This window comes from Streptomyces drozdowiczii (assembly GCF_026167665.1).
GTDB classification, from domain to species: Bacteria; Actinomycetota; Actinomycetes; order Streptomycetales; family Streptomycetaceae; genus Streptomyces; species Streptomyces drozdowiczii_A.
This window is the reverse complement of sequence record NZ_CP098740.1, coordinates 2,585,732-2,698,487: the sequence shown is the minus strand read 5'-3', so window position 1 is coordinate 2,698,487 and position 112,756 is coordinate 2,585,732. Positions and strand designations below refer to the sequence as shown.

The following is a 112,756-nucleotide window of genomic DNA, read 5'->3' as shown; positions in this document are numbered from 1 at the left end:
GCGCAGGCCGCACCGGCCAGCAGCCCGGCCGCGGCGAGCGGGGCCTCCGTGTTCCAGGCGGAGGCGGCGAGCGGGGCGAGGGTGTAGCCCAGCGGCATCGCGGCCAGCGAGAGCAGCCAGTCGTACGAGGTCACCCGGGCCAGCGCCTGCGGCGGCACCGCCGACTGGACGGCGGTCTCCCAGACCGGGTTGAGGAAGCCGAGACCGGCCATGGCGATCCCGTACGCGGTGAGCGAGACGGCCACCGGGGCGTGCGCGGCCAGCAGGCAGAGCGGCAGCACGTACAGCGCGCCGGCGAGATTGGCGGCCAGGACCGCCCGGCGTGGCCGGACGCGGCCGGCCACCAGCGAGCCGACCAGCAGGCCCACCGCGCCGGTCTGGAGGAGCACGACCCAGCTCCCCTTGCCGCCGGGGCCGTGCAGGAAGAGGGCCGGGCCGAGCGTGGTCAGCACGGCCGCCGCCCCGTTCCAGACGGCGTGCGCGATCAGGCTCGTCCAGTACCAGTCACGACTGCGGACCTCGGTCCAGCCGCCCTTGAGGTCGCCGAGCAGGGAGCGCCGGGGGATGGGCACATGGCGGACCCGGATCACGTACAGCAGGGCGGCGCTCACCGCGAAGCTGGCACCGTCCAGCACGAAGGCCCAGCCCGGTCCGGCGGTGAGGATCAGGGCCCCGGCGAGGGCGGGCCCGCCGATCCGCGCGGTCCCGGAGGCCACCGCCATCAGCGCGTTGGCGCGCAGCAGCCCCGACTCGTCCACGGTGCCCCGGACCAGCGGGGCGGAGGTCGGCATCGCGAAGGCGCCTGCGGCGCCGCCGACCGCCTCGGCGAGCGCGATCTGCCAGAGGGCCGGGGTGCCGGAGAGCAGTTCGGCGCCGACGAAGAGCTGGGTCGCGCACCGCACGAGGTCGGTGGTCAGGGCCACGGTGCGGGCGTTGAAGCGGTCGCCGACGACCCCGCCCAGCGGGAGCAGCAGCAGCTTGGGCACCATCGCGCACCCCAGCACCAGGGCGAGGGCGCCGGTCGATCCGGTGGCCAGATAGACGGCGAGGGTGAGCGCGGCGGGGATCGCGGAGTCGCCCAGCATCGACAGCGAGCGGCCGATGAAGAGCAGCCGGAACGAGCGGGTCCTTAAAGGGTGCGCCGTGGGCGGCGCGGGGGTGACCATGCGCGGCAATCTATTTCGGTACCGAAGTATCCGTCAACGAGAATTACGCTTTCGAAAGGACCCTGCCCCCGCCGGAGGCGGCCGCGTAGGCTGAGCGCCATGGAGCGACGCGACTGGACCGACGGGCACGTCGAGCGGTGGAGACCCGTGCTTCCCGAGCTGGACGCCGACGTCGAGGGCGCGGTGACCCGGATGAAGAAGCTCTCCGTCCATCTGCGCCGGGTGCGCGAGCAGTCCCTCGTCGACTTCGACCTGGACCGGCAGGAGTTCGACACCCTGCACAAGCTGGCCGGGCGCGGCGGCACGGCGGCCCCGTCCGAACTGGCCGCCGATCTCGACCTCGCCCCCGCGTCCGTCACCGGCCGGCTGGACGCGGTCGAGCGCCGCGGCTTCGTCCGCCGCACCCCGTCCACCACGGACCGGCGCCGCGTCGACGTGGTGCTGACGGACGAGGGCCGGTCGACCTGGCGCGGCGCGATGGCCTTCCTCGGCCACGAGGAGGAACGGCTCCTCGGCGTCCTGGACGCGGACGAGCGGGCGCTGCTCAACGACATGCTGCGGCGCATCATGGTGGTCGCGGAGGACCGGGGCGGGGCGGCCTGGGACTGACCCAGCCCTCCGCCTTGCGCCCCAGCTCCTCCCGGACCCCGTCCGCGCCCCGCTCCAGCAGCCCGGCCACCGCCTCGACCGGCCGGCGCCCGTCCTCCGCTCAGCCGCTGCTCCCCCTCGATCGCGGGTGCGCCCTCAGACGCTCATCGAGCGGGCGGTGTTGACCTGGGACATCACCATCGCGAAGGTGTCCGGGTGGCCGGCCGGGATCATCGTGGAGTGGTGGCGGCCCCCGCTGGTCACCGTCACCTGGACGAAGCCGGTCGTCTGCTTCTGCTTCATCAGCAGGAAGAGCAGGCCGATCAGGCAGGCCAGGGCGAAGACGATCGCCAGCACGATCGCCACCGGCGGGATCTTCTCCTCCGTGCGCGACATGTCCGTCGCCGTCCACACCGCGCCCCTGAGGGGCAGCGTCCCGGACGGCGTCACGATCGAATCGCTCATCACCGTGATGTCCCCGATGGACAGCACCGGCGTCCCGCCGCCCGTCGGGGCCGCGCCCGGATAGCCGTAACCCTGGGTCGGCTGCGACGGATACCCGTAGCCGGGCGGCTGCGCGGGCGGGCCGGAGAGCGGCTGCGGGTAGCCGTAGACCGGATTGCCGCCCGCCGGATAGCCGTAGCCCTGGCCGTTCGGGGCGCCGGGAGGGGTTCCCGGCTGCTGGGAAGGACCCCACTTGTATGAGTCGTCCGCGTACGGATTCGGATCGCTCAACGTGCCCCCGCTCTCGCTCCCCCGCGCACCCCCGTGCGGCGGTGGGTGAACCGACCACCGGTCCCGCACGACCGTACCGTCCGGGCACACCCCGGCGCAGCAAGAGGCCCGGACCCCCGAGGGGGACCGGGCCTCCGCACCTGCGCGTGGGGATCAGAAGCGACGCGTGATCAGCGCGCGCTTGACCTCCTGGATCGCCTTGGTGACCTCGATGCCGCGCGGGCAGGCGTCCGTGCAGTTGAAGGTGGTGCGGCAACGCCACACACCGTCACGGTCGTTGAGGATTTCCAGGCGCTGCTCGCCGCCCTCGTCGCGCGAGTCGAAGATGAAGCGGTGCGCGTTGACGATCGCCGCCGGGCCGAAGTACTGGCCGTCGTTCCAGAACACCGGGCACGAGGACGTGCACGCGGCGCACAGGATGCACTTGGTGGTGTCGTCGAAGCGCTCGCGGTCCTCGGGCGACTGAAGGCGCTCGCGGGTCGGCTCGTTCCCCTTGGTGATGAGGAAGGGCATGACGTCGCGGTACGCCTGGAAGAACGGGTCCATGTCGACCACGAGGTCCTTGAGGACCGTGAGGCCCTTGATGGCCTCGATCGTGATCGGCTTCTCCGGGCTCAGGTCCTTGATCAGCGTCTTGCAGGCGAGCCTGTTCTTGCCGTTGATCCGCATGGCGTCCGAACCACAGATGCCGTGCGCGCAGGACCGGCGGAACGTGAGCGTCCCGTCCTCGTTCCACTTGATCTTGTGAAGGGCGTCGAGCACACGCTCCTTCGGGTCGATCTCGATCTGGAAGTCCTGCCACTGGGCCTCGTCGGAGACCTCCGGGTTGAACCGCCGGATGCGGAACGTGGCCGTGATGTACGGCGAGTCGGCGAAGCCGGCCTCGGGCTCGGGAGCCTTGTCGGCCTTGTCCAGGGTGGGTGTAGCCATCAGTACTTACGCTCCATCGGCTGGTAGCGGGTCTGGACGACCGGCTTGTAGTCCAGCCGGATCGACTCGGTGCCGTCCTCGGCGACCTCGCGGTACGCCATGGTGTGGCGCATGAAGTTGACGTCGTCGCGGTTGGGGTAGTCCTCGCGGTAGTGACCGCCGCGGGACTCCTTGCGCGCCAGCGCCGACGTCGCCATGACCTCGGCGAGGTCGAGCAGGTTGCCCAGCTCGATGGCCTCCAGCAGGTCCGTGTTGAACCGCTTGCCCTTGTCCTGGATGGACACGTCCAGGTAGCGCTTGCGCAGCTCCGCGATCTTGTCGACCGCGGTCTTGATCGTCTGCTCGGTGCGGAACACCATCACGTTGGCGTCCATGCACTCCTGGAGCTCCTGGCGGATCGCCGCGACCCGCTCGGTGCCCGTGGAGTTGCGCAGCCGCTCGACCTGGTCGACCACCTGCTGCGCCGGGTTCTCGGGAAGCTCGACGAAGTCGCTCTTCGCGGAGTACTCGGCGGCGGCGATGCCCGCGCGGCGTCCGAAGACGTTGATGTCGAGCAGCGAGTTGGTGCCGAGGCGGTTGGCGCCGTGCACCGAGACGCAGGCGACCTCGCCGGCGGCGTACAGGCCCGGGACGACGGTGGTGTTGTCGGCCAGCACCTCGCCCTCGACGTTGGTCGGGATGCCGCCCATGGCGTAGTGCGCGGTCGGCTGGATCGGGATCGGGTCCGTGTAGGGCTCGATGCCGAGGTACGTACGCGCGAACTCGGTGATGTCCGGGAGCTTGGCGTCCAGCTGCTCCGGCGGGAGGTGCGTCAGGTCGAGGTAGACGTGGTCGCCCTCGGGACCGCAGCCGCGGCCCTCGCGGATCTCCGTGTAGATGGAGCGGGACACGACGTCGCGGGACGCGAGGTCCTTCATGACGGGCGCGTACTTCTCCATGAAGCGCTCGCCGTCCTTGTTGCGGAGGATGCCGCCCTCACCGCGGGCGCCCTCCGTCAGCAGGATGCCCATGCGCCAGATGCCCGTCGGGTGGAACTGGAAGAACTCCATGTCCTCCAGCGGCAGGCCCCGGCGGTAGCAGGCGGCCTGGCCGTCACCGGTCAGGGTGTGGGCGTTCGACGTCACCTTGAAGAACTTGCCGGTGCCGCCGGAGGCGTAGATGACCGCCTTCGCCTGGAAGACGTGGATCTCGCCGGTGGCCAGCTCGTACGCGACGACGCCGGCGGACTTCTTGACGCCGTCCTCCTCGACCACCAGCTGGTCCAGGACGTAGAACTCGTTGAAGAACTCCACGCCCTCCTTGACGCAGTTCTGGTACAGCGTCTGGAGGATCATGTGGCCGGTGCGGTCGCCCGAGTAGCAGGCGCGGCGGACCGGGGCCTCGCCGTGGTTGCGGGAGTGACCGCCGAAGCGGCGCTGGTCGATCCGGCCCTCGGGCGTGCGGCCGAACGGCAGGCCCATCTTCTCCAGGTCGAGAACGGCGTCGATGGCCTCCTTCGCCAGGATCTCGGCGGCGTCCTGGTCGACCAGGTAGTCACCGCCCTTGATCGTGTCGAAGGTGTGCCACTCCCAGTTGTCCTCCTCCACGTTGGCCAGCGCGGCGGCCATGCCGCCCTGCGCGGCGCCCGTGTGGGAGCGGGTGGGGTAGAGCTTGGTCAGCACGGCGGTGCGGCTGCGCTTGGTCGACTCGATGGCCGCGCGCATGCCGGCGCCGCCGGCGCCGACGATGACGGTGTCGTACGTGTGGATCTGCATGGTTTACCTCTGGTCCTTCGGGCCCGGCGCCTAGCGGATGTTCGGGTCGAAGGTGAAGATCACCAGCGTGCCCAGCAGGACGGTGAACACCGTGGCGGTGTACAGCAGCATCTTCAGCCAGAAGCGGGTGTTGTCCCGTTCGGCGTAGTCGTTGATGACCGTACGCAGACCGTTGGCGCCGTGCAGCATGGCGAGCCACAGCATCGCCAGGTCCCAGACCTGCCAGAACGGCGAGGCCCAGCGGCCCGCCACGAAGGCGAAGCCGATCTTGGAGACGCCGCCGTCCAGCACCAGCTGGATCAGCAGGTGGCCGATGACCAGGACGACCAGCACGATGCCCGACAGGCGCATGAAGAGCCAGGCGTACATCTCGAAGTTGGTGCGCGAGCCCTTGGGGGTCTTGCCGGTCCGCTTGCGCGGCGGCTCGATGACGGGGGCCGGGTTGTCGGCGTCGTACAGGGAAACGCCCTCGACGGCGCCGATCGCGGAAGTCTCGGTGGACATGGGCCTCAGCTCCCGAAGAGTTCGCGTACGGCGTGGCCGAGCACGGGGTACAGGGCACCCAGCATCAGCACGATCCAGATGCCCAGCACGGCCCAGAGCATCTGCTTCTGAACGCGCGGGCCCTTGGCCCAGAAGTCCACGGCGACGATGCGCAGACCGTTCAGCGCGTGGAAGAGAATCGCGGCCACCAGGCCGTATTCGAGCAGCGCGACGATCGGCGTCTTGTACGTGGACACGACGTCGTCGTACGCCTCGGGGGAGACGCGGACGAGGGCGGTGTCCAGGACATGCACGAACAGGAAGAAGAAAATGAGGACACCGGTGACTCGATGAGCCACCCAGGACCACATGCCTTCCCGGCCGCGGTACAGCGTTCCAGCCGGCACGGAAGAACCCTCCGGGAGCGGGGATTGGGGTCGGCCGGCTTGACTGTCGGTCTGACCCGGCCGGGTACGGTCCACCGGCCCCGGCCATCGTAGCGACGGTTTGTCGGTTCGATCGCGCGGGGCCCTCCGGTGTGATCAAAGTGGCAACGAAACAGGCACGGACGGGCTATGGACGGCCCTCCGCGGCCCTGCTCGGCCCCTCCGCGCCGGGGAAACCGGGCCGTGCGGCCCGCGCCCAACCCGTTATCGACTCGATACCAACGCGGCCAGGCGGCCCCGGGCGAGTCGCCTCATCTCGTCGGCCGTGACCGCCCGCTCCCGGTCCTCCTCGTGCGCGAGGCGGGCCCGGATGCCGGCCAGCACCTGGTCGGGGTGCTCGGCGGGCGGATAGCCGTCCAGGCAGATCACGAAGACATGGCCGAACTTGCGTTCGTACTCGGCGTGGGCGGCGGCCAGCGCGAGATGGGCGGAGCGCGGCGCGTCCGGCCGCAGCCCCGGGGACACCTCGGCCGCCAGCGCCTCGGCGTGATCGGCGGGGGCGAGGTCGTAGGCCGCCTCGTCGGCCGCGGCGAGCAGCGCCTCCGCGTCCGGGTAGGGGCGGTGGGCGGCGAGCCGCCGCGCCCAGGCCGCGCTGCCGAAGCACCCGAGCAGGGCCGCCTCGGCCTCGGGGGCGGGCGCGCCGTTGAACCGGGGCAGGTCCCAGATGGGGGAGGTACCTCGGCTCTGCACGGGTACGGCGGTGCGCCGGGCGGGCCGGGGCGGTCGCTCGGGGAGGCCGGCGTGGTACTCGCTGGACCTGGACAGCGTGGGCTCCCGAAATGGAGAGACTGAAGGGACTGAGGGGGCTCAACGCTAGCGAGCGGGGGATAAGGGCGGGCGAAGGATGCGCGAATTTCACCCGGACGGGAGAGTTTCGCGATGCCTGCCGAGCGGATGTGTGAGGAGATTGCCCGGTTACCTCCCTACATCTGCACCGTTTTCTCGCAGTTCTGCTCTCTTTTCTTCTCCCCCCGAACCGGAGGTTTCTGACTGATGGCACCCTCACGCGGCGCCCTCCTGGCCGCGACGGCGGCGGCCGCGGCGAGCGTCGTCCTCGTCGGCTGCGGCGGCTCCGGAACCGAGCACGGCAACGGCCCCGAGACGTCCCGTGCGGCCTCGTCCCCTTCCCCCACCCCGTCACCGACCCGCAGCTACCCGCTCTCCAAGGCGCCCCGCACCATCCCCGCCGTACGCGAGCACACCCCCGCCCACGGGCCCGGCTGGAAGCCCGGCAAGGACAGCGGGGTCGTCCTCGCGAAGGGCAGCGGCAAGCTGGCCGACGAGGGGAAGCTGCTGGCCGGCGAGCTGAAGATCCACTACCGGGGCGAGGCGGCCGCCCGCGCCGGTGACGTGGAGCTGGCGCTCACCCCGAAGGCGTCCGGCGGGCCGGAGTCGTACACCCTGCGCACCGCCGACGGGCGGGTGCGGATCAGCGGACCCGGCGAGGCGGGCGTCTTCTACGGCACCCGCACCCTCAAGCAGTCCGTGCGCGCCGACGGCTCGATGCCCGAGGGCGAGGTGCGCGACCGGCCGGACAAGCCGCAGCGCGGCCTCAACCTCGACATCGCCCGCAAGCACTACACCGCGTCCTGGATCGAGGACCGGATGCACGAGATGGCCGACCTCAAGCTCAACCAGCTCGGCCTGCACTTCTCGGACGACCAGGCGTTCCGCATCGAGTCCGACACCCACCCCGAGGTGGTCTCGCCGGACCACCTGACCAAGAAGCAGGTCCGGCACATCGTGGCCCTGGCCGGCCGGCTGCACATCCAGGTCGTCCCGGAGATCGACTCGCCGGGCCACCTCGGCGCGGTGCTGCGCGCCCACCCCGACCTCCAGCTGCGCAACGTCTCCGGCGTCGCCTCGACCGGGTCGCTGGACATCTCGAAGCCGGGCGCGGCCAAGCTGATCGACGAGCTGCTCGGCGAGTACGCGGAGCTGTTCGGCGGGGAGTACTGGCACCTGGGCGGCGACGAGTACCGGGCGCTGATGGCGAGCAACCCGGCCGCGTCCTACCCGCAGCTCCAGCGCGCGGCCGTCGCGAAGTACGGCTCCGGGGCCGGCATCTCCGACCTCGCCACCGGCTGGCTCAACGACCGGGCGGAGGTGATCCGCAAGCACGGCATGAAGCCGAAGGCGTGGAACGACGGCCAGTTCCGCGACAGCAAGGTGCGCGCCGACAAGGACATCGAGGTCGAGTACTGGACGGGCAAGGAGTACGGGGCCCGGTCGCCGGAGGAGTACCTGCGCGAGGGCCGCAAGGTCCTCAACCTCAACGACGAGTTCATGTACTACGTGCTCGGCCAGCCCAACGCCTTCGTCTACCCGACCGGCAAGCGGATCTACGAGCAGTGGACCCCGCTCGTGCTGCGCGGCACCACCCCGGTCCCGGCCCGCTACTCGGACCAGATCCTCGGCGGCCGGTTCGCCGTCTGGGGCGACTTCCCGAACGCCCAGACCGCCGAGCAGGTCGCGGCCGGCATCCGGATGCCGCTGCGGGCGACGGCCCAGAAGCTGTGGGTCCCGGGCAAGCCGAAGCCGAGCTATGCGGAATTCCAGTCGCTGGCGAAGGAGATCGACGCGGGCTGAGTCGCCGGGCACGCCTCTGACCATGGACAATGCGGCCGCCGGGCATTACGTTCCGGTGGCCGCGTCGTCCGGGGAGGGACGCGCGCGCTTCTCGCGTCGACGTCCGAATCCTGGGGGGTTCCGTTTCCATGCTCTGTTCACTCTGCGGTACGAGACCGGCCGACTCCGCCGACCCGGCCGATACGCGGTGCGCCGTGTGCGCCGGTGCGGCGGACGCCGACCGGGGCCGGGCCTGGGCCGGCAGCCACGGTGTGACGCCGAACGGCCCCCGGCTCGACCAGCTGCGCTCGCCGGTGGGCCTGGCCAAGGCGGTGTGCGTACTGCTCGGTGCCGTGGCCGTCGCGGACGTGCTGTCGATCGCCGCCGGTATCCACTCCCGCATGCTGCTCGCGGGCGGGCTGGACGGCGGCTTCCTCTCGGTGGACGAGGACGAGTTGACCCTCGCCGACAATCTGACCGGGGCCGCGGCCTCCTTCCAGGCGTTCGCCCTCCTGGCGACGGGCATCGTCTTCCTGGTGTGGTTTCGCCGGGTCCGGCGGAACGCGGAGGTGTTCGACCCGTCCGCCCACTCCATGCGGCCCGGCTGGGCGATCGGCTCGTGGTTCGTGCCCATCGGCAACCTGTGGCTGCCGTTCCGGGTGGCGCGTGGTGCGTGGGCCGCGAGCGCCCCGGCCGACGGCGACGGGCGCCGGTCCGCCGCCCCGCGCGGCCTGCTGAACGCCTGGTGGGCGGCGCTGATCGTGGACCAGCTCGTGAGCCGGGGTGCCGGCCGCTACTACGCCGACGCGAAGACCGGGAACGGGATGGTGCGCGGGCTCGACATGCTCGCGGTCGGCGACGCGCTGGACATCGTGGCGGCGGTCCTGGCGATCCTGTTCGTCCGCAGGCTGACGGCGATGCAGTCCCACCGCGCGAACCTCGGCCCGATCCCTGCGGTACCGCGTCCGCTCCAGGCGCACTGAGGCGGGAGGCGGGCTGCCGCCCCGTGATCGCGGGGGCGGTAATCAGCCAACGGCAGTGACGCTTTTCGGCCATTCGGCGCTGAATGCGATAACAGGAAGCGCTGCGCCCCCCTGTGCCCCGTCATGGGGCCATACGGAGGGGCTGACAGGAGACGCCGATGAGCCTGCTCGACCTGATCGCCGCCGCCGACGAACGCGGGCTCGCCGCCGCGGCGGTCGCCTGCCTCGAACGCTGTCTGCCCCAGCCCGCCCGGGGCCCCGCCCCCGACCCGCTGCGCCCGCTCTGGGCCGCCTGCGCTGAGCCCCGCCTCTGGCCGGCCCGCCTCGCGGAGGCCCGCGCCGCCCTGGAACCGCTCGCGGACCCCGGCGCCCCGGCCACCGCCCTCGCGGACCCCGGCGCGCCCGCCGCCCGCGTCCGGGACCTGCTCGCCGCGGCCCCGGCCGAGCGGGCGGGCGAGGCGCTGCGCGCCTGGGCTAACGCCTGCTCGGTGCTGGCCCTGGAGGTCCACCTCGGCCACGACACGACCGCGCCCGCCGCCCCGGACCCGGTGGCCCGCTGCCGGGCGGGCGACCCCGCGGGCGCGGGCCCGCTGCTGGCCGGCGAGGCGGCCCGCCAGACCGCGATCCTGGAGATGCTGGCGGCCATGGACGAGGACGCCCCGGCCACGGCCGGGCTGCGCCAGATCCGCGACGTCTCCACGGAGGGCCGCCGGATACTCCGCGCGGCGTCGGCCCGACGGGGGCGGGTGCGGTCCTGAGCGGCTGAACCACCGCCGCGTGGCGGGAGGAAACGAGGACGACCGGGGCCGCCACCCCCCACAGGAGAGGCCCCGGTCGTCTTCCGCGGGGTCGCAGGACGACCCCGTACTCATCTCTGCGCCGTGGGTGCGTTTTCTGTCACACCGGGGCGGGGCGATGGAATGTTGCAGGTTGTACAAGTCATGGACGGGGTGCACGCCAAGGACGTAGCGTGCTGAGTCGCGCAGGGTGGCGCGGCAGTGGTGACCAGCTGCGATTCGGACAGCAGGGCAGGGTTGAGGTAGTGCTGGGGGACGACGCGGGGCTTACTGCCGCGGTGCTCGCGGCACAGCGCGGGGACGAGGACGCCTTCCGTACTGTGTACCGCGCTGTGCAGCCGCGGCTGCTTGGCTACATAAGGACGCTGGTGGGGGAGCCGGACGCCGAGGACGTGGCGTCCGAGTCGTGGCTCCAGATAGCCCGCGACCTCGACCGTTTCAGCGGGGACGCCGACCGCTTCCGGGGCTGGGCCGCGCGCATAGCCCGCAACCGGGCACTGGACCACCTCCGGATGCGCGGCAGGCGCCCCGCCATCGGCGGCGACGAGACGGAACTCTCCGACAAGCCGGCGGTCTCCGACACGGCCGACGAGGCGATCGAGTCCCTGGCGACCGGGCGCACCATGTCGCTCATCGCCCAGCTGCCGCAGGACCAGGCCGAGGCGGTGGTGCTCCGCGTGGTGGTCGGCCTCGACGCGAAGAGCGCCGCGCAGACCCTCGGCAAGCGGCCCGGCGCGGTGCGCACCGCCGCCCACCGCGGGCTGAAGCGGCTCGCCGAACTGCTCGGGGCGGACGCGGCGGGCACCGCGGCCCAGCGCCCGGGCGGCGGCGACGGAAGGCCCGGCCCCGACCCGGCCAGGATCCCCGGCCCGGCGGACGGCGGTCGCCGTTACGAGGGCGAGCCGGAGGGCCCCGAGGCGCCCTCGGCGGCCTTCCGGGAGAATGCGGGGGACGCGCCGGGACGGACCGGGGAACTCGGTGTCGTACCCGTACAACGCCCCCCGCGCACCGGCCTGGTGGCTCCCGCCGGTGTGACGCATTCGCGTCTGTGGACGCAGAAGGACATGTGATGGCCGACGAGCAGTACGCATGGCTTGACAAGGAAGCGGCGGAGAAATTGCTCCGCGGCGAACCGGTCGACCCTGCCGAAGGCCGTCCCTGTCAGGACGCCGAACGCCTGGCCGCCGCCCTCGACGCCGTCGCCCGCACCGCCCGCCCCGCCACCGGTGAACTCCCCGGCGAGGCCGCCGCGCTCGCCGCCTTCCGGGCCGCCCCCCGCCGCCCCCGTACCGCCGGGGCCACCGCCGCGCACGGCGACGACGCCGATACGGCGGTGCTCCCGCCGGTCCACATAGGCAGGGCGGCCGGCCCCGAGCGAGGTGAGCGCCCGTTCCGCTGGAGCAGGCCCCTGCGCTTCGGGCTCGTCGCATCCCTGGCCTGCTGTGCCATAGGAGGGGTGGCCGTCGCCGCCGGTTCCGGGATGCTGCCCGGGCCCTTCAGCCGCCACACCCCCTCCCCGGCGACCTCGGTCTCGGCCGCCGAGTCCCCCGAGGAGCTGGGCACCGACGTCCTCCCCGACGAGGAGACCTCCGCGCCCCCGCCGCCCGGCACCCCGACCCCGGAGGCCCCCGCCCCCGGCGGCAGCACGGGCACCGGCCCGGGTCCCGGTTCCGGCGGCCAGGACACCGCGCGCCCCGGCGGCGGCCCGTCCCACGACGGCCGGAGCGGCAAGGACGACGGCACCGGCACCGACCGCACGGGCGGCAGCCGCACCGGCGGCGGGACGCACCCCGGGGACGGCGACTCCGACGACGACGGCGAGGACCCCTCGAAGGGGAACGGCCACTCCGGCGGCGACCCCTCCGGCTCCTGGTACGCCAAGACCCTCCAGGCGTGCCGCGACTACCGCGACGGCACGCTCGACGCCGACCGCCGCACCCGCCTCGAAGCCCTGGCCAAGGGCGCCCGCAACCTGGACCGGTTCTGCGACCGCCTGCTCGCCGCCGAGGACGGCAAGCACGGCGGCGGCGCGGGCGACGCCGAGCAGGGCGGCGGTGCCTCCGCGCCGCTCCCCGCCATCCGGTTCACCGAGTCGCCCGGCCCCTCGACGGCGGCCGTCGCGCCGGAGCCGGGAGCGACGGATCCCGCCTCGGAGGGCCCCCGGCCGACCGCCTCCGCGGCGGCCCGCTGAGCGTCCGTACCGGTCGGTGTGACGTTTTCCGGGCCGCCGACGCTGTACGGAATGAGCCGACTGGTCATCGGCAGCGCCCGGAGCCGGGGTTCCCCCGTACCTGCGGCTCGGCGCACATGGCGCGGGCGGGACACGTTCCCCCGGTCCCGCCCGCGCCCCTCATCTCCCTTGTCTCACTTGTAGATGACGACCTTGTCGCCGGTGCGGACGGCGGCGAAGAGGGCGGCGATCTTCCCCTCGTCCCGGACGTTCACACACCCGTGCGAGGCGCCGTTGTAGCCGCGGGCCGCGAAGTCCGAGGAGTAGTGCACCGCCTGGCCGCCGCTGAAGAACATCGCGTACGGCATGGCCGTGTGGTAGATCGTGGAGACGTGGTGGCGCGACTTCCAGTAGACGGAGAACGTGCCCTCGCGGGTCGGCGTGTACTGCGAGCCGAACCGCACGTCCATGGACGAGACGACCTTGCCGTCGATCATCCAGGACAGCGTGCGGCTGTTCTTGCTGATGCAGATGACCCGCCCCGTCAGACACCGCTTGTCCGGCTCGGCGACCGGACGGGTGGTCGGCGGATTCAGCTCGGCCGCCGTCGGCTCGTGCGTCATCCCGAGCAGCTTCTGCCAGGTGAGGGTGTCCGTCTTCCCGGTCCGCTCCAGGCCGCGCTTGCCCTGGAAGGACCGCACGGCGGCCACGGTGACGGTCCCGTAGTAGCCCGTGGGGCTGCGGTCGAAATGCCCGATCTGCCGTAGTCGCGCCTGGAGTTCGCGCACCTGCTTGCCCTCGGACCCGCTCGCCATGAGCACCTTGCCCTGCGGGTCGGCGGTCGGCGTGGTGCTGCTCGCAGTGGGCTTCGGCGATGCCGTGGCCGGCTCCGTCGGCTTCGCGCTCTCCGACGGGCTCGCGGAGCCGCCCGGCTTCGCGTCGTCGGTGGGGGAGCTGCTGCCCGCCGGTGCCGAGGGCGCGGCCGATGCGCCCGTCGCGGGCTGCTCCTTGCAGCCGGCGGTCACCCCGGCCATCGCCAGCACGGCCACGACGGCGGCCCCTCGGAGCGCGTAACCGCGCCCGGTCCTGCGCGTGCGTATCATCCCAGCCCCCTGCGTCCTCGGCCCCGGCGCCGTCGGCCCCTGAACCCGCGTGTCTCATGGGACGGGTTCCCGCTCCACCCGGTTGCCGAATCCTCTCCCTCTCTTCTCGTCGCGCATCTGTGACGGAGAACGCATCCCTGCGCGCCTCTCGCCCCGGAATACCCGCTTCCGTGCGGTCGTGGCCGCGTGCGAGACTCCGTTCCATGCTGGGTGTCACCGACCTTCCGACCTATCTCGCCGGCCTCGTGCTGATCGTTCTGCTGCCGGGCCCGAATTCGCTGTACGTGCTGTCCGTCGCCGCGCGGCGCGGGGTGCGGACCGGGTATGTGGCGGCGGCCGGGGTGTGGACCGGGGACACCGTACTGATGACGCTGTCCGCGCTGGGCGCCTCCTCGCTGCTCCAGACGACGCCCGTGCTGTTCGCGATCGTCAAGTACGCGGGCGCCGGCTATCTGACCTGGATGGCGATCGGGATGCTGCGCGCGGCCGTGTCGATGTGGCGCGAGCGGCACCGGCGGGTCGCGGAGATCACCGACGAGGAGCGGGCCGAGGCGCAGGCGCCGGGGGCCATGGAGCGGCCGTACCGGCGGGCGCTGGTGGTCAGCCTGTTCAACCCGAAGGCGATCCTCTTCCTGATCTCGTTCTTCGTGCAGTTCGTGGACCCCGGATACGCCTATCCGGCCCTGTCCTTCCTGGTCCTGGGGACCCTGCTCCAGCTCGCCAGCTTCCTGTACCTCTCGGCGCTGATCTTCGGCGGCACCCGGCTGTCCGCCGCCTTCCGCAAGCGCCGGCGGCTCTCGGCCGGGGCCACCTCGGCGGCCGGGGTGCTGTTCCTCGGGTTCGCCGCGAAGCTGTCGCTCAGCAGCGTCTGACAGCCCTTCGAGGCGTACGCCTCACTCCGCCCGCAGATACGCCGACGTCGCCACCCGCCCCAGCAGCCGCAGCCGCGAGGCCCCGTCCGCCAGATGCTTGTCCAGGGCCTCCTGGACGCCCGGCCACGCCGCGTCCCCGTAGTCGTCGAGCACCACGATCCCGCCCGGGGCCACGATCCCCTCGACCCATTCCAGGTCGGCGGCCACCCCCGCCATGGAGTGGTCGCCGTCCACCACGATCACCCCGTACTCCCGGTCGCCCGCCTCCGCCCGCACCTCCGGGGCGCTGGAGAAGCCCCGCACGATCCGGGGTGGTGCGTCGTGCCGCCCCCGGTCAGCGCCAGGTTGGCCCGCACCACGTCCTCGCGGACCGGGGTGCCCGTCGGGTCGGCGGGCTGCGAGGTGCCCGGCTGGAGCTGGGAACCGGCCAGCGGGTCGACGATCGTCAGCTCCGGCTCCACCCCCGCCCGATGCGTCATCCGGGTCAGCGCGGCGGCGAACAGCCCGTACAGCGTGCCGATCTCCAGGATGCGCCCGTTCGGCGGGGCCAGCAGCGGTACGGTCGCCAGCTTGCCGCACACATTGGACGTCGAGCCCGCGAGGCGCCCGACGCCCAGCGCCTCCAGGGCGACCACCGTGCGGTAGGCGGACACCACACTGCGCCGCGCCGCCGCGCTGTCCCCGGCCAGCGCCCCCACCTCGCGGACCAGCCGGTCCACCTCGTGGGCCGGGGGCATGCGGTGGGCGCCGCGCCCGGTCCCGTCGAGCAGCAGCTCCACGGCGTACCGGCCGCGCCGCTCCTCCTCGTACTCCCTCCGCAGGGTGGCGAGTTCGCCGCGCAGCGGTCCGGCGGCGCGCTCCACGCGCTGCTGGATGCGGCGGTCGACCAGGGCGGCGGCGGGGCGCAGGGCGCGCCGGGTCAGGCGGTTGTTCAGAAGGGAGGCCATGGCTGGGAACGTACGCGCGAGCGCCGGGCCGCTCCCACCACGCGGAGATGAAGTCTCGGTGTCGTCGCGGGTGTACGGGTTTACGGTGCCGTCCTGCGCCGCCGCCCGGCCACCCCCACCGCCACCAGCCCCAGCAGCGCCACACCCCCGGCCAGGCTCCCCGCCTTCAGCCCCGGCGGCCGGTACGCGCAGTCCAGCACCGGCCGGTCGCCGCTCACCGGGGCCGCGACCAGCCCGAGGTACGAGCCGGCCGGACGGCCCCCGCAGCTCCACCCGGCGATCCGGGGCGCGGCGAGCACCGCCAAACCGTGCGTCCCGGGTGGGAGTTCGGCGCGTACACCGCTTCCGGTGACCGTCACCCGCGTCGCGCCCGTCCGCTTCAGCCCGGCCACCGCGGCGGCCAGCCGGTCCCGGTCCAGGCAGCCGACGGCCTCGTGCGGGACGGTCCCCGGCCGGGCCACCCGCACCGCCACGTCGAGCGTCCCGCCCCCGTCGCCCAGCTTCCGCAGCTCGGCCCGGCGGCCCGGCAACTCGCCCCGGAAGTCCGCCTCTTCCCCCGAACCGAGTCGCGCGCGGCCGAACAGGTCCGGCGCCCACAGATACACCTCGCTGCCCGCCGGACAGGCGGCACGGAGGGTGTACGCGCCGGGCCGCACCGCGTAGTCGTACGCGCCCGTGTCCGGTGCGCCGCTCCCGTCCGCCGCGCGCAGGGTGGTCTCCGGCACGGTGTAGACGGAGGCGCCGAGCAGCTTCTCCTGGTTGCGGAAGGGTGAACGCCCGTAGTGCACCGCCCCGTTGGCGGGCCGCACGGTCACCAGCGGGGGCACGTCCTCGTGGGTCACCGTGACCGGGCGGTCGTCCGGGCGGTTCCAGCCCTGGTGCGGGTCGCGCGGCATGTGCACGCGGGCGCCCACGGAGAACACCGCGTCCGTCACCGGGTTGTCCAGGTCGTGCAGGGCGCGGCCGTTGGACGTCCACCCGGCGCCCAGGGCGAGGAAGGTGCGGGTCAGCACGTCCGGGGTGTGGCTGCTGTAGTACGCGCCGCCCTGGCCGCCGGTCAGCAGCGGATCGTTCGCCGTGCTCTGCTCCAGGCCCGGATCGGTCCGGTAGCGCGGCCAGCCGTCCGCCTCGGCGACCGCGGCGGCCTGGAGGCGCTGGCGCTCACCCCACGGGGCGTAGTCGTCCAGCCGCCCCAGCCGCTGCCGGTCGGCGTACGCGGTCGTCGCGGCGGCCTGCCCGGCCTGCGCCCCGACCAGCAGCAGCGCCGCCAGCACGGCGTACCGGCCGCGCCGGGCCAGGACCAGGGCGCCCGCCACGGCCGCCAGGCCCGCCGCGAACAGCGGGTACGTCCACGCGGTGACCAGGGCGCTGGACGCGGCCCCGGCGGCGATCAGCGCGACCACCCCGGCGCCGCCGAGCAGCGCCCGCCGGTCCGGCCAGCCGGAGGCGACCGACAGCCAGGCGGTGATCACCAGGAGCCCGGACAGCACGAACGTCTGGCGGTACGGACTGCCGTTGGGCGTCGCGAAGGCGTGCCACAGCAGATGCGTCGGCCCCCACTGCAAGGACAGCGCGACCCCCGCCACGAGCCCCGCCCACACCAGGCGTTCGGTGCGCGGGACGGCCCGGTGGAAGGCCAGGGCGCCCGCCAGGAGCAGGGCGCCGGTGCCGAGGAAGAGCGCCGGGCTGAAGAAGCTGTACGTCGCCGGGAGCAACCGGGCCGCGACATCGGGCCAGGCCGCCGGGGCGAACGCACGCGTCCAGCCCGGGTAGGCGTGCCGCGTCCCGAGGAACACCGGCACCAGGACCGGCGCGGCCAGCCCGGTCCCGAGCGCCACCGTCCGGACCGCGCGGCCCAGCCCCCGTATCCGCTCCGGGCGCGTCCCGTCCTCCACCAGCAGCCGCACCACCAGCACCAGCGCCGCACCGAGCGTCGCCATGTACGCGGTGTAGAAGTTCGACACCCAGGCCAGCGTCACCAGCAGCGTGCCCAGGACCGGGCGACGGCCCGTGCGGGCCCACTCGGCGGCCAGGCACAGCAGCGGGAACGCGACCAGCCCGTCCAGCCACATCGGGTTGTACACGGCCTCGATCACCGACCACCCGCACAGCGCGTACGAGGCGCCGAGCACGATCGCCGCCCACTCCCGGCCCCGGCCGCGACGGAGCGCCGTCAGCAGCCAGGTCATCGCGGCCGCCGCCGCCCCGGTCTTCACCAGCGTGACCGCGTACACCGCCAGGTCGATGCGGTCCCGGGGGAAGACGCCGACGAGCAGGGCGAACGGGCTGCTCAGATACGTACCGAAGTCGGGCAGGAAGCCCGTGCCGAAGCCGGACTGCCAGTTGAGGAGCAGGCCGCCGTCGGCGCGGCCGTGCAGCAGGTCCCAGAGGCGGGCGTGGAACGGGACGAACTGGTTGCCCAGGTCGTTGACGCTGCGGGTGTGCGGGCCGAAGGGGTAGCTGCGGGCCACCGCGTCCCCGGCGCAGACGGTGAGGGCGGCGAGCACGGCGGCCAGGGCGGCGGCCCGGCCGCGCGGCGACCGGAGTATCGGGAGTTTCCTCATGCTCAGCCGGCCGCAGCCCGCTTCAGCGTCCGGGCCCGGCGCGCTATCCGGCGGACCGTCGCGTTGCGCGGGATGAACGTGAGCTGCGCCGGAATCGCCCCCGGCAGCCCGAGCGCGGTCAGCCGCCGCCGCTTGAAGTACCGCCGCACGCTGTCCCGGTGGCCGCTGAGATAGCGCTCGGCGACGGGGCGCAGGGGGCCTGGAGCTGCGGCTGCATCGCGTAGCCGACCGCGCCGACCAGCCCGGCGGTCCCGCGCGCGATCTCCTCGGGCGAGGGCATCGACCAGCCGGTCACCGCCGCCGGGTCGGCCAGGTCGGGGAGGAGCGCGTCCACGATGGTCACGGGGATGCGGTTGCTGTTCTGGTACGGGCTGAGCTGGTGCAGCAGCGGGCCCGTGCCCAGGCGGGCGACCGGCAGCCCGTAGAACGAGGCGGCGGTCAGCAGCGCGGTGGAGAAGCAGCCGACGACGAGGGCGGGGCGCATCGACTCGAACAGCGTCTCGGCCAGGACCGGGCTGTCCGCCACGGTGAGCGTGGCGCCGAGCCGTACCGCCTCCTCCTCCAGCGCGCGCGTCCAGTGGGCGGGCGCGCTGGGGTGCGGTTTGAAGACGATACGGGTGTGGCCCAGGGCGACCGCGCCGCGCACCATCTCCGCGTGCAGGTCCTCCTCCTGGCGGGGCGTCAGGATTCCCAGGGTGGACATGTACTGACCGAGAACGAGCACGGGGCCCGGGGCCTCGGGGGCGGCGACCGGGTCGGCCAGCTCGCCCAGCACCTTGAGGAACGCGTCCGTCGGGACGACCTCCGGCTCCACCCCGAACTCCGTGAGCAGCAGGGGCTTCAGCCCCGGCACCAGGTCCAGGTGGAGCAGGCGGCGGATGCGGGTGCCGACCAGCTGGTCGAGCCGGCTGCGGGTCGGTCCGTAGCTCATCAGGCCGTCCGCGTACACATGCAGCGGGCTGTCCCCGAAGACCGCCGCCAGCGCCTGCGCGGGGTTGGCCTGGATGGACTCGCAGGCCAGCTCGACCGGTTCGTCACCGAGGTCCCAGGCCGCGCGCACGGCCCGCTCCCACAGCGGGGCGTCCTGCTCCCGGGGCGCCCAGCCCGCCGGGTGGAACGGGCTGATGAAGTCGTTCCAGGACCGCACCGCGTCGAACTCGGCGGCCAGCGCCTCGAAACCGGGGCGCCGGTGCAGCGGAGTGCCCAGCTCCGGGGCGGGCGAGGTGTCGCTCACGACGAGGATGCGCCGGTGCTCGGAGCGCGGCCCGAACATGCCGGAGCGCAGGGCCGCGACGAGCGTGGCGGCGGCGTACTGCGTGCACGCCGAGAAGACCTGGGTGGTGCCGGGCATCAGGCCGCGACCTCCCGCGAGACGGAACGGCGGCGCACCCGGCGCAGCCGGTCCGCACGGCGTTCACCCAGCGAATTCAGCGTTTCCGCGAGAATGTCCTGGGGCATGCGCCGCAGCGAAGCCGCACTCATCGAGCGCAATTTCCTGGCCACTGCTGGTTCGAACCTTTCGATGGATTCCAAATGGTGCGCCATGACCGCGCAGTACGTACGCACGGCCTTCGGCATCAGCCGGTCCGCCTCCGGATCCAGGGCCGTTTCCTCCAGCACCTGGTCGAACGCGCGAATGAAGTCCAGCTGGCGCACATCGCCGATCTGGGTCAGCGAGGAGGCGACCCCGCGCCGGTAGAAGATCCCGGGCAGCCCGACCGCCGCGAAGGACTCGGCCTCCCGGTGCAGCCGCCAGATCCACGGCCGGTCCTCCGCCGTGCGCAGCCCGTCCCGGAACCGCAGCAGCCCCGAGTCCGCGAGCCTGCGGTGATAGGCCCCGGCCCAGGCGTACGCGTAGTCCACCGGCGTCGACCGGTCGGCCGGCAGGATCACCTCGCGCGGGCTGACCACGGTGTTCCGCAGCCCGAACGGGACGCGGTGGAGCGTGCGCACCCGGTCGGTGAACTGCACATGGTCCGTACGGACGAAATCGCAGCCCAGGGCCGTGATCGCGGCCAGCAGCCGCTCGTAGTGCCCGGGCGCCGCCCAGTCGTCGCCGTCCAGGAACGTGAGGTATTCGCCGCGCGCCGCGTCGATCCCCGTGTTGCGTGCGGTGGCCAGGCCCCCGTTCCGCTCGTGCGGGACCAGGACGGCACCCGGGAGTTCGCGCTCGGCGCGCTGAAGGATCTCCAGGGTCCCGTCGGACGAACAGTCGTCGACGAGGATGAATTCGACCCCCTCGCGGGCATTGGCCCGCAGACTTCTCAGGGTGTCGGGGGCGTAGGCCCGAACGTTGTAGAACGGCACGATGACGGAGAGCTTGACCACGCGGACCACGCTAGGGGTCGGTCCGGCATTTACCCTGGACCCGACGGGTACACCAGGTGAACGAAGAATGTCGGGCCAATGAACCGGCCCGATTCCCCGCCCCGGAACACCCATTCCATCAGCTGATTCTCCGGGTGTCGGCGGGCTGTTAACCCGCTGTTGCCGTCACGTTGGGCCGCGAATCCGAATGCCTTCCTAAATTCGGAGACGTGCCACGACGTACCGAAAAGACGACCGCCCTCAGGGCAGCCGTGATCGCCGACTCCGACACCCGGTGGAAATGGGGCGCGCTCACCGCGCACCGCCTCACCGCCCCCGTGTCCGGGGCGCCCGCGCAGCGGGTGGAGATCAGCGGACTGCTGCTGCGCGGCCGGGCGACCCCGACCCCCCGCCAGCTCGCCGAGGTCGGCGACGTGGGGATTCCGGCCGACCGGGTGCGCGAGGTCACGGCCGCCGAATTCCTGCACACCGTGAGGGACGAGGGATACGACGTCGTCGTCCTCGCCCTCGTCGGCGGCGCCGTCCAGGCCATGCTGCACGGCATCGCGGCGCTCCGGCTGCCCACGAGGCCCGTCCTCGTCACCGGCTACGTCGGCGTCGTCTACGAGAAGCTCACCGACGGGCTCCTGCTCCGCCACGGCGCCGACGTCGTCCTCGCCAACTCCCGCCACGACGCCCGGCGTTTCCGCGCGGTGTACGAGGGAGTGGGCGCCGACGCCTCGGCCGTCACCGAGGCCGCCCTCCCGTTCCTCGGCGGCGAGCCCTACCGGCCCGAACCGGGCCGCGACACCCTGGTGTTCGCCGCCCAGCCCTCCGTACCGGAGAACCGCGCCGACCGGACGTACCTGCTGCGCAGGCTGGTCGAGCACGCCCGGCTGCACCCCCGCCGCGAGGTGCTGCTGAAGCTGCGCTCCAGGCCCGGCGAGCACACCACGCACATCGAGGAGCACCCCTACCAGCGGCTCGCCGAGCGCCTGCCCGGCGGACTCCCGCCCAACTTCCGCCTGGTGTACGGGCACATGGGCGAGGTCCTGGACCGCACCGACCTCCTCGTCACCGTCTCCTCCACGGCCGCCCTGGAGGCCCTGCACCGCCGCATCCCCACCGCCGTCCTCACCGACCTCGGGGTGCGCGAAGCCCTCGGCAACCACCACTTCACCGGGTCCGGACTGCTCACCTCCTTCGACCACCTCGACGGCGGCGGGCACCCGGAACCCGACCCGGAATGGCTGGCCGGCCAGGGCGTCGCCGCCGACGGCAGCTACCCCACCGCGTACGACACCGCACGGGCCCGGGTCACCGCACTGCTGGCCCGGGGCCGGCTGCCCGACCCGGCGCCCTACTACACGCCCGCCACCGCCCCCGGCTACCTCCCCGGCATCCTCGCCCGCCACCACCTGGCCCCGGACGGCCACCCGCTGCCCGGCGCCGCCGCGCCCCGCGAGGCCGGCCGGGTCAGGACCGCGGTGCGCGAGGCGGTCCGGGACGCGGCCCGGGGCGCGTACCGGCACGGCGTCCAGCGCGTCGCCCCGGTCGTCCGGCGGATGGGGGAGCTGTGACCGCCACCGAAACCACACCCACCGGAGCACCGATGAACCGACCCACCGTGCTCGCCGTCATCCCCGCGCGCGGCGGCTCCAAGGGCGTCCCCGCCAAGAACCTCGCCCGGGTCGGCGGCGTCCCGCTCGTCGCCCGCGCCGTGAACGCCTGCCTGGCCTCCGGCGAGGTCACCGACGTCGTGGTGACGACCGACGCGCCCGCCGTCGCCGAGGCCGCCCGCGCGGCGGCCGAAGCCCTCGGCGAGAGCGGCCGGCTGCACTGCGTACAGCGCCCCGAGGAGATCGCCGGCGACACCGCGACCAGCGAGGCCGCCGTGCTGCACGCCCTCGACGCCTACGAGGCGCTGCGGGGACGTACCGCCGACGTCGTCCTGCTCGTCCAGTGCACCAGCCCCTTCGTCACCCGCGAGGACATCGACGGGGTCGCCGCCGCCGTCGCCCGCGAGGGCGCCGACACCGCCCTCACCGTCGCCCCCTTCCACGGCTTCCTGTGGCGCGACGGCACCGCGGTCGAGGACCACAACTACGGCGTCAACCACGACAAGCGGGTCCGCCCGCGCCGCCAGGACCGCCCCGAGGACCTGCTGGAGACGGGCGCCGCCTACGCCATGGACGCCGCGGGCTTCCGCACCCACCGGCACCGCTTCTTCGGCCACACCGCGCTGGTCCGCACCGACCCGGCGCGCGTCCTGGAGATCGACGACCCGCACGACCTGGCCCGCGCCCGCGCCCTGGCCCCGCTCCTGGACCCGGCCCCGCTGCCGACCCTGGACGACATCGACGCCGTCGTCCTCGACTTCGACGGGACCCAGACCGACGACCGGGTCCTCGTGGACTCCGAAGGACGCGAGACCGTCGCCGTGCACCGGGGCGACGGGCTCGGCATCGCCGCCCTCCGCAAGGCGGGCGTGCCGCTGCTGATCCTGTCCACCGAACAGAACCCCGTCGTCGCCGCCCGCGCCCGCAAGCTGCGCGTGCCGGTCCTGCACGGCGTCGACCGCAAGGACCTCGCGCTCAAGCAGTGGTGCGACGAGCAGTCCCTCGCACCCGAACGCGTCATGTACGTCGGCAACGACGTCAACGACCTCCCCTGCTTCGCGCTCGCCGGCTGGCCCGTGGCCGTCGCGAGCGCCCACGACTCGGTGCGCGCAGCGGCGCGCGCCGTGACGACCACCCCGGGCGGCTCCGGCGCCATCCGCGAGATCGCGGCCTGGCTCCTGGGCCCCACCCTCACCACGGCCTCCACCTCAGCCCCCACCCAGTAAGGAACACCCTCATGAGCACCTCCCGCCTGCGCACCCTCGGCAACCGCACCGCCGGACCCGGCAACCCCGTCTACATCACCGGCGAGATCGGCATCAACCACAACGGCGACCTCGACAACGCCCTCGCGCTGATCGACGTGGCCGCCGAAGCCGGCTGCGACGCCGTCAAGTTCCAGAAGCGCACCCCGGAGATCTGCACCCCGCGCGACCAGTGGGACATCGAGCGCGACACCCCCTGGGGCCGCATGACGTACATCGACTACCGCCACCGCGTCGAGTTCGGCGAGGACGAGTACCGGGCCATCTCCGAGCACTGCGCGAAGCGCGGCATCGACTGGTTCGCGTCCCCGTGGGACACCGAGGCCGTCGCCTTCCTGGAGAAGTTCGACGTCCCCGCCCACAAGGTCGCCTCCGCCTCGCTCACCGACGACGAGCTGCTGCGCACCCTGCGCGCCACCGGCCGCACGGTGATCCTCTCCACCGGCATGTCGACCCCGCGCCAGATCCGGCACGCCGTCGAGGTGCTGGGCTCCGACAACATCCTGCTCTGCCACGCCACCTCCACGTACCCGGCGAAGGCCGAGGAGCTGAACCTGCGGGTCATCAACACCCTCCAGCAGGAGTACCCCAACGTCCCGATCGGCTACAGCGGCCACGAGACGGGCCTCCAGACCACCCTCGCCGCCGTCGCCCTCGGCGCCGCGTTCGTCGAGCGCCACATCACCCTGGACCGCGCCATGTGGGGCTCCGACCAGGCCGCGTCCGTCGAACCGCAGGGCCTGTCCCGCCTCGTCCGCGACATCCGCACCATCGAGGCGAGCCTCGGCGACGGCGTCAAGAAGGTGTACGAGTCCGAGCTCGGCCCGATGAAGAAGCTCCGCCGGGTCCCGGGTGTCGTGGCGGAGAGCGACGCGGCGGCCCCGGCCGCCGAGCCGGTCGCGGTCTGACGGGCCGGCCGGTGAACCTCGCCTTCGTCGAGAGCCCGGTCCAGCTCCTGAACGTCCTGGAGTGGGCCGTCACCGAGGGAGGCGGCGGGCGCGTCCTGACCGACGTCACCGTCGTCGTCCTCCCCCCGGTCGACCCGATGTCGCGCGGCCAGCTGCGCCGGATGGCGGAGCTGGCCCGCGACGAGGGCATGACCGTGCGCTGGCAGGAGGCGCGCGGCGACTCGGGCACCCCCCTGAAGTCGCTGCGCGCCCTCACCCGGCTCGTCCGCAACGCCGACCACATCGTGATCGGCGACCCCTTCTCGCGTTACGTGCAGCTGCTGCTCACGCTCGTACGCCCCCGCCGCCTCACCGTGGTGGACGACGGCACCGCCACCATGGAGTTCGTCGCCCAGCTCACCCGGGGCGAGCGCCTGGTGCGCTGGCACCGGCGCGGCGGCCTCGGCCCGCGCGAGCTGGCCCTCGCCCCCGTGACGTCCACCGCGCGGCGCCGCTTCACGCCGTCGGCGGCGCGCGAGGTCGAGCTGTTCACCGCCATGCCCGTGGTCCCGCCGCCGGGCGTCACCCTCATCCCGAACACCTTCTCCTGGACCCGGTCCCGCTTCGGCCCGCCCTCGCTCACCAAGGGCGCGGACCTGGTCGGCACCTCGCTGGTCGAGACGGGCGTGGTGGACCGGGCCCGCTATCTGGAGGCGGTCGCCGCCCTCGCCCGTACGCACGGGGCCACCCGCTACTTCGCGCACCGCCGCGAGTCCACCGAGAAGCTGCACGCCCTGGAGGCGGTCACCGGCCTGGAGATCGTCCGCCCCGACCTCCCCCTGGAGCTCATCGCCCGCCGCGGTCCGATCGGCCGCACGGTGGTGAGCTTCCCGTCCACCGTGGTCCACACCCTGCCCCTCGCCCTGGCCGGCACCGAGGTGAAGGTCGCGGTCTGCGACATCGCCCCGGAATGGCTCCACGAAACGGCCTCCCCCCGCGCCCAGGGCTTCCTGAGCGGCGTCACGGAGACGGCCCGCGACGTCCACCGCCTGGCACCGTGGCGGGTCACGGCGGTGACGGGGGAGGCGTGAGGGGGCGCCGGGGGCTGTCCGCGCCCACCCCGCCCGAGCGCCGCTCCACCGCGAGGCGAGCGCCGGAGTGTACCCATCCCGCGCGCGTCCCACACGCTGAGACGCGGCCAAACATTCGCCTGTGTGGCTGAAGTTTTCTTGTTTCATGGTCAGTTGAGGAGGGAACAGGCTTACCCTTCAGAAGGTGAGCCAGTTGATCTGCCCCGAGTCCGAAGCCGGTCCCTCCCAGGGCGAGAGCCTGCCCGGCGCGCTGCCCGACGCCCTGCGCGCCGAGCTGATCGCCTTCCGCAGGGATCTCCACATGCACCCCGAGCTGGGCAAACAGGAGTTCCGCACCACCGCGGCGATCAAGGCCCGGCTGGAGCAGGCCGGGCTCGCGCCGAAGGTGCTCGCCTCCGGGACCGGGCTCCTGTGCGACGTCGGGACGCGCGGGGAGGACACCCGGCCGATGCTCGCGCTCCGGGCCGACATCGACGCGCTCCCCATCCCGGACACCAAGGCCGGGGTGCCCTACCGCTCCACCGTGCCCGACCGCGCCCACGCCTGCGGGCACGACGTCCACACCACCGCCGTGCTCGGCGCCGGCCTCGTCCTCGCCGAGCTGGACCGGCAGGGGCTGCTGCCCAACCCGGTGCGGCTGATCTTCCAGCCGGCCGAGGAGGTCCTGCCCGGCGGGGCGCCCGACGCGATCGCGTCCGGGGCCCTGGACGGCGTCGGCCGGATCATCGGCGTCCACTGCGACCCGAAGGTGGACGTCGGCCGGATCGGGCTCCGGGTCGGCGCGATCACCTCCGCCTGCGACCGCCTCGAACTCTCCCTGGACGGGCCCGGCGGCCACACCGCCCGCCCCCACCTGACCACGGACCTGGTCACCGCCGCCGCCAAGGTCGCCACCGAGGTGCCCGCCCTGCTGGCCCGCCGGGTCGACGCGCGGGCCGGGCTCGCCCTGACCTGGGGGCGCCTGGAGACGGGCCACGCCTGCAATGTCATCCCGCAGCACGCGGAGCTCTCCGGCACGGTCCGCTGCCTGGACCTCAAGGCGTGGCGCGAGGCGCCGGACCTGGTGCACGCCGCGATCGACGAGGTCGCCGGGATGCACCGAGCCAAGACGGTGATCAACTACGTCCGGGGCGTCCCGCCCGTCGTCAACGAGGCCGGCGCGATCGACCTCCTGGCCGGTGCGATGACCGCGCGCCGGGGCCCGTACGCCATCGAGGACACCGAGCAGAGCCTCGGCGGCGAGGACTTCTCCTGGTACCTGGAGCACGTCCCGGGGGCCATGGCGCGGCTCGGGGTCCGTACCCCCGGCGACACGCGCGGGCTCGACCTCCACCGGGGCAATTTCGACGTGGACGAGGAAGCGATCACGGTCGGTGTGGAGCTCTTCACCGCCTCCGCGTTGCTCCACGTCAACCACCTGTAACCGGACACGCCGCCCTGGGTTCGGCGCGCGTTCGCGACGATCCGATAACGGCTTCCGTACAGGGCTTTATCTGACATCTACGCGCGTTACGATCGCGGCGAAACCAGCGCCGGAAGAGGCGCTTCGGTCAGGTTTGAAGGAGCCTTCCCTTGCGCCGGGTATCCAAGTTCAGCGCCGCGATCGCCGTCACCGCGGCCCTCGCTCTCACCGCCACCGCGTGCGGCGAGTCGTCCGACGAGAGCAGCGGCTCCGACGACGGCAAGATGAAGATCGGCATGGCCTACGACGTCGGCGGCCGTGGCGACAACTCGTTCAACGACTCCGCCGCGCGCGGCCTGGACAAGGCCAAGGCCGAGTTCGGCGCCGAGACGAAGGAGCTGACCGCCAAGACCGGCGAGAGCTCGGCCGACCGCGACCAGCGCCTCCAGTCGCTCGCCGAGGGCGGCTACAACCCGGTCATCGCGATCGGCTTCGCGTACAAGGAGGCGGTCGACAAGATCGCGCCCAAGTACCCGAAGGTCAGCTTCGGCCTGGTCGACTCGGTCTCCGACGCGAAGAACGTCGCCAACATCGTCTTCACCGAGGAGCAGGGCTCGTACCTCGCCGGTGTCGCGGCGGCGCTGAAGTCCAAGGACGACAAGATCGGCTTCATCGGCGGCGTCGACCTCCCGCTGATCAAGAAGTTCGCGGCCGGTTTCCGCCAGGGCGTCCTGGACACCAAGCCGAAGGCCACGGTGCAGATCCAGTACCTGTCCACCGGCTCGGACCTCTCCGGCTTCGGCAGCCCCGACAAGGGCAAGGCCGCCGCCAAGGGCATGCTCGACAAGGGCATCGACGTCATCTTCGCCGCCGCGGGCGGCTCGGGCGCCGGCTCGATCGAGGCCGTCGCCGGCAAGAAGGGCGCCTGGTCCATCGGCGTCGACTCCGACCAGGCCAAGGACCCGGCCCTGTCGAAGTACGCCGACACGATCCTGACCTCGGTCGTCAAGAACGTCGACTCCGGCGTCTTCGACCTGGTCAAGTCCGTCAAGGACGGCAAGCCGCTGACCGGCACCCAGACGTACTCGCTGGCCAAGGGCGGCGTCAGCCTGACCCCCACGGGTGACCACCTCAAGGACATCCAGACCCAGCTCGACGAGGCGAAGAAGAAGATCGTCGACGGCACCATCACGGTCAAGACCACGACCTGATCCACCGTCGATCGGGGCCCGGCGAGCGGCTTCGGCCGCCCGTTCCGGGCCCCGATTCACGTACCCCCGGCGGGGTGGCGGCCACCTGTGATCAGGTGGCCAACGATTCGGCGACGCTACGCGCGTAGCGTCGGGACTGGAACCGGCCGGGCGCGATACGTTTTCCACCCCCCGCCTTCCCGTCCTCACCGCCCCCGCCCTCCGCTCCTGCCAAGGAGAGTGCGCCATCAACGCGTCCAGCAGTCCCAACGCCGTGGAGCTCCGCGGTATCACCAAGCGGTTCCCCGGGGTCGTGGCCAACCACGACATCGACATCACCGTGCGCCGCGGCACCGTCCACGCCCTCGTCGGCGAGAACGGCGCCGGCAAGTCCACTCTGATGAAGATCCTTTACGGCATGCAGAAGCCGGACGAGGGCACCATCGCGGTCGACGGCGAACAGGCCGTGTTCTCCAACCCGGGCGACGCCATCGACCGCGGCATCGGCATGGTGCACCAGCACTTCATGCTCGCCGACTACCTCACCGTCCTCGAGAACGTCGTCCTCGGCTCCGAGAAGCTGTACGGCATCGGGGACCGGGCCCGCGCCAAGATCCGCGAGATCTCCGACGCGTACGGCCTCGGCGTCCGCCCGGACGCCATGGTCGAGGACCTCGGCGTCGCCGACCGGCAGCGCGTGGAGATCCTGAAGGTCCTCTACCGGGGCGCCCGCACCCTGATCCTCGACGAGCCGACCGCGGTCCTCGTGCCCCAGGAGGTCGACGCGCTCTTCGACAACCTGCGCGAGCTCAAGGCCGAGGGCCTGACCGTCATCTTCATCTCGCACAAGCTGGGCGAGGTCCTGTCGGTCGCCGACGAGATCACGGTCATCCGGCGCGGCACCACCGTGGGCACCGCCGACCCCCGCAACACCACGACCAAGCAGCTCGCCGAGCTGATGGTCGGCAGCGAGCTGCCCTCCCCGGAGACCCGCGAGTCCACGGTCACCGACACGCCCATGCTCACCGTGGACGGCCTGCGGCTCACCGCGACCGACCCGGACGGCGCCGTGCGCGCCGTGCTCGACGGCATCACCTTCACCATCCACAAGGGCGAGGTCCTGGGCATCGCCGGCGTGGAGGGCAACGGCCAGTCCGAACTGGTCGACGCGATCATGGGCATGCGCACCCCGGACGCGGGCGTCCTCACGCTCGACGGCACGGACATCTCCCGCACCCCGACCCGCAGGCGCCGCGAGGGCGGCATGGCCGTCATCCCCGAGGACCGCCACCGGCACGGCCTCCTCCTGGAGGCCCCGCTCTGGGAGAACCGCATCCTCGGCCACGTCACCGAGCGGCCCAACAGCCGGGGCGCCTTCCTCGACATCAAGGCCGCCCGCACCGACACCGAGCGCATCGTCCGCGAGTACGACGTCCGCACCCCCGGGATCGACGTCACCGCGGCCTCCCTCTCCGGCGGCAACCAGCAGAAGCTGATCGTCGGCCGCGAGATGAGCCACGCGCCCAAGCTCCTGATCGCCGCGCACCCCACCCGGGGCGTGGACGTCGGCGCGCAGGCGCAGATCTGGGACCAGATCCGCGAGGCCCGGAGCGAGGGCCTGGCGGTCCTGCTGATCTCCGCCGACCTGGACGAGCTGATCGGGCTCTCCGACACCCTGCGCGTCATGTACCGCGGCCGCCTGGTCGCGGACGCCGACCCGGCGGACATCACCCCGAGGAGCTGGGCTCGGCGATGACCGGCGCGGCCAGCGGCCACCTGGAAGCGCCGGAGGAGGGCGAGGCGCCCGCCGCGCCCGCCACGGACGACGACACCGACCCCCGCGAAGGGGGAGAGGACCGATGAAGAAGATCGACAAGGAGCGGCTGCTCCTGGGGATCGCGGCCCCCGTACTCGCGATCGTGGTCGCCTTCCTGGTGACGGCACTCGTGCTCGCCGCCACCGGCAAGGAGCCGTTCAACGCCTTCGGCATCATGTTCGACTACGGCCTGAAGTCGGACAGCCAGGTCTACATCCTCAACAAGGCGACGACGTACTACCTCGCGGGTCTCGCGGTGGCCGTCGGCTTCCGGATGAACCTCTTCAACATCGGCGTCGACGGGCAGTACCGCCTCGCCGCCTTCTTCGCCGCCGCGCTCGGCGGCGCGCTGACCCTGCCCGGCGCCCTCCAGATCCCGCTGATCATCCTCACCGCGATGATCGTCGGCGCCATGTGGGCCGGCATCGCCGGTCTGCTCAAGGTCACCCGGGGCGTCAGCGAGGTCGTCTCGACCATCATGCTGAACTCCATCGCCACCGCGGTCATCGGCTACCTGCTCCAGCAGAACCGCCTCGGCCACCTCGACGAGGCCGGCACCAAGATCTCCACCAAGCCGCTCCCGGAGTCCTCGCACTTCTTCGAGTTCCCGACGACCCCGACGCCCGTCTGGGGCTTCATCGTCGTGGCCGTCGCCGCCGGCATCGCGTACTGGTTCACGCTCTCCCGCACCCGCTTCGGCTTCGACCTGCGCACCGTCGGCCAGTCCGGCTCCGCCGCCGAGGCCAGCGGGGTCAACGTCCGCCGCATGGTCATCACCTCGATGCTCATCTCGGGCGCCGTCGCCGGCCTCATCGGCATGCCGACGCTGCTCAACGACAGCCACGAGTTCAGCGGCGACTTCCCGGTCGGCATCGGCTTCACCGGCATCGCCATCGCCCTCCTCGGCCGCAACCACCCCGTCGGCATCGCGCTCGGCGCGCTGCTCTGGGGCTTCCTGGAGCGCGGCACCGGAAAGCTGGAGTTCGAGGGGTACGACAAGGAGATCGTCGGCGTGATCCAGGGCGTCATCGTCCTGTGCGTCGTCATCGCGTACGAAGTCGTCCGCCGCTACGGACTCAAGCGCCAGCAGAGCAAGGTCGGCGCGGAACTCGCCGCACAGGCCGCCCGTAACTCCGACCAGCAGGAGGTGTCGGCGTGAGCGCCACGGCGACTTCCACCCCGCCCCCGGCGGCCCCCAAGGTCTCCGGCGGCAAGAGCGGGCGTTCCCGCCTCTCCTTCCCCGTCATCCTGCTGATCGTCGCGGGCGTCCTGCTCGCGCTGTCCGCCGTGCGCGCCATCACCGGCGCCCAGGACGTCACCTCGGCGGGCCAGATCAGCGCCGCGCTCGCCATGGCCGTGCCGATCGGCCTCGCCGGTCTCGGCGGCCTCTGGTCCGAACGCGCCGGCGTGGTCAACATCGGCCTCGAAGGCATGATGATCCTCGGCACCTTCTTCGGCGCCTGGGCCGGCTGGCAGACCAGCCCCTGGCTCGGTGTCCTCGCCGGTGTCATCGGCGGCATGCTCGGCGGCCTGCTGCACGCGGTCGCGACCGTCACCTTCGGCGTCGACCACATCATCTCCGGCATCGCGATCAACATCCTGGCGCTCGGCTTCACCACCTACTTCGCCAAGCTGTGGTTCAACACCGGCGAGGCGGCGGCCAAGGGCGGCTCCCCGAAGCAGTCCCCGCCGGCCGACGAGATCACCTCGGTGACGATCCCCGGCCTCTCCGACGGACTGCGCTCCATCGAGAAGCACCACTGGTTCTTCGTCTCCGACCTGGCCGGCATCCTCGGCGGCCTCGTCACCAACCTCTCGCTGCTGACGATCCTGGCCATCGTGCTCTTCATCGGGACCTTCTTCGTCCTGTGGAAGACCGCGTTCGGCCTGCGGCTGCGGTCCTGCGGCGAGAACCCGGTCGCCGCCGAATCGCTGGGCGTCAACGTCTACACGTACAAGTACGTCGCGGTGATCGTCTCCGGCGGTCTCGCCGGGCTCGGCGGCGCCTTCCTCTCCCTGGTCACCTCGCACATCTACAACGAGGGCCAGACCGGCGGACGCGGTTACATCGGCCTCGCCGCGATGATCTTCGGCAACTGGCGCCCCGGCGGACTCGCCATGGGCGCGGGCCTGTTCGGCTTCGCCGACGCGCTCCAGCTGCGCAACGGCGGCGAGTCCGTCCACGCGCTGCTCCTGCTGCTGTTCGTGGTGCTCGTCGGCCTCGCCGTGTGGAAGCTCTACCGCAAGAGCTACCTGCAGGGCGTCGTCAGCGCGGTCATCGCGGCCGCCGTCCTGGTCTGGTACCTCGGTACGGACAGCGTGCCCACGGAGTTCGTCAGCGCCACGCCGTACATCGTCACGCTCCTCGTCCTCTCGCTCTCCGCGCAGCGGCTGCGGATGCCGAAGGCGGACGGCATGCGCTACCGCAAGGGCCAGGGCAAGTGACGCCCCCGCCCTTCACCGAGGCCGACTGGGAAGCCCTGCGGGCCGCGGCCCGGGACGCCATGTCCCGGGCGTACGCCCCGTACTCCGGCTACCCGGTCGGCGTCGCCGCCCGCGTGGACGACGGCCGTACGATCACCGGCTGCAACGTCGAGAACGCCTCGTACGGGATCGGGCTCTGCGCCGAGTGCGGACTGGTCTCCCAGCTGCACGCCACGGGCGGCGGCCGGCTGACCCACTTCACCTGCGTGGACGGGGCCGGCGAGAGCCTGGTCCCGTGCGGCCGGTGCCGGCAGCTGCTGTACGAGTTCGGCGGACCGGAGCTGATCCTGGAGACCCCGGACGGCTTCCGCACCCTGGACGAGATGCTGCCCCAGGCGTTCGGCCCGTCGCACCTCGGCTGACGCCTCCCGCCGGGCGGGCCCCCAGTGGGCCCGCCCGGCGCCTCTTTTCCCTCTATGCGCGTAGAGTCAACCGGACCCACGCGTTTGTACGTACCGGCCGGAAGGACGCCAGACCATGGACGCCATCTCCGTCATCCGCACCAAGCGGGACCGAGGCGAGCTGACCCCCGAGCAGATCGACTGGGTCATCGACGCGTACACCCGCGGCGAGGTCGCCGACGAGCAGATGTCCGCGCTGGCCATGGCGATCCTGCTGAACGGCATGAACCGTACGGAGATCGCCCGCTGGACCGCCGCGATGATCGCCTCCGGCGAGCGGATGAACTTCGCCGGCCTCTCCCGCCCCACCACGGACAAGCACTCCACCGGCGGCGTCGGCGACAAGATCACCCTGCCGCTCGCCCCGCTGGTCGCCGCCTGCGGCGCGGCCGTCCCCCAGCTCAGCGGCCGGGGCCTCGGCCACACCGGCGGCACCCTGGACAAGCTGGAGTCCATCCCCGGCTGGCGCGCCCACCTCTCGAACGCCGAGATGCTGGACGTCCTCGACACCACCGGCGCGGTCATCTGCGCGGCGGGCGACGGCCTGGCCCCCGCCGACAAGAAGCTGTACGCGCTGCGCGACGTCACCGGAACCGTCGAGGCGATCCCGCTCATCGCCAGCTCGATCATGTCCAAGAAGATCGCCGAGGGCACCGGCGCCCTGGTCCTGGACGTCAAGGTCGGCTCCGGCGCCTTCATGAAGACCCTGGACGACGCCCGCGAGCTGGCCTCCACCATGGTCGCCCTCGGCACCGACAGCGGCGTCCGCACGGTCGCCCTGCTCACCGACATGTCCACCCCGCTCGGCCTCACCGCCGGCAACGCCCTGGAGGTCCGCGAGTCCGTCGAGGTCCTGGCCGGCGGCGGCCCGAGGGACGTCATCGACCTCACGCTGGCCCTCGCCCGCGAGATGCTGGACGCGGCCGGCCTCAAGGACGCCGACCCGGAGAAGGCCCTCCAGGACGGCTCCGCGATGGACGTCTGGCGCCGCATGATCTCCGCCCAGGGCGGCGACCCGGACGCCGCGCTCCCGGTCGCCCGCGAGCAGCACGTCATCAAGGCGTCCTCCTCCGGCGTCCTGACCCGCCTGGACGCCTACGACATCGGCGTCGCCGCCTGGCGCCTCGGCGCGGGCCGCGCCCGCAAGGAGGACCCGGTCCAGGCCGGCGCGGGCATCGAGCTGCACGCCAAGCCCGGCGACGAGATCACCGCCGGCCAGCCGCTGCTGACGCTGCACACGGACACCCCGGAGAAGTTCGACTACGCCCTGAAGGCGCTCCCGGACGCGTACGACATCGAGCCCGCGGGCACCGCGTTCACGGCGACCCCGGTGGTACGGGAACGCATCGCCTGACCCCGATGCGATGAATTCCCGGCGCGCCGCCGGTCTGCTGAACATGAACCCCGAGCAGCCGGCGGCCGCCGTCGTCCTCCCGGACCCCCTCACCCGGGCCGATGTCCCCCGCCTCTGCACGGAACTGGCGGCGGCCCTGACGACGTCCCCGACCCCGGAGGCGGCCTGCGACGCGAGCGCGGTCGCCCACCCGGACCTGACGACGATCGAGGCGATCGCCCGCCTCTCCCTGACGGCCCGCAGAGCGGGCGCACCGAGCCTGCGCCTGCACGGCACCCCACCGGAACTCCGGGCACTGCTGGACCTGGTGGGGCTGGGGGAGACCCTTACCTGAGCCCGGCCTCAGTAATGCTCTTTGCATTACGCACAGTTGCGAATCTCGCGTCCGATGGTGGGGCCCTGGAGTGCAACCAGCCATGCCCTGGGCGAGCACAGGTCGCCAGTCGGCAATCAACGCCCGAGTCGATGTACAGGGCGCTGCCTCGGTGGCGTACGACGCCCGTTACACCTACGACGACGGCGGTAACGTCCGGTCCACCAGCTCACCACCGAGGTCGTGGACACCACGGCCACGTCGAGTACTCCCGCCGTCAAGCTGGCCAACACGTACTCCTACGATGCGACCGGCAACACCGAGCAGCGCGTCCTCAACGGCGACGCACAGAAGCTGAGCTGGGACAAGCAGGGTGAGCTGACCAAGGTCACCAACGCGGACGGCGCCACTACCGATTACGTCTACGACGCATCGGGCGACCGCCTGCTCAGCAAGACGGCCGAAGAGACGACGTTCTACCTGCCCGGCATGGAACTGCACCTGAAGAAGTCCACGGGTGCGGTGACGGCCGCGCGCTATTACAGCCTGGCCGGCCAGACCGTGGCGGTCAGGGACAACGGCGGTGTCACCTTCCTCGCCTCCGACCACCACGGCACGGCGCAGCTCGCCGTGAACGCGGCCACCGGCGCCACCCAGCGCCGCCGCATGGACCCCTTCGGAGCGGAACGCGAAGGGTCTGCGACGGACTGGGTCGACGACAAGGGCTTCGTGGGCGGCACGGTCCAGAAGGTCACGGGCCTCACGACCCTCGGAGCGCGGGAGTACGACGACTCGACGGGCCGGTTCATCTCCGCCGACCCGATCATCGACTACACCGACCCGCAGCAGATCAACGGCTACGCGTACAGCCTCAACAACCCGGTCACGTTCTCGGACCCGGGCGGCCTGGCGCCGGACGACTGCGCCCTGGTCGGCGTCGCCTGCAAGCCGACCGGCAACGGCGGCTGGGACGTCAAGCCCACAGGGCAGTACTACACGTACTACGGGGTGCAGGCGCCCACCGAGACCCCGTCTGATTACAAGGCCCGCCAGGCCCAGACGGACGCGGACATCGCCAAGCAGCGGGCGATAGCAGCGGCCAAGGAACTGGCCAAGATCGCCGCAGACGAACTGGGCATCACCGACGCCCTGGACTGCTTCACAACCGGAGCACTCGGCGCGTGCGGCGCAACCGCGGTCAACATCATTTCCAGTGCGGTCGGCGGAATCGTCGGCAAGCTGGCCAAGAAGTACGGCGTGCCTTGGAAGTGGAAAAAGGCGGCAGACCTCGGCAAGCGCCTCTGGAAGCTCGGCGACAAGCTGATCAGCGGAGTCAAGAACTGGCTCAGCAAGTCGAAGCTCGCCAACAAGCTGATGAGGGGCGGCTGCAACAGCTTCGTGCCGGGCACCGCCGTCCTGATGGCAGACGGGACCTCAAAACCGATCGAAGAGGTCAAGATCGGTGACAGGGTTCTCGCCACAGACCCTGAATCAGGAGAGACAAAGGCCCGAGAGGTCACGGCCGAGATCAAGGGCCAGGGCCTCAAGCACCTGGTCAAGGTCACGATCGACACGGACGGCGACAAGGGCGATGACACGGCCTCAGTCACCGCCACGGACGGCCACCCCTTCTGGGTGCCTGAACTCAACGCCTGGATCGAAGCCACCGACCTTGAGGCGGGAGAGCAACTCCGCACGAGTGCCGGCGCCCTGGTGCGGATCGACGGGGTCGAACGCTGGACTCAAGCAGCGACGGTCCACAACCTCACTGTCAGGGACCTGCACACGTACTATGTGCTGGCGGGTAAGACTCCGGTACTGGTCCACAATGCAAACTGCGTTGTAGGAACCCGGCAGTTTGACCACGCTTGGGACCAGCATTCACCTGGAGGGGCCTACCATAAGGCCGGAAAGGTGGAGAATGTATTTGCCGATGGCATCGACAAGACCCGATTCCGAGGGATGGTGGATGAGGCGATCAAGAACGGAACGCAGGTTCCTAGGTCTAAGTCCGACCCTCGCGGCGGATATTACATCGACTACGATTTCGGCGATGTGGAAGTCGGTGCGATGGGCCAGAACGGCATGAGAATAGCCGTTGATGGTGCGGGGAACTTCGTCACCGCGATGCCGAAGTTTATGTACTAGGGGACGAAGTGATCTCGTTTACATTCCTACCTCGCATCGACGATCCGTCCTGGGGTGCCGACGGCCTGTCGGGACTCTCAGCTCGCACGCTAACGGCCGATGACCTGACTTTTCACTGCTTCAGTTCCGACGTGGTGATCGGCGATGGGTGCAACGAGGTTCAATTGAGGACGCCTGGCCTCCCCGTCGTGGACTTTGTTCTGATGCTTGTTCAGCTGTGCCGCGAAGTCGTATCTTCCGGTGCGTCAGTTGTAGAATCCTCGCAAACTCAGGATTCAATTACAGCTGTGATGGTAGGAGGCGCGGTGGAGCTCTCCTATAGCTTTTCCGATGTGGTTTCAACGGTCCCTCTGTGCGATTTGAAGGAAGCCCCAAATATGGCTCTTCAGGCGGCCTTTGAGGTGCTTTTTTCCGCTCATGGCGACTTGAGGTTTAACGAGTATCTAATCGAACTTGCTGACCTCGTCCGATCGGACTGATCGGATTTCTCGCCTTTCAGGAGAGCTGAAAACGGGAGCCCCACCGAGCTGTGCTCGGTGGGGCTCCCGTGTCGTTTGACGGCAACGGTGACGGCAACGTCAGCGGACGACGGCCACGGCAGATGGATCGTCGTTGCCGTCGTCGGCTCGGCTGAGGGCGGCGCCGAGGGTGTCGATGGCTTGGTGAAGTGACCCCTTCGATGCCGACACCTGAACGGCAGGTCGCGTGGCGGCCTGCGGGTGGAAGTGGTCTGCCATGGCTCGTGGCAAGCAGTTCCCGGAAGAGTTCAAGAACGACGCGGTCGAGTTGGTGCTCTCCTCGCCGGAGAGGCCGGTCGCGGACATCGCCCGGTCGCTGGGCGTGCACAAAGCGACGCTGGGCACCTGGGTGGAGCGCGAACTGGGCCGGAGGCGCAAGGCAGCCGGCAACGACGGCGGTGACGTCGCGGTGAGCCGGGAGGTCGAAGCGCTGAAAGCGCAGGTCCGCGAGTTGGACCGGCTGCTGTCCGAGCGGAATCACGAGCTGGCGCATGCCCGGCAGGACATCGACATCCTGCAGAAGGCAGCCGCCTATTTCGCACGGGAGACGGGGCAGTGATCCGCTACCGCTTCGTTGATGAGATCCGCGCGGAACACCCGGTCAAAAGGGTGTGTGACCTGCTGGGATGGGACAGATCCAGCTACTACGGATGGAAGGAGCGCCAGCCCGCCAGAGACGCGAAGAGCGCCTCGGACGAGGACCTGCTCGTAGAGATCCGGCAGATCCACGATGCCTCGTCGGGAACCTACGGGGCCCTGCGTGTCACCCGGGCCCTGCACCGCCGGGGTGTCGTGGCGAACAGGAAACGGGTCGCGCGGATCATGCACGAGCACGCCATACAGGGCATGTCCAAGCGTCGGCGCAAGTCGTTGACCCGCCAGGACAGGAAGGCGGTGCCGGCGAGGGATCTGGTCAGGCGGGACTTCACCGCTCCGATGGCCGGTCTGAAACTCGTCGGAGACATCACCGAGCTGCCCACCGGGGAAGGCAAGCTGTACCTGGCGACGGTGATCGACCTGTGCACGAAGGAACTGGTCGGCTGGTCGATCGCCGATCACATGCAGGCGGAACTGACCGAAGCGGCTCTGCGCATGGCCCATCAGCAGGGCCGCACGGCGGGCAACGCGATCTTCCACACCGACCGCGGCAGCCAGTACACGTCCCGGCTCATGCAGAAACCTGCCGTGAGCTGGACATCCGCCAGTCGATGGGCCGGACCGGATCCTGCTACGACAACGCTGCCGCAGAGTCCTTCTTCGGCAGCCTCAAATCCGAGATAGGAAGGGAGACTTGGCCGACGAGGGCCGAGGCCAGGGCGGACACGTTCCGGTGGATCATCTACTACAACCACCGCCGTCTCCACTCAGCCATCGGCTACCAGACGCCGCACGAGGAACGGCAACGAAGAAGCCACCCCCTCACACTCGCGGCATAATCGGACGTGTCGGCCCCAAAGGGGTCAGGTCAATGTCTTCGCTAAGCCTCGTGCAACGACTGAACTTCTGATGCTCGATGTACCGAAAGAACGAGAGCGAGCTGAATGTGTCGAGCGCTGATGGTTACGACGAAGCGATGCCGGAGGTTCGCGAGTATGTCGCTGCGTACCAACGAGCACTTGAGCGTGTCCGGGCCAGTCACCATGGGCGGCCGATGGGCGAAGTGCGCCGGGCTCTCCTGGAGGAGTTCGAGGCTGAGGGGCTTCAAGTGTGGAGCGAGGTAGTAACAGATGCGGCGCGCATCATCGCTGGTGATGCGGACTGAAGTCCGGTGTCCTCAGACCGTTCCGACGTTCGCTTAGTGAATATTCGAGATCGGCACTAGTCCATTATCTGTCGTTATGCGTCACCTGACGGCAGTAGCTGACGGCAACGGCGGCGAACATAAGGGGGCGTTCGCCGCCGTTGCTGTGCGCGGTCAGGGGCGGTCGAGGGCGTTCACGAGCGTCGTCAGGGCCTCCCGTTGGAGGCGGAGGCGTACGTGGGCGTAGACGGTGGCGGTGACGCCGATGGGGGCGTGGCCGAGGAGTTCCTTAATCACGACGAGTTCGACGCCCTGTTCCAGGCGCAGGGTGGCGGTGGAGTGCCGGAGGTCGTGGAAGCGGATGCGGCGGAGGCCGGCCGTGCGGAGGAGCGTGTTGAAGGCGCGGGCGAGGTTGGTCGGGTCGATCGGTCGGCCCTGCGCGGTGGTGAACACATGCCCGTCGGGCTGCCACATGCTGCCCGCGGCCTCGTGCTCGCGTTTCTGCTGTTCGTGGTGGAGCTTCAGTGACTGGAGGCAGCGGGTGGGGAGGGCGATGCGGCGCTCGGAAGCCCGGGTCTTGGTGGGCAGCGTGATGAGCCCGCCTGCGGCGGTTCGCTGAAGTGTGCGGCGGATGGCGGCGGTGCCCTCGTCGAGATGAAGGCTGACCGTGGCCCGCACCGAGTACTACGACGACCCGAACGCACCCAAACCGAACAGCATGGTCGTCGCCGCATTCGCCGTCGTCACCGACGGCCACGGCCGCATCCTCCTCCAGCGCCGCCGCGACAACGACCTATGGGCACTGCCCGGCGGCGGCATGGACCTCACCGACTCCCTGCCAGGCACAGCCGTCCGCAAAGTCAAGGAAGAAACCGGCCTCGACATCGAGATCACCGGCCTGGTCGGCACCTACACCGGCCCGAAACACATCATCGCCTACACCGACGGCGAGGTCCGCCGCCGGTTCAACGTCTGCTTCACCGCCCGCATCACGGACGGCCGACTGGAGATCTCCGACGAGTCCACCGAACTCCGGTTCGTACCGCCGGAAGAGATCGAGCAGTTGACGATGCACCACACCCAACGACTCAGGCTCCAGCACTTCCTGGAACACCGCGAAAAGCCGTACCTGGGCTGAATCGTCTGACGGCAGTAGCTGACGGCAACAACCCCGCACAACCACGGACACCCACGTACCTCACCGGACCAGCAAACCGCGCTTGACCTGCATAAAAGCAGGTAGAGGGGTACCGCTTAGCACACGTACTATGTGCTGGCGGGGGCCACGCCGGTCCTCGCCCATATGCAAATAGTGGCTCCTGTCCGATTGCATTCGCGGTAGATTCCGCTGGCGAGGCGACAGCCCTCCCAGTGCATGAGATCGATTCAGCGGCGCACGCGCCGCAGGCGGCCAACTTCCAGCGGGCAGTGGCAGGCGGAGCTCCAGCCATTGTGACGAAGAGAGCTGGAGGGGAGGCAGCGACCAGGGCGGCGCGGCGCCAGGCGCAGGCACACGCACCTCGCCCACGGCGGTTCGCAGCGAATGCAATTTGGGAAGAGTATCCTTTTGCCTCGACTGTTGAGGGAGGGCGGGGCGCCACGCTCACTCTTTCCCCTGGATCAATCAAATCCAGCCACGGTGCGGCCCTGAAGAATTTCTATCGAGATGCCGGGGTTGATGTCGGCGATCAGTTCCTGGTCAGAGTCCGATGAGGAGAAAATAGGGTGCAACAAGACTGGCTTATGGCGCTTTGGCGCGAAGCGGAACATCTCGAACTTCCCGTCGTGGCTGACAGGGTACCGGGAGTTTCAGTCCGATTCTTGGAAAGTTCCTTCGGTAAGGCAGTCCCTTCGGAAGTTGCAGGCTGGTTCGGTGCATGTAATGGCGTCATGCATCGTTCCGGGCAAATCCAGAATGATGCGGCGCTAATTCCAGGGTACGAACCGCTATCCGTAGAAGATTCGCTTTCGATCAGGGTTGCCTATCCGCGCGAAGCCATCCTGCTTTCTGATTTCTATCCACTGCTGGGGTCAGGTGGAGGTGATTTCTACGCGGCGTCATACGATCAAGACGCGGGACTTTCCTATGTTGTGAGCGTCGTAGTCGGCGAAGAATCAAGAATCGCGTACCGGAGCATCAGCCAGATGGCCGAAAGCTTTGTTCAATGTTATAGAGATGGAATCTTCTTCCTTGATGGCGAGGGGGTTCTTCAGGCTGATGACGAAGCTTGGATTCAAAGAGAAATTGCGGCAGCTGGCGAGCTGCCGTTGTGATCAAATGCCCCCAGGGAAAGTTCCACTCCGCCGAGATCATGGTGCACCCCTGAATCCTGCAGCCAGTTATAGCGACCCGTGGCCTCCTCCTTATTGGCCTCCTCGCGTAACTAGATGAGTTCAGCGGTCCGGCGTCGTTGATGCCGGACCGCTTCACATATTGGAGTATTAGGCAATCGTGAATGCAAACGTCCAATTCATCACCCATGATACGCCGGCTGTTCGACCGGATCGAGCGCAGATCGCCCAAGTGGATCTGGCTCCCTTTGGGTTACCGAATCTCATGGAGCAAGTCTGGCTCAAGTCGATTGGTGGTGAGGAGTACGAAATGTGCTGCCTTCCCTTTCGAGTGTACGGTTTGGCTCTCGGGGATGTTGTCAGGCTTGACTTGACATCTCGAATTGTTTCAAGAATTAAAAGGCGGTCTGGTAATCGCGTCTTCCGTCTTTTCTTCCCGGTGTCGATCGCTGATCGCGAGTTTCGCTCTGTCAAGCGGACGATTGTGTCGAGAATTGAGAATTCCGGATTGTTGGCGGAATGGAGCGGGCCTCGCCATGTCGCTATCGATGTGCCGGTGAGTGGGTCAATTGATTCTGTGTGGGAGGTTGTGCGCGAAAATGAAGGCGTGATTCTGTGGGAGTGGGCGGATGTCGAAGAGTTTCGTGCGGAATGATCGATGCGGCAGGTGTGGTCCGTGGCCGCCCCGCCACCTCGCACTCGCGGCATAATTGGATGGGTCGGTCTGAAAGGGGTCGGGTCGGATAGCTGCCAAGTGCATCGATCCGAACGAAGGGTGGGCCCCTCACAGTCGGAACGACAGGTCAGGCCGCCCCCAACCGCCCCGGCAGCCCGAACAGCGGGAACCAGCGGTCCGCGTCCAGGAAGCAGTGCATCCCCGTGATCGCCCCGCCCTGGATGTCGATGACCTGGAGCGCCCAGGGGACGAAGCCCGGGCCCTCCGGATTCGGCTTGTAGTGCGCGAAGGCCGGGGTGCCGTTGGCGGAGGTCGCCAGCAGGCGGGAGCCGGCGCAGCCCGCGCCCAGGGACGTCATGAAGCCCGTGATGTCGTCGTGGCCCCGGAGCCACAGGTCGAACGGCGGCATCGTCATCACCGCGTCCTCGTGGAGGAGGGCGGTCAGCGCCTTCATGTCGTAGCCCTCGAAGGCCGCCACGTACCGTTCGAGCAGGGCCGTCTGCTCCGCGTCCAGGGGGTCCGCCGCGTCCGCCGCCACGGACTCGTGGTCGGTCAGGGTCGCCCGGGCCCGCTGGAGGGCGCTGTTGACCGAGGCGACCGAGGTGCCGAGCAGCTCCGCGACCTCCGCGGCCTTCCACGCCAGCACCTCGCGCAGGATGAGCACCGCGCGCTGCTTCGGCGGCAGGTGCTGGAGCGCCGCGACGAACGCGAGGCGCACCGACTCGCGCGCCACCGCCGCCTCCGCCGGATCGTCGGTCGTCGGGATGATCCGGCCGTCCGGCATCGGCTCCAGCCAGGTGTTCTCCGGCAGCGGGTTGAGCGCGGCCTGCGCGAGCGGCGTCGGCCCGGTCAGATCGACCGGCCGGGCCCGCCGCTTGCCCGCGTTCAGCATGTCGAGGCAGACGTTGGTCGCGATGCGGTACAGCCAGGACCGCAGCGAGGACCGGCCCTCGAACTTGTCGAAGCTGCGCCAGGCCCGTACCAGCGTGTCCTGGACCGCGTCCTCCGCCTCGAACGCCGAGCCGAGCATCCGGTAGCAGTAACCGGTCAGCTCGACCCGGTGCCCTTCCAGACGGCTGTCGATGTCGCCCGGCGCGCCGGGACCCGCTGCCGCCGCTGTCAGTTCACTCATCGCCGATCCACCCTGTCGTGCCGTGATGCCGCTCACTTCGTCCAGTACTTCGGAAGCTACAGCGGGGCACTGACAACGGGCGGGCGAGCGGCAGCCGTCAGGTCCCCGGCTTGCGGCCGTACACGTAGACGTCGTCGCCGTTCTTCAACAAATTCCAGTATGACTTCGCGTCCGAGGTGCGCATGTTGACGCAACCGTGCGACCCCGGCGGATTCCACATCTTCACGCCGACCGCGTGGAACGCCTGGCCGCCGTCGAAGAACTGCGAGTACGGCATGGACACGTTGTAGAGGGACGACACATGGTTCTTGTGGCGCCAGTAGATCTTCTTGGCGCCCGTCCGCGTCTCGTACTTGTCCCGCCCCGTCCGCACCGGCACCGGCCCGAACTTCAGCTTCTTGCCGTCCTGGATCCAGCTGATCTGCCGCGTCAGGTCGACGCAGGCGATGCGCCCCTTGTTGGTCGGGCACTTCCCGGCCTTGTTCGGGTTCTTGCCGGCCGCCTTCTGCGCGGTGAGCGTCTGCATCGTGCGCCAGGTGACCGGTCCCGCGTAACCGATGGTCGGAGTGACCCCGTACGTGCTCTGGAACGACCGGATCTTCGCGCAGTCCGCCGAAGACTGCTTGCCGTCCACCTTCAGGTGCAGGTACTTCTCCACCTGCTTCTGGTACGGGCCCGTGGACGTCGTGCAGGACGCCGCCTGCGCGGCGGTGCCCGTACCGAGGACGAACGCCGGTATCGCGGTCAGACCCGCGACGGACAGGACGAGTCCCCGCCGCGCCCGTACGCCCGTAATGCCCCGTATGTTCCGCATGTTCTTCCTGACTCCCATGTACGCCAACTCCCCTTCGCGCGCACTGCGGTGATTCCGCCTGCTAGACGCGCGAAGGGGAGCGGCAGGTTGTGCGCCGAATGTCTCAGTTCTGTACGGGCGCCACGGCGGCGGGCCGCAGCCGTTCGGCGCGGGCGGCCCGCGTCCCGTACAGCGTGATGGATACGACTCCGAGGACCGCGAGCAGTCCCAGCGCGACCGTGCCCGCCCAGCCGCCGGCGTGGAAGGCCACCGCTCCGAGCGTGCCGCCCGCGCTGGAGCCGAGGTAGTACGCCGACTGGTACAGCGCCGACGCCTGGGCGCGGCCGGTCGTCGCCGTACGGCTCACCGAGGAGGAGGCGACCGCGTGCCCGGCGAAGAAGCCGGCCGTGATCAGCACCAGGCCGAGGAGCACGGCGGCCAGCCGGTCGCCCAGCGAGAGCAGCAGCCCGGCGGCCGTGGTCGAGACCGCGAGGTACAGCGCGCCCCGCCGCCCCAGCCGGGCGACCAGCCGTCCGGCGGCGGCGGAGGAGACCGTGCCGACCAGGTACACGAGGAAGATCGAACCGACGATGCCCTGCGGCAGGTTGAACGGGGCCTCGACCAGCCGGTATCCGATGACCGTGTACACGGCCCCGAACACCGTCATGAACAGCGCGCCGATCGCGTACAGCCGCCGCAGCAGCGGGTTGGCGAGGTGCGAACCGACGGTACGCGCGAGCGCCTTCGGGTTCAGCGTGCCCGGGGTGAAGTTCCGGGCGCGCGGGATCATGAAGTGGAAGACGACCGCGCAGGCCACGGCCAGCAGCCCGACCGCGCCGAGCGCCGCCCGCCAGCCCCACAGCTGCGCGATCCAGCCGGTGAGGATGCGACCGCTCATGCCGCCGATGCTGTTGCCGGCCACGAACAGCCCGATCGCGGCGACGAGCGCCTTGGGCCGCACCTCCTCCGCCAGGTACGCCATCGCGGAGGCGGGCAGTCCGGCGAGCGCGGCGCCCTGGACCGCGCGCAGCGCGATCAGCCAGCCCAGCGAGGGGGCGAACGGCACGAACAGGCCGACCGTCACCGCGATCACCAGCGAGGCGGTCATCATCTGCCGCCGCCCGAACCGCTCGGACAGCGCGCTCATCGGCAGCACGCACAGTGCCAGCGCCCCGGTCGCGGCGGACACCGTCCAGCTCGCCTGCCCGGCCGTCGCGCCGAAGGACGCGGAGACGGCGGGCAGCAGCGCCTGCGTGGAGTAGAGGAGCGCGAACGTCGCGACACCGGCGGCGAAGAGGGCGAAGCTCATCCGGCGGTAGCCGGGGCGCCCGGGTGCGAGCCGGTCGGTGGTGTCGGTGACGGGGGACGACTGGGTCGAGGCGGCCACGGTGAGGGTGGACGCCCCGGTACTGGCGGGAGGCATGCCAGGAACGTATGCCGCCCGTGATTCATGCGTCCAATGCACAAACAGCGAATAATCAATCCCATGGCGCATCAACGCAGCTCACAGCCTCGGCTGTCACCGAGCAGTTACAACGAAGATATTCGCGCGTACGAAGAAGACATCCGCGCGGTCCTCGCGCCGCGCCTCGCGTACTTCGAGGCGGTCGCCCGCCACGAGCACGTGACGCGCGCCGCGCAGGAGCTGGGCGTCCCGCAGTCCACGCTCTCGCGCGCGATGGTGAGGCTGGAGGACGACCTCGGCGTCGCCCTGTTCGCGCGCAAGGGCCGCACGGTGTCCCTGACCCCGGCCGGCCGCACCTTCCTCGGCTCGGCCGAGCGCGCCCTCGCCGAGGTGGAGCAGGCCGCCGACTCGGTACGCGCCGACGCCGACCCCACCGCGGGCAAGGTGGCCTTCGGCTTCCTCCACACGCTGGGCTCCGAGACCGTCCCCGCCCTGATCCGCGCCTTCCGGGCCGACCACCCCCGGGTCCGCTTCCAGCTCGTCCAGAACTACGGCGAGGCCATGATCGAACGCCTCCGCGCCGGCGGCCTCGACCTCTGCCTGACCTCCCCGGTCCCGGACGCCCCCGACCTGGTCACCCGCCGCCTCGACGAACAACGCCTCCGCCTGGTCGTGCCCGAGGACCACCCCCTGGCCACCCGCCGCCGCATCCGCCTCGCCGAAGCGGCCGACGAAACGTTCGTCACCCTGGAACCCGGCTACGGCCTCCGCCGCATCACGGACGACCTCTGCGCGGCAGCGGGCTTCGTCCCCCGGGTCGCCTTCGAGGGCGAGGAGGCGGAAACGCTGCGCGGCCTGGTGGCGGCGGGCCTGGGCGTGGCCCTCCTGCCCCCGCCCGCGGTGGCCCGCCCGGGCGTGGTGGAACTGACGGTGACGGCGCCGAGAGCGGTGCGCGAGATCGGCGTGGCGTGGCTGGACGGGCACCCGGACACCCCGCCGGTGGCGGCGTTCAAGAAGTTCCTGCTGGGGAGGCGGGGGAGTTTGCTGCCGGGGTGAGGGGGCGTCTGCCACCGTGGCGTCGGCATGCCGTTGCAGGGAGCACACGGGTTCGCGGGGGCCCGCAGGGGCTCCTCACCCCACCCCCAACGACTCCCCGAACCCCACCGCCAGCGGCATGCGCAGCCCCAGCGGCGGCGGGGCCGCCAGTGCGTCCGTCACCGGGCGGGCGTATGCGTGGCCGAACAGTGTGCCGCGTACGAAGTCGGCTGCCAGGGCCGCGACTTCGGTGCGGTGTTGGCGTAGCGCGTGGCCGTCCGAGTGGACCTCGAAGCGGCAGGTGTCGCGGTTGGCCTTCTTGGCGCGTTCGGCCAGGCGGAAGGAGAGGTCCGGGGCGCAGCGGCTGTCGTTGGTGCCGTGGACCAGCAGGACGGGGCGGCCCACCAGGTGCTTGACCGGTTCGGGGTCGGCGGACGGGTCGCCGGGGAGCCAGGGGGCCATGGCCAGGACCGCGCCGACCGCCGGGTGGCCGCCCGCGCGCAGGGCCGCCCGGGCGCCCATGCCGTGGCCGGCCAGGCAGAGGGGGACGTCGCCGTAGCGGCGTACGGCCTCGTCCACCGCCCACTCCGCGTCCGCCGCGAGGTGGGCGTCGTCCTCGTTCCAGCCGCGGCAGCGGTAGCGCACCACATGGGCCGTGAGGCCGTCGGCGCGGCCCGCGTGGGCCAGGGCGCGGGCCAGCGGGAGGAGGCGGGCGTGGGAGAGGGCGGAGGGGCGGCGATGCGAGTGCGGCTCGCCGTCCGGGAGCAGCAGGACCACGCCGCCGACCGTTGTTGCTCCGGCCGCCGCTCCGACGGCCCGTCCCAGCCGTGCCGCGGGCTGGGGGAGTGCGCGCTGTGCCATGGCGTAACACTGTCAGACGGTCGCGGGTCCGCCACCCCTGTTCGCGGGGTCTGTTACGCAGCGGGGCGCGGGGCGGCTCGACCGTACCGTTATGCAACGACTGGCCCGCTCTACGCGCGTAGGCGCTACAGTGCCTGGATGATGAGCCCGACCCTCAACGTGCCCGGCCCGGACCAGATCCGGCGCGCCCCCAAGGTCCTTCTGCACGACCACCTCGACGGCGGTCTGCGGCCCGGAACGATCGTCGATCTCGCGGCGGCGATCGGCTACGACGCGCTTCCCGAGAACGAGCCCGACAAACTCGGCATCTGGTTCCGGGAGGCGGCGGACTCCGGTTCGCTGGAGCGGTATCTGGAGACGTTCGCCCACACCTGCGCGGTCATGCAGACCCGTGACGCGCTGGTCCGGGTCGCCGCCGAGTGCGCCGAGGACCTGGCCGCCGACGGGGTCGTCTACGCCGAGGTGCGGTACGCCCCCGAGCAGCATCTGGAGGCCGGGCTGACCCTCGAAGAGGTGGTCGAGGCCGTCAACGAGGGCTTCCGCGAGGGCGAGCGGCGGGCCCGGCAGGACGGCAACCGCATCCGCGTCGGCGCCCTGCTCACCGCCATGCGGCACGCCGCGCGCTCCCTGGAGATCGCGGAGCTGGCCAACCGCTACCGGGACCAGGGCGTCGTCGGCTTCGACATCGCGGGCGCCGAGGCCGGGTTCCCTCCCACCCGGCACCTGGACGCCTTCGAGTACCTCAAGCGCGAGAACAACCACTTCACGATCCACGCGGGCGAGGCGTTCGGGCTGCCGTCGATCTGGCAGGCCATCCAGTGGTGCGGCGCCGACCGGCTCGGGCACGGGGTCCGGATCATCGACGACATCGAGGTCGCGGAGGACGGCTCCGTGAAGCTGGGCCGGCTCGCCTCGTACGTACGGGACAAGCGCATCCCCCTGGAGATGTGCCCGACGTCCAACCTCCAGACCGGGGCCGCGTCCTCGTACGCGGAGCACCCCATCGGGCTGCTCCGCAAGCTGCACTTCCGGGCCACCGTCAACACCGACAACCGGCTGATGAGCGGCACGAGCATGAGCCAGGAATTCGAGAAGCTGACCGAGGCTTTCGGATACACGCTCGATGACATGCAGTGGTTCACCGTCAATGGAATGAAGTCCGCATTCATTCCTTTCGATGAACGTCTGGCGATGATCAATGACGTCATCAAGCCCGGATACGCCGAGCTGAAGTCCGAATGGCTTTTCGAGCAGACCGCTGCGACCAGCGTGTCTTCCTCGCCGGCCGGCTGACACAGGCGTACACGAAACGGCCGGGGATCACATTTCCCGGCCGTTTTCCGTGGTGTCGCATGTTTGCGGAGCGGAGTGGCGGCTGACTACGTTGCATAGCCGCTCACATCCCCTTCCCCAAGGATGAATGTCATATGAAGCAGTCTGCTGCCAGGACTCTCGGCGTCGCCGCTCTCGGCGCCGCTTTCGCCGCTGCCGCCGCCGGCACCGCGTCCGCCTCCGCGCTGCCGCTGGAGACCGCGACCAGCGTCCTGCCCGTCGCCGGTGCCGTCGCCGACGCCACCTCGACGCTGCCGGTCCAGGACACCGCCGACCAGCTCCTCGGCACCAGCCAGACCAAGGTCCTCGGCGACGCCACCACCCCCGTCAAGGGCCTCCTCGGCGGCATGCCGGCCGGCGGTCTGACCACCAGCGGCCTGTCCGCCAACGGTCTGCCGCTCGGCGGCTGAGCCGAAGCCGGAACACGCCTGTGGGCGGACACCCCGACCGGGGTGGCCGCCCACAGGCGTGTGTACGGGATACGGGAACGGCTACCAGGCGGTCGAGGACGACGACCCCTCCTGCGGCAGCAGCAGCCACAGCGCCAGATAGAGCAGGAACTGCGGGCCCGGCAGCAGGCACGAGACCAGGAAGATGATGCGCATGGTCCTCGCCGACGTGTCGAAACGCCGCGCCAGCGCTGCGCACACTCCGCCGAGCATGCGTCCGTCACGGGGGCGGGCAAGTGCGGCCATGGTGGGCTCCTTCGCGAACCGTTGCGGGGAGCAGTCCGGTGTGCTCCCGATACGTCCATCGTGCCGCGACGAACCGGACGAAGCGTCGCTCTACGGGGCCATCCCGACCCCGGAAATCGTCGGGGTCGAACCCTGAGGGATCGAACTCTGAGCGACCTGGGGGATCGAGCCTTGCGGGGCCTCGTGCCCCCTCCGCGCCACCGCATGCGCCCCAGCCGCTCCGCCGCGCCGCCGCAGCCGCGCCCGGCACGCGGGCACCACCAGGACGTGCGCGAGGGCGACGCCCGCCGTGTTCAGGAACAGCGAGTCCACGTCCACCACCTGGCCGGGCACCCCGGTCTGCCCCAGCTCGATGGCCAGCGAGATCAGGGAGCCGGCCGCGACCGTACGGGCCAGCGAGAGCCACGGGGACACGTACAGCCGGCCCCCGGCCATCGGGAGCAGCACGCCCAGCGGCGCCAGGAGCAGCAGCCCGCCGCCGATCCGGCGGAACGCGGCGGCGGGGCCCAGCGACAGATCGGCCCTGATGCCGGCGAAGGGCGAGAGGTTGGCGGCGTTCATCCACGGCACGTCCAGCGGACGCAGGGTGAGCCACCCGACGAGCAGCAGATGCGCGAGGAGCAGCGACACCCCGAACGCGCGGAAGCGGATGACGGCCTGGCCGTCCGTACCTTGACGCACGAAGCCCTAGACGCGGGCGGCGGCCGGATCGGTTCCGCCGGACCCGGGGAGACCTGCCTCACGAAGGGGCCCAGGGCGCCCTACGGCACCCCCACCGTGCTCGGCACCGCCTTGGGGCTCGCCTTCGTCTCCGCCGTGCACAGGTAGCCGTGGGCCGGGTAGTCGCCGGGACCGCCCAGCGTCACCGTGTCGCCGGTGGACAGGGCCTCGCTGTCCGCGAAGGTGCAGACGACCTGGGCCAGGGCCTCGGCCGGCAGGTCCTCCGGCTGCTCGTTGAGCCGCAGCGCGCTCTTCGCGTCGCCGAAGCGGGGTCCGAAGACGCGGAGCGTCGCGGGGACGTCGGTGGAGAAGCCCGCCTGCCGTTCGTCCGCCGTGGGCTGCTTGCGCAACTCGTCCAGCAGCTCCGTGGCGACCGCCAGCCGGTCCGACTTGGCCTCCTGGACCTGCACCGCCCGGTCCACCGTCACCAGCTGCGAGGCGCAGACCAGGTACACCTGCACGGGGATGCCCCGCCCGGCCTCGGCCGCGGCGTCCTCGGCGGGCATCGCGCACGGCACCCGGGACGGGGCGGCACCGGCGTCCACCGGCACCGAGGTCGTACGGATGCCGCAGCCCGCCGCCAGTACGGCACAGAGTGCGGCACCTGCCAGGGCGGCGGCGGTTCGGTGTCCCCGGCTTTCGCTGCGCCTCACGTCGCGTCGTCCTCCTGGTGGTCCGGTATCGGTGCGTCGTGATCCCCGGCGGTACGGCTCGGCGCCCCGGGGTCGCGCGGCAGGCGCAGCACGAAGATCGCGCCGTCGCCGTCGGGGGAGTTGCGGGCGGTGATGTCGCCGTTGTGGATGTGCGCGTTCTCCATGGCGATGGAGAGCCCGAGCCCGCTGCCGTCCGAACGCGGCCTGGACGCGCTCGCCTTGTAGAACCGGTCGAAGACGTGCGGCAGGACGTCCTCGGGGATGCCGGGGCCGTGGTCCCGGACCTCGATGACCAGCTCCTCGCCCTCGATGCGCACCGAGACCCGTACCGGCGAACCGCCGTGCTTGAGCGCGTTGCCGATCAGGTTGGCCAGGATCACGTCGAGCCGGCGCGGATCGAGGCGGACCATCATGCCGCGCTCGGCGTCCAGTTCGACGGCGTCCAGCCAGGCGCGGGCGTCGATGCAGGCGGTCACCTGGTCGGCGACGTCCACGTCGTCCAGGACGAGGCGGGCGGTGCCCGCGTCGAAGCGGGTCACCTCCATCAGGTTCTCCACCAGGTCGTTCAGCCGACGGGTCTCGCTGACCACCAGGTTCACCGCGGGGGCGATCATCGGGTCGAGGCTGTCGACCTCGTCCTCCAGCACCTCCGTGACCGCGGTGAGGGCGGTCAGCGGCGTACGCAGTTCGTGCGACATGTCGGCGACGAAGCGGCGGCTGGCCTCCTCGCGGGCGCTCATGTCCGCGACCTTCTTCTCCAGCGAGCTGGCGGTCCGGTTGAACGTCCGCGACAGGTCCGCGAGTTCATCGGTGCCGGACACCACGAGCCGGGTGTCGAGCTTGCCCTCGCCGAGCTTGCGGGCCGCGTCCCCGAGCCGCTGCACCGGCCGCAGCACGGTGGTGGCCGCCGCCTGCGCGAGCAGCGCCGAGCCGACCAGCGCGAGCGCGGTGGCGATCCCGAGCGACCAGGCGAGCGAGCTGAGGTCCTGCCGCTCCTGGTCGAGCGACTTCAGCATGTAGCCGGTCGGCCCGCCGCCGATGATCTTCGTACCGGCGACGAGATACGGCGTGCCGCGTATCGAGGTGCGCTGCCAGAACAGGTGGTACTCGTACTTGTTGCCCGCCTTGACCGGCTGCTTGCGGTCCACCTGCTCCTGCAACGACAGCGGTACGTTGTCGCGGGTGAAGGTGTCGAGGTCGCTGTTGCCGACGATGGGCTTGCCCGGGTCGCGCTCGTCGATCAGGAGCACGCTGTAGCCGGGGCTGCTGCTCGCCATCTGCACGGCGGCCGTCTGGAGGTCCTCCTTGCTGGGGCGCAGCGGCAGCGAGGCGGCCCGGGTCTGCATCTCCTGGCGGAAGTCCCCGAGCGCCGCGTCCTGCGTACGCGTCAGCACGGCCTCGCGGTTGAGCCAGTACGCGATGCCGGAGGCCGAGACCGCCGCGGTCAGCGCGACGAGGCCGAAGACGATGACGAGCCGCAGGCGCAGGCTGGTCCAGCGGAGCCCGGCGCGCAGGCCCCGCCGCACAGCCGTGCTCACTGCGGCGAGTCCAGCCGGTAACCCACGCCCCGTACGGTACGGATCAGGGTCGGCGAGGACGGTACGTCCTCCACCTTGGCGCGCAGCCGCTGGACACAGGCGTCGACCAGCCGGGAGTCGCCCAGGTAGTCGTGCTCCCAGACCAGGCGCAGGAGCTGCTGCCGGGACAGGGCCTGGCCGGGCCGGCGGCTCAGTTCGAGCAGGAGGCGCAGCTCGGTCGGCGTGAGCTGCAGGTCCTCGCCGTTCTTGGTGACGGTCATGGCGGAGCGGTCGATCACCACGTTCCCGAAGGTCGCGGAGTCGGTCGACTCCCGTTCCCCTCGGCGCAGCACGGCGCGGATACGGGCGTCGAGCACCCGGCCCTGCACGGGCTTGACCACGTAGTCGTCGGCGCCGGACTCCAGGCCCACCACGACGTCGATGTCGTCGCTGCGGGCGGTCAGCAGGATGATCGGCAGCTGGTCGGTGCGGCGGATGCGCCGGCACACCTCGAAACCGTCGATCCCGGGCAGCATCACATCCAGCACGACCAGGTCGGGGCGCTGCTCGCGCAGCAGGTTGAGGCCGTCCTCTCCCGTCGCCGCGGTGGCCACACGGTGGCCCTGGCGTGACAGCGAGAGTTCGAGGGCCGTGCGGATGGCGTCGTCGTCCTCGATCAGCAACAGGAAAGGCACTTGGTCATTCTGACCCATGGGCCGCGCCAGTTCGACAGTTGGTCCCCCTGATGCGTGCCCCATACGTCCCTCATGCATCCGGAAGCACGGATTCATGACCCCGCCGGGCCCTGTGACAGCCCTGTGACAGTCGGCGGACAGCGCCATGAAACTGCCCCGGCAAGCTCGTTGGCACAAGGAACGGACGGACTCCACCGATGGGGGGCGCGAGATGAACGCAACTCACAGCATCAACGCAAGCGCAGTTGTCACGCGTCTCCACGATGTCGGGCGGAGCACCGAGAAGTCCGGCGCCGCAGTGAACGGACGGGGGTGCGTTCGAGGCGCCGGGCGTCAGCACACGTCATTCATGACGGTGGTTGACGCGGGGGGCAACGGGGGAAGCGCGTACGGGGAGGACTCGGGGGAGCGGAAGTCACCGGAGCGGTCCGGGGACGCCGAAGCGGCGTTCACGGCCTATGTCCGGGAGCGCCGCGCCTCCCTGTACGCGACCGCCTACCACTTGACCGGTGACCGGTTCGAGGCCGAGGACCTGCTCCAGAGCGCCCTCTTCTCGACGTACCGGGCCTGGGACCGCATCAGCGACAAGGCCGCTGTCGGCGGTTATCTGCGCCGCACGATGACCAATCTGCACATCAGCGCCTGGCGCAGGCGCAAGCTGAACGAATACCCGACCGAGGAGCTGCCGGAGACGGCGGGCGACACGGACGCGATGCGCGGTACGGAGCTGCGCGCCGTGCTCTGGCAGGCGCTGGCGCGCCTTCCCGAGTTGCAGCGCACGATGCTCGTCCTGCGGTACTACGAGGGTCGTACGGACCCAGAGATCGCGTCGATCCTCGACATCAGTGTCGGCACGGTGAAGTCGAGCATCTGGCGGTCGCTCCGCCGGCTGCGCGAGGACGAGGTCCTCAGCTTCGGCCGTGACGAGGAGGAGTCCTTCGGCGAGCTGGTGGCCTGAAGGCTGGGGGAACGGGGGCGCGCTGCCGCGTCGGGGGACGCGGTGGTGTTGTAACGGGGGAAATAACGGGGGCCCGAGGGATACGGGGGTATCTCGGGGGATACGGGGAAGCTGCGGGGTCGGACGGGCCGGGGGGTCCTGTCCGGCCCCGCGGTGCGTTTCGGGGGCTCTGCCCCCGGGCCCCCGCTCCTCAATCGCCGGAGGGGCTTGAATGTGCCGGCGTCCTGCATCGGCCCGCCGCGGCCGCCGCCAGGCGGCCCAGCGCTTCCTGTTTCGCGCACGCGTGCGCGCCCAGCGCGACATGGCGGGCCACGATGCGGCGTTCCGTACGCATCAGGCGCCAGCCACGACGGAGCAGGAACGGGACCGACTTGCGGCCCTCGCGGAGGTCGCGGAGGAGGCGGCGGCGGAAGGTCGTGGAGGGGCGGCCGCGCAGGCAGAGGGCGTCGGCCAGGAGGCCCAGGGACTGGCAGCGGTCGATGATGTCGGCCGCGAAGATGCCCTCGGCCACGAAGAGCGGGGTGCGCCCGATGTGCTGGACCTCGTGGCCGGTGCGGGAGCTGGTGGAGATGTCGTACACCGGGACGTCGGTGCGGCCGGTCCGGCAGAGTTCCGTGATCGCGGTGACGGCGGCGTCGGCGTCCCAGGAGGCCGGGGAGTCCCAGTCGATGTCCGTGCTGCCGGCGACGAGCGGCAGGGTGGGGTCGTCGGCTTCCTTGTAGAAGTCGTCGAGGCGCAGCACCGGGAGGCCGGTGCGGGCGGCGAGGGACGACTTGCCGGAGCCGGAGGGGCCCGTCAGGAGGACGACGCGGGTCGAAAGCGCTTGGGAACTCACGGGACACCAGTGTGAGGCATTGACCCGAACAAGGGACCCCCGGAGGTCCTGTTGGTATCGCTCATCACACCTCAACTACTCTGTGCGTTCGGTCGATTACCCGGCCGATGGTCCGATCATCCCGATCAGGTGGGAAATCCATGGCACGTCACGCACTTTCCAAGTCCCGGCGCCGCACCCTGCTGCGCGCAGGTCTGACCGTCACCGCGGTCGGCGCCGCGCTCGGCGCGGGGGGTGCGGCGGCGCAGGCCGCCCCGCTGCCCGTCGTCCAGGAGACCGGGGCCGACGTCGGCCTCGCGGAGGCCACCGAGGCGGCCGGGGGCGCGGTCACCGGGGCGCTCGGGCAGTCGCTGGAGCACAGCGTCGCGCCCGTCACCCACCTGCGGCTCGACCCGCTGGCCGGCACCGGCACGGACCCGCTGGACAACGCGGTGGGCACCCAGGTCGCCGACTTCAAGCCGCTCTCCACCGCGCTGGTCACCGACCCGCTGACGAGCGGCGGCGCCATCAAGGACCTGCCCGTCGTGGGCCCGGTCGTGGAGGGGCTGCGCGGCTGAGTTTCCGCGGGCAGCGGGACGGCCCGTTCCCCGGAGGCGCCTCCGGGAAACGGGCCGTGTCCGTTACGTCCAGCCGGGTGCGGTCAGTACGAGGAGCCCGACGCGCCCAGCGCGCCCGTCGGGTGCCAGACCGTCTTGGTCTCCAGGAACGCCGTCAGGCGGTGCGTGCCCGGGTCGGCGGTCCAGTCGTAGCCGTCGCTTTCCACAGCCTGTGGACGCGAAACGCGCTTCAGGTTGTCCGCCGCCGCGATCTCCAGCTCCTTCGCCAGCTCCGCGTCCGCCCCCGTCAGGTCGATGCCGTTCACGTCCTGGTGGGCGGCGAGCGGCGCGGCGATCTCCGCGGTCTTCCCCGACAGCACGTTGACCACACCGCCCGGCAGGTCCGAGGTGGCCAGCACCTCGCCCAGCGACAGGGCGGGCAGCGGGGACTTCGCGGAGGCGACCACGACCACGGTGTTGCCGGCCGCGATCACCGGGGCGATCACCGAGACCAGGCCGAGGAACGAGGACTCCTGCGGCGCCAGGACCGCGACCACACCGGTCGGTTCGGGCGTCGACAGGTTGAAGAACGGGCCCGCGACCGGGTTCGCGCCGCCCACGATCTGGGCGATCTTGTCCGTCCAGCCCGCGTACCAGACCCAGCGGTCCACCGCCGCGTCCACGACGGCCGCCGCCTTGGACTTCGACAGGCCCTCCGCCTCGGCCACCTCGCGTACGAACTGCTCGCGGCGCCCCTCCAGCATCTCCGCGACGCGGTAGAGGATCTGGCCGCGGTTGTACGCGGTCGCGCCGGACCAGCCGCCGAACGCCTTGCGGGCGGCCACGACCGCGTCGCGCGCGTCCTTGCGGGAGGACTGGGGCGCGTTCGCCAGCCACTTGCCCTTCGAGTCCGTCACCTCGTACACCCGGCCGCTCTCGGAGCGGGGGAACTTGCCCCCGACGTACAGCTTGTAGGTCTTGAAGACGCTCAGACGGTTATCGGACATCGAGGTACGCCTCCAGGCCGTGACGGCCGCCTTCGCGGCCGTAGCCCGACTCCTTGTAACCGCCGAACGGCGAGGTCGGGTCGAACTTGTTGAACGTGTTGGCCCAGACGACGCCCGCCCGGAGCTTGTTCGCGACCGCGAGGATGCGCGAGCCCTTCTCCGTCCAGATGCCGGCCGACAGGCCGTACTGGCTGTTGTTGGCCTTGGCGACCGCCTCGTCCGGCGTACGGAACGACAGCACCGAGAGCACCGGGCCGAAGATCTCGTCGCGGGCGATGGTGTGCGCCTGGGTGACGTTGGTGAAGAGCGTCGGGGCGAACCAGTAACCGGCCGACGGCAGTTCGCACGGGGCGCTCCAGCGCTCCGCGCCCTCCGCCTCGCCGGTCTCCGTGAGTGCGGTGATCCGGGCCAGCTGTTCGGCGGAGTTGATGGCGCCGATGTCCGTGTTCTTGTCCAGCGGGTCGCCGAGGCGCAGCGTGGACAGCCGGCGCTTCAGGGCGTCCAGCAGCTCGTCCTGGACCGACTCCTGCACCAGGAGACGGGAGCCCGCGCAGCAGACCTGGCCCTGGTTGAAGAAGATGCCGGTGACGATGCCCTCGACGGCCTGGTCGATCGGGGCGTCGTCGAAGACGATGTTGGCGCCCTTGCCGCCCAGCTCCAGCGTGACCTTCTTGTCCGTCCCCGCGACGCTCCGGGCGATGGCCTTGCCGACGGCGGTCGAACCGGTGAAGGCGACCTTGTCGACGTCCCCGTGCTCCACGAGCGCCTGGCCCGCGTCGCCGTACCCCGTCAGGATGTTGACGACACCCTTGGGCAGGCCCGCCTGGCGGCAGATGTCCGCGAAGAACAGCGCCGACAGGGGCGTCGTCTCGGCGGGCTTCAGGACCACCGTGTTGCCCGTGGCGAGCGCCGGGGCGATCTTCCACGCGAGCATCAGCAGCGGGAAGTTCCACGGGATGACCTGTCCTGCCACGCCCAGCGGACGCGGGTTCGGGCCGTAGCCCGCGTGGTCCAGCTTGTCGGCCCAGCCCGCGTAGTAGAAGAAGTGCGCCGCGACCAGCGGGAGGTCCGCGTCGCGGGTCTCCTTGATCGGCTTGCCGTTGTCCAGGGTCTCCAGGACGGCCAGCTCGCGGCTGCGCTCCTGGATGATCCGGGCGATCCGGAACAGGTACTTGGCGCGCTCGGAGCCGGGCAGCGCCGACCACTTCTCGAACGCGCGGCGGGCCGCCTTCACGGCCCGGTCCACGTCCTCGGCGCCGGCCCGCGCGACCTCGGACAGCACCTCCTCGGTGGACGGGCTGACCGTCTTGAAGACCTTGCCGTCGGCCGCGTCGGTGAACTCACCGTCGATGAACAGGCCGTACGAGGGGGCGATGTCGACGACGGAGCGGGACTCCGGCGCCGGTGCGTACTCGAATGCGGATGCCATGGGTATCAGTCCACCGTCACGTAATCGGGGCCGGAGTAACGGCCGGTGCTGAGCTTCTGGCGCTGCATCAGCAGATCGTTCAGCAGGCTGGAGGCGCCGAAGCGGAACCAGTGGTTGTCCAGCCAGTCCTCGCCCGCCGTCTCGTTGACCAGCACGAGGAACTTGACCGCGTCCTTCGAGGTGCGGATGCCGCCGGCCGGCTTCACGCCGACCTGGACGCCGGTCTGCGCGCGGAAGTCGCGCACCGCCTCCAGCATCAGCAGGGTGTTCGCGGGCGTGGCGTTCGTCGCCACCTTGCCGGTCGAGGTCTTGATGAAGTCCGCGCCGGCCAGCATCCCGAGCCAGGAGGCCCGCCGGATGTTGTCGTACGTGGACAGCTCACCGGTCTCGAAGATCACCTTGAGCCGGGCGGACCCGCACTCCGCCTTCACGGCGAGGATCTCCTCGTACACCTTCAGATAGCGGCCGGCCAGGAAGGCGCCCCGGTCGATCACCATGTCGATCTCGTCGGCCCCGGCCGCCACGGCGTCCCGGACGTCCGCGAGCTTCACGTCGAGCGCGGCGCGCCCGGCGGGGAAGGCCGTCGCCACGGACGCCACCTTCACGCCGGAGCCGGCCAGGGCGGCGGCCGCGGTGGCCGCCATGTCGGGGTAGACGCAGACGGCCGCGGTGCGCGGGGTCGTGCGGTCGGTGGGGTCGGGGTTGACGGCCTTGGCGGCGAGGGCCCGGACCTTGCCGGGAGTGTCCGCGCCTTCGAGCGTCGTCAGGTCGATCATCGAGATGGCGAGGTCGATGGCGTACGCCTTGGCCGTCGTCTTGATCGACCTGGTTCCGAGGGCTGCGGCGCGCGCTTCGAGTCCGACCGGGTCGACGCCGGGCAGCCCGTGCAGGAAGCGGCGCAGCGCACTGTCGGACGCCGTCGCGTCGGCGAATGCGGGGAGGGTGGTGGGCATGGTCACCACATGAGCATATCTACGCGCGTAGCGACCTGTACAGGGACCCAGGTCATCCGCGCATCCCCCGCCCTCCGCGCCCCCGCGCGTCGGCCGCCACCGCGCCCCCGCGCCGCGTCAGGCACAATCGGGCTCATGACGAGCCCCACGCCTGCCGACGAGCCCACCTATGCCGACCGGACCTTCCGGTCGCCCGCCGGGCTGGCCGGGGGCGTCCTGCTCCTCGTGCTCGTCTGCGGGATCGGCGGCGACGCCGTGCTCCGGGGCGACGGCCGGGTGCCGTGGATGGCGCTCGCCGGGATGCTGACCGCCGTGCCCGTGATCGTCGCCTTCACGCTGCGCCCGCTGGTCGCCGCGAACGACGCCCGCATCCGCATCCGCAACCCGTTCCGCACGATCACGCTGCCGTGGAGCGACGTGGCCGACGTACGGGCCGGGTATTCGAGCGAACTCTTCACGCACGACGGCACGAAGTTCCAGCTCTGGGCCGTCCCCGTATCGCTGCGGCAGCGCAAGAAGGCCGCCCGCCAGCAGTCCCGGCAGGCGCTGGACGACCCGTACCGGCGTACGTCCACGATCGCCGACGTACGCAACACCAAGGCCCGCACCGCGGCCGCCGACCAGACCGTCGCGGACCTGCGCGAGCTGTCCGAGCGGGCCGGCGACAAGCCCGCGCCCGGCGCCCCCACCGCTTCGGTGCGCTGGGCGTACGAGGTCATCGCCCCGGCCGTCGTCGGCGCGGTGCTGCTCGTGGTCCTCGGCGCGACGGCCTGAGACGCGGGCGGGGCGGCCCGGCCGCCCCGCCGCTCCCGTCAGATGCCCGCCGCTGCCGCCAGGTCGCGCTTGATGCCGGTCAGCAGCTCCGCGGCCCTGGCCCGGGCCGCCGGCAGCGCGTCGGGGGAGCCGACCGGGACGACGACCTCCAGGTAGCACTTCAGCTTCGGCTCGGTGCCGCTCGGGCGGACGATCACCCGGGCGCCGTCCAGCGTGTAGCGCAGCCCGTCGGTCGGCGGCAGCCGGTCCGTGCCCCGCGACAGGTCCTCCGCCGAGGTCACGGGCAGCCCCGCCAGGGCGGCCGGCGGCTGCTCGCGCAGGCGGCGCATCGCGTCCGCGATGACCGACAGGTCCTCGACCCGCACCGAGAGCTGGTCGGTCGCGTGCAGCCCGTGTTCGAGCGCGAGGTCGTCCAGCAGGTCGAGCAGCGTGCGGCCCCGCTCCTTCAGTACGGAGGCGAGTTCGGCGACGAGCAGCGCGGCCGTGATGCCGTCCTTGTCGCGGACGCCCTCCGGGTCCACGCAGTAGCCGAGCGCCTCCTCGTACCCGTAACGCAGCCCCTCGACGCGGGCGATCCACTTGAAGCCCGTCAGGGTCTCCTCGTAGCCCAGGCCCGCCTTCTCGGCGATCCGGCCCAGCAGCGAGGACGAGACGATGGACTCCGCGAACACGCCGGTGGCGCCCCGGCGCACCAGGTGCGCGGCCAGCAGTGCGCCGGTCTCGTCGCCCCGCAGCATCCGCCAGCCGCCGTCCGCCGCCGGGTCCGGCACGGCCACGGCGCACCGGTCCGCGTCCGGGTCGTTGGCGATCACGAGATCCGGGTTTGCGCGGCGCGCGGTGGTGAACGCGAGGTCCATCGCGCCGGGCTCCTCCGGATTGGGGAAGGCCACGGTGGGGAACGCGGGGTCCGGCTCGGCCTGCTCCGCGACGAGCACCGGGGCCGGGAAGCCGGCCCGGTCGAACGCGGCGGTGAGCATGGAGGTGCCGACGCCGTGCATCGCGGTGTACACGGTGCGGGCGGTGCGCGGCGACTCGGCGTCGAGCACGGCGTCCGTACGGGCCAGGTACGCGTCCAGGACCTCGTCGCCCAGGGTCTCCCAGCCGGTCTCCGGGCGGGGGACGGTGTCCAGCGGGCCGACCGCCGCGATGGCCGCGGCGATCTCGCCGTCCGCCGGCGGCACGATCTGCGAGCCGTCGCCGAGGTAGACCTTGTAGCCGTTGTCGCGGGGCGGGTTGTGGCTGGCGGTCACCTCGACACCGGCGACGGCGCCCAGGTGCCGTATGGCGTACGCGAGCACGGGGGTGGGCAGCGGGCGGGGGAGGACCGCCGCGCGGAGGCCGGCGCCGGTCATCACGGCGGCGGTGTCCCGCGCGAAGTCGGCGGACTTGTAGCGGGCGTCGTAGCCGATGACGACGAGACCGCCGGCCTGCCCCTGGTCCTTGAGGTACGCGGCGAGGCCGGCGGCGGCACGGATGACCACGGAGCGGTTCATGCGCATCGGGCCCGCGCCCAGCTCGCCCCGCAGTCCGGCGGTGCCGAACTGGAGGGTGCCCGCGAAGCGGGTGGTCAGCTCTGCGGTGTCCTCGGCGGCGAGGAGCTTGGCGAGCTCTTCGCGGGTGTCGGGGTCGGGGTCCTCGTCCAGCCAGGCGCTGGCGCGGGCGAGGAGGTCCGGGGGTGTCGTCACGGGGTGCCTTTCGTGTGCGGTGGGCGGGGTGGGTGCTGCCCGGAGCCCGCTCCTCAAACGCCGGCGAGGCTTACGGGTAAGCCCCTCCGGCGTTTGAGGAGCGGGGGTTTGGGGGCAGCGCCCCCGAAACGGCGGTCAGATCCGGTCCAGCACCCGCGCCAGCAGGGACCCCATCCGCGTCGCGGAATCCCGCCCCGCCTGAAGGACCTCCTCATGGTTCAGCGGCTCCCCGCTCAACCCCGCCGCCAGGTTCGTCACCAGGGACAGGCCCAGCACCTCCGCCCCCGCCTCCCGGGCGGCGATCGCCTCCAGGACCGTGGACATGCCGACCAGGTGGCCGCCCATCACGCGGACCATGTTGATCTCGGCCGGGGTCTCGTAGTGCGGGCCGGGGAACTGGACGTACACGCCCTCTTCGAGCGTCTCGTCCACCTCCTTGCACAGCGCGCGCAGGCGCGGCGAGTACAGGTCGGTGAGGTCCACGAAGTTGGCGCCGATGATCGGCGACGCCGCCGTGAGGTTGATGTGGTCGCTGATCAGGACCGGCTGCCCGGGGCGCATGCCCTCCCGCAGGCCGCCGCAGCCGTTCGTGAGGATGACCGTCCGGCACCCCGCGGCGACCGCCGTACGGACCCCGTGCGCGACGGCGGCGACGCCGCGGCCCTCGTAGTAGTGCGTGCGGCCGAGGAACACCAGGGCGCGCTTGTCGCCGATGACGTGCGAGCGGATCGTGCCGCCGTGGCCCTCGACGGCGGGCGCCGGGAAGCCGGGCAGGGCCGTCACCGGGAACTCGGCCGCCGGAACGCCGAGCGCGGCAGCGGCCGGCGCCCAGCCGGAGCCCATCACGAGGGCGACGTCGTGAGTCTCGGCACCGGTCAGCTCGCGCAGGCGGGCGGCGGCGTCGGCGGCGGCGGCGTGCGGGTCGCCCTGGATGTGGTCCGGAATAAGTGATGCGTTCACGCGGATGAGCGTAACCGCTGAATCCCTACGCGCGTAGATGCCCCTGCACAGAGTCTTGCGGCAATCGTTCGTGTGTTCCGACAATCGGTCCGGCGGCCGGACTCCTCAGCAGGGGCGCTTGCGCAGTTCCATCACGTAGTCGTGCGGCGCGCCCGCCGATTCGGCCGCGTCCGCGATCTCGCCCAGATAGCGGGCGGACGGCAGGCCGCCCTCGTAACCGTTGAGCACATAGATCCAGGCCGGCTCCTCGCCGTCCAGGGTGTGCACCCGGATCCGCATGCGCCGGTAGATGTCGAGGCCGACGCCCTCCCAGCGGTCCATGGAGTCCTCGTCCATGGGGGCCAGGTCGTACAGGGCGACGAAGACCTGGGAGCGGGGCGCCTCCACCACGGTGGCCAGCGCGCCTTCCCAGCCCATCTGCTCCCCGCCGAAGGTCAGCCGCCAGCCGTTCAGCCAGCCGGTGCCGCGCAGCGGTGAGTGCGGGGCGCGGCGCGTCATCAGCCGCGCGTCGAGGTTGCCGGCGTACGCGGCGTAGAGCGACATGGGATCGAGGGTACGGGAGGTGGCGGCGGGCATGCCGGTTCCTGTGAGGAACGCCCCCCGAGGGGAGGCGCGAACGGGGCGGCCGGGTCCGCCGGGTCCGTGCGCCGTGCGCCCCGGCGCACGTATGGAGGGCCCCGGGGAGAAGCACCTTGGCGCGTGCGGGACAATGAAGTACGTACTGCATTCCCCCGGGGCGATCCCCCGGACCCCGGCCGGGACAGCAGACGGCCGTGGGACGAGAAACGCGAGGCGGACTTTTCGTGACCCGGATCGTGATCATCGGCGGCGGACCCGGCGGGTACGAGGCGGCACTGGTGGGCGCCCAGCTCGGCGCGGAGGTGACCGTCGTCGACTGTGACGGCCTCGGCGGCGCGTCCGTCCTCACCGACTGCGTGCCCTCGAAGACCCTGATCGCGACGGCCGAGGTGATGACCACCTTCGACTCCTCGTACGAGGAGCTGGGCATCATCGTCGCGGACGACACCCCGCACATAGAGCAGGCCGCGCGTGTGGTCGGCGTCGATCTGGGGAAGGTCAACCGCCGCGTCAAGCGCCTGGCGCTCGCCCAGTCCCACGACATCACCGCATCCGTCACCCGCGCCGGCGCCCGCGTCATGCGCGGCCGCGGCCGTCTGGAGGGCCTCCAGGCCGCCGACGGCTCCCGCCAGGTCGTCGTCACGGCCGCCGACGGTACGGAGGAGACGCTCACCGCGGACGCCGTGCTGATCGCGACCGGCGGGCACCCCCGGGAGATCCCGGACGCGCAGCCGGACGGCGAGCGCATCCTGAACTGGACCCAGGTCTACGACCTCGACGAGCTGCCGCAGGAACTCATCGTCGTCGGTTCCGGTGTGACAGGTGCCGAGTTCGCCGGCGCCTACCAGGCCCTCGGCTCGCGCGTCACGCTCGTCTCGTCCCGCGACCGGGTGCTGCCCGGCGAGGACCCCGACGCGGCGGCCGTCCTGGAGGACGTGTTCCGGCGGCGCGGCATGAACGTCATGGCTCGCTCCCGCGCCCAGTCCGCCAAGCGCGTCGGCGACCGGGTCGAGGTGACCCTCTCCGACGGCCGGGTCATCTCCGGCACGCACTGCCTGATGGCCGTCGGCGCCATCCCGAACACCGCGGGCATGGGCCTGGAGGAGGCCGGCGTCCGGCTCAAGGACTCCGGGCACATCTGGACCGACAAGGTCTCCCGTACCAGCGCGCCCGGCGTCTACGCGGCCGGTGACGTCACCGGCATCTTCGCGCTCGCCTCCGTCGCCGCCATGCAGGGCCGCATCGCGATGTACCACTTCCTGGGCGACGCGGTGGCCCCGCTGGACCTCAAGACGGTGTCCTCCAACGTCTTCACCGACCCGGAGATCGCCACCGTCGGCTACACCCAGGCGGACGTCGACGCGGGCAAGATCGAGGCGCTGGTCGTCAAGCTGCCGCTGCTGCGCAACCCGCGCGCCAAGATGCAGGGCATCCGGGACGGCTTCGTCAAGATCTTCTGCCGCCCCGGCACCGGCATCGTGGTCGGCGGCTGCGTGGTCGCCCCCGGGCGAGCGAGCTGATCCATCCGATCTCGATCGCGGTCGACAACAATCTGACGGTCGACCAGATCGCAAACACCTTCACTGTGTACCCGTCCCTGTCGGGATCGATCGCCGAAGTGGCCCGCCAGTTGCACAGCCGTAAGCGCACGGGCGGGGCGTGACCCCCCTTCGATCAGGAGAGGACAACAAGGCGGTCTCCTATATCACTTGGTGACCGCCTGCATGTACAACTTCTGCTAATCGGCGCAAACTGCTGAAAAGTCTCGCGCGGTCACGTTACTGTCAGTTTCGTGTTCGCTGCAGAACGTCGTCAGTTGATCCTCGAAATGGTGCGCGCCAACGGGGCGGTATCGCTCCGTGAGCTCGCCCGCGTCGTCCAGACCTCCGAAGTGACCGTACGGCGGGACGTGCGGGCACTGGAGGCAGAAGGACTCCTCGACCGCCGACATGGCGGTGCGGTCTTGCCGGGCGGTTTTACGCGGGAGTCCGGCTTTCCGCAGAAATCCCATCTCGCGACCGCGGAGAAGACGGCCATCGCCGACATGGCCGCCGGCCTCGTCGAAGAGGGCGAGGCCATCGTCGTCGGTGCCGGTACGACCACGCAGGAGCTGGCCCGCCGGCTCGCGCGCGTCCCCGGCCTGACCGTCGTCACCAACTCGCTGCTCGTCGCCCAGGCGTTGGCCCATGCCAACCGGGTGGAGGTGGTGATGACCGGGGGCACCCTCCGCGGCTCCAACTACGCCCTCGTGGGCAGCGGGGCGGAGCAGTCCCTCCAGGGGCTGCGGGTCTCCCGCGCCTTCCTGTCCGGGAGCGGGCTCACCGCCGAGCGCGGGCTGTCCACGTCCAACATGCTCTCCGCGAGCGTGGACCGGGCGCTGGTGCAGGCCGCGGCGGAGGTGGTGGTCCTCGCGGACCACACGAAGCTCGGTTCCGACACGATGTTCCAGACCGTGCCGACGGATCTCATCACCCATCTGGTGACGGACGAACCCGCCGCGCACGACGATCGGTCGGCGGCGGAGTTGCAGGCGTTGGCGGATCAGGGCGTACGGATCGCTGTCGCGGGGAGTGGGACCGCCGCGGGGGCCGCGGATCCGGGGGCGGGGGGAGGCCCCCCGCCAGGCGCGAGATGCCCTTGCCCGGGCAGCGGCGTACCCAGGGGCAGCCGTTGCGGGCGCTCGGGGAGCCGGGGGCGGCCGGTGAGCGGGATCGGGAGCGGGCGCGGGTGGCGGACCTGCGGCGGCGGTAGCTCGGGGGCGCTGCCCCCGGACCCCCGCTCCTCAATCGCCGGAGGGGCTTGATTCGGCGCTGTCGGAGGGGCTTGAAGTGAGCCCCCGTAGCGTCAGCTTCAGCAGGCGGTTCGCCAGGTCCGGGTCGTCCGGGCTCTGTTCCGCCGCCAGGGCGATCGCGTTCGTCAGTTGCATCAGGTCGTCTATCGAGACGTCCTGCCGCACCGTGCCCGCCGACTGGGCCCGGGCCAGGAGGGCCGAACCCGCCTCGCGCAGGGGGGTGTTGCAGCGGGCCAGGGCCGAACTCTCGTCGCGGCACGTCGACATGAGCGCCTGGGCGAGGCCCCGGTACTCACCCGCATGGGTGACGATCGCGCCCAGCCACTCCACCAGCGCCGCGCACGGCCGGTCCGAGCCGGCCAGTTCGCGGGAGCGGGTGATCAGGGCGGTCACCGCCTCCTGGAAGACCGCGCTCATCAGCGCGTGCCGGGTCGGGAAGTGGCGGTAGAGCGTGCCGATGCCCACCCCCGCGCGCCGGGCGATGTCCTCCAGGGACGCGTCGGTGCCGTGTTCCGCGAAAGCGGTACGGGCCTCCGCCAGCAGCCGGGCGTAGTTGCGCCGCGCGTCGGCACGCATGGGCCGGGCCGGTGCCCCTGCCGTGCTCATCGCCATGGTGCGGTCCCTCCTGTCTCCCCGGCCTGTCTCCCCGGTCTCCAGGATGCCATCGCGCGGGCGGCCCCCGTCCCCCGAATGCGCCGGTGCCCCGGTCACGTCCGACGACATGACCGGGGCACCGGCGGGGAAGACGCGGGTCAGTCCTTGATCTCGCAGATCACGGCACCCGAGGAGATCGAGCTGCCGACCTCGGCGGCCAGGCCCTTGACGGTGCCGGAGCGGTGCGCGTTGAGCGGCTGCTCCATCTTCATGGCTTCCAGGACGACGATGAGGTCGCCTTCCTTGACTTCCTGGCCTTCTTCGACGGCGATCTTCACGATCGTGCCCTGCATCGGGGAGGCCAGGGTGTCGCCGGAGACGGCCGAGCCGGACTTCTTGGCCGCGCGCCGCTTGGGCTTGGCACCCGCAGCGAGACCGGTACGGGCCAGGCTCATCCCGAGCGAGGAGGGCAGCGAGACCTCCAGGCGCTTGCCACCGACCTCCACGACCACCGTCTCGCGGCCGGACTCGTCATCCGCCTCCGCCTCCGCCGGAGCGGCGAACGGCTTGATCTCGTTGACGAACTCCGTCTCGATCCAGCGCGTGTGGACACGGAACGGGTCCGCGGTGAACGCCGGATCCGTCACGACCGCGCGGTGGAACGGGATCGCGGTCGCCATCCCCTCCACCTGGAACTCCGCCAGGGCGCGCGCCGCGCGCTGGAGCGCCTGCTCACGGGTCGCACCCGTCACGATCAGCTTCGCGAGCAGCGAGTCCCAGGCGGGGCCGATGACCGAGCCGGACTCCACGCCCGCGTCCAGGCGCACGCCCGGACCCGACGGCGCCTCGAACCGCGTCACCGTGCCGGGGGCCGGGAGGAAGCCGCGGCCCGGGTCCTCGCCGTTGATCCGGAACTCGAAGGAGTGACCACGCGAGACCGGGTCCTCATACCCGAGCGCTTCACCGTCGGCGATCCGGAACATCTCACGCACCAGGTCGATACCCGAGACCTCCTCGGTCACCGGGTGCTCCACCTGCAGGCGGGTGTTGACCTCCAGGAAGGAGATCGTGCCGTCCATCCCGACCAGGAACTCCACCGTCCCGGCCCCGACGTAGCCGGCCTCCTTCAGGATCGCCTTCGACGCCGCGTACAGCTCCGCGTTCTGCGCGTCCGACAGGAACGGCGCCGGAGCCTCCTCCACCAGCTTCTGGTGCCGGCGCTGCAACGAGCAGTCACGCGTCGAGACGACGACCACGTTGCCGTGCGTGTCGGCCAGGCACTGCGTCTCCACATGCCGCGGCTTGTCGAGGTAGCGCTCCACGAAGCACTCCCCGCGCCCGAACGCCGCGACCGCCTCACGCACCGCGGAGTCGTACAGCTCCGGGATCTCCTCCAGCGTGCGGGCGACCTTCAGCCCGCGCCCGCCACCACCGAACGCCGCCTTGATCGCGATCGGCAGCCCGTGCTCCTCCGCGAACGCCACGACCTCCGCCGAACCCGCCACCGGGTCCGGGGTCCCCGCGACCAGCGGGGCACCGGCACGCTGCGCGATATGACGGGCGGCGACCTTGTCACCCAGATCCCGGATCGCGTGCGGCGGCGGGCCGATCCACGTCAGACCCGCGTCCAGCACCGCCTGGGCGAACTCGGCGTTCTCCGAGAGGAAGCCGTAACCCGGGTGGACCGCGTCCGCCCCCGAGTCCTCGGCAGCCTGGAGCACCTTGGCGATGTCCAGATAACTGGCCGCCGGGGTGTCACCGCCCAGAGCGAACGCCTCGTCGGCCACACGGACGTGCAGAGCGTCACGATCCGGATCGGCGTAGACGGCCACGCTGCCGATACCCGCGTCCCGACAGGCCCGGGCAACACGAACAGCGATTTCGCCACGGTTGGCGATGAGCACCTTGCGCACGATGGCTCCCTCCTTGAAACAAGCTGAGTTTAGGGACTACCGACACGGTCCTACGACCCGTCCCCAATGGTGAGCTTGCCCACACGGAGTGTGATTCGAGGTGTGCTCGAGTCGCGAAATCCCTTGTGCCACCACGGTACGCCGGGTTCTGAAACCGCACAGTAGCGACCAGGTGTGGCCCAGGTCTCTATCGGCACGAGCAGCGACTTACCGTGATTCTTTGTGGAGTTCCCACTAAGGGGTGGGCAATTCTTTGCCCGACCCACGAAAGCCCGGAGAGGCGGGGGTCCGTCCCGGTCGCGCACGGCTCTTGTCGTGGCCATTACCCGTTAGTAGGGTCCGCGCTATTGCACGTACTGCTGGTAACAGGGGGTGAGCGTCGTGGTTCGCAGGCTGGTGGCCTTTCTGGCCGCGCTCGTGCTGGCCGTGGAGGCCGTGGGCATCGTGATCATCAACGTGGTCCTGGGCACGGTCGTGAAGAACCAGGACATGTCCCTCGCCGGTACGGACCCCGAGGCGATGTCCAAGGGCACCTGGGCGCTCGGCGGGGTCTCCGGGGTCTTCCTGCTGCTGTGCGCCGTGCTGCTCGTGGTGGCGGGGATACGCGACCGGGGGCCGGGGCGTGCCGGCCGGATCGTGCTGATCTGCTGCGCGGTCGTCCACGGCGTGCTCGGCGCGCTGACGGTCGGACTCGTCGGCTGGGCGGCGTTCGCCTGGATGATGGTGGTGCTCGGGCTCATCGTGCTCGTCCTGGTGGCGTACGGCCCCCGGCCGGCCGCCCGGTCCGAGAAGGCCGGGCCCGAGGCGGCCGGGCCCGAGCCGGAGCCCGAGCCGGCCTGACTCCCTCTCAGGCCCAGAGGTCGGTGACCTGGACGCCCAGTTCACCCAGCAGGCGGCGCAGCAGCGGGAGCGAGAGCCCGATGACGTTGCCCGGGTCGCCCTCGATGGAGTCCACGAAGGGCGCCGAGCGCCCGTCCAGGGTGAAGGCCCCCGCGACGTGCAGCGGTTCGCCGGAGGCGACGTAGGCGGCGATCTCGGCGTCCGTCGGCTCACCGAAGCGCACCGTGGTGGACGCCGTCCGGGAGACCGTGCGGCCGGTCGTGGTGTCCGTCAGGCTGTGCCCGGTCCGAAGGATCCCGGCGCGGCCGCGCATCGACTTCCAGCGGGCGGTGGCCTCCTCGGCGTCGGCCGGCTTGCCGAGCGCCCGGCCGTCGAGCTCCAGGACCGAGTCGCAGCCGATGACCAGGGCGCCGGCGGCCTCGGGGAGCGCGGCGACCACGGCCGCCTTCGCCTTCGCGAGGACGAGGGCGAGGTCTGCGGGGGTGTCCGCGGTGAGGGCGTCCTCGTCCACGCCGCTGACGATGACTTCGGGCTGGAAGCCGGACTGGCGGAGCAGGCCGAGGCGGGCCGGGGAGGCGGAGGCGAGAACGAGGCGGCGGGGTGCGGTCATGGGCGCCATCGTACGGACGCGGGCCGTTTCGGGGGCGCTGCCCCGGGCCCCGCTCCTCAATCGCCGGTGGGGCTCGGAAAACCTCAGCGCGTGCCCAGTACGAACATCGCCACGACCATCGCCAGGGCCAGGACCAGGCCCGCTCGGCGCATCATCGTTTCCGCGTCGCGGAGTTCCTTGGGGGTTTGTTCTCGGGGTCGGACCAGAGCATGACTCGATCCTGCTGCGGAGGGCTCGGGCGGCGCCTGAGTACGCGTACTCAACCGCCGCCCGAGGGGGTGTCACCAGCGGTTACGCGGGCCAGTACGTACGGGCCCAGGCGCGCGGGCCCGGCAGGTGGCGGGCGCGTCGGGCCAGGCGGCTCGGGTCGGACCAGCCGGCCGGGGGTTCCGGGGTGTTGGACGGCACCGCGGACACCGCCGCCGCACGCGCCTGGACGACCGCGAGCGCGGCGGCCAGTTCCTCCGGGGTCGGGTTGCCCCGTACGACCTTGATCATGGCCAGGACCCTTTCTAGAGGGGGATGTTGCCGTGCTTCTTGGGCGGCAGGGACTCGCGCTTGGTGCGGAGCTGGCGCAGGCCCTTGACGACGTGTGCCCGGGTGTCGGACGGCATGACCACCGCGTCCACGTACCCGCGTTCGGCCGCCACGTACGGGTTGAGCAGGGTGTCCTCGTAGTCCGCGATCAGTTCGGCGCGCGTGGCCTCCTGGTCCTCGGCGGCGGCGATCGTGCGGCGGTGCAGGATGTTCACCGCGCCCTGCGCGCCCATGACGGCGATCTGCGCGGTCGGCCAGGCGAGGTTGATGTCGGCGCCCAGGTGCTTGGAGCCCATCACGTCGTACGCGCCGCCGAACGCCTTGCGCGTGATCACCGTGATCAGCGGGACCGTCGCCTCCGCGTACGCGTAGATCAGCTTGGCGCCGCGCCGGATGATGCCGCCGTACTCCTGGTCGACGCCCGGCAGGAAGCCCGGCACGTCCACGAAGGTCAGCACCGGCACGTTGAACGCGTCGCAGGTGCGGACGAAACGCGCCGCCTTCTCACTGGCGTTGATGTCCAGGCAGCCGGCGAACTGCATCGGCTGGTTGGCGACGATGCCGACCGGGTAGCCCTCGACGCGGCCGAAGCCGGTGATGATGTTCGGCGCGAACAGGGCCTGGGTCTCCAGGAACTCGCCGTCGTCCAGCACGTGCTCGATCGCGGTGTGCATGTCGTACGGCTGGTTCGCCGAGTCCGGGATCAGCGTGTCCAGCTCGCGGTCCTCGTCGCTGACCGCGAGATCCGCCTCCTCCGGGAAGGCCGGGGCCTCCGAGAGGTTGTTCGACGGGAGGTAGGACAGCAGCGACTTGACGTACTCGATGGCGTCCTTCTCGTCGCCCGCCATGTGGTGCGCGACGCCCGAGGTGGTGTTGTGCGTACGGGCTCCGCCCAGCTCCTCGAAGCCGACGTCCTCACCGGTGACCGTCTTGATGACGTCCGGGCCGGTGATGAACATGTGCGAGGTCTTGTCGACCATCACCGTGAAGTCGGTGATCGCGGGGGAGTACACCGCGCCGCCCGCGCACGGGCCGACGATCAGCGAGATCTGCGGGATCACACCCGAGGCGTGCACATTGCGCCGGAAGATCTCCGCGAAGAGCCCCAGCGCCGCGACGCCCTCCTGGATGCGGGCGCCGCCGCCGTCGTTGATGCCGATGACCGGGCAGCCGGTCTTCAGCGCGAAGTCCATCACCTTGACGATCTTCTCACCGTAGACCTCGCCCAGCGAGCCGCCGAAGATGGTGAAGTCCTGCGAGTACACGCAGACGGGACGGCCGTCGACCGTGCCGTAGCCGGTGACGACACCGTCCCCGTACGGCCGGTTCTTCTCGATGCCGAAGTTGGTCGAGCGGTGCCGGGCGAACTCGTCGAGCTCCACGAAGGAACCCTCGTCGAGCAGCAGCTCGACGCGCTCGCGCGCCGTCAGCTTGCCCTTCGCGTGCTGCTTCTCCACCGCGCGCGCCGACCCGGCGTGGGTCGCCTCTTCGATACGGCGCTGCAGGTCCGCGAGCTTGCCCGCGGTCGTGTGGATGTCGGTCTCTTCCGGCTCGGACATCGGGTGGCGGCTCCCTGCCTGGTCACGGGGACGACTTGGCTGCTGATCTGCTGGCGAACAGCTACTGAGCCGTAGCGTATCGGCGCGGATACGGTTCGGCAGTGCGTCCTTTGACACACCTAGGGTGGCTTGCATGACACCTTCGGATGCGCCACAGAGCCGTTGGTCGGACCTGGACCGGCCGCCCCTCAACGTCCCCGCGCTGCGCCGCGGACTGCTGCGGCCCGGCTCGCTGTGGACCGCCCTGGACGTGGTCGAGTCGACCGGCTCCACCAACACCGATCTCGCCACGCGCGCCGCGGGCCTCGCCGAGGGCACGATCCTCGTCGCCGAGGAGCAGACCGCCGGGCGCGGGCGCCTGGAGCGCACCTGGACCGCCCCGGCGCGTTCGGGGCTCTTCTTCTCCGTCTACCTGACCCCGGGCGACGTGCCCGCCGAGCGCTGGGGCTGGCTGCCGCTGCTCACCGGCGTCGCCGCCGCGACCGGCCTGGCGCGCGCGGCGGGCGTCGACATGGCCCTGAAGTGGCCGAACGACCTGCTCGTCTCCGTGGACGGCGAGGAGCGCAAGACCGGCGGCATCCTCGCGGAGCGGGCCGGGGACGGCGTCGTCATCGGCATCGGCCTCAACGTCTCGCTGCGCGCCGACGAGCTTCCCGCCCCCACCGCCGCCTCGCTCGCCCTGGCCGGAGCGGTCTCCACCGACCGCGAGACGCTGCTCCGGGGCGTCCTGCGGTCCCTGGAGCACTGGTACGGGCTCTGGCGCGACGCGGACGGCGACGCGGCGGCGAGCGGGGTGCAGGAGGCGTACGCGGCGGGGTGCGCGACCCTCGGCAAGGCCGTACGGGCCCAGCTGCCCGGCGACCGCGCGCTCACCGGAGAGGCCGTCGCCGTCGACGGGGACGGCCGGCTCGTGCTGTCCACCGGCGGCGGACGGCGCGAACCGGTCTCCGCGGGCGACATCGTGCACCTGCGGGGCGCGGCGGGCGGCCTGACCTGAACCGGCGCCGCCCGCGCACCGCGCCCTGAGGACGTGAGGTAGGGCACACCTGCCGTATCGTTGAGGTGATCCACCGACGGACAGATCGGCAGGGCAGTGCGCAGGGAACGGGCAGGAGGCGGCTGGTGACCGTCGACGACACGACCTCCGGCGATGGCGCTCAGCAGTCACCGGACCCCTCGGTGCACGCCACACCGCACCACGAAGTCGACCACACGGCCGAGCCGACCGACGACCCCCTCGCGATCCGGCTGGAACAGCTGATCCTGGGCGCCGACCGCCGCTACACGCCGTTCCAGGCGGCCCGCACGGCCGGTGTCTCCATGGACCTGGCCTCCCGCTTCTGGCGGGCCATGGGCTTCGCGGACATCGGCCAGGCCAAGGCGCTCACCGAGGCCGACGTGCTGGCCCTGCGGCGGCTCTCCGGTCTCGTGGAGGCGGGGCTGCTCAGCGAGCCGATGGCGATCCAGGTCGCCCGCTCGACCGGGCAGACCACCGCCCGGCTGGCCGAATGGCAGATCGACTCCTTCCTGGAGGGCCTGACCGAGCCCCCGAGCCCGGCATGACCCGTACCGAGGTCACGTATCCCCTGGTCGAACTGCTCCTGCCCGAGCTGGAGGAGTTCCTGGTGTACGTGTGGCGGCGCCAGCTCGCCGCCGCCACGGGCCGGGTCGTGCAGGCGGCCGACGACGACGAGATGGTCGACCGGCGCCTCGCCGTGGGCTTCGCGGACCTCGTCGGCTTCACCCGGCTCACCCGCCGCCTGGAGGAGGAGGAGCTCGGCGAGCTGGTCGAGTCCTTCGAGACCACCTGCGCCGACCTGGTCGCGGCGCACGGCGGCCGGCTCATCAAGACCCTCGGCGACGAGGTCCTGTTCGCCGCCGACGACGCGGGCACCGCCGCCGAGATCGCGCTGCGCCTGGTCGAGGCGATGACCGCGGACGAGACCATGCCGGCGCTCCGGGTCGGCATCGCCTTCGGCACGGTCACCACCCGGATGGGCGATGTCTTCGGCACCACGGTGAACCTGGCCAGTCGGCTCACCTCGATAGCGCCCAAGGACGCGGTGCTGGTCGACGGGGCGTTCGCCGAGGAGCTGACGCGTACGGGCGACGCCCCGGTCTCCGAGGCGCGCGCGGCGGAGGAGGCCGCGGCGGCGGCCGAACGGGCCGCGAAGGAGGGCCCGGACGCCGAGGTGGTCCCGGTCCCGAAGTACCGCTACGGCCTCCAGCCGATGTGGCAGCGCCCGGTCCGCGGGCTCGGCGTGGTCGAACCGTGGCTGCTGGCCCGGCGCGGCACGTCCTGACCCGTTCCGTACACCCTTTCGGGGCGGAGCCCTAGGATCCCTCGGGTAACGCTCGTTAACCGACAGGGGTGCAGCATGACCGTCACGTCCGAGCAGCGGTTCGGGGAGTTCGTCGCCGTACGCGTCCACGAGGGCCTGGAGCACGTCGCCGAATTGGTCCTGGACCGGCCGAAGGCGATGAACGCGGTGTCCACGGACATGGCCCGCTCGATCGCCGCCGCCTGCGACGCGCTCGCCGCCGACCGGGACGTACGCGTCACCGTCCTGACCTCCAGCCACGAGCGGGCGTTCTGCGTCGGCGCGGACCTCAAGGAGCGCAACTCCTTCTCCGACGCCGACCTGGTGCGCCAGCGGCCCACCGCGCGCGCCGCCTACACCGGTGTCCTCGAACTGCCCATGCCGACGATCGCCGCCGTGCACGGCTTCGCCCTGGGCGGCGGCTTCGAGCTGGCCCTTTCCTGCGACCTGATCGTCGCCGACCCGACCGCCCTGGTGGGCCTGCCCGAGGTCTCCGTCGGCGTCATCCCGGGCGGCGGCGGCACCCAGCTGCTGCCCCGCCGGGTCGGGGCCGCGCGCGCCGCCGAGCTGATCTTCAGTGCCCGCCGGGTGCCGGGCCCGGAGGCGCGTGAGCTGGGTCTGGTGGACGAGCTGGTGGCGGAGGGCGAGGACCGGGCCGAGGCGCTGGCCCTGGCCGGCCGGATCGCCGCGAACTCGCCGGTCGGGCTGCGGGCGGCCAAGCGGGCGCTGCGGCTCGGGCACGGGCTCGATCTGCGGGCCGGGCTGGAGGTCGAGGACTCCGCGTGGCGGTCGGTGGCCTTCTCCGGGGACCGGGCGGAGGGCGTGGCCGCGTTCAACGAGAAGCGGCAGGCGAACTGGCCCGGGGAGTGACCCTGGGTGCCCGTTTCCGGAGGGATCGGTCACGCTCCGGAGTCGTCGAGTGATCGCGAATCCCATATCGCCCTAAACTGACGCAATGGGTGGTGACGACGCACGACTGCGCGCCGTGGTCTCGCTGGCGCAGACGATGGCCGCGGCGCAGACGCCCCGGGGGTGCTGGCGAGCGGCCGCCCTGGGGGCGCGCGAAGCGCTGGGCGGCAGCTTCGCCGCGCTCTCGGTCTGGGAACGCGACCGGGGCCGGCTGAGGGTCCTGGTCAACGCGGGTGCGCGGGCCGAGGGCGAGGAGGAGTTCCCGGAGGAGGAGGTCTACCCCGTCCACCGGTTCCCGGAGATCACCGAGTTCCTGCACGAGCGGTGGGCCGGGGGCGGCGAGCCGGACGCCTGGGTGGAGACCGCCGAGGGGCCGGTGGACGGTGAGCCGGATTCCGCGGCCACCGGTTACGGGCCCGGCTACTGCCACCAGCGGGTGGCGGCGCTGCGCAGGCGCGGGCGCGGCTGCTGTGTGGTCGCGCCGATCGTGCTGCACGGGCGGGCCTGGGGCGAGCTGTACGTGGCGCGGCCGGTGGGCGCACCGGTCTTCGGGCGGGCGGACGCCGACTTCGCGACGGTGCTGGCCGCCGTGGTGGCCGCCGGGCTCGCCCAGACCGAGCGCCTGGAGGAGGTCCGCAAGCTGGCCTTCACGGACCCGCTGACCGGCCTCGCCAACCGCAGGGCCGTCGATGTGCGGCTGGACGAGGCGCTGGAGCGGCACCGGGCGGAGGGGGAGGTGGTCAGCCTGGTCGTCTGCGATCTGAACGGGCTGAAGTGGGTCAACGACACCCATGGCCACGCGGTGGGCGACCGGCTGCTGGAACGTTTCGGCTCGGTGCTGTCGCGGTGCGGGGCGATACTGCCCGGCGCGCTGGCGGCCCGGCTGGGCGGCGACGAGTTCTGCCTGCTGGCGGTGGGCCCCGGGGCGGACGAGGTGGTCACCGTGGCCACCGAGCTGTGCGAGCGGGCGGCCGGTCTCGAGTTCGGCAACGGGGTCGCCTGCGGGATCGCGTCCACCGGTGACGACATCGGGCCGGTGGTCTCGGCCCGGCGGCTGTTCCGGCTGGCGGACGCGGCGCAGTACCGGGCGAAGGCGGCCCGGTCGGACCGGCCGGTGGTGGCGGGGCGCGACGACGAGGTGATCCGGCTGGCGGACTCCCCGCCGAAGTCCCCGCACGACCGCCGCCGACTGCGCGGCAATCCGCCCGAGCACTGACCCGTACGGCCGGTGCTCGCGGCAGGGTTCGCGCAGGAGTGCGCGTAAGGGGTCAACCCGCCGACCACTGGTGACATGAAGGGTTTCAATCCGTACGCTGCTGAATATGGATATGCATACAGTCGTGGTGGGGACGTCCGGTACCACCGCTCAGGACGTCATCGCCGTGGCCCGCGGCAACGCCCGTGTCGAGCTCTCCGCCAACGCGGTGGCCGCGCTGGCCGCCGCCCGCGAGATCGTGGACGCGCTCGCCGCCAAGCCCGAGCCGGTGTACGGCGTCTCGACCGGCTTCGGCGCCCTGGCCAGCCGCCACATCAGCCCGGAGCTGCGCGCCCAGCTCCAGCGCAACATCGTCCGCTCGCACGCCGCCGGCATGGGCCCGCGCGTCGAGCGCGAGGTCGTCCGGGCGCTGATGTTCCTCCGGCTGAAGACGGTGGCCTCCGGCCACACCGGCGTACGGCCCGAGGTCGCGCAGACCATGGCCGACCTGCTGAACGCCGGGATCACCCCCGTCGTCCACGAGTACGGCTCGCTCGGCTGCTCCGGCGACCTGGCGCCCCTGTCGCACTGCGCGCTGGCCCTGATGGGCGAGGGCGACGCGGAGGGCCCCGACGGCGCGGTCCGCCCGGCCGGTGAACTGCTCGCCGCCCACGGGATCACCCCGGTCGAGCTGCGCGAGAAGGAGGGCCTGGCCCTCCTCAACGGCACCGACGGCATGCTCGGCATGCTGATCATGGCCCTGGCCGATCTGCGGACGCTGTACACCTCGGCCGACATCACCGCGGCCCTCTCCCTGGAGGCCCTGCTCGGCACGGACAAGGTCCTCGCGCCCGAGCTGCACGCCATCCGCCCGCACCCGGGCCAGGGCGCCAGCGCGGACAACATGCTGCGGGTCCTCGCGGGCTCCGGTCTCACCGGTCACCATCAGGACGACGCGCCGCGCGTCCAGGACGCCTACTCGGTGCGCTGCGCGCCGCAGGTCAACGGAGCGGGCCGGGACACCCTCGCGTACGCCGCGACCGTCGCCGACCGCGAGCTGGCCGCCGCTGTGGACAACCCGGTGGTGCTTCCGGACGGGCGCGTCGAGTCCAACGGCAACTTCCACGGGGCGCCCGTCGCGTACGTCCTGGACTTCCTGGCCATCGCCGCCGCGGACCTGGGCTCGATCACCGAGCGCCGGACCGACCGGCTCCTCGACAAGAACCGTTCGCACGGGCTGCCGCCGTTCCTGGCCGACGACGCGGGCGTGGACTCCGGGCTGATGATCGCCCAGTACACCCAGGCCGCCCTGGTCAGCGAGATGAAGCGGCTCGCCGTCCCGGCCTCCGCCGACTCCATCCCGTCCTCCGCCATGCAGGAGGACCACGTCTCCATGGGCTGGTCCGCCGCGCGCAAGCTGCGTACCGCCGTCGGCAACCTCGCCCGGATCGTCGCCGTCGAGCTGTACGCGGCGGCCCGCGCGGTCGAGCTGCGCGCTCAGCAGGGGCTGACCCCGGCCCCCGCCACCCGCGCCGTCATCGAGGCGCTGCGGGCCGCCGGTGTCGAGGGCCCCGGCCCCGACCGCTTCCTGTCGCCGGACCTGGCCGCCGCCGACGCCTTCGTACGGGCGGGCGGGCTGGTCTCCGCCGTGGAGCCGGTCACCGGGCCGCTGGCCTGAGACCGGGGCCGGGGCGGGCGTCGGGGCGTCAGAGCGCGGGCCGCAGGCCCGTCCGGTGGGACGAATAGGTCACCACGCCCGCCCCGATGCCCAGGAAGGCGACGCCGCCGAGCACATACGGGGTGGCGTCGACGCCCGTCCCGGCCTCGGCCGGCGCGCCGGAATCCGCGGCGTCGCCCGCCGTCGCCGCGGCGCCGGGCGCGGTCCCCGTGTCGCCCGTGGCGTTGGCCGACGGGACGAACCACAGGGCGCAGAGCAGCACTCCCGCGGCGGTGGCGGTCAGGAGCGGGCGGCGGGAAATGGCCACGAAATCGGTCTCCCTTGCGACGGCCGGACGTCCGGCTCGTCCCGATGCTAGGGCCTGTCATTCGCATCACGCCAGGGCCCTGGGGAAGGCATGGCGGAGAGGCCGTCGGGGAACGCGTCCTCGGCGGGGGCGCCCCGGGCGTCCCGCACAATGGGAGGGAGGCCGACGGCTGCGGCGGTCCGGAGCGGCGGGCCCGACCTGCGGGAACGCAGGCCCTGCCCGCTCGTGGCGGACCTGAACCGGTCCGTGCCGCGGACGCGGGAACCACCGTCCCCGGCACGGCGTCGAAGAGTGGTGTTCCCCACACCTTCGGCGTACGTGGAACGGGGACCCCGTACAAGGGGTTCTAGGAACATTGACGGGGTTTCGCCGTTGGGCGGCCTTTTCGGGGTTTTTGGGGATTTCGGCAACGATGGAGAAGCGTGTGATGACGGACAGCAAGCGGCGCAAGGGCCTGATGGCCGCGTCCGCACTGCTCGGCGGCGTACTGGTGCTTTCCGCCTGCGACGACGGCGGCGACAAGGGCGGTCCCAGCCCCGAGAGCTCGAAGTCCCAGGCAGCCGACGTCGACAAGGCGGCCGCCCAGGAGACCTCCGAGGCGCAGATAACGATCGCGCCCAAGAACGGCGCGACCAACGCGAGCATCAACAACGCCGCCAAGGTCACCGTCGCCAAGGGCAAGCTGACCGAGGTCACCATGACCAGCGCGGACGGCAAGAGCGTCAAGGGCACCCTCTCCGCCGACGGCACGAGCTGGCAGCCGGACGCCCAGCTGGAGCGCTCGACCACCTACAAGGTCAGCGCGACCGCGAAGGACGCCAAGGGCCGCGAGGCGCACGAGAACTCCTCCTTCACCACCGTCTCGCCCGACAAGAGCTTCATCGGGAACTTCACCCCCGAGGACGGCTCCACCGTCGGCGTCGGCATGCCCGTCTCGATCAACTTCAACAAGCCGATCACCGACACCAAGGCCGTCCAGGACGGCATCAAGGTGACCTCCAGCAGCGGCCAGGAAGTCGTCGGCCACTGGTTCAACAACCAGCGCCTCGACCTGCGCCCCGAGAACTACTGGCAGGCCGGCTCGACCGTCACCCTGAAGCTCTCCCTGGACGGCGTCGAGGGCTCGGACGGCGTCTACGGCGTCCAGCAGAAGACGGTCACCTTCAAGGTCGGCCGCAACCAGGTGTCCACGGTGGACGCCAAGACGCACATGATGACCGTCACCCGGGACGGCAAGACGATCAAGACCATCCCGATCTCCGCGGGCGGGCCCGACAACCCCACGTACAACGGCCAGATGGTGATCTCCGAGAAGTACAAGGAGACCCGGATGAACGGCGCCACCGTCGGCTTCACGGACGACGACGGCAAGGGCGAGTACGACATCAAGGACGTGCCGCACGCCATGCGGCTGTCCACGTCGGGCACCTTCATCCACGGCAACTACTGGGGCAAGGGCATCTTCGGCAAGGTCAACACCAGCCACGGCTGCGTCGGCCTGGAGGACGCCAAGGGCGCCGGGGACTCCAGCACGCCCGCCGCCTGGTTCTACAACAACTCCATGGTCGGTGACGTGGTCGTCGTGAAGAACTCCCCGGACAAGACGATCCAGCCCTCCAACGGCCTCAACGGCTGGAACCTCAGCTGGGCCGAGTGGACGGCGGGCTCCACCGCCTGACCGGCCCTTCCGGCCGAACCCCACCCCGTACGCCGAAGGCGGCGGCACCAGGACCCGGTGCCGCCGCCTTCGGCGTACCCGCTGTTCTCATCCGGCTCTCATCGTGGCCTTAACCCACCATCACGAGCCGTTCCTAGCCTCGCGCCATGTTCTTCACCTACCTCCGGCGCGAGCTGCGCCGCCGCAGAAAGGCGGCGCTCGTCGTCGCCTCCGGGCTCGCCCTCGGCATTGCGCTGGTCATCGTCGTCAGCTCGGTCTCCTCGGGCATGAGCAAGGCCCAGGACAAGGTCCTGGAATCGCTGTACGGGCTCGGCACCGACATGACCGTCACCAAGGCGGCCGCGGCGCCGGGGTCGGGCTCCACCGGCCGCCCCAGGTTCGAGTTCGACGCCAAGGACAACGACGACGACGCGACCCAGAGCACCGACCGGGTCATGGTCCAGGGCTTCCAGACCCTGGCCTCCTCCACGGTCGACAAGGTCGGCGAGCAGGACGGCGTCGCCGGTGCGGTCGGCGGGCTGAGCCTGTCCGTCATGAAGGTGGACGGGCAGTTCAAGCGCGGCGAGTTCAAGCAGGAGGGCGGTACGGGCCAGGGCGGCGGCGGACGCGGGCCCGGCGGCGGCAGCGGCATGCCGCAGGGCGAGGTCAGGGGCGGCGGCGCCTCCTTCGACGTCAACTCCTACACGGTGTACGGAACCGACGTCACCCAGCAGGACCTCGGCCCGCTCACCTCGTCGAAGATCACCTCCGGCCGTACGTTCAAGACGACGGAGACCGACGCCAAGGTGGCCGTGGTCGACTCCGCCTACGCCAAGGAGAAGAGCCTCGCCACCGGCAAGACCGTGACCGTCCACGGCACCGAGTTCACGATCATCGGCGTCTCGACGGCCGACAGCGGCGACGCCGCCGCCAACCTCTACATCCCGCTCAAGCAGGCGCAGACCCTGTCCGACTCGAAGGACAAGGTCACCACCGTCTACGTGAAGGCCGCGGACTCGCAGAAGATCGACGGCGTCAAGTCGGCCATCCAGAAGAACATCTCGGGCACCACGGTCACCACCTCCGCCGACCTCGCGGACACCGTCTCCGGCTCCCTGTCCACCGCGTCCGACCTGGCCGCCGGCGTCGGCAAGTGGCTGTCCATCGCGGTCCTCGTCGCCGCGTTCCTGGTCGCCGGGCTCCTCACCTCCTCCGCCGTCAGCCGCCGCGTCCGCGAGTTCGGCACGCTGAAGGCCCTCGGCTGGAAGAGCGGCCGGGTCACCCGCCAGGTCGTCGGCGAGGCCCTGGTCAACGGCCTCATCGGCGGCGTCCTCGGCATCGCCGTCGGCCTGGCCGGCGCCTACGCGGTCACCGCCGTCAGCCCCACGCTCACCGCCGAACTCGGCTCCTCCGGAGGCGGCGGGATGCGCGGCGGCATGATGGGCGGCGGCGGGCCCGGCTTCGGCCGGCAGAGCGCGTCCAAGGCCCTCGACATCGCGCTCACCGCGCCCGTCTCCCTCTCCGTCATCCTGACCGCCGTCGCCCTGGCCGTGGCGGGCGGGCTGATCGCGGGCGCCTTCGGCGGCTGGCGCGCCTCCCGGCTGCGCCCGGCGGACGCGCTCCGCCGCGTCGAGTAGCAGCCCGGACCCCACACCCCGTCAGGAGAACACCCATGTACACGCTTCACGGCGTCACCAAGCAGTACCAGCGCGGCAAGTCGACCGTGCACGCCCTCGCCGGCGTCGACCTCACCATCGAGGACGGCGGCCGCCTGGTCATCCAGGGCCCCACCGGCGGCGGCAAGTCCACCCTGCTCCAGATGCTCGGCGGCCTGGACCGGCCCACCGCCGGGAGCATCGAGCTCGACGGGGTGGACCTGGCCAGGCTCAGCGAGGCCAAGCTCACCAAGGTGCGCGCCGAGAACATCGGCTTCGTCTTCCAGAGCTTCAACCTCATCCCGACGCTCACCGCCCAGGAGAACGTCGAGACCGCCCTCGTCCCGCTCGGCGTCAAGGCGTCCGAGCGGCGCAGAAGAGCCGCCGAGGCGCTGGACTCCGTCGGGCTCGGCGAGCGCCTGGGCCATGTGCCCGGCGAGATGTCCGGCGGCCAGCAGCAGCGCGTCGCCATCGCCCGCGCCCTGGTCAAGCGGCCCAAGGTGCTCCTCGCGGACGAGCCCACCGGCAATCTGGACGAGTCCATGCGCGACGAGATCATGGAGGTCCTGGAGACCCTGTGGAAGGAGCACGGGCTCACCTTCGTCATGGTCACCCACGACAGCTCCATCGCCCGCCGCGCCCCGCGCCTGGCCACCATTCGCAAGGGCAGGGTCACCATCACGGAGAACGCCCCGGCCTGACCGCCCCCGCCTCCCCGTCCCCGACCGCCGCCGGCGGGCCTCCGTGCCCCCGGCGGCGGTGTCAGTTCCCGGGCCGGGCGGCCCTGCGGTACGCCACGAGGTCGCCCCGGCGGACCTGGCGCAGGCCGAGCGGGTCCGCGTACGAGATGCCCTGCTCGCAGGTCCGCACCTGCACCGGCCCGGTCGCGTGGGAGCCGGCGCGCAGTCCGTACCAGGGGCGCAGGGGCAGCCAGGCCAGCCCGTACAGCCAGCGCCGCACCAGCAGGCCGGGGCCCGGGCGGCGGACGTCCGGCAGGCGCACCACCCGGATGCCCATGATCAGCTTGCCCGCGCCCGCGCCGAGGAACGCGGTGAGCACGACCTGGTTGACGAAGGACAGCACGAGCACCGGCACGGCCAGCAGCACCGCCGCCTCGGGCAGCGCCGAGGCGTCCACGTACGGCCTGGCGAGCAGTCCGGCCGTGAGTACGCAGAGGTAGCAGTCCAGGCCCACCGCGAGGCAGCGCCGCAGCTCACCGGCGCGTGGCGGGGTGCGCGGACCGGGGTGTGACGGACCGCTGTGCCCGGACCGGGCGGGCAGCACGGGCCCGGCGGGCCGGTGGGGACGGAGACCTCTGCGGTTTCCCCGTATGGATGTCATGAGCGAATCATGTCTGATGCCCCGTCATTACGTCCCGGCGCGTTCCGTATTACCCAGCGGGCCGTCGACGCCCTCCGGCGCCCTCGGCGACATGGAGCCCGTCAGCCGACGGACGTCACTCCCACGGCGTAACGCCCGGGTTTCCGGAACCTCACCGTCGAGACCGTGCGACTGTGAGGTTCACCACTTCGGCGGGGGCCCGCCGGCCGTCCGGGCCCGGCCAATCGCGTGCCGATCCGGCCGCGCACAAGGCCGTTGGCCAGGTCACGGGCGCCTCGGCGGCGGATCACCATGCGGATGCCACGGGCCTCGTGCCGGGGCCGCTGGGAGAATCGGGGTGCCCCGCGTATGAGCCGACCCATGAAAGGTCCTGATCAGATGCCGGTCACCCCTGACTCCGCCACCTCGCACGCCGCCGAGAACCGCCTCATCGAGCCGTTGTACGCCGAGGTGCTGCGCCGCAACCAGGGCGAGAAGGAGTTCCACCAGGCGGTCCGGGAGGTCCTGGAGACCCTCGGTCCCGTGCTCGCCAAGCGGCCGGAGTTCGTGGACGCCCGGGTCATCGAGCGCATATGCGAGCCGGAGCGCCAGCTGATCTTCCGGGTGCCGTGGTCGGACGACTCGGGCGACATCCACGTCAACCGCGGCTTCCGCGTCGAGTTCTCCAGCCTGCTCGGCCCGTACAAGGGCGGTCTGCGCTTCCACCCCTCGGTCAACCTCGGCATCGTGAAGTTCCTCGGCTTCGAGCAGATCTTCAAGAACGCCCTCACCGGCATGCCCATCGGCGGCGGCAAGGGCGGCGCGGACTTCGACCCGAAGGGCCGCTCCGACGCCGAGATCATGCGGTTCTGCCAGTCCTTCATGACCGAGCTGCACCGCCACGTCGGCGAGTACACCGACGTGCCCGCCGGTGACATCGGGGTCGGCGGCCGCGAGATCGGCTACCTCTTCGGCCAGTACAAGCGGATCACCAACCGCCACGAGTCCGGCGTCCTCACCGGCAAGGGCCTCGGCTGGGGCGGCGCCCTCGTCCGCACCGAGGCGACCGGCTACGGCTGCGTCATGTTCACCGCCGAGATGCTGCGCAGCCGGGGCGAGTCCCTGGACGGCCAGCGCATCTCCGTATCCGGCTCCGGCAACGTCGCGATCTACGCCATCGAGAAGGCCCAGCAGCTCGGCGCGACCGTCGTCACCGCCTCGGACTCCGGCGGTTACGTCGTGGACGACAAGGGCATCGACCTCGACCTGCTCAAGGAGATCAAGGAGCGCGGCCGGGGCCGCATCTCCGAGTACGCCGAGCGGCGCGGCGCGCATGTGAAGTACGTCGAGGGCACCGGCGTCTGGAACGTCCCCGTGGACGTGGCCCTGCCCTGCGCCACCCAGAACGAACTGCACGAGGCCGACGCGCTCGCCCTCGTCCGGGGCGGCGTCAAGGCCGTCGCCGAAGGCGCCAACATGCCCACCACCCCCGAGGCCGTCCGCGTCTTCCAGGACGCCGGGGTGGCCTTCGCCCCCGGCAAGGCGGCCAACGCGGGCGGCGTGGCCACCAGCGCCCTGGAGATGCAGCAGAACGCCTCGCGCGACTCCTGGACCTTCGCCCACACCGAGCAGCGCCTCGCGGAGATCATGCGCCACATCCACGACTCCTGCTACACCACCGCCGAGAAGTACGGCAGCCCCGGCAACTACGTCGTCGGCGCCAACATCGCCGGCTTCGAACTGGTCGCGGACGCGATGCTGGCCCAGGGCCTCATCTGACCCGGCCACGACGCGCGGAACGGGCCCGGGGACGCTTCCCCGGGCCCGTTCCCGTGTCGCTCAGCTGTCCGCGGGCGCCACGCCCACCGGGCAGGAGACGCCCGTGCCGCCGATGCCGCAGTAGCCGGCCGGGTTCTTGTCCAGGTACTGCTGGTGCGCCGCTTCGGCGGGCCAGAACGGGCGGCCGTCGGCCGGCAGGATCTCCGTGGTGATCTCGCCGTGGCCGGAGGCCGTCAGGACCTTCTGGTACGCCTTACGGGACGCCTCGGCGGCCGCCGCCTGCTCGGGGGAGTGGGTGTAGACAGCGGAGCGGTACTGCGTACCCACGTCGTTGCCCTGGCGGAAGCCCTGGGTCGGGTCGTGCGACTCCCAGAACAGCTTCAGCAGCTCCGCGTACGTGACGGTCCTCGGGTCGTACACGACGCGGACCGCCTCCGTGTGGCCGGTGAGGCCCGAGCAGACCTCCTCGTACGCGGGGTTCTCCGTATAGCCGCCCTGGTAGCCGACGAGCGTCGTCCAGACGCCGTCCGTCTGCCAGAACTTGCGCTCGGCGCCCCAGAAACAGCCCAGCGCGAAGTCGGCGACCTCCAGGCCCTCCGGGTACGGGCCGAGCAGCGGGTTGCCCAGCACCGTGTGGCGGGACGGGACGGTGAACTCGGGGGTGGGACGGCCGCGCAGGGCCTCCTCCGGGGTGGGGAGCTGAGGGGTGCGGCGGTGCAGGAACATGCGGGGGCTCCTCCTGGGTCGGCGTGCTGTCCGTACAACGCTCCGGGAACCCCGCGGATTCCTCACAGGGCTCAGCGCGGCAGGGTCGCCGGGCTGCCGCCGTTCGCCTCGTACCCCGCGACCGCCAGCGCCCGGTACACCGCGTACTCCGCGGCCGGGTCCTCGCTCGCCGTCCACGGCAGCGCGCCCACGTAGCCGTCGATGTGCACCAGCTGGTGCACCGCCTCCGCCCAGCGCTCCATCCGCACCAGGAACAGCACCAGCAGATGGCGGACGTGCGGCAGCATCGGGTCGTCCGCGCGCGCCGCGTGCACCGCGAACATCGCGCCCTCCACGGCCCGGGTCACCACCTGGCTCTCGTAGAAGCCGCGCACCAGATTGACCTCGGGCAGGTGCTCGTACACCGCGAACAGCGGCAGCCCCGCCAGCAGCGAGCCCTGCGGGGCGCGGGCGGCGGCGGCCGTGGCGAAGCGGTCGGCCTCCTCGCGCGAGCCGTGCCACCGCTCGCTCCAGAAGTGCAGCGCCGCGATGTGGGCGCCCATGTGCGAGGGCGCCCGGTCGATGATCTTCGCCCACAGCTGGTCGAACTCCTCGCCGGAGTAACCGAGTCCGCGCGCGACCGCCAGCTCCACGATGTACGGGACCGGGTCGCCCGGGGCCAGCAGGGCGGCCTCGCCGATCACCGTACGGGCCTCCTCCAGGATGATCCGGAAGTCGTCCGTCCCCGCCGTGGACGAGCGCCACGCCTGCTGCACCAGGAACTCCGCGTGCACCGCCGCGGCGCCCGCGTCCTTGGGCGCCTCCGCGCGCCACTTGCGCAGCCAGGCCCCGCCGACGCCCGGCTGTCGCAGCAGCTCCAACGAGGCAGCCCCGGCGAACGCCTGTACCCGCTGCCAGCGCAGCTCGCCCTCCTTGGGCGTCCCGGCCAGCAGCTGGGAGGCGGCCCGCCACTCCTGCGTGTGCTGCACGACCTCCAGCACGTCCAGCAGGTCCTGGTCCGCCCCCGGCGTCCGCACGTCCAGCTCCTCCTGGCGTACGAAGCCGTAGTCCTGCGGGTCGGCGGCGTCGGGGGAGCCCGGCGCGGCCAGCCGGATGCCACCGCCGCGGCGGCGCAGCACGTACGGGCCGATCGCGGCGGTCAGCAGGCACAGCGCGAGCAGGAACCACAGAATCTCCATGCCCCCATTGTCACCGGACGGCTCGGTGGGCCGTGCGGGACCTCATGACGAACTACGCTCGGCCCCATGAGCGACCAGCACAGCTTCGAAACCCGCGCCATCCACGCGGGGAACACCGCCGACCCCCTCACCGGCGCCGTGGTCCCGCCCATCTACCAGGTGTCCACGTACAAGCAGGACGGCGTGGGCGGGCTGCGCGGCGGTTACGAGTACAGCCGCAGCGCCAACCCGACCCGCACCGCCCTGGAGGAGAACCTCGCGGCCCTGGAGGGCGGCCGGCGCGGGCTCGCCTTCGCCTCCGGCCTCGCCGCCGAGGACTGCCTGCTCCGTACGCTGCTGACCCCCGGCGACCACGTCGTGATCCCGAACGACGCCTACGGCGGCACGTTCCGGCTGTTCGCGAAGGTCGCCTCGCGCTGGGGCGTGGAGTTCTCCGTCGCCGACACCTCGGACGTGGCGGCGGTCCGGGCCGCGATCACCCCGCGCACCAAGGCGGTCTGGGTGGAGACCCCGTCCAACCCGCTGCTCGGCATCACCGACATCGCCGCCGTCGCCCAGGTCGCCCGCACCGCGGGGGCGCGGCTCGTCGTGGACAACACCTTCGCGAGCCCCTACCTCCAGCAGCCGCTGGCGCTCGGCGCGGATGTCGTCGTGCACTCCACCACCAAGTACATGGGCGGCCACTCGGACGTCGTCGGCGGCGCGCTGATCGTCAACGACCCCGATCTGGCCGACGAGTTGGTCTACCACCAGAACGCGATGGGCGGCGTGGCCGGCCCGTTCGACGCCTGGCTGGTGCTGCGCGGCATCAAGACGCTCGCCGTCCGCATGGACCGCCACAGCGAGAACGCCACCAAGGTCGCCGAGCTGCTGACCCGGCACCCCAAGGTCACCCAGGTCCTCTACCCGGGCCTGCCCGAGCACCGGGGCCACGAGGTCGCCGCCAAGCAGATGCGGGCCTTCGGCGGCATGGTGTCCTTCCGCGTCGAGGGCGGCGAGGAGGCGGCGGTCGAGGTCTGCAACCGGGCCAAGCTCTTCACCCTGGGCGAGTCCCTGGGCGGCGTCGAATCGCTCCTGGAGCACCCCGGCCGCATGACGCACGCCTCGGCTGCGGGCTCCCCGCTGGAGGTCCCGGCCGACCTGGTCCGCCTCTCCGTCGGCATCGAGAACGCGGACGACCTGCTCGCGGACCTGACGCAGGCGCTGGGTTAAGTCGGCAAAAAAAGGGGGGCGGGGCCGGAGTCTCCGGCTCCGCCCGCCCGGGCTTCAGGCCGGTTCGTCCTCCAGCGTCGCCCTGACCTGCTCCCGCAGCTCGGGGCTGTCGGTGTGCTGATGGACGGAGACGGCGTGCTCGCTCGCGGCCCGCACGACTTCCTCCTCCTCGCCGGCGATCGTCAGCGAGCAGTTCATCTCGCTCGGATACTTGCGGCAGTCAGCGATTTTTCGGGTCATGACAGCCTCCTGACCACTCCTTTCCAGGGTAGTCCGGAACACCGCGCCTACCAGCTCTCCACCGGCGTCGTCTCCGCCGGAGGCTCCTCCCACGGCCGGACCGCCAGCGCCCACACCGTGAACGCGGTCACCGCCGCCACCAGCGCCAGCACCCAGAGCCTGCGCCGCGCCCGCCGTCGCCGCAGCAGCCGTCCGCCCCGCTCGGCCGCCCGTGCCGCCAGGTCGGCGGGCACCTGCGGATGCGGGCCCTCCAGCATCCGGCGCACCTCGTCCTCGCGCCGCCCGGTGCCGCTCATGGCGCGGCCCCCAGCAGCCGGGCCGGGCCCCGGCGCGCGGTCGGGCTCCTGGTGCCGCGCAGGGTGGCCACCGACCGGTTGCAGACCGCGCGCACCCGGTCCTCGGGCAGCCCCAGCAGGGCCGCCGTCTGCTCCTCCGGGACCCCTCGTACAGCCGGAGGACCAGGACCAGGCGTTCCTGCGGGGTCAGCCGGTCCAGCAGCCCGCCGCGCGGCCGGTGGTGGCGCCACGCCTCGCGGGCGAACCTGCCCGCCAGCTCCTGCCGGGTGCGGTCGTACGGGTCCTCGCCCCGCAGCCGCTCCCAGTCGGCGAACGTCCGGGCCAGCGAGGCGGTGAGCAGCCGCAGCGCGTGCGGGTGGGCGCCGGGTGCGTCCGCCGGTTCGGCGGTGAGCAGGGTGGCCGTGTGCAGCAGACGGCCCGCCGCGCCCGCGACGAAGGACTCGAAGTCCTGGGCGCGGCCCCGCAGCGGGCCCGCATGACGCTCTCGCACACGTCAATCCGAACGCGCCGCGGCCCTCAGGTCAACCCCCGGGAGCCCGGCGGGCGTTCAGTTCGCGTGGGCGGTCTGGTGCGCCGTCTGCCGGGCCGCCAGCGCCGCGTTGAACCGGGTGAGCAGCGCGCAGAACGTGTCCCGCTCCTCCTCGCTCCAGCCGTCCGTCACCTGCGACATCAACTCCCGCCGCGAGTCCCGGACCTCGTCCAGCCGGGCCTGGCCGCGCGGCGACAGCTGGAGCACCACCGCCCGGCCGTCCTCCGGGTGCGAGGTCCGCTTCACCAGGCCGGTGTCCACCAGCGGCGCGACCTGCCGGGTCACCGTGGACGAGTCGATCCCCATCCCGGCGGCCAGCGCCTTGACGCCCATCGGACCTTCCCGGTCCAGCCGGTTCAGCAGCAGATAGGCCGCCCGGTCCATGGAGTTGCGCACCTGGCCCACCCCGCCGAGACGGGTCTGCTCGGCCCGGCGGGCGAATACGGCCACCTGATGCTGAAGGGTGTCGAGAACGTGGTCGGGACCCGGGTTTTCCGGGGCGGCGCCCCCGGATGGAGACGAGGCAGTCGTCATGTCCTGAGGGGGCATGGCCGGGGGCTCTCTTCGTGCGGTGTCGGATGGGTGGGGGACAGAGTACGCGGCCCCGGGGCAACGCGTACCAGTGCTGCACAAACCTGCGGACATCGGCGCAGGACGGCCCCGCAAGCGGCGGCCGGGCCCCTCCGAGCTGCAAGACTTACGGTATGAACTTCCCGTCGTCCGGCAGCTTTCCCTCCGTGATCCTCGATGACGTACGGGGGGCGCAGAAGATGCTCTCCGGGGTTGCCAAGGTCACCCCGCTCGAAGGCAGCCGCCATCTCTCGGGCCTCGTGGGCGCGCCCGTCCTCTTCAAGTGCGAGAACCTCCAGCGGACCGGCTCGTTCAAACTGCGGGGCGCCTACGTACGCATCTCGGGGCTCACCCCGGTCGAACGCGCCGCAGGGGTCGTGGCCGCGAGCGCCGGGAACCATGCGCAGGGTGTCGCCCTCGCGTCTGCGCTCCTCGGCGTACGCTCCACGGTCTTCATGCCGGTCGGCGCACCGCTGCCGAAGGTCGCCGCCACCCGCGAGTACGGGGCCCGGGTGCGGCTGCACGGCACCGTCGTGGACGAGACCCTGGCCGCCGCGCAGGAGTACGCACGCGAGACCGGCGCGGTGTTCATCCACCCCTTCGACCACGCCGACATCATCGCCGGGCAGGGCACGGTCGGCCTGGAGATCCTGGAGCAGTGCCCCGAGGTCCGGACGATCGTGGTCGGCATGGGCGGCGGCGGCCTCGCGGCCGGCATCGCGGTCGCGGTCAAGGCCGTCCGGCCCGACGTGCGCATCGTGGGCGTGCAGGCGGCCGGTGCCGCGTGCTACCCGCCGTCCCTCGCGGCCGACCGTCCCGTCTCCATCGACACGCTCCAGACCATGGCGGACGGCATCAAGGTCGGACGCCCCGGCGATGTGCCGTTCGCCCTGGTCAGGGACCTGGTGGACGAGGTGCGTACGGTCTCCGAGGACGAGCTGTCCAGCGCCCTGCTGCTCTGCCTGGAGCGGGCCAAGATGGTGGTCGAACCGGCCGGGGCGAGCCCGGTGGCCGCCCTGCTCGGCGACCCCAAGTCGTTCCACGGGCCCGTCGTCGCGCTGCTCTCCGGCGGCAATGTGGACCCGCTGCTGATGCAGCGCATCCTCACCCACGGCATGGCGGCGGCCGGGCGCTACCTCAGCCTGCGGCTGCGGCTCACCGACCGGCCCGGCGCGCTGGCCGCCATGCTCGGCGTCCTCTCGGTCGCGGACGCCAACGTGCTGGACGTCAGCCACGCCCGTACGGACCCCCGGCTCGGCCTCACCGAGGCGGAGGTGGAGCTGCACCTGGAGACCAAGGGGCCGGAGCACTGCGACGACGTGAAGGCGGCGCTGCGGGACGCGGGCTATTTGGTGATGGGCTGACGATCTGCGCGCCGCTCGTGTGTTCACCGGGCACGGCACCCCCGGCGTCCCTAGGATCTGGACCCTGAGAGGTAGCCACCCGAACGCACTGGGGGAATCCCATATGCCAGGCGCCATCTACGCCGAAGGGCTCGTCAAGACCTTCGGTGACGTCACTGCACTCGGCGGCGTCGACCTCGACGTGCCGGAAGGCACCGTGCTCGGACTCCTCGGCCCCAACGGAGCCGGCAAGACGACCGCCGTCCGGGTCCTGACGACCCTGCTCAGGCCGGACAGCGGCAGCGCCTTCGTGGCGGGGATCGACGTCCTGAAACACCCCAACGAGGTGCGGCGCTCGATCGGGCTCTCCGGCCAGTTCGCCGCCGTCGACGAATATCTGACCGGCCGCGAGAACCTGCGCATGGTCGGCCAGCTCTACCAGATGAGCGGGCGCGCGGCGAAGGCCCGGGCGGGCGAGCTGCTCGACCGCTTCAACCTGGCCGACGCGGCGGACCGCCCCGCCAAGACGTACTCCGGAGGCATGCGCCGCCGCCTCGACCTGGCGGCGGCGCTCGTCGTGTCGCCGCCGGTCATGTTCATGGACGAGCCGACGACCGGGCTCGACCCGCGCAACCGCCAGCAGCTCTGGGAGGTCATCGAGGAGCTGGTCGCCGGCGGTACGACGCTGCTGCTGACCACGCAGTATCTGGAGGAGGCGGACCACCTCGCCCACGACATCTGCGTGATCGACCACGGACGCGTCATCGCCCGCGGCACCTCCGACCAGCTCAAGGCCCGCATCGGCGGCGAGCGCGTCGAGGTCGTCGTGCACGACCCCGAGCAGATCGAGCCCGCGCGCACCGTCCTCACCCGCCTCGGCAAGGGCGAGACCGCCGTCCTGCCGAACATGCGCAAGCTGACCGTCCCGGTCGACGGCGGCGCCAAGCTCCTCGCCGAGGTCATCCGCGACCTCGACGCCCAGGGCGTGGAGATCGACGACATCGGACTGCGCCGCCCCACCCTGGACGACGTGTTCATCTCCCTCACCGGCCACGCGGCCGAGCAGGAGAAGAACGAGGCCGGGAACCCCGGAACGGAGACGGAGAAATGAGCGCCCTCAGCGAAGCCCGTACGGCCGCCCGAGGCCGGGCGGCGGCATCGGCCAGTCGGTCCGCGACTCGCTGGTCATCGGCAAGCGCAACCTCATCCGCATGACCCGCATCCCCGAGATGATCCTGTTCGGGATCATCCAGCCGGTCATGTTCGTGGTGCTCTTCACGTACGTGTTCGGCGGCTCGATCGCGATTCCGGGCGCGGGCGTCAGCGCCGGCGCGTACAAGGAATTCCTGATGGCCGGCATCTTCGCGCAGACCGTGACCTTCGCCACCGCGGGCGCCGGCGCGGGCATCGCGGAGGACATGCACAAGGGCCTCATCGACCGGTTCAGGTCGCTGCCGATGGCCCGGGGCGCGGTGCTGACCGGGCGGACGCTGGCCGACCTGGTGCAGACCGCCGTCACGCTCGTCGTCCTCGCGGGCGTCGCCCTGCTCGTCGGCTGGCGCACCCACGAGAACATCGGCAAGGTCCTCGGCGGCTTCGGGCTGCTGCTGCTCCTCGGCTACGCCTTCACCTGGATCGGGGCGCTGATCGGCCTCACCGTCCGCACCCCGGAGGCGGCCACCTCCGGCGGCCTGATCTGGCTCTTCCCGCTGACGTTCATCTCGAACGCCTTCGTGCCGGTCAACGGCATGCCGACCTTTCTGCAGTACGTCGCCGAGTGGAACCCGTTCAGTGCGACGGTGGCGGCGGCCCGCGAACTGTTCGGCAACACCATCGAGGGCGTCCCGAAGTCGGTGACCGGCGCCTGGCCGATGGAGCACCCCGTCTGGGCCTCGCTGATCTGGTCCGTGCTGATCATCGTGGTCTTCCGGACCCTGGCCGTGCGCAAGTACCGCTCGGTCTCCCACTGAGGACCCGGCCCCGGACACGGAGGAGCCCCGGCCCGCGTCGCGCGGCCGGGGCTCCTTCACGTACGGGTCAGCCGGTGTACGGCTTCGCCGAGAGGATCTTCACCGTGGCGGTCTTGCCGTTCGGCAGCTCGTAGTCGGCGTTGTCGCCGGTCTTCTTGCCGTTGACGCCCACGCCGAGCGGCGACTGCGGGGAGTACGTCTCGATGTCCGCGCTCGCGTACTCACGGGAGGCCAGAAGGAAGGTCATCGTGTCGTCCTCGTCGCCGTCGAAGGCGATCGTCACGACCATGCCGGGCTCGACCACGCCGTCGTCGGCCGGCGCCTCGCCGACCTTCGCGTGCTCGAGGAGCTGGGTCAGCTGGCGCACCCGGAGCTCCATCTTGCCCTGCTCCTCCTTGGCCGCGTGGTACCCGCCGTTCTCACGCAGGTCCCCCTCCTCACGGGCCGCCGCGATCTTGACGGCGATCTCCGTGCGCGCGGGACCAGACAGGTACTCCAGCTCGGCCTTGAGCTGGTTGTACGCCTCCTGCGTGAGCCAGGTGACGTTTTCGCTGGTCTGGGTCACAGGGTGCTCCTCGTCGGTACTGGGAATACAAAGCAACGCCCTACCCGCAAGCATGCGCTTCAGCGGGTGGGCGAAACCACGAGCCTAACAATTCACCGGGAAAAGGGGGAGAAGGTAAAAGTCCCGACTGCGGAAACCGCAGGTCAGAGCCGGTTAAATGGGGTTACGACGGGCGTGCTGCGGTCAACTCGACGCCCCGCCGTCCTCCGTGCAGCCCAGTAGCTCGACCGCGGTCGCCCGGGAGGTCGTCCGCAGGGTCAGGATCTTGTCGATCCGGCCGCTGTCGTCGTCGAAACGGAAGTCCTTGCGGGCGACCTCCGTGCCGTTCTCGCTGAGCGAGCGGAGGGTGCAGTAGCCCTTGTCGTCGCGGCCCTTGCGGACCTCCAGGTGCACCTCGACGCGGTCGTCCGCGGTGACCTTGAACTTGATCATCTCGGCGCTGAGGCCCTTGCCGCCCACGTAGTCGTAGCCGATCCAGCCGACCACGCCGAGCAGGGCGACGCCCAGCACCGAGCCGATGATCTTGAGCTTGCGGTCCGCGCGCCGGTCCGCGGAGCGGCCGTAGCGGTTCTCGGGAAGCGCCTCGCGCACCGCCGTCATGATCGTTCCTCCCGTGCCGGGATCGAGGAATTTTCCGCCCCCCGGTTCAGTCACTATAGAAGCCGCCCACCCGTCACCCGACCGCCGCCCCGAGACCGGCGTCCCTGCGGGACGGCACCTTTGATGGCGACCAATGACTGAGGATCGAGTCTTGACTGAGCAGCTTCGACTGATGGCCGTACACGCTCACCCCGACGACGAGTCGAGCAAGGGCGCGGCCACCATGGCCAAGTATGTGTCCGAGGGGGTGGACGTGCTGGTCGTGACCTGCACGGGAGGCGAGCGCGGCTCCATCCTCAACCCGAAACTCCAGGGCGACGCGTACATCGAGGAGAACATCCACGAGGTGCGCCGCAAGGAGATGGACGAGGCCCGGGAGATCCTGGGCGTCAAGCAGGAATGGCTGGGCTTCGTGGACTCGGGCCTGCCCGAGGGCGACCCGCTGCCGCCGCTCCCCGAGGGCTGCTTCGCCCTGGAGGACGAGACCGTCGCGGCCGGCCGCCTCGTCGCGCAGATCCGCGCGTTCCGGCCGCAGGTCATCACCACGTACGACGAGAACGGGGGCTACCCGCACCCCGACCACATCATGACCCACACCATCTCGATGATCGCCTTCGAGGGCGCCGCGGACACCGAGAAGTTCCCCGAGGCGGAGTTCGGCCCCGCCTGGACGCCGCAGAAGCTCTACTACAACCAGGGCTTCAACCGGCCGCGCACGGTCGCCCTGCACGAGGCGCTGCTCGCCCGGGGCATGGAGTCGCCGTACGGGGAGTGGCTGGAGCGCTGGAAGGAGTTCGGGCGTGCCGAGCGCACCCTGACCACGCACGTTCCGTGCGCGGACTTCTTCGAGATCCGCGACAAGGCGCTGATCGCGCACGCCACGCAGATCGATCCGGACGGCGGCTGGTTCCGCGTCCCGATGGACATCCAGCGGGAGGTCTGGCCGACCGAGGAGTACGAGCTGGCGAAGTCTCTGGTCGATACCTCCCTCCCCGAGAGCGACCTCTTCGCGGGCATCCGCGACAATGCCTGATATGTACGCGACTCAGGCACTGACGAACCTCGTCCCGCTCGCCGAGGAACTCGACAAGAACAAGGTGACCCCCGGGGTCCTCGGCTTCATCGTCTTCGCGGCGCTCGCCGTGGGCGTGTGGGCGCTCATGAAGTCGATGAACCGGCACATGGGGCGGGTGAACTTCGAGGAGCGGCCGGCCGAGCCGGCTTCCGAGGAGTCGGCCGAGCCGGTGTCCGCGAAGCGGAAGTAGGACGGCGGGGCGGGGTGCTCACGGGCGTTGCCCCGCCGCCGCCGTCGTCCGGCGAGAAGATGTCCTCAATCGCCGGGCGGGCTCGAATGGACCGCCACCCCCATGATCTCCCGCGTCCGGCGGGACGGGACCAGGTGCAGCGACCACGCCTGCCAGCCCGTTTCCAGGTCCGCGCCGCGGTCCAGGACCACCCGGTACGTGTCCGCGCAGTCGTCCACCTTGGGGTCCCTGGCCGGGTGGCCGGACGCGCGCAGTTCGGCCAGCTCCTGCTGGGCGACCACCGTGCCCACCTCGACGCCGCCCGGTGAGGCGTACGGCAGCAGCGTGCAGCGCAGGAAGCGCGCCCAGTCGGCGCCGCGCGCGTCCCCGTACGACTCGAACAGGGCGACCGCCTCGTCGCACAGCCCGAGGGCCTGGGGCGTCCGCTGGTTGCCCGCGTCGATCAGCGCGAGGTCCAGGCAGGTCCACGCCTCGCCGTGGGCGACCCCGATGCGCCGGAAGTCCGCCCGGGCGTCGGCCAGCAGCTGGCGGGCGAAGCCGGAATTGCGCAGGTTGCCCGTCTGGGCGGCCCGCTGATCCCGGGTGACGCGCCCCGAGTGGTGCCGGGCGCACGCCAGACCGTAGACATCGCGCATCCGCGAGAACATCGTCCGGGCCCGCTCCAGCTGCCGTACGGCCTCCACCGTGTCGCCGGTCTCCTCCAGCGCCTGGCCCAGGTAGTACAGGGTCCACGCCTCGCCGCGCGCGTCCTCGTTGTCCCGGTGGCGGGCCAGGGCGCCGGCCAGCTGCTCGACCGCCGCGCCCGGTTCGCCGTCCAGCAGCCGGGCCCGGGCCAGCTGGGTCGTCGCCCACGCCGTGCCGCGCTCGTCCCGGGTCCGCCCGTACAGATCGAGGGCGGCGCGCAGGGCGGTCTCGGCCTCCTCCACCTCACCCAGGCGCAGCCGGACCTGGCCCGACTGGAACCGCGTCCACGCCTCGCCGTGCAGCGACTCGCCCTCGCGGTGCAGGGTGAGCGCGGTGTCCAGCAGGGCCACCGCCTCGGCCAAGTTGCCCCGGTCGCGTTCGACGGCGGCCAGCGCGTGCAGCGACCAGGCCCGGTCCGCGTCCTGCCCGGCGGCGAGCTGGAGCTCCATCGCCTCGCGGAGCCGGGCCGCCGCCTCGGTCAGATTGCCCTGGTGGTGCAGCGTGATGCCGAGGGAGCACAGCGCCAGCGCCGTACCGGAGTCGTTCTGCGCCTCCCGGTACAGGCCGACGACGGAGGACAGCGTGGTGCGGGCCTTGTCCAGCTCGCCCAGTTGCCGGGCCGCGATGCCCGTACGCCAGCGAACCGACCGTTCGAGCAGCCCCTGGTCGACCGCCTGGGACAGCTCGCTGATCTCGCCCAGCCGGTAGAGGTCGCCGCGCAGCAGGCAGTAGTCGCACAGCGCGCCGAGCAGGGCGAGCACCGCAGCCTGGTCGACGCCCTCCGCGTGCCGCAGGGCGGAGGTGATGAAGCTCGACTCGTCGTCCAGCCAGCGCAGGGCCGCGTCCAGCGAGCTGAAGCCGTGCGAGCCGAACTGGCCGGCCCGGGTCGACATCTTGCCGTCCACCATCCGGATCACCGCACCGGCCAGCTCCGCGTAGTTCGCGATCAGCCGCTCCTGCGCGGCGGCGCGCTCGGCCGGCTCCTCCTCGTCCAGCAGCCGGGCCAGGGCGAAGCCGCGTACCAGGTCGTGCAGCCGGTAGCGGGAGCCGCGTACGTGGTCGAGCAGCCCGGCCCCGGACAGCGCCGTCAGCAGCCGGCCGGCCTCCTGCTCGTCGGCGGAGAGCAGCGCCGCGGCCGCCGCCGCGCCCAGGCTCGCCCGGCCCGCCAGCGCGAGCCGCCGCAGCAGCCGCCTGGCCTGCTCGGACTGGTCGGTGTAGCGCAGCCACAGGGCGCGCTCGACGGGCGGCACCGGGCCGTAGGCGGCGAGGTCGGCGGCCAGCACGTCCGCCGTACGCGCCCCGAGCGCCGAACCGGCGACGCGCAGGGCCAGCGGCAGCCCGCCGCACAGCTCGGTGATCGCCTCGCTGGACGGATAGTCGTACGGACCCGGCTCGGCCTCCTGCGACACCCCGCGCAGCAGCTCCTCCGCGCCGCCCGGATCGAGGGCCCCGACCTCCAGCCGGTGCACCCAGGCGGGCAGCGAATCGGGCAGCTCCAGCGGCTCGCGGGCGGTGACCAGGACCAGGCTGTCGGAGCGCTCCGGGATCAGCGTGGCAACCTGCTCCGCGTCCCGGGCGTCGTCCAGGACGATCGTCACGGCGGTGCCCGTCAGATGCTGGTGGTACAGCTCGCCGAGCCGGCGCACCTGCTGCTCGGCGGAGGCGCTGTCCCGGAACAGCAGCTGCTCGCGGGGCGCGCCCAGCCGGTTCAGCAGATGCAGCAGCGCGTCCCGGGTCGGCAGCGGTGCCTCGCCCTCCGCGTCACCGCGCAGGTCCACCACGCACGCGCCCTTGAACTGGTCCTTCAGCTCGTGCGCCGCCCGCACGGCGAGCGTGGTGCGCCCGGCGCCCGGGGGACCGTGCAGCACGACGACGGTCGGCTTGGTCTCGGTCGACGCGCGGGCCGCGTGCACCCACTGGGCGATGCGGGCCAGTTCGGCCCGGCGCCCCGCGAACAGCCCGTCGGCAGCCGGGAGATGGCCGAACGACTGCTCCAGGAGCGACCGCATCCGCGCCGCCGCGCTGCGGTCCCCGCCGCGCAGCGGTGTGCGCGCCTTGGCGGCGGCCTTCTTCGCCGGGGCCCGGGTGGTGGCGGCGAGCATCCGCTGCTGGTCGAGGAACGGGCGTATGCCCCGTACGTCCAGGGCGGCCAGCCATTGCAGCCGCAGCTGGTCCGCCCGGCCGGCCGTTTCGGCGGCCGGCCGGTGCGAGGCGGTGGCCTTGGCGACCGTCGCGGTGGCCCCCGCCACGGCGACGACCGCGCCCGCGCCGAGCGCGAGCCCGGACGCCGTGCCGAGCGCCACGTCGGCGCCGAAGGCCGCTGCGGCGGCGACACCGGTCACCAGTAACGGCGTCGCCATGCTCTCCCGGCTGAACCGCTGCCCGCCCGCCGAGGCGTCGAGCGCCTGCACATACGCCGCGTACTCCTCCGCCGCGCCCTCCGCGATGGTGTCGAGGGAAGCCCGCGCCCTGGGCAGCAGCACGGCCGCATCCGTCCGCCCGCCACTGCGCCGTGCCTCTTCCTCCACGGCCCGTACCAACGCCCGTTCCGCGTCGGCCCGGTGACCGTCCCGCATCCGCATCTGTCGTCCCCCTCCGGCTCCGGTGGTCGCGAGGTACCAGTGTCGTCGGTCGGGGGCGCGGGCGCGAGGGGATGCGGGCGGGCGGAGCGGGCACCCGGGGAAGGGTCACCGACAGCGGATGCCAGGATGGCCGTTCATGAGCACACCGGACGAGGCGCGGGGCCTTCGGCTGCTCGTCGTGGACGACGAGCCGGCCATTCTCGACGTGCTGGCCACCTCGCTGAGATTCCTCGGCTACGAGGTCACCGAGGCGACCACCGGCCGGGCGGCCCTCGCGGCGGCCCGCGCGCACGATCCGCATCTCGTGCTGCTCGACGTCATGCTTCCCGACCTCGACGGATTCGACGTCGTACGACGGCTGCGGCAGGGCGGTTCGACGGTGCCGGTCGTCTTCCTCACCGCCAGGGAGAGCGGCACGGACGTCGTGGACGGGCTCGACCTGGGCGCCGACGACTACATCACCAAGCCGTTCCGCCTCGCGGAAGTGGCCGCACGGGTGCGGGCGGTGCTGCGCAGGGGCGAAGGCCGGTCACCGGAGCAGGTGCTGCGCTGCGCCGACCTCGAAGTGGACACCGCCACCTACGAGGTACGGCGGGCCGGCCGCCGTGTCGACCTCTCACCGACCGAGTACCGCCTGCTGCACCACCTGCTGACCCATCGGGGCCGCGTCCTCACCCACGAACAACTCCTCGAACACGTATGGGACTTCGGCGACGGCGACCCGGGCGTCGTGAAGACGTACATCTCCTACCTGCGCCGGAAGCTGGACGCGCTCGGCCCGCCCCTGATCGAGACCAGGCGCGGCATCGGATACATCCTGCGCGACCCGGGGACACCGTGACCGTCGGCCGGCGGCGCCCCCGCTCGCTGCGCGGACGACTCGTACTCACCCTGCTGGCGACGGCGGCGGTGGCCCTCGTCGCCCTCGACGCGGTCGTCTACGGGGCACTGCGCGGCTACCTCACCGCGGACGCCGACGTCACCCTGCGCGCGGTACGCGGACGCGTGGCGCACCAGCTCGCGGAGCCCGGCGCGGACGCGCGGCTCGGCAACGACGTCCGCCTCCTCGGCGCCTCCGAGTTCTACCTCCAGCTCCGCAGGCCCGACGGCACGGTACGGGAGCTCGTGCCCCGCCTGCGCGACCCCGCCGACGCGGCGCCGGAGCTGCCGAAGCCGCTGCCGAAGGCGGGCCGCGGCACCCCGGTCACCGTCGGCCCGGCCCGTCCCGGCGGACCCGACTACCGGCTGCTCACCGCCCGGGTCCCGGGTCGCGGCACGCTGATCGTGGCGACACCGCTCGACCAGGTGCGGGGCACGCTGCGCCGCCTGCTCCTGATCGAGTGCGCGGCGACCGGAGGCGCCCTGATCCTCCTCGCGGGAGGCGGACTGTGGATCCTGCGCCGGGGCCTGCGCCCGCTGGAGGCCATGGCCGCCGACGCGGACGCCATCGCGGCCGGGGACCGCACCGGCCGGGTCGCGCCCGCCGACGCGGACACCGAGGTCGGGCGCCTCGGCCTCGCCCTGAACACCATGCTGGCCGGGCAGCGGGCCGCCCAGGACCGGCTCCGCCGGTTCGTCGCCGACGCCTCGCACGAGCTGCGCACCCCCCTGACCGCGGTGCTCGGCTACGCCGACCTGCACCACCAGGGGGTCCTGGCCCTTCCCGCGCAACGCGACAGCGCGATGCACGGCATCACCACCGAGGCCCTGCGGATGCGCCGCCTGGTCGACGACCTCCTCCTGCTCGCCCGCCTGGACGCCGTGCCCGCGCGCGCAAGGGACGACGCCGATCTGGCCGCGATCGCCCGTGACGCGGTGTCCGCCGCCCGGGTCGTCGCCCCCGGATCACCGCTGACGGTCGCCGTCGAGCCGGGCGTCGTCGTCCGCGGGGACGCCGAGCAGCTGCGCCGCGTGGTCGACAACCTGCTGGCGAACGTACGCAACCACACGCCGGACGGCACCCCGGCACGGGTTGCGGTGCGGCGCGCGGACGACGGCGGGGAGGCCCTGCTGACGGTGGAGGACACCGGCCCCGGCATCGCCGCCGAAGCCCTGCCCCGCGTGTGCGACCGCTTCTACCGCGCGTCGCCCGCCCACAGCGGTGAGGGCAGCGGCCTCGGCCTGGCGATCGTCGCGGCGGTGGCCGAGGCCCATGGGGGCACGGTGGAGGTCACGAGTAGGCCCGGTGAGGGCACCCGGGTGCGTGTCCGCCTGCCGGTGACGGCGCACCACCGGTGATCACAGGAACGCGAGCGTCGTGTCGTGTCCGTCGAGGACCTTGCCGGGGTCGGTGTCGAGGACGCCGTGGAGCAGGGTGGCGTACACGTCCCGGAAGTCGGTCGTGACGCGGAGGTCGTCGTCCGTCAGGTCGGTGAGGCTCGGCTGGTCGCCGTAGAACCCGCCCTGGACCGGATCGCCCAGCACGAAGACCGGGCCCGCCGTGCCGTGGTCGGTGCCCTGATTGGCGTTGGCCTTGGGGCGCCGCCCGAACTCCGAGTAGACGGCGACGACGACCTTCCGGCCCGCCTGCGTCCCGCGTACGCGCTCCAGGAAGGCGGTGAGGTCCTTGTCGAGCTGCCCGAGCAGCCGGGACTGGGTCGCCTTCTCGTTGGCGTGCGTGTCGAAGCCGCCCAGGCTCACGCTGTACGCACGGGTGGAGACGCCCGCCTCGATCGCCTTGGCCACCACGTCCAGTTGAGCGCCCAGCTCGCCCTGGCCGCCCGCCGAGGCGCCGTCGTTGCCGTCGTCCTCGTCGCGCGGCTCGTTCGGATCCTCCCGGTCGGTCATCCGGCTGCCGTCGAAGGCCGTCGACACCTTCGCCAGATCGGCGAGCGAGGCGCCGGCCCGGCGCAGCAGCGGGTGCGCGTCCTTGTCGACGCGGGCCAGTTCCGTACAGGCCCGCTGCCAGGCGTCGGGCAGCTTCTTGCCGCCGAGCCGGACCGCCGCGCCCGCCGTCGTCTCCCCGGCCATCAGCGGCGGCAGCGTCGCCCCCACGGACACCGCCCTGAGCGGGTCCCCGCCGCCCTCGTGGTCGAGCCAGCGGCCCAGCCAGCCGGAGGGCACGGGCCCGGACGGCGACGCGGTCTGCCAGATCGCCATCGAGCGGAAGTGGCTGTGGTCGGGCTTCGGGTACGAGACACCTCGGACGACCGCGAGCCGCTTGTCGTCCCAGAGCTTCTTCAGGCCCTTCATCCCCGGGTTGAGGCCGAGCCCCTCGCCCAGCGGCAGCACCTCGCCCTCGTCGTACGCGAGAGCGCCGCGCAGGTCGCGGTAGTGCGGATCGGCCGCCGGCACCAGGGTGTTGAGGCCGTCGTTGCCCCCGTAGAGGGTGACGAGCACCAGCGTCGAGGCTTCGCTGTCGCCGCCTGCGGACGATCCGGTGGCGAGCAGCTCGCTCACGCCCCAAGCGGTCGCCCCGCCGGCGAGCGCGACGCCTCCGGCGACGCCGCTCGCGGTCAGGAACTTGCGTCGGCTCCATGTGTCCACGGGCTCCGTCTCCTTCGGATTCAGCTCAGTACGAGATGTTCGGGCGCGGTCAGCGCGAGCGCCGTCACCTTGTGCGGGTCGCGCGCGGCGGCGTTCAGCACGCCCCTGGTGGCATCGCCCCAGGCGCCGACGCCGAGCACGCGGGCGAGGAGATCGGGCCGCTCCTTCGCCGGAGCGTCCTCCACATCGCCGAGATCGGCGTGCTTGACGAGTCCCTGCGCGAAGCCGATCCGCACCTGCGCCGCCGACGTCGTCAGCCACGCGGCGCCGGCCGGCCAGCCGCCCACGCTCTCCGGCGCGAACGGCACCTGACCGAGCCCCGCGAGGGTGCGCGTCAGCAACTGCTCGCGGGCCTTGTCCGGCAGCTTGGAGGGGCGTACGCCGAGTGCCCTGAGGCTGCCCACGACGTACTCGACCGGCTGCTTGACCAGCACGTTCGCGGGGTCCGCGAAGGCGTCGTCGGTGAACATCGCCCGGAACATCGCGGTGGTGTCGCGGCTCGCCCCGTACGCCTCGGTGATGCGCGCCAGGGCCGTCTTCGACGGCTTGTTCTCGTTGCTCACCAGCGCGCCCCACATGCGGCCGGCCACATGTGCGTGCGAGTCCGGCAGGCTCACCAGGTGGTCGATGAGGGTGCGGGCCGAGAAGTCGGCGGTCTCCCCGACGACCGTCTGCCGTCCCTGGTCGTGGCGGCCCGGCCGGAACCGGGCCTTCCACGGCGTGCTGTGCCGGTCGAGGGTCCAGCCGGTGAGGGCGGCGGCGGCTTGGCGCACGTCGGTCTCCGTGTAGTTGCCGACACCGAGCACGAACAGCTCCATGAGCTCGCGGCCGAGGTTCTCGTTGGGCGCCTTCGCGGTGCTGCCGTCGGCGTCCAGCCACACCATCAGGGCGGGATCGACGACCATGGCACGGGCCAGCGTCCGGAAATCGCCCCCGCCGAGCCGGCGCAGCGTCTCGTTCTGCTGGAGCATCGCGGCCCCGGACTTCACCTTCTGGATGGACGTAGCCCAGTGGTTGTGCCACAACAGGGTGCGCTTCTCGGTCCACGGCCGCTCGGCGGCCACCATGCGCTCCAGCCACCAGTGCGTGGCCTCGGCCCGCTGCCGGCGCAGCTCCTCCCGGTACTTCTTGCGTACGGGGTCGTTCTTCGGCTCCTTCGCGGTGTCCGACGCACGGGGCGCCGGTTCCGGTGAGCCGGCGGCCTTCTTCTCCTTCTCCTTCCGCTTGCTGTTGCGCGGAGGCAGCGGCCCCGGCTCGGGCGCGGGCGTCGCCTCGGCACCGGCGTCGTGCCCCGCCCCGAGCACGCGTTCCAGGGTCGCCTCGAACCCCCACTTCTCCGCCGCGTCCACGGCGTCCGGGCCCGCACCGAAGCCCGTACGTTGCAGCAGACGCGTGACGTGTGCCCTGGTGTCGAGTGTCCTTCCCATACCCGGCAGCGTGCCGCGGGACCGTTCCGTGCGGGTCGGCGGACGGTGTGAATCGGGTGTGAACCGCGGCCCTGGCGGCTTCGGTGCTGGAGAAGGGCGCGGTGGCCCTCACCGTGCCGGGGAACATCCCGCCTCTGTGAGGTCCCCATGTCGGCGTGGGGCACTGTGAGAGGCTGGCTCGTATGAACCGGTTGGCTGGTGTGACCTCGCCGTATCTGCTTCAGCATGCTGACAATCCGGTCGACTGGTGGCCCTGGTCGCCCGAGGCGTTCGAGGAGGCCCGGCGGCGGGATGTGCCCGTGCTGTTGAGCGTGGGGTACTCGTCCTGCCACTGGTGCCATGTCATGGCGCACGAGTCGTTCGAGGACGAGGCGACCGCTGCGTACATGAACGCGCACTTCGTGTCCGTCAAGGTGGACCGTGAGGAGCGGCCCGATGTGGATGCGGTGTACATGGAGGCGGTGCAGGCGGCCACCGGGCAGGGCGGGTGGCCCATGACCGTGTTTCTCACCGCGGATGCGGAGCCGTTCTACTTCGGGACCTACTTCCCGCCCGAGGCGCGACACGGGATGCCCTCCTTCCGGCAGGTGCTCGAAGGGGTCACCGCTGCCTGGACCGACCGGCGCGACGAGGTCGGGGAGGTTGCCGGGCGGATCGTGCGGGACCTGTCCGAGCGGAGTCTCGCGCACGGCGGCGACGGGCCGCCCGGGGAGGCGGAGCTCGCGCAGGCGCTGCTCGGGCTGACCCGGGACTACGACGAGAAGCGGGCCGGGTTCGGCGGGGCGCCCAAGTTCCCGCCGTCCATGGTGCTGGAGTTCCTGCTGCGGCACCACGCCCGCACCGGGGCCGACGGCGCCCTTCAGATGGCCGCCGACACCTGCGCGGCGATGGCCCGGGGCGGGATCTACGACCAGCTCGGCGGCGGGTTCGCCCGGTATGCCGTGGACCGGGACTGGGTCGTCCCGCACTTCGAGAAGATGCTGTACGACAACGCGCTGCTCTGCCGCGTGTACGCCCACCTCTGGCGGGCCACCGGGTCCGAACTCGCCCGGCGGGTGGCCCTGGAGACCGCCGACTTCATGGTGCGCGAGCTGCGGACGCCCGAAGGGGGCTTCGCCTCCGCGCTCGACGCCGACAGCGAGGACGCGCACGGCAAGCACGTCGAGGGCGCGTACTACGTGTGGACGCCGGAGCAGCTGCGGGAGGTGCTGGGCGAGGAGGACGCCGCGTTCGCCGCCGAGCACTTCGGGGTGACCGAGGAGGGCACCTTCGAGGAGGGCTCCTCGGTGCTCCAGCTGCCGGGCGACCCCGACGACCCCCGCGCCGCCCGCGTACGGGAGCGGCTGCTCGCCGCCCGGGACGAGCGCCCGCGCCCCGGCCGCGACGACAAGATCGTCGCCGCCTGGAACGGGCTCGCCATTGCCGCGCTCGCGGAGACCGGCGCCTTCTTCGACCGGCCGGACCTGGTCGAGCGGGCCACCGAGGCCGCCGATCTGCTGGTGCGGGTGCACATGGGCCCCGTCGCCCGGCTCGTGCGGACGTCGAAGGACGGGCGCGCCGGGGACCACGCCGGGGTGCTCGAGGACTACGGGGACGTCGCGGAGGGCTTCCTCGCGCTGGCCGGGGTCACCGGCGAGGGAGCCTGGCTGGAGTTCGCCGGATTCCTGCTGGACATCGTGCTCCAGCACTTCCGGGGCGAGGGCGGCCAGCTCTACGACACCGCGGACGACGCGGAGCGGCTGATCCGCCGCCCCCAGGACCCCACCGACAGCGCGACTCCGGCCGGCTGGACGGCCGCCGCCGGTGCGCTCCTCTCGTACGCCGCGCACACCGGCTCCGAGTCCCACCGCACCGCCGCCGAGGAGGCCCTGGGCGTCGTGAAGGCGCTGGGCCCGCGCGCCCCGCGCTTCATCGGCTGGGGGCTCGCGGTGGCCGAGGCGCTGCTCGACGGGCCGCGCGAGGTGGCCGTCGCCGGGCCGGTCGGCGGGGAGCTGCACCGTACGGCCCTGCTCGGGCGGGCGCCCGGCGCGGTGGTCGCGGCGGGGGAGTCGGGCGGGGCGGAGTTCCCACTGCTGGCCGACCGGCCGATGGCGGACGGCGCGCCGACCGCGTACGTCTGCCGGCACTTCGTCTGCGACGCCCCGACGACGGACGCGGAGACCCTGGCCCGCGCGCTCGGCGGGGCCTGACACCTGTGCGGGGGCCCCGAGGCGCCCCCGCGCACACCCCCGCGAAGGCGTCAGCTGTGGGTGTACGCCACCAGCGAGATGCCCACGTAATGCACCACGAACGCCGCCAGCGTCAGCGAGTGGAACACCTCGTGGAAGCCGAACCAGCGCGGTGACGGGTTCGGCCGCTTGATGCCGTAGATGACGCCGCCCGCGCTGTAGAGCACGCCGCCGACGACCACCAGCACCAGCACCGCGATCCCGCCGGTCCGCATGAAGTCGGGCAGGAAGAAGACCGCCGCCCAGCCCATCGCGATGTAGCACGGCGTGTACAGCCAGCGCGGGGCGCCGACCCAGAAGACCCGGAACGCTATGCCGGCGAGCGCCGCCGCCCACACCGCCCACAGCAGCGGGGTGCCCGTGGACTCGGGCAGCAGGAGCAGGGTCAGTGGTGTGTACGTCCCCGCGATGATCAGGAAGATGTTGGCGTGGTCGAGCCTGCGCAGTACGGCTTCGCCGCGCGGCCCCCACGTACCGCGGTGGTAGACCGCGCTCACGCCGAAGAGCAGGCAGGCCGTCAGAACGTAGATCGCACAGGCGATCCGGCCCCGGGTGCTGTCCGAGAGGGCGACGAGCACGATGCCCGCTATGACCACGGCGGGAAACATTCCGGCGTGCAGCCACCCGCGCATCCGTGGCTTCAGCGGGACGTCGGCGAGTGTGGCCGGACGGGGGCCGGCGTTGTCGGGTGCGGCAGCGTCAGCAGTCATTCCCGCATCGTACCTACGCCTCCGTAGGTACCGGATATGGGCCGGAGTCGAGTGTGGATGCTCACATGGGCGACCCTCTGGACATATGGGCGCGAGGGTCGGATGATCAAATGAGTGCGGTCGGCACCGGATGAGCGCCAAGGGGAATTCGAAGGGGTACACGCATCCGGGTCGCAGCCCCCACGGGGCACAGCACCAACCGAATACACCCTCATCAAGGAGCGATCGTGGCGCGCGACATCGCGGCTCCCCTCACTGTTCCCACCAACCACCAGGAGCTCATCTCCTGGGTGGACGAGATCGCAGCACTCACCGAGCCGGACCGGGTGGTCTGGTGCGACGGTTCCGAGGCCGAGTACGAGCGCCTGTGCGGGGAGCTCGTCGCCAAGGGCACCTTCACCAAGCTGGACGAGATCAAGCGCCCGAACTCCTACTACGCGGCCTCCGACCCCAGCGACGTCGCCCGCGTCGAGACCCGTACGTTCATCTGCTCCGAGAAGGAGGAGGACGCCGGTCCGACGAACCACTGGAAGGACCCCGCCGAGATGCGGGACATCTTCGTGGGGGAGCGGGGCGTCTTCCGCGGTTCCATGCGCGGCCGCACGATGTACGTCGTCCCGTTCTGCATGGGCCCGCTCGGGTCCCCGCTGTCCGCGATGGGTGTGGAGATCACGGACTCGGCGTACGTCGCCGTTTCGATGCGTACGATGACGCGCATGGGTAGCGCCGTGCTCGAAGAGCTCGGCGAGGATCGCAACTTCGTGAAGGCCGTCCACACGCTGGGCGCCCCGCTGGCCGAGGGTCAGGAGGACGTCCCCTGGCCCTGCAACGAGACCAAGTACATCTCGCACTTCCCGGAGGACCGCGAGATCTGGTCGTACGGCTCCGGCTACGGCGGCAACGCGCTGCTCGGCAAGAAGTGCTACGCGCTGCGCATCGCCTCCGTCATGGCCCGCGACGAGGGCTGGCTCGCGGAGCACATGCTGATCCTGAAGCTTACGCCGCCGCGCGGTGAGTCGAAGTACGTGGCGGCCGCGTTCCCGAGCGCGTGCGGCAAGACGAACCTCGCCATGCTGGAGCCCACGATCTCCGGCTGGACCGTCGAGACCATCGGCGACGACATCGCGTGGATGCGGTTCGGCGAGGACGGCCGGCTGTACGCGATCAACCCGGAGGCCGGCTTCTTCGGCGTCGCGCCCGGCACCGGCGAGCACACCAACGCCAACGCGATGAAGACGATGTGGGGCAACTCCGTCTTCACCAACGTCGCGCTCACCGACGACGGCGACGTCTGGTGGGAGGGCATGACCGAGGAGCCGCCCGCGCACCTCACGGATTGGAAGGGCAACGACTGGACGCCCGAGTCCGGCACGCCCGCCGCCCACCCCAACGCCCGCTTCACCGTCCCGGCCGGGCAGTGCCCGATCATCGCGCCCGAGTGGGAGGACCCGAAGGGCGTGCCGATCTCGGCCATCCTCTTCGGCGGGCGCCGCGCCTCGGCCGTCCCGCTGGTCACCGAGTCCTTCAACTGGCAGCACGGTGTCTTCCTCGGCGCCAACGTCGCCTCCGAGAAGACCGCCGCCGCCGAGGGCAAGGTCGGGGAGCTGCGCCGCGACCCGTTCGCCATGCTGCCGTTCTGCGGCTACAACATGGGCGACTACATGGGCCACTGGCTCAAGGTCGGCGCCGACAAGCCGGACCAGTCGAAGCTGCCGAAGATCTACTACGTGAACTGGTTCCGCAAGAACGACGCGGGCAAGTTCGTCTGGCCCGGCTTCGGTGAGAACAGCCGGGTCCTGAAGTGGATCGTCGAGCGCCTGGAGGGGAAGGCGGAGGGCGTCGAGACGCCGATCGGCATCCTTCCCGCGAAGGGCTCGATCGACACCGAGGGCCTGGACCTCTCCGAGTCCGACCTCGACTTCCTGCTGAAGGTCGACAAGGAGGTCTGGCGCGAGGAGGCGGCGCTGGTCCCCGAGCACCTCAACACCTTCGGCGACCACACGCCGAAGGAGCTGTGGGACGAGTACCGCGCGCTGGTCGAGCGCCTGGGCTGAGTTCCCGCGTACGTACGGCCGATGGCCCCGAAGCCGCTTCGGGGGCCATCGGCCTGCTCAACGCGCCCTGTTCGTAGTGGGGTTGTGACCCTGCGGAGCTACGGGGGTGAGGCGCGCGCCCGTACGGTTGAGCCGGTCGCACCGCCGGTGCGCGGCAGCGGAGGGGGCCGCTCGGCATGCAGTATCCGCCGTACCCGAAAACGTCGGAGGGCGGGCCGCCGCTCTTTCCCGGGCGCCGGATAAGCGGCATGACGGTCGCCCTGATCACCGTCGGCGCGCTGATCGCCGTGGCGGCGGTGGCCGGGCTCGTCGGCCTGGTCGTGTTCGCCCACGCGTACGGCGAGGTCCACGCGGACATGCGGTACCCGTACGACGACGTCACCGTCACCTCCTGCCGGATGGATGAGGAGACGCGCCGCCCTGTGGCCGGGGTGCGGATCACGAGTGAGGCGGCCCGGCGCGGGACGTACACCGTGCACCTCGTCTTCCGGGACCGCGCGGCCGGGAGCGGGAAGGACGCGGCCGCCGGGAAGCGCACCCTGGTCGTGAAGGACCTGGCGGTCGGCGCCACCGTGTCGGATCGGGTCGTCGGGCCGGACGCGGTGCCGGGGCCGCCGGAGTGCGAGGTGGCCGAGGTGACGTTCCGGTCGACGGCGGGGGCCGCGACGGTGTCCCCGCGCCCGTCACCGTCCGCGTCCTGAGCCGGGCGTCCGGCGGCCCGCGCCGCCATTCGGCCGCCGTTGCGGCGTGTCCCGGGTGGGCTGACCGGGCGTCATGTCCCGCTTTCTTATGTTTTTTTCATGCGCAAATATGAACGGCTGCTCCACGTTCCGGCTGTGGCGGCCACCGCCTGTGCCGGGACGGCGCTGGGGCTCCTGCTGACCACCGCCTCCGGGGTCGCCCAGTCCGCCGGTCCCCGCGCCGATACGGCGCCCGCCGCCTCCTCGTCGGCCCGGGCGCTCGGCGAGTCCGTGCTGCTGAACGAGACCTTCACCGGGACCTCGGTCGCCGACCCCGGCTTCGTACCCCTGGACACCGCCTGTCTGACCGGTGCGTCGGAGGAACCGCCCGCCGGGCAGTCGCAGACCGGGCCGTGCGACGACCCCGACACCCAGATGACCCCGCCCGTGCCCACCCCGGGCCAGACCCCGGGGTGGCTCCAGCTCACGGACCACGACTACTACCGGGTCGGCGGGATGCTCTACAACCGCCCGCTGCCCGGCAACGGCGGGCTCGACGTCACGTTCGAGCAGTACCAGTACGGGACCGGGGACGCCGGCGCCGACGGCATCGGGTTCTTCCTGGTCGACGGCTCGGTGGACCTCACCAAGGCCGGGGCCAACGGCGGTTCCCTCGGGTACGCCCAGCGAAACCTCGAACCAGGGGTCGACGGCGGCTACCTCGGCGTCGGGCTCGACGCGTACGGCAACTTCGCCAACGACGCCGAGCTGCGCGGCAACGGCTGCCCCGACGGCCAGAAGTCCCCGGTCACCAGCGGCCTCCCGGTCCCCGACACCGTCACGCTGCGCGGCCCCGGGCAGGGCGACGACGGGTACTGCTTCCTGGACTCCACCATCGAGGCGGACGACACCCAGGCGTCCGGCTTCCGCTCCACGCTGCCCGGCAGCCTGCGCGAGAAGGGCACCGACCCGCTGCCCGCCAAGCGCACCGTGCACATCACGGTCAGCCCGGACACCCGGCCGACCGTGGCCGTCGAGATCGACTTCAACGACGGCGCCGGCTTCCAGCCCGTGCTGTCCACGCAGATGACGGCCGACGCCCCGCCCACGTACAAGTTCGGCTTCTCCGGGTCGACCGGCGGCAGCATCGACACCCACCTGATCCGGGCGCTCGAAGCCAGCTCCGTGGACGAGCTCGACCAGCTGAACCTGGTCAAGACCGTCGCGCCCCCGGACAACGCGGCCACCGAGCCCTTCGAGGTCGGCGACACCGTGCACTACCAGTTCCTCGTCACCAACACCGGTACGTCGGAGCTGACCGACGTCCACGTCGAGGACCCGTCCGTCACCGACGTGACCTGCCCGTCCACCACGCTCGGCCCGATGGGGTCCGCGACCTCGTCCATGGTCTGCGAGGGCACCCACGTCCTGACCGAGGCGGACGTCGTCGACGACACCTTCACCAACACCGCCACCGCCCAGGGCACGGCCGGTGACAACGACGTGACGTCCAACGAGTCGTCCGCGTCCGTCCCGGTCGAGCAGCTCGACCAGGTGCTGGACATCTCCAAGACGGCCGAGCCCACCGGGGCCGAGCCGGGCGACACCGTCACCTACACCGTGACCGCCACCAACAGCGGTGAGACCACGCTGAGCCCCGCCCACCTCACCGACGACCTGTCCGGTGTCCTGGACGACGCCTCGCTCACCGCAGGACCCACCGCGACCACCGGGACCGCGCAGGTCACCGGCGACACGCTCGACTGGTCCGGCGAGCTGGCCCCCGGTGCCTCCGCGACCATCACCTACACGGTCACCGTGGACGACCCCGACGAGGGCGACGCGGTCCTGCGCAACTCCGTCACCTCGGACACGCCGGGCGCGCGCTGCACCACGGAAGGGGCGCCCGAGCTGCCCTGCACCACCGAGGTGCCGGTGACCAACCCGAGCCCCAGCCCGAGTCCGTCGCCCACGGACGACTGCCCGACCCCGAGCCCGTCGCCGACGGACAGCACGAGCCCGTCGCCGAAGCCGACGCACACGCACAGCCACGGACCGGGCCCGTCCTGGACCCCGGGGCCGCACCCGACGCATGACGGGGGCCACCACGGCGGAGGCGGCGGGCACGGCGGGGGCGGCGGCATGGCCGACACCGGCAGCGCGGCGACCGGCGCGGGCATCGCGGCCGTGCTCCTGCTGCTGGCCGGCATCGTCACCGTACGGATGAAGTCCAGGCCGCGCGGCCGGCACTGATGCGCACGCGTAACAACTGAAGATGGGTGGCACCCGGTCCACGCGCCTCTGCGGTGCGTGGACCGGGGCCGTCAGTGGGCGCCGACCGGTGTCCGGGCGTCGGCAGCGAGCGCCTCGGTGTGGGCGTCCATGCGCTCCGCCGAGAGGATCGCGACCGCCGTGTCGGCGCGGGAGGCCGCCACCACCAGGGCCCGGCCCGCGAGGGCGTGGGCGCGGCGGTGGAGGGCGGTCGCGGGGGCGTCGCTCAGTCCGGCGTGACGGACGGGCGGGGCGCCGCGCAGCCTGGCCACCTGCCCGGCGATGCGGTCGCCCGCCTCGCCGAGACCCAGCTCATCGGTGACCGCGAGCAGGGCGGCCAGGTGTCCGGCGAGCTGGATGTCCAGCTCCTCCTCGCGGGTGCGGTGCGGGAAGTCGCCGGCGTGGTCGGCCGGTGTGTGGACCGATTTGGTGCGGATCGGTTCGTACATGGATGGCCTCCTGGTGGTGCTGTGAGAACCATCCTAGCTTGGATTCAGTCTAAAGTTGTCCGTCTTCGAGAAAACCTTGAGCGGGGATACGGCTACACCTGGCTGTAGCCGTCCAGGAAGTGGGCGATCCGGCCGATCGCGTCCGTCAGATCCTCCGCCGAGGGCAGCGTCACCACGCGGAAGTGGTCGGGATCCGGCCAGTTGAAGCCCGTGCCCTGCACCACCATGATCTTCTCGGCCCGCAGCAGGTCCAGGACCATCTGCCGGTCGTCCTTGATCTTGTAGACCTTGGGGTCGAGCCGCGGGAAGAGATACAGCGCCCCCTTCGGCTTCACGCAGGTCACGCCCGGGATCCGCGTCAGCAGGTCGTACGCCACATCGCGCTGCTCCAGGATGCGGCCGCCGGGCAGCACCAGGTCGTTGATCGACTGCCGGCCGCCGAGCGCGGTGGCGACCGCGTGCTGCGAGGGCATGTTGGCGCACAGCCGCATATTGGCCAGGATCGTCAGCCCCTCGATGTACGAGGAGGCGTGCGCCTTGGGACCGCAGACGGCCATCCAGCCGGAGCGGTAACCGGCGACCCGGTAGTTCTTGGACAGCCCGTTGAAGGTCAGGACCATCAGGTCCGGGGCGATCGTCGCGGTGGGGGTGTGCGTGGCGCCGTCGTACAGGATGCGGTCGTAGATCTCGTCGGAGCAGACGACCAGGTTGTGCCGGCGGGCGATCTCCGTGAGAGCGCGCAGCATCTCGTCGTCGTAGACGGCGCCCGTCGGGTTGTTCGGGTTGATGATCACCATCGCCTTGGTGCGGTCGGTGATCTTCCGCTCGATGTCGGCGAGGTCGGGCATCCAGTCGGACTGCTCGTCGCAGCGGTAGTGCACGGCCGTGCCGCCCGCCAGCGAGACCGAGGCCGTCCACAGCGGGTAGTCCGGGGCCGGGACCAGCACCTCGTCGCCGTCGTCGAGCAGCGCCTGCATCGACATCTGGATCAGCTCGGAGACGCCGTTGCCGAGGTAGACGTCCTCGACGTCCAGGTCGATGCCCTTGGTCTGGTAGTGCTGCATCACCGCGCGGCGCGCGGACAGCAGCCCCTTCGCGTCGCCGTAGCCGTGCGCCCCGGAGAGGTTGCGCAGGATGTCCTCGAGGATCTCGGGCGGGCACTCGAAGCCGAACGCGGCGGGGTTGCCGGTGTTCAGCTTGAGGATGCGATGCCCGGCCGCCTCCAGCCGCATCGCCTCCTCGAGCACGGGGCCGCGGATCTCGTAGCAGACGTTGGCGAGCTTCGTGGACTGGATGACCTGCATGTCAGCGAGCTTACGACTGTGTTTCCCGGCCCGCCCGGGCTTTGCCCTCCGGTTGGCCCGCCCGGGCGGCGGCGCACCTCCGCGCGGGCTTTCATCGCCATGCGCCCGCCTCCCGCGAACCGTGGGAACGCCGGTCACGGGAGGCCCGGGGCTTGGAATGGGGTGGCGCGGCGGTGTGACGGACCGGAACGGGTGACTTACGCCACGGAGTGGTGTGCGCCGGGGCTCACGCGGGAAGCGGGCGCGCCCCGGCCGGTGTGTGCGCCCGCAGCCGGTCCCGGTCCTCCCGTACCTCTGAAGTAGCTCAACAGCCGTATGCGCCCGGGTGCTCCGGGGGAGGGTCGGTACATGATCGGAAACGGGAAGAAGGACCTGGCCGTGATCGTGGTGCGGGACGCGGACGCCGTGGCCGCCGCGCTGCGCGAGGAGCTGGCGCGCGCGGCGGAGGCGGACCGCCCCGGCCTGGAACGGGCCCTCGCGCTGGCCGAGGCGCAGTACGGGGTGCCGGACGCGGAGCTGCGCGGGCGCTGGGCCGCGCGGCGGATCACGGCGGGCGGA

Annotated in this window: 102 protein-coding genes and 9 pseudogenes (2 of these 111 cut by a window edge); 60 read left to right on the top strand and 51 right to left on the bottom strand. The window is 71.6% G+C overall.

The genetic code is table 11. The features are described from left to right. A protein-coding gene (locus tag NEH16_RS12005; protein WP_265541943.1) for an MFS transporter crosses the window boundary here: on the bottom strand, window positions 1-1,166 show its 5' portion. It extends 109 nt beyond the left edge of the window; the window shows 1,166 of its 1,275 coding nt (coding positions 1-1,166); it begins with the start codon at window positions 1,164-1,166; its stop codon lies beyond the left edge, outside the window. 99 nt (window positions 1,167-1,265) lie between these two features. On the opposite strand from NEH16_RS12005, the gene NEH16_RS12000 reads away from it, so the two are divergent. After that, window positions 1,266-1,775 carry a MarR family winged helix-turn-helix transcriptional regulator gene (locus NEH16_RS12000; protein WP_073964332.1) on the top strand — a complete coding sequence of 170 codons (510 nt, stop codon included), beginning with the start codon at window positions 1,266-1,268 and terminating at the stop codon, window positions 1,773-1,775. A 135-nt stretch (window positions 1,776-1,910) separates the two neighbouring features. Here the strand turns inward: NEH16_RS12000 and NEH16_RS11995 are convergent, their stop codons facing one another. The 6 genes from NEH16_RS11995 to NEH16_RS11970 all read right to left on the bottom strand — a co-directional run bounded on the left by NEH16_RS11995 (window position 1,911) and on the right by NEH16_RS11970 (window position 6,792). Continuing rightward, a complete protein-coding gene (locus NEH16_RS11995) occupies window positions 1,911-2,489 on the bottom strand; it encodes a hypothetical protein (RefSeq protein ID WP_265541939.1) in 579 nt (192 codons plus the stop codon). Window positions 2,490-2,642: 153 nt separating this feature from the next. Then, window positions 2,643-3,419 (bottom strand): succinate dehydrogenase iron-sulfur subunit, encoded by a 777-nt coding sequence (locus tag NEH16_RS11990; protein WP_073964330.1) that lies wholly within the window; start codon window positions 3,417-3,419, stop codon window positions 2,643-2,645. Beyond that, entirely contained in the window at window positions 3,419-5,173 is a 1,755-nt protein-coding gene (sdhA, locus tag NEH16_RS11985) for a succinate dehydrogenase flavoprotein subunit (RefSeq protein WP_073964329.1), read from the bottom strand. Before sdhA ends, NEH16_RS11990 begins: the two co-directional genes overlap by 1 nt. A 30-nt stretch (window positions 5,174-5,203) precedes the next feature. After that, a complete protein-coding gene (locus tag NEH16_RS11980) occupies window positions 5,204-5,677 on the bottom strand; it encodes a succinate dehydrogenase hydrophobic membrane anchor subunit (protein WP_265541935.1) in 474 nt (157 codons plus the stop codon). A 5-nt stretch (window positions 5,678-5,682) separates the two neighbouring features. Then, window positions 5,683-6,063 carry a succinate dehydrogenase, cytochrome b556 subunit gene (gene sdhC / locus NEH16_RS11975; RefSeq protein WP_026242571.1) on the bottom strand — a complete coding sequence of 127 codons (381 nt, stop codon included), beginning with the start codon at window positions 6,061-6,063 and terminating at the stop codon, window positions 5,683-5,685. A 243-nt stretch (window positions 6,064-6,306) separates the two neighbouring features. Then, the gene (locus NEH16_RS11970) at window positions 6,307-6,792 is read right to left on the bottom strand and encodes a 2-oxo-4-hydroxy-4-carboxy-5-ureidoimidazoline decarboxylase (RefSeq protein ID WP_374215662.1); all 486 of its coding nucleotides are present in this window, start codon (window positions 6,790-6,792) and stop codon (window positions 6,307-6,309) included. A 303-nt stretch (window positions 6,793-7,095) separates the two neighbouring features. On the opposite strand from NEH16_RS11970, the gene NEH16_RS11965 reads away from it, so the two are divergent. From NEH16_RS11965 to NEH16_RS11945, 5 genes are all read left to right on the top strand, one after another. After that, window positions 7,096-8,691 (top strand): beta-N-acetylhexosaminidase, encoded by a 1,596-nt coding sequence (locus tag NEH16_RS11965; protein WP_265541930.1) that lies wholly within the window; start codon window positions 7,096-7,098, stop codon window positions 8,689-8,691. A gap of 128 nt (window positions 8,692-8,819) precedes the next feature. Beyond that, entirely contained in the window at window positions 8,820-9,653 is an 834-nt protein-coding gene (locus tag NEH16_RS11960; RefSeq protein ID WP_265541928.1) for a DUF4328 domain-containing protein, read from the top strand. A 158-nt stretch (window positions 9,654-9,811) separates the two neighbouring features. Beyond that, the gene (locus tag NEH16_RS11955) at window positions 9,812-10,411 is read left to right on the top strand and encodes a hypothetical protein (RefSeq protein ID WP_265541926.1); all 600 of its coding nucleotides are present in this window, start codon (window positions 9,812-9,814) and stop codon (window positions 10,409-10,411) included. Between the two features lie 284 nt (window positions 10,412-10,695). Continuing rightward, window positions 10,696-11,520, top strand: coding sequence for an RNA polymerase sigma factor (locus tag NEH16_RS11950; RefSeq protein WP_265541924.1), 825 nt, complete (start codon window positions 10,696-10,698; stop codon window positions 11,518-11,520). Continuing rightward, on the top strand, window positions 11,520-12,641 hold the full coding sequence (locus NEH16_RS11945; protein WP_265541922.1) for a hypothetical protein: 1,122 nt from the start codon (window positions 11,520-11,522) through the stop codon (window positions 12,639-12,641). Before NEH16_RS11950 ends, NEH16_RS11945 begins: the two co-directional genes overlap by 1 nt. A gap of 173 nt (window positions 12,642-12,814) precedes the next feature. Here NEH16_RS11945 and NEH16_RS11940 read toward each other — a convergent pair whose 3' ends face one another. Beyond that, window positions 12,815-13,435, bottom strand: a complete 621-nt coding sequence (locus NEH16_RS11940) for a L,D-transpeptidase family protein (protein WP_430523749.1) — start codon at window positions 13,433-13,435, stop codon at window positions 12,815-12,817. Here NEH16_RS11940 and NEH16_RS33880 point away from each other — a divergent pair. Both NEH16_RS33880 and leuE read left to right on the top strand, forming a co-directional pair. After that, complete coding sequence (locus tag NEH16_RS33880) at window positions 13,434-13,694, top strand: hypothetical protein (protein WP_430523748.1); 261 nt, start codon at window positions 13,434-13,436, stop codon at window positions 13,692-13,694. The two genes, NEH16_RS11940 and NEH16_RS33880, sit on opposite strands and share 2 nt — an antisense overlap. A 232-nt stretch (window positions 13,695-13,926) precedes the next feature. Then, a complete protein-coding gene (leuE, locus tag NEH16_RS11935; RefSeq protein ID WP_073964321.1) occupies window positions 13,927-14,595 on the top strand; it encodes a leucine efflux protein LeuE in 669 nt (222 codons plus the stop codon). 21 nt (window positions 14,596-14,616) lie between these two features. On the opposite strand, the pseudogene NEH16_RS11930 reads toward leuE, so the two are convergent. The 4 genes and pseudogenes from NEH16_RS11930 to NEH16_RS11915 form a co-directional block, all read right to left on the bottom strand. Continuing rightward, window positions 14,617-15,542, bottom strand: a pseudogene (locus NEH16_RS11930) (class I SAM-dependent methyltransferase). Window positions 15,543-15,622: 80 nt separating this feature from the next. Further along, window positions 15,623-18,106 (bottom strand): YfhO family protein, encoded by a 2,484-nt coding sequence (locus tag NEH16_RS11925; RefSeq protein WP_265541918.1) that lies wholly within the window; start codon window positions 18,104-18,106, stop codon window positions 15,623-15,625. 2 nt (window positions 18,107-18,108) lie between these two features. Next, window positions 18,109-19,457, bottom strand: a pseudogene (locus NEH16_RS11920) (polysialyltransferase family glycosyltransferase). Continuing rightward, window positions 19,457-20,434 (bottom strand): glycosyltransferase family 2 protein, encoded by a 978-nt coding sequence (locus NEH16_RS11915; RefSeq protein WP_265541915.1) that lies wholly within the window; start codon window positions 20,432-20,434, stop codon window positions 19,457-19,459. Before NEH16_RS11915 ends, NEH16_RS11920 begins: the two are co-directional and overlap by 1 nt. A gap of 209 nt (window positions 20,435-20,643) precedes the next feature. On the opposite strand from NEH16_RS11915, the gene NEH16_RS11910 reads away from it, so the two are divergent. The 17 genes and pseudogenes from NEH16_RS11910 to NEH16_RS33875 all read left to right on the top strand — a co-directional run bounded on the left by NEH16_RS11910 (window position 20,644) and on the right by NEH16_RS33875 (window position 38,337). Beyond that, window positions 20,644-21,993 (top strand): DUF6716 putative glycosyltransferase, encoded by a 1,350-nt coding sequence (locus tag NEH16_RS11910; protein ID WP_265541913.1) that lies wholly within the window; start codon window positions 20,644-20,646, stop codon window positions 21,991-21,993. Window positions 21,994-22,025: 32 nt separating this feature from the next. Next, a complete protein-coding gene (locus NEH16_RS11905) occupies window positions 22,026-23,258 on the top strand; it encodes an acylneuraminate cytidylyltransferase (protein WP_265541911.1) in 1,233 nt (410 codons plus the stop codon). Between the two features lie 11 nt (window positions 23,259-23,269). Beyond that, window positions 23,270-24,205, top strand: a complete 936-nt coding sequence (locus NEH16_RS11900; protein WP_073964315.1) for an N-acetylneuraminate synthase family protein — start codon at window positions 23,270-23,272, stop codon at window positions 24,203-24,205. A gap of 11 nt (window positions 24,206-24,216) precedes the next feature. Beyond that, entirely contained in the window at window positions 24,217-25,275 is a 1,059-nt protein-coding gene (locus tag NEH16_RS11895; RefSeq protein WP_265541909.1) for a hypothetical protein, read from the top strand. A gap of 193 nt (window positions 25,276-25,468) precedes the next feature. After that, window positions 25,469-26,698 (top strand): amidohydrolase, encoded by a 1,230-nt coding sequence (locus NEH16_RS11890; RefSeq protein ID WP_073964313.1) that lies wholly within the window; start codon window positions 25,469-25,471, stop codon window positions 26,696-26,698. 149 nt (window positions 26,699-26,847) lie between these two features. Next, the gene (locus NEH16_RS11885; RefSeq protein WP_073964312.1) at window positions 26,848-27,888 is read left to right on the top strand and encodes a BMP family lipoprotein; all 1,041 of its coding nucleotides are present in this window, start codon (window positions 26,848-26,850) and stop codon (window positions 27,886-27,888) included. A gap of 253 nt (window positions 27,889-28,141) precedes the next feature. Next, a pseudogene (locus tag NEH16_RS11880) lies at window positions 28,142-29,730 on the top strand (ABC transporter ATP-binding protein). Further along, the gene (locus NEH16_RS11875; RefSeq protein ID WP_073964310.1) at window positions 29,727-30,842 is read left to right on the top strand and encodes an ABC transporter permease; all 1,116 of its coding nucleotides are present in this window, start codon (window positions 29,727-29,729) and stop codon (window positions 30,840-30,842) included. The pseudogene NEH16_RS11880 and the gene NEH16_RS11875 overlap by 4 nt, the downstream one beginning before the upstream one ends. Continuing rightward, window positions 30,839-32,128 carry an ABC transporter permease gene (locus NEH16_RS11870; RefSeq protein WP_265541907.1) on the top strand — a complete coding sequence of 430 codons (1,290 nt, stop codon included), beginning with the start codon at window positions 30,839-30,841 and terminating at the stop codon, window positions 32,126-32,128. The genes NEH16_RS11875 and NEH16_RS11870 overlap by 4 nt, the downstream gene beginning before the upstream one ends. Further along, complete coding sequence (locus NEH16_RS11865) at window positions 32,125-32,529, top strand: cytidine deaminase (protein WP_073964308.1); 405 nt, start codon at window positions 32,125-32,127, stop codon at window positions 32,527-32,529. The genes NEH16_RS11870 and NEH16_RS11865 overlap by 4 nt, the downstream gene beginning before the upstream one ends. Before the next feature lie 115 nt (window positions 32,530-32,644). Next, window positions 32,645-33,922: a thymidine phosphorylase gene (locus NEH16_RS11860; RefSeq protein WP_265541903.1), complete on the top strand. Its 1,278-nt coding sequence runs from the start codon at window positions 32,645-32,647 to the stop codon at window positions 33,920-33,922. Between the two features lie 10 nt (window positions 33,923-33,932). Then, on the top strand, window positions 33,933-34,256 hold the full coding sequence (locus NEH16_RS11855) for an STAS domain-containing protein (protein ID WP_308286020.1): 324 nt from the start codon (window positions 33,933-33,935) through the stop codon (window positions 34,254-34,256). 222 nt (window positions 34,257-34,478) lie between these two features. After that, window positions 34,479-36,383, top strand: coding sequence for a polymorphic toxin-type HINT domain-containing protein (locus NEH16_RS11850; protein WP_265541902.1), 1,905 nt, complete (start codon window positions 34,479-34,481; stop codon window positions 36,381-36,383). 188 nt (window positions 36,384-36,571) lie between these two features. After that, a complete protein-coding gene (locus tag NEH16_RS11845; protein ID WP_265541900.1) occupies window positions 36,572-36,862 on the top strand; it encodes a hypothetical protein in 291 nt (96 codons plus the stop codon). 256 nt (window positions 36,863-37,118) lie between these two features. Then, complete coding sequence (locus NEH16_RS11840) at window positions 37,119-37,460, top strand: transposase (protein WP_265541898.1); 342 nt, start codon at window positions 37,119-37,121, stop codon at window positions 37,458-37,460. Then, window positions 37,457-38,182, top strand: coding sequence for an IS3 family transposase (locus tag NEH16_RS11835; protein ID WP_265541896.1), 726 nt, complete (start codon window positions 37,457-37,459; stop codon window positions 38,180-38,182). Before NEH16_RS11840 ends, NEH16_RS11835 begins: the two co-directional genes overlap by 4 nt. Beyond that, window positions 38,110-38,337, top strand: coding sequence for an integrase core domain-containing protein (locus tag NEH16_RS33875; protein WP_374215663.1), 228 nt, complete (start codon window positions 38,110-38,112; stop codon window positions 38,335-38,337). The genes NEH16_RS11835 and NEH16_RS33875 overlap by 73 nt, the downstream gene beginning before the upstream one ends. Window positions 38,338-38,816: 479 nt before the next feature. On the opposite strand, the pseudogene NEH16_RS11830 reads toward NEH16_RS33875, so the two are convergent. Then, window positions 38,817-39,302 (bottom strand): annotated as a pseudogene (locus NEH16_RS11830) (site-specific integrase); the annotation flags it as partial. 7 nt (window positions 39,303-39,309) lie between these two features. Here NEH16_RS11830 and NEH16_RS11825 point away from each other — a divergent pair. From NEH16_RS11825 to NEH16_RS11815, 4 genes are all read left to right on the top strand, one after another. Next, window positions 39,310-39,780 (top strand): NUDIX domain-containing protein, encoded by a 471-nt coding sequence (locus NEH16_RS11825; protein WP_265541894.1) that lies wholly within the window; start codon window positions 39,310-39,312, stop codon window positions 39,778-39,780. A 233-nt stretch (window positions 39,781-40,013) separates the two neighbouring features. Then, window positions 40,014-40,355 carry a NucA/NucB deoxyribonuclease domain-containing protein gene (locus NEH16_RS33870; protein WP_374215664.1) on the top strand — a complete coding sequence of 114 codons (342 nt, stop codon included), beginning with the start codon at window positions 40,014-40,016 and terminating at the stop codon, window positions 40,353-40,355. A gap of 12 nt (window positions 40,356-40,367) precedes the next feature. Then, entirely contained in the window at window positions 40,368-40,916 is a 549-nt protein-coding gene (locus tag NEH16_RS11820) for a hypothetical protein (protein ID WP_265541892.1), read from the top strand. 178 nt (window positions 40,917-41,094) lie between these two features. Continuing rightward, entirely contained in the window at window positions 41,095-41,589 is a 495-nt protein-coding gene (locus NEH16_RS11815; RefSeq protein WP_265541890.1) for a DUF4265 domain-containing protein, read from the top strand. Window positions 41,590-41,737: 148 nt separating this feature from the next. On the opposite strand, the gene NEH16_RS11810 is transcribed toward NEH16_RS11815, so the two are convergent. The 3 genes from NEH16_RS11810 to NEH16_RS11800 all read right to left on the bottom strand — a co-directional run bounded on the left by NEH16_RS11810 (window position 41,738) and on the right by NEH16_RS11800 (window position 44,958). Then, window positions 41,738-42,742 (bottom strand): sigma-70 family RNA polymerase sigma factor, encoded by a 1,005-nt coding sequence (locus NEH16_RS11810; RefSeq protein WP_265541889.1) that lies wholly within the window; start codon window positions 42,740-42,742, stop codon window positions 41,738-41,740. A gap of 97 nt (window positions 42,743-42,839) precedes the next feature. Further along, window positions 42,840-43,556, bottom strand: coding sequence for a L,D-transpeptidase family protein (locus tag NEH16_RS11805; RefSeq protein WP_073964305.1), 717 nt, complete (start codon window positions 43,554-43,556; stop codon window positions 42,840-42,842). A 103-nt stretch (window positions 43,557-43,659) separates the two neighbouring features. Further along, a complete protein-coding gene (locus tag NEH16_RS11800; RefSeq protein WP_265541887.1) occupies window positions 43,660-44,958 on the bottom strand; it encodes an MFS transporter in 1,299 nt (432 codons plus the stop codon). A 63-nt stretch (window positions 44,959-45,021) separates the two neighbouring features. Here NEH16_RS11800 and NEH16_RS11795 point away from each other — a divergent pair, with 63 nt between their 5' ends. Beyond that, window positions 45,022-45,996 carry a LysR family transcriptional regulator gene (locus tag NEH16_RS11795; RefSeq protein WP_265541885.1) on the top strand — a complete coding sequence of 325 codons (975 nt, stop codon included), beginning with the start codon at window positions 45,022-45,024 and terminating at the stop codon, window positions 45,994-45,996. A gap of 75 nt (window positions 45,997-46,071) precedes the next feature. Here NEH16_RS11795 and NEH16_RS11790 read toward each other — a convergent pair whose 3' ends face one another. After that, window positions 46,072-46,752 carry an alpha/beta hydrolase gene (locus NEH16_RS11790; RefSeq protein WP_265547156.1) on the bottom strand — a complete coding sequence of 227 codons (681 nt, stop codon included), beginning with the start codon at window positions 46,750-46,752 and terminating at the stop codon, window positions 46,072-46,074. Between the two features lie 222 nt (window positions 46,753-46,974). Here NEH16_RS11790 and NEH16_RS11785 point away from each other — a divergent pair, with 222 nt between their 5' ends. Together NEH16_RS11785 and NEH16_RS11780 are read left to right on the top strand one after the other, a co-directional pair. Next, on the top strand, window positions 46,975-48,129 hold the full coding sequence (locus tag NEH16_RS11785) for an adenosine deaminase (protein ID WP_073964300.1): 1,155 nt from the start codon (window positions 46,975-46,977) through the stop codon (window positions 48,127-48,129). Window positions 48,130-48,263: 134 nt separating this feature from the next. Further along, the gene (locus tag NEH16_RS11780; RefSeq protein WP_073964299.1) at window positions 48,264-48,578 is read left to right on the top strand and encodes a hypothetical protein; all 315 of its coding nucleotides are present in this window, start codon (window positions 48,264-48,266) and stop codon (window positions 48,576-48,578) included. An 81-nt stretch (window positions 48,579-48,659) separates the two neighbouring features. Here NEH16_RS11780 and NEH16_RS11775 read toward each other — a convergent pair whose 3' ends face one another. The 5 genes from NEH16_RS11775 to afsQ1 all read right to left on the bottom strand — a co-directional run bounded on the left by NEH16_RS11775 (window position 48,660) and on the right by afsQ1 (window position 52,448). After that, on the bottom strand, window positions 48,660-48,863 hold the full coding sequence (locus NEH16_RS11775) for a PspC domain-containing protein (protein WP_265541879.1): 204 nt from the start codon (window positions 48,861-48,863) through the stop codon (window positions 48,660-48,662). A gap of 90 nt (window positions 48,864-48,953) precedes the next feature. Next, window positions 48,954-49,544, bottom strand: coding sequence for a VanZ family protein (locus tag NEH16_RS11770; protein WP_073964297.1), 591 nt, complete (start codon window positions 49,542-49,544; stop codon window positions 48,954-48,956). A gap of 80 nt (window positions 49,545-49,624) precedes the next feature. Further along, window positions 49,625-50,236, bottom strand: coding sequence for a hypothetical protein (locus tag NEH16_RS11765; RefSeq protein WP_265541877.1), 612 nt, complete (start codon window positions 50,234-50,236; stop codon window positions 49,625-49,627). Beyond that, entirely contained in the window at window positions 50,233-51,774 is a 1,542-nt protein-coding gene (locus NEH16_RS11760) for a sensor histidine kinase (protein WP_073964295.1), read from the bottom strand. The genes NEH16_RS11765 and NEH16_RS11760 overlap by 4 nt, the downstream gene beginning before the upstream one ends. After that, window positions 51,771-52,448, bottom strand: coding sequence for a two-component system response regulator AfsQ1 (afsQ1, locus tag NEH16_RS11755; protein ID WP_026171255.1), 678 nt, complete (start codon window positions 52,446-52,448; stop codon window positions 51,771-51,773). Before afsQ1 ends, NEH16_RS11760 begins: the two co-directional genes overlap by 4 nt. Before the next feature lie 211 nt (window positions 52,449-52,659). Between afsQ1 and NEH16_RS11750 the strand changes: the two genes are divergently transcribed. Continuing rightward, window positions 52,660-53,406: a SigE family RNA polymerase sigma factor gene (locus NEH16_RS11750; protein ID WP_073964294.1), complete on the top strand. Its 747-nt coding sequence runs from the start codon at window positions 52,660-52,662 to the stop codon at window positions 53,404-53,406. Window positions 53,407-53,596: 190 nt separating this feature from the next. Here the strand turns inward: NEH16_RS11750 and NEH16_RS11745 are convergent, their stop codons facing one another. Then, window positions 53,597-54,205 (bottom strand): uridine kinase family protein, encoded by a 609-nt coding sequence (locus tag NEH16_RS11745; protein ID WP_265872055.1) that lies wholly within the window; start codon window positions 54,203-54,205, stop codon window positions 53,597-53,599. Window positions 54,206-54,381: 176 nt separating this feature from the next. On the opposite strand from NEH16_RS11745, the gene NEH16_RS11740 reads away from it, so the two are divergent. Next, on the top strand, window positions 54,382-54,798 hold the full coding sequence (locus NEH16_RS11740) for a hypothetical protein (protein ID WP_073964293.1): 417 nt from the start codon (window positions 54,382-54,384) through the stop codon (window positions 54,796-54,798). Between the two features lie 83 nt (window positions 54,799-54,881). On the opposite strand, the gene NEH16_RS11735 is transcribed toward NEH16_RS11740, so the two are convergent. From NEH16_RS11735 to deoC, 3 genes are read right to left on the bottom strand one after another with little or no spacing between them, the layout of a single operon-like run. After that, the gene (locus tag NEH16_RS11735; RefSeq protein WP_265541870.1) at window positions 54,882-55,784 is read right to left on the bottom strand and encodes an aldehyde dehydrogenase family protein; all 903 of its coding nucleotides are present in this window, start codon (window positions 55,782-55,784) and stop codon (window positions 54,882-54,884) included. Next, a complete protein-coding gene (locus NEH16_RS11730; protein ID WP_265541868.1) occupies window positions 55,774-57,213 on the bottom strand; it encodes an aldehyde dehydrogenase family protein in 1,440 nt (479 codons plus the stop codon). Before NEH16_RS11730 ends, NEH16_RS11735 begins: the two co-directional genes overlap by 11 nt. A gap of 5 nt (window positions 57,214-57,218) precedes the next feature. Continuing rightward, the gene (gene deoC / locus NEH16_RS11725; RefSeq protein ID WP_073964290.1) at window positions 57,219-58,166 is read right to left on the bottom strand and encodes a deoxyribose-phosphate aldolase; all 948 of its coding nucleotides are present in this window, start codon (window positions 58,164-58,166) and stop codon (window positions 57,219-57,221) included. Window positions 58,167-58,301: 135 nt separating this feature from the next. On the opposite strand from deoC, the gene NEH16_RS11720 reads away from it, so the two are divergent. Then, window positions 58,302-58,940: a PH domain-containing protein gene (locus tag NEH16_RS11720; RefSeq protein WP_265541865.1), complete on the top strand. Its 639-nt coding sequence runs from the start codon at window positions 58,302-58,304 to the stop codon at window positions 58,938-58,940. 38 nt (window positions 58,941-58,978) lie between these two features. On the opposite strand, the gene NEH16_RS11715 is transcribed toward NEH16_RS11720, so the two are convergent. The 3 genes from NEH16_RS11715 to NEH16_RS11705 form a co-directional block, all read right to left on the bottom strand. After that, window positions 58,979-60,625 carry a phospho-sugar mutase gene (locus NEH16_RS11715; protein WP_265541863.1) on the bottom strand — a complete coding sequence of 549 codons (1,647 nt, stop codon included), beginning with the start codon at window positions 60,623-60,625 and terminating at the stop codon, window positions 58,979-58,981. A gap of 135 nt (window positions 60,626-60,760) precedes the next feature. Continuing rightward, window positions 60,761-61,585: a purine-nucleoside phosphorylase gene (locus NEH16_RS11710; protein ID WP_073964287.1), complete on the bottom strand. Its 825-nt coding sequence runs from the start codon at window positions 61,583-61,585 to the stop codon at window positions 60,761-60,763. A gap of 105 nt (window positions 61,586-61,690) precedes the next feature. Then, window positions 61,691-62,128, bottom strand: a complete 438-nt coding sequence (locus tag NEH16_RS11705) for a gamma-glutamylcyclotransferase (protein WP_026171252.1) — start codon at window positions 62,126-62,128, stop codon at window positions 61,691-61,693. A 260-nt stretch (window positions 62,129-62,388) separates the two neighbouring features. Between NEH16_RS11705 and NEH16_RS11700 the strand changes: the two are divergent. Together NEH16_RS11700 and NEH16_RS11695 are read left to right on the top strand one after the other, a co-directional pair. Next, a pseudogene (locus NEH16_RS11700) lies at window positions 62,389-63,827 on the top strand (NAD(P)H-quinone dehydrogenase). A 165-nt stretch (window positions 63,828-63,992) separates the two neighbouring features. After that, window positions 63,993-64,915 (top strand): annotated as a pseudogene (locus NEH16_RS11695) (DeoR/GlpR family DNA-binding transcription regulator). A 31-nt stretch (window positions 64,916-64,946) separates the two neighbouring features. On the opposite strand, the gene NEH16_RS11690 reads toward NEH16_RS11695, so the two are convergent. Next, window positions 64,947-65,567, bottom strand: coding sequence for a TetR/AcrR family transcriptional regulator (locus NEH16_RS11690; protein WP_265541857.1), 621 nt, complete (start codon window positions 65,565-65,567; stop codon window positions 64,947-64,949). A 140-nt stretch (window positions 65,568-65,707) separates the two neighbouring features. Beyond that, complete coding sequence (locus tag NEH16_RS11685) at window positions 65,708-67,462, bottom strand: acetyl/propionyl/methylcrotonyl-CoA carboxylase subunit alpha (RefSeq protein ID WP_265541855.1); 1,755 nt, start codon at window positions 67,460-67,462, stop codon at window positions 65,708-65,710. A gap of 372 nt (window positions 67,463-67,834) precedes the next feature. On the opposite strand from NEH16_RS11685, the gene NEH16_RS11680 reads away from it, so the two are divergent. Further along, entirely contained in the window at window positions 67,835-68,302 is a 468-nt protein-coding gene (locus NEH16_RS11680; protein WP_073964283.1) for a hypothetical protein, read from the top strand. A 7-nt stretch (window positions 68,303-68,309) separates the two neighbouring features. On the opposite strand, the gene NEH16_RS11675 is transcribed toward NEH16_RS11680, so the two are convergent. The 4 genes and pseudogenes from NEH16_RS11675 to NEH16_RS11665 all read right to left on the bottom strand — a co-directional run bounded on the left by NEH16_RS11675 (window position 68,310) and on the right by NEH16_RS11665 (window position 71,008). Beyond that, window positions 68,310-68,921 (bottom strand): nucleoside triphosphate pyrophosphatase, encoded by a 612-nt coding sequence (locus tag NEH16_RS11675; RefSeq protein ID WP_265541851.1) that lies wholly within the window; start codon window positions 68,919-68,921, stop codon window positions 68,310-68,312. A gap of 74 nt (window positions 68,922-68,995) precedes the next feature. Continuing rightward, window positions 68,996-69,123 (bottom strand): annotated as a pseudogene (gene mmpB, locus NEH16_RS33865) (morphogenic membrane protein MmpB). 80 nt (window positions 69,124-69,203) lie between these two features. Then, entirely contained in the window at window positions 69,204-69,410 is a 207-nt protein-coding gene (locus tag NEH16_RS11670; RefSeq protein ID WP_073964281.1) for an acyl-CoA carboxylase subunit epsilon, read from the bottom strand. 14 nt (window positions 69,411-69,424) lie between these two features. After that, a complete protein-coding gene (locus NEH16_RS11665; RefSeq protein WP_073964280.1) occupies window positions 69,425-71,008 on the bottom strand; it encodes an acyl-CoA carboxylase subunit beta in 1,584 nt (527 codons plus the stop codon). A gap of 133 nt (window positions 71,009-71,141) precedes the next feature. Between NEH16_RS11665 and NEH16_RS11660 the strand changes: the two genes are divergently transcribed. The 5 genes and pseudogenes from NEH16_RS11660 (at window position 71,142) to hutH (ending at window position 77,111) form a co-directional block, all read left to right on the top strand. Continuing rightward, window positions 71,142-72,005: a biotin--[acetyl-CoA-carboxylase] ligase gene (locus tag NEH16_RS11660; protein WP_265541848.1), complete on the top strand. Its 864-nt coding sequence runs from the start codon at window positions 71,142-71,144 to the stop codon at window positions 72,003-72,005. A gap of 125 nt (window positions 72,006-72,130) precedes the next feature. Beyond that, window positions 72,131-73,311 (top strand): annotated as a pseudogene (locus NEH16_RS11655) (adenylate/guanylate cyclase domain-containing protein). Between the two features lie 75 nt (window positions 73,312-73,386). Continuing rightward, window positions 73,387-74,199 (top strand): enoyl-CoA hydratase/isomerase family protein, encoded by an 813-nt coding sequence (locus tag NEH16_RS11650; RefSeq protein ID WP_265541846.1) that lies wholly within the window; start codon window positions 73,387-73,389, stop codon window positions 74,197-74,199. A gap of 85 nt (window positions 74,200-74,284) precedes the next feature. Then, a complete protein-coding gene (locus NEH16_RS11645; RefSeq protein WP_265541844.1) occupies window positions 74,285-75,454 on the top strand; it encodes a GGDEF domain-containing protein in 1,170 nt (389 codons plus the stop codon). A gap of 112 nt (window positions 75,455-75,566) precedes the next feature. Then, window positions 75,567-77,111, top strand: a complete 1,545-nt coding sequence (hutH, locus tag NEH16_RS11640; protein ID WP_265547154.1) for a histidine ammonia-lyase — start codon at window positions 75,567-75,569, stop codon at window positions 77,109-77,111. 28 nt (window positions 77,112-77,139) lie between these two features. On the opposite strand, the gene NEH16_RS11635 is transcribed toward hutH, so the two are convergent. Continuing rightward, window positions 77,140-77,418, bottom strand: a complete 279-nt coding sequence (locus NEH16_RS11635) for a hypothetical protein (protein WP_265541842.1) — start codon at window positions 77,416-77,418, stop codon at window positions 77,140-77,142. Between the two features lie 412 nt (window positions 77,419-77,830). Between NEH16_RS11635 and NEH16_RS11630 the strand changes: the two genes are divergently transcribed. The 3 genes from NEH16_RS11630 (at window position 77,831) to NEH16_RS11620 (ending at window position 81,431) form a co-directional block, all read left to right on the top strand. After that, window positions 77,831-79,096, top strand: a complete 1,266-nt coding sequence (locus NEH16_RS11630; RefSeq protein WP_265541840.1) for a L,D-transpeptidase — start codon at window positions 77,831-77,833, stop codon at window positions 79,094-79,096. Between the two features lie 146 nt (window positions 79,097-79,242). Beyond that, on the top strand, window positions 79,243-80,712 hold the full coding sequence (locus tag NEH16_RS11625; protein ID WP_265541838.1) for an ABC transporter permease: 1,470 nt from the start codon (window positions 79,243-79,245) through the stop codon (window positions 80,710-80,712). Window positions 80,713-80,747: 35 nt separating this feature from the next. Further along, window positions 80,748-81,431 (top strand): ABC transporter ATP-binding protein, encoded by a 684-nt coding sequence (locus tag NEH16_RS11620; protein ID WP_073964270.1) that lies wholly within the window; start codon window positions 80,748-80,750, stop codon window positions 81,429-81,431. Between the two features lie 61 nt (window positions 81,432-81,492). Here the strand turns inward: NEH16_RS11620 and NEH16_RS11615 are convergent, their stop codons facing one another. Next, a complete protein-coding gene (locus tag NEH16_RS11615) occupies window positions 81,493-81,942 on the bottom strand; it encodes an RDD family protein (RefSeq protein WP_265547152.1) in 450 nt (149 codons plus the stop codon). Window positions 81,943-82,449: 507 nt separating this feature from the next. Here NEH16_RS11615 and gdhA point away from each other — a divergent pair. Continuing rightward, window positions 82,450-83,829 (top strand): NADP-specific glutamate dehydrogenase, encoded by a 1,380-nt coding sequence (gene gdhA / locus NEH16_RS11610; RefSeq protein WP_265541837.1) that lies wholly within the window; start codon window positions 82,450-82,452, stop codon window positions 83,827-83,829. 60 nt (window positions 83,830-83,889) lie between these two features. Here gdhA and msrA read toward each other — a convergent pair whose 3' ends face one another. Beyond that, on the bottom strand, window positions 83,890-84,555 hold the full coding sequence (msrA, locus tag NEH16_RS11605; RefSeq protein WP_265541835.1) for a peptide-methionine (S)-S-oxide reductase MsrA: 666 nt from the start codon (window positions 84,553-84,555) through the stop codon (window positions 83,890-83,892). A 71-nt stretch (window positions 84,556-84,626) separates the two neighbouring features. Then, entirely contained in the window at window positions 84,627-85,733 is a 1,107-nt protein-coding gene (locus tag NEH16_RS11600) for a hypothetical protein (RefSeq protein ID WP_265541833.1), read from the bottom strand. Window positions 85,734-85,799: 66 nt separating this feature from the next. On the opposite strand from NEH16_RS11600, the gene NEH16_RS11595 reads away from it, so the two are divergent. Continuing rightward, entirely contained in the window at window positions 85,800-86,945 is a 1,146-nt protein-coding gene (locus NEH16_RS11595; protein WP_265541831.1) for a cystathionine gamma-synthase, read from the top strand. Between the two features lie 54 nt (window positions 86,946-86,999). Here the strand turns inward: NEH16_RS11595 and NEH16_RS11590 are convergent, their stop codons facing one another. The 4 genes and pseudogenes from NEH16_RS11590 to NEH16_RS11575 all read right to left on the bottom strand — a co-directional run bounded on the left by NEH16_RS11590 (window position 87,000) and on the right by NEH16_RS11575 (window position 88,559). Then, window positions 87,000-87,185, bottom strand: a complete 186-nt coding sequence (locus NEH16_RS11590) for a DUF1059 domain-containing protein (RefSeq protein WP_265541829.1) — start codon at window positions 87,183-87,185, stop codon at window positions 87,000-87,002. Window positions 87,186-87,232: 47 nt separating this feature from the next. Continuing rightward, complete coding sequence (locus NEH16_RS11585) at window positions 87,233-87,481, bottom strand: hypothetical protein (RefSeq protein WP_265541827.1); 249 nt, start codon at window positions 87,479-87,481, stop codon at window positions 87,233-87,235. Continuing rightward, a pseudogene (locus NEH16_RS11580) lies at window positions 87,478-87,971 on the bottom strand (sigma factor-like helix-turn-helix DNA-binding protein). Before NEH16_RS11580 ends, NEH16_RS11585 begins: the two are co-directional and overlap by 4 nt. Before the next feature lie 57 nt (window positions 87,972-88,028). After that, complete coding sequence (locus tag NEH16_RS11575) at window positions 88,029-88,559, bottom strand: MarR family winged helix-turn-helix transcriptional regulator (RefSeq protein WP_073964263.1); 531 nt, start codon at window positions 88,557-88,559, stop codon at window positions 88,029-88,031. A gap of 155 nt (window positions 88,560-88,714) precedes the next feature. Between NEH16_RS11575 and ilvA the strand changes: the two genes are divergently transcribed. The 3 genes from ilvA to NEH16_RS11560 all read left to right on the top strand — a co-directional run bounded on the left by ilvA (window position 88,715) and on the right by NEH16_RS11560 (window position 91,893). After that, window positions 88,715-89,944, top strand: a complete 1,230-nt coding sequence (gene ilvA, locus NEH16_RS11570) for a threonine ammonia-lyase (protein ID WP_265541825.1) — start codon at window positions 88,715-88,717, stop codon at window positions 89,942-89,944. A gap of 103 nt (window positions 89,945-90,047) precedes the next feature. Then, window positions 90,048-91,034 (top strand): ATP-binding cassette domain-containing protein, encoded by a 987-nt coding sequence (locus NEH16_RS11565; RefSeq protein WP_265541824.1) that lies wholly within the window; start codon window positions 90,048-90,050, stop codon window positions 91,032-91,034. Window positions 91,035-91,080: 46 nt separating this feature from the next. Then, window positions 91,081-91,893 (top strand): ABC transporter permease, encoded by an 813-nt coding sequence (locus NEH16_RS11560; RefSeq protein WP_343299531.1) that lies wholly within the window; start codon window positions 91,081-91,083, stop codon window positions 91,891-91,893. 67 nt (window positions 91,894-91,960) lie between these two features. Here NEH16_RS11560 and greA read toward each other — a convergent pair whose 3' ends face one another. Further along, window positions 91,961-92,458, bottom strand: coding sequence for a transcription elongation factor GreA (gene greA / locus NEH16_RS11555; protein ID WP_018101005.1), 498 nt, complete (start codon window positions 92,456-92,458; stop codon window positions 91,961-91,963). A 183-nt stretch (window positions 92,459-92,641) separates the two neighbouring features. Next, window positions 92,642-93,058, bottom strand: a complete 417-nt coding sequence (locus tag NEH16_RS11550) for a DUF4307 domain-containing protein (RefSeq protein ID WP_073964259.1) — start codon at window positions 93,056-93,058, stop codon at window positions 92,642-92,644. 151 nt (window positions 93,059-93,209) lie between these two features. Between NEH16_RS11550 and mca the strand changes: the two genes are divergently transcribed. Together mca and NEH16_RS11540 are read left to right on the top strand one after the other, a co-directional pair. Further along, window positions 93,210-94,091 carry a mycothiol conjugate amidase Mca gene (gene mca, locus NEH16_RS11545; RefSeq protein ID WP_073964258.1) on the top strand — a complete coding sequence of 294 codons (882 nt, stop codon included), beginning with the start codon at window positions 93,210-93,212 and terminating at the stop codon, window positions 94,089-94,091. A gap of 1 nt (window position 94,092) precedes the next feature. Then, complete coding sequence (locus NEH16_RS11540) at window positions 94,093-94,323, top strand: hypothetical protein (RefSeq protein WP_073964257.1); 231 nt, start codon at window positions 94,093-94,095, stop codon at window positions 94,321-94,323. A gap of 65 nt (window positions 94,324-94,388) precedes the next feature. Here NEH16_RS11540 and NEH16_RS11535 read toward each other — a convergent pair whose 3' ends face one another. Continuing rightward, window positions 94,389-97,589 carry a tetratricopeptide repeat protein gene (locus NEH16_RS11535; RefSeq protein ID WP_265541817.1) on the bottom strand — a complete coding sequence of 1,067 codons (3,201 nt, stop codon included), beginning with the start codon at window positions 97,587-97,589 and terminating at the stop codon, window positions 94,389-94,391. 136 nt (window positions 97,590-97,725) lie between these two features. Here NEH16_RS11535 and NEH16_RS11530 point away from each other — a divergent pair, with 136 nt between their 5' ends. Together NEH16_RS11530 and NEH16_RS11525 are read left to right on the top strand one after the other, a co-directional pair. Beyond that, window positions 97,726-98,430: a response regulator transcription factor gene (locus NEH16_RS11530; RefSeq protein WP_073964255.1), complete on the top strand. Its 705-nt coding sequence runs from the start codon at window positions 97,726-97,728 to the stop codon at window positions 98,428-98,430. Then, on the top strand, window positions 98,427-99,827 hold the full coding sequence (locus NEH16_RS11525) for a sensor histidine kinase (protein WP_265541815.1): 1,401 nt from the start codon (window positions 98,427-98,429) through the stop codon (window positions 99,825-99,827). The genes NEH16_RS11530 and NEH16_RS11525 overlap by 4 nt, the downstream gene beginning before the upstream one ends. On the opposite strand, the gene NEH16_RS11520 is transcribed toward NEH16_RS11525, so the two are convergent. Then, the gene (locus NEH16_RS11520) at window positions 99,828-101,075 is read right to left on the bottom strand and encodes a DUF1501 domain-containing protein (protein ID WP_265541813.1); all 1,248 of its coding nucleotides are present in this window, start codon (window positions 101,073-101,075) and stop codon (window positions 99,828-99,830) included. Between the two features lie 20 nt (window positions 101,076-101,095). Beyond that, window positions 101,096-102,502, bottom strand: a complete 1,407-nt coding sequence (locus NEH16_RS11515; protein WP_265541811.1) for a DUF1800 domain-containing protein — start codon at window positions 102,500-102,502, stop codon at window positions 101,096-101,098. A gap of 182 nt (window positions 102,503-102,684) precedes the next feature. On the opposite strand from NEH16_RS11515, the gene NEH16_RS11510 reads away from it, so the two are divergent. Further along, a complete protein-coding gene (locus tag NEH16_RS11510) occupies window positions 102,685-104,691 on the top strand; it encodes a thioredoxin domain-containing protein (protein ID WP_265541809.1) in 2,007 nt (668 codons plus the stop codon). Window positions 104,692-104,741: 50 nt separating this feature from the next. Here NEH16_RS11510 and trhA read toward each other — a convergent pair whose 3' ends face one another. Then, on the bottom strand, window positions 104,742-105,440 hold the full coding sequence (gene trhA / locus NEH16_RS11505; protein WP_265541808.1) for a PAQR family membrane homeostasis protein TrhA: 699 nt from the start codon (window positions 105,438-105,440) through the stop codon (window positions 104,742-104,744). A 227-nt stretch (window positions 105,441-105,667) separates the two neighbouring features. Here trhA and NEH16_RS11500 point away from each other — a divergent pair, with 227 nt between their 5' ends. The 3 genes from NEH16_RS11500 to NEH16_RS11490 all read left to right on the top strand — a co-directional run bounded on the left by NEH16_RS11500 (window position 105,668) and on the right by NEH16_RS11490 (window position 110,427). Next, window positions 105,668-107,494 carry a phosphoenolpyruvate carboxykinase (GTP) gene (locus NEH16_RS11500; protein ID WP_265541807.1) on the top strand — a complete coding sequence of 609 codons (1,827 nt, stop codon included), beginning with the start codon at window positions 105,668-105,670 and terminating at the stop codon, window positions 107,492-107,494. A gap of 248 nt (window positions 107,495-107,742) precedes the next feature. Then, entirely contained in the window at window positions 107,743-108,195 is a 453-nt protein-coding gene (locus NEH16_RS11495; RefSeq protein WP_265541806.1) for a hypothetical protein, read from the top strand. A 99-nt stretch (window positions 108,196-108,294) separates the two neighbouring features. Then, entirely contained in the window at window positions 108,295-110,427 is a 2,133-nt protein-coding gene (locus NEH16_RS11490) for a DUF7507 domain-containing protein (RefSeq protein WP_265541805.1), read from the top strand. Between the two features lie 71 nt (window positions 110,428-110,498). Here the strand turns inward: NEH16_RS11490 and NEH16_RS11485 are convergent, their stop codons facing one another. Together NEH16_RS11485 and NEH16_RS11480 are read right to left on the bottom strand one after the other, a co-directional pair. Beyond that, complete coding sequence (locus NEH16_RS11485; protein ID WP_073964247.1) at window positions 110,499-110,894, bottom strand: hypothetical protein; 396 nt, start codon at window positions 110,892-110,894, stop codon at window positions 110,499-110,501. 92 nt (window positions 110,895-110,986) lie between these two features. Then, window positions 110,987-112,198: a pyridoxal phosphate-dependent aminotransferase gene (locus NEH16_RS11480; RefSeq protein ID WP_073964246.1), complete on the bottom strand. Its 1,212-nt coding sequence runs from the start codon at window positions 112,196-112,198 to the stop codon at window positions 110,987-110,989. Between the two features lie 348 nt (window positions 112,199-112,546). On the opposite strand from NEH16_RS11480, the gene NEH16_RS11475 reads away from it, so the two are divergent. After that, a protein-coding gene (locus NEH16_RS11475) for a hypothetical protein (RefSeq protein WP_265541804.1) crosses the window boundary here: on the top strand, window positions 112,547-112,756 show its 5' portion. It continues 117 nt past the right edge of the window; only the first 210 of its 327 coding nucleotides appear in the window; it begins with the start codon at window positions 112,547-112,549; its stop codon lies beyond the right edge, outside the window.

What these genes read in the sequence shown, in the direction of transcription:
- NEH16_RS12000 (WP_073964332.1), top strand. Translation starts at nt 1,266, where the DNA reads ATGGAGCGACGCGACTGGACCGACGGGCACGTCGAGCGGTGGAGACCC.
- NEH16_RS11990 (WP_073964330.1), bottom strand. Translation starts at nt 3,419, where the DNA reads ATGGCTACACCCACCCTGGACAAGGCCGACAAGGCTCCCGAGCCCGAG.
- sdhA (WP_073964329.1), bottom strand. Translation starts at nt 5,173, where the DNA reads ATGCAGATCCACACGTACGACACCGTCATCGTCGGCGCCGGCGGCGCC.
- NEH16_RS11980 (WP_265541935.1), bottom strand. Translation starts at nt 5,677, where the DNA reads ATGTCCACCGAGACTTCCGCGATCGGCGCCGTCGAGGGCGTTTCCCTG.
- NEH16_RS11965 (WP_265541930.1), top strand. Translation starts at nt 7,096, where the DNA reads ATGGCACCCTCACGCGGCGCCCTCCTGGCCGCGACGGCGGCGGCCGCG.
- NEH16_RS11960 (WP_265541928.1), top strand. Translation starts at nt 8,820, where the DNA reads ATGCTCTGTTCACTCTGCGGTACGAGACCGGCCGACTCCGCCGACCCG.
- NEH16_RS11955 (WP_265541926.1), top strand. Translation starts at nt 9,812, where the DNA reads ATGAGCCTGCTCGACCTGATCGCCGCCGCCGACGAACGCGGGCTCGCC.
- NEH16_RS11945 (WP_265541922.1), top strand. Translation starts at nt 11,520, where the DNA reads ATGGCCGACGAGCAGTACGCATGGCTTGACAAGGAAGCGGCGGAGAAA.
- NEH16_RS33880 (WP_430523748.1), top strand. Translation starts at nt 13,434, where the DNA reads ATGAGCACCTTGCCCTGCGGGTCGGCGGTCGGCGTGGTGCTGCTCGCA.
- NEH16_RS11940 (WP_430523749.1), bottom strand. Translation starts at nt 13,435, where the DNA reads ATGGCGAGCGGGTCCGAGGGCAAGCAGGTGCGCGAACTCCAGGCGCGA.
- leuE (WP_073964321.1), top strand. Translation starts at nt 13,927, where the DNA reads ATGCTGGGTGTCACCGACCTTCCGACCTATCTCGCCGGCCTCGTGCTG.
- NEH16_RS11925 (WP_265541918.1), bottom strand. Translation starts at nt 18,106, where the DNA reads ATGAGGAAACTCCCGATACTCCGGTCGCCGCGCGGCCGGGCCGCCGCC.
- NEH16_RS11905 (WP_265541911.1), top strand. Translation starts at nt 22,026, where the DNA reads ATGAACCGACCCACCGTGCTCGCCGTCATCCCCGCGCGCGGCGGCTCC.
- NEH16_RS11900 (WP_073964315.1), top strand. Translation starts at nt 23,270, where the DNA reads ATGAGCACCTCCCGCCTGCGCACCCTCGGCAACCGCACCGCCGGACCC.
- NEH16_RS11875 (WP_073964310.1), top strand. Translation starts at nt 29,727, where the DNA reads ATGAAGAAGATCGACAAGGAGCGGCTGCTCCTGGGGATCGCGGCCCCC.
- NEH16_RS11860 (WP_265541903.1), top strand. Translation starts at nt 32,645, where the DNA reads ATGGACGCCATCTCCGTCATCCGCACCAAGCGGGACCGAGGCGAGCTG.
- NEH16_RS11855 (WP_308286020.1), top strand. Translation starts at nt 33,933, where the DNA reads ATGAATTCCCGGCGCGCCGCCGGTCTGCTGAACATGAACCCCGAGCAG.
- NEH16_RS11840 (WP_265541898.1), top strand. Translation starts at nt 37,119, where the DNA reads ATGGCTCGTGGCAAGCAGTTCCCGGAAGAGTTCAAGAACGACGCGGTC.
- NEH16_RS33875 (WP_374215663.1), top strand. Translation starts at nt 38,110, where the DNA reads ATGGGCCGGACCGGATCCTGCTACGACAACGCTGCCGCAGAGTCCTTC.
- NEH16_RS11810 (WP_265541889.1), bottom strand. Translation starts at nt 42,742, where the DNA reads ATGAGTGAACTGACAGCGGCGGCAGCGGGTCCCGGCGCGCCGGGCGAC.
- NEH16_RS11805 (WP_073964305.1), bottom strand. Translation starts at nt 43,556, where the DNA reads ATGCGGAACATACGGGGCATTACGGGCGTACGGGCGCGGCGGGGACTC.
- NEH16_RS11800 (WP_265541887.1), bottom strand. Translation starts at nt 44,958, where the DNA reads ATGCCTCCCGCCAGTACCGGGGCGTCCACCCTCACCGTGGCCGCCTCG.
- NEH16_RS11795 (WP_265541885.1), top strand. Translation starts at nt 45,022, where the DNA reads ATGGCGCATCAACGCAGCTCACAGCCTCGGCTGTCACCGAGCAGTTAC.
- NEH16_RS11785 (WP_073964300.1), top strand. Translation starts at nt 46,975, where the DNA reads ATGATGAGCCCGACCCTCAACGTGCCCGGCCCGGACCAGATCCGGCGC.
- NEH16_RS11780 (WP_073964299.1), top strand. Translation starts at nt 48,264, where the DNA reads ATGAAGCAGTCTGCTGCCAGGACTCTCGGCGTCGCCGCTCTCGGCGCC.
- NEH16_RS11775 (WP_265541879.1), bottom strand. Translation starts at nt 48,863, where the DNA reads ATGGCCGCACTTGCCCGCCCCCGTGACGGACGCATGCTCGGCGGAGTG.
- NEH16_RS11750 (WP_073964294.1), top strand. Translation starts at nt 52,660, where the DNA reads ATGAACGCAACTCACAGCATCAACGCAAGCGCAGTTGTCACGCGTCTC.
- NEH16_RS11740 (WP_073964293.1), top strand. Translation starts at nt 54,382, where the DNA reads ATGGCACGTCACGCACTTTCCAAGTCCCGGCGCCGCACCCTGCTGCGC.
- NEH16_RS11735 (WP_265541870.1), bottom strand. Translation starts at nt 55,784, where the DNA reads ATGTCCGATAACCGTCTGAGCGTCTTCAAGACCTACAAGCTGTACGTC.
- NEH16_RS11730 (WP_265541868.1), bottom strand. Translation starts at nt 57,213, where the DNA reads ATGGCATCCGCATTCGAGTACGCACCGGCGCCGGAGTCCCGCTCCGTC.
- deoC (WP_073964290.1), bottom strand. Translation starts at nt 58,166, where the DNA reads ATGCCCACCACCCTCCCCGCATTCGCCGACGCGACGGCGTCCGACAGT.
- NEH16_RS11720 (WP_265541865.1), top strand. Translation starts at nt 58,302, where the DNA reads ATGACGAGCCCCACGCCTGCCGACGAGCCCACCTATGCCGACCGGACC.
- NEH16_RS11705 (WP_026171252.1), bottom strand. Translation starts at nt 62,128, where the DNA reads ATGTCGCTCTACGCCGCGTACGCCGGCAACCTCGACGCGCGGCTGATG.
- NEH16_RS11690 (WP_265541857.1), bottom strand. Translation starts at nt 65,567, where the DNA reads ATGGCGATGAGCACGGCAGGGGCACCGGCCCGGCCCATGCGTGCCGAC.
- NEH16_RS11675 (WP_265541851.1), bottom strand. Translation starts at nt 68,921, where the DNA reads ATGGCGCCCATGACCGCACCCCGCCGCCTCGTTCTCGCCTCCGCCTCC.
- NEH16_RS11670 (WP_073964281.1), bottom strand. Translation starts at nt 69,410, where the DNA reads ATGATCAAGGTCGTACGGGGCAACCCGACCCCGGAGGAACTGGCCGCC.
- NEH16_RS11665 (WP_073964280.1), bottom strand. Translation starts at nt 71,008, where the DNA reads ATGTCCGAGCCGGAAGAGACCGACATCCACACGACCGCGGGCAAGCTC.
- NEH16_RS11660 (WP_265541848.1), top strand. Translation starts at nt 71,142, where the DNA reads ATGACACCTTCGGATGCGCCACAGAGCCGTTGGTCGGACCTGGACCGG.
- NEH16_RS11650 (WP_265541846.1), top strand. Translation starts at nt 73,387, where the DNA reads ATGACCGTCACGTCCGAGCAGCGGTTCGGGGAGTTCGTCGCCGTACGC.
- NEH16_RS11645 (WP_265541844.1), top strand. Translation starts at nt 74,285, where the DNA reads ATGGGTGGTGACGACGCACGACTGCGCGCCGTGGTCTCGCTGGCGCAG.
- hutH (WP_265547154.1), top strand. Translation starts at nt 75,567, where the DNA reads ATGCATACAGTCGTGGTGGGGACGTCCGGTACCACCGCTCAGGACGTC.
- NEH16_RS11630 (WP_265541840.1), top strand. Translation starts at nt 77,831, where the DNA reads ATGGAGAAGCGTGTGATGACGGACAGCAAGCGGCGCAAGGGCCTGATG.
- NEH16_RS11625 (WP_265541838.1), top strand. Translation starts at nt 79,243, where the DNA reads ATGTTCTTCACCTACCTCCGGCGCGAGCTGCGCCGCCGCAGAAAGGCG.
- NEH16_RS11620 (WP_073964270.1), top strand. Translation starts at nt 80,748, where the DNA reads ATGTACACGCTTCACGGCGTCACCAAGCAGTACCAGCGCGGCAAGTCG.
- gdhA (WP_265541837.1), top strand. Translation starts at nt 82,450, where the DNA reads ATGCCGGTCACCCCTGACTCCGCCACCTCGCACGCCGCCGAGAACCGC.
- msrA (WP_265541835.1), bottom strand. Translation starts at nt 84,555, where the DNA reads ATGTTCCTGCACCGCCGCACCCCTCAGCTCCCCACCCCGGAGGAGGCC.
- NEH16_RS11600 (WP_265541833.1), bottom strand. Translation starts at nt 85,733, where the DNA reads ATGGAGATTCTGTGGTTCCTGCTCGCGCTGTGCCTGCTGACCGCCGCG.
- NEH16_RS11595 (WP_265541831.1), top strand. Translation starts at nt 85,800, where the DNA reads ATGAGCGACCAGCACAGCTTCGAAACCCGCGCCATCCACGCGGGGAAC.
- NEH16_RS11590 (WP_265541829.1), bottom strand. Translation starts at nt 87,185, where the DNA reads ATGACCCGAAAAATCGCTGACTGCCGCAAGTATCCGAGCGAGATGAAC.
- NEH16_RS11585 (WP_265541827.1), bottom strand. Translation starts at nt 87,481, where the DNA reads ATGAGCGGCACCGGGCGGCGCGAGGACGAGGTGCGCCGGATGCTGGAG.
- NEH16_RS11575 (WP_073964263.1), bottom strand. Translation starts at nt 88,559, where the DNA reads ATGCCCCCTCAGGACATGACGACTGCCTCGTCTCCATCCGGGGGCGCC.
- ilvA (WP_265541825.1), top strand. Translation starts at nt 88,715, where the DNA reads ATGAACTTCCCGTCGTCCGGCAGCTTTCCCTCCGTGATCCTCGATGAC.
- NEH16_RS11565 (WP_265541824.1), top strand. Translation starts at nt 90,048, where the DNA reads ATGCCAGGCGCCATCTACGCCGAAGGGCTCGTCAAGACCTTCGGTGAC.
- NEH16_RS11550 (WP_073964259.1), bottom strand. Translation starts at nt 93,058, where the DNA reads ATGACGGCGGTGCGCGAGGCGCTTCCCGAGAACCGCTACGGCCGCTCC.
- NEH16_RS11540 (WP_073964257.1), top strand. Translation starts at nt 94,093, where the DNA reads ATGTACGCGACTCAGGCACTGACGAACCTCGTCCCGCTCGCCGAGGAA.
- NEH16_RS11535 (WP_265541817.1), bottom strand. Translation starts at nt 97,589, where the DNA reads ATGCGGATGCGGGACGGTCACCGGGCCGACGCGGAACGGGCGTTGGTA.
- NEH16_RS11530 (WP_073964255.1), top strand. Translation starts at nt 97,726, where the DNA reads ATGAGCACACCGGACGAGGCGCGGGGCCTTCGGCTGCTCGTCGTGGAC.
- NEH16_RS11515 (WP_265541811.1), bottom strand. Translation starts at nt 102,502, where the DNA reads ATGGGAAGGACACTCGACACCAGGGCACACGTCACGCGTCTGCTGCAA.
- NEH16_RS11510 (WP_265541809.1), top strand. Translation starts at nt 102,685, where the DNA reads ATGAACCGGTTGGCTGGTGTGACCTCGCCGTATCTGCTTCAGCATGCT.
- trhA (WP_265541808.1), bottom strand. Translation starts at nt 105,440, where the DNA reads ATGACTGCTGACGCTGCCGCACCCGACAACGCCGGCCCCCGTCCGGCC.
- NEH16_RS11495 (WP_265541806.1), top strand. Translation starts at nt 107,743, where the DNA reads ATGACGGTCGCCCTGATCACCGTCGGCGCGCTGATCGCCGTGGCGGCG.
- NEH16_RS11490 (WP_265541805.1), top strand. Translation starts at nt 108,295, where the DNA reads ATGCGCAAATATGAACGGCTGCTCCACGTTCCGGCTGTGGCGGCCACC.
- NEH16_RS11485 (WP_073964247.1), bottom strand. Translation starts at nt 110,894, where the DNA reads ATGTACGAACCGATCCGCACCAAATCGGTCCACACACCGGCCGACCAC.
- NEH16_RS11480 (WP_073964246.1), bottom strand. Translation starts at nt 112,198, where the DNA reads ATGCAGGTCATCCAGTCCACGAAGCTCGCCAACGTCTGCTACGAGATC.